Genomic DNA, 112,857 nt, shown 5'->3' with positions numbered 1-112,857 from the left:
ACCACCTTCGCCCCGCGAAAGACGTCCTTCGGCGTCGTCACGCGGTAGCCCGTCCCGTCAGGTTCGATCGTTTCCGCACGCGCGTCGCTGGCATAGCGTCCGCCGCGCCGCGCCAGCGCGGCGTGCAGCCCGCGCAACAGCAGCAGCGGGTTGGCGTGGCCGTCATGCTTGCCGTAGGAGCCGCCGACCACGTCCGGCCCGAGCCCCGGCATCAGTTCGTCCAGTTGCTTGCGGTCCAGCATCTCCGCGCCGTAGCCAAGCGCGCCGTTGACGTTGTGCATCCGATCGTTGAGCGCGCGCACCTCGTCCATCTCCTCTTCGGAGAGGCAGAAATGCAGGCCGCCGGGCTTGTGGTAATCGGGCGATACGCCGGAGTCTTCGGCAAGCTGGCCGGCGAAATCCGGCCACAGATCGGCCGAGCGCCGCGTCCAGCGGGCGTAGTCGTGCATTCCGCTGCCCTTGGACTGCACCCAGACCAGGCCGAAATTTCCGCGCGAGGCGCGCAGCGCCACGTCGCCCTCGTCGATCAGGATCACCTTCTCGCCCTGCCGCGCCAGCCCCCAGGCCACGGCCGCCCCGACGAGCCCCCCGCCGATGACGAGGGTGTCGGCAGTCGTCCCCGCGCTCATCGCTTGCCCTCTCCGATCAAAAGCCGGTCGAGGCCGTAGAGCCGGTCGATCAGCAGCATCAGCGCGACCGTGAACAGGATCGCCACCGCCGACACCGACGCGACCAGCGGGTCGGTCGTCTGCGTGATGTGCGAGAAGAGCCGCACCGGCAGCGTCGTGGTCGACGGGTTCACGATGAAGACGGTGACGGTCAGTTCGTCGAAGCTGGTGATGAAGGCCAGCATCCAGCCGCCGATCACCCCCGGCATGATCGCCGGCAGGGTGACCCGCCGGAACACGGTCAGCGGCCGCGCCCCGAGCGAGATCGCCGCCTTCTCCACCGACCGGTCCAGCCCCGCGACCGAGGCCAGCACCAGCCGCAGGATGAACGGCGTGATGATGATCGCGTGGCACAGCATCAGGCCGAAGAAGGTGCCGTTCAGCCCCATGAGGCTGAGGAATCGCAGGAACGCGATGCCAAGCACTACGGTCGGCACCATGAGCGGCGACAGGAACAGCGCCTGCAGCGCGTCCCGCCCGGCGAAACGCCCCTGCCCGATGGCCAGCGCCGCGGGCACGGCCAGCACGGTCGCCACCGTCGCCGCCGCGACCCCGAGCTTGAGGCTGATCCATGCGGCGGTGATGAATTCGGGGTTGTCGAGGATGGCGCGGAACCAGCGCAGCGAAATGCCGCTCGGCGGGAATTCGAGGAACCCTTCGGGCGTGAAGGACACGCCGATCACCACCACGATCGGCGCCAGCATGAAGCTGACGAAGACGAGGCTGAAGAGGATCGAAAGCGGGCCGTTGCGCCTCATTCGAAAACCTCCCCGTAGCGGCGCTCGACCAGGCGGTTCCAGCTCAGCATCACGGCGAGCACCGCGACCAGAAGCAGCATCGCGATGGCCGCGCCGAGCGGCCAGTTCAGCGTGTTGAGGAATTCGTCGTAAACGGTCGTCGAGACGACCTTGACCCGCCGCCCGCCAAGGATCGCGGGCGTGGCGAAGGCCGAGGCCGAGAGAGAGAACACGATCAGCGACCCCGACAGAACGCCGGGGATGGCCTGCGGCAGCACGATGCGAAAGAAGATCGTGCGCGGCCGTGCGCCCAGCGATTCCGCCGCCGCCTCGGTCGCGGGATCCTGGCGCTGAAGCGCGGCCCAGACCGCCAGCACCATGAACGGGACCATGACATGCACCAGCGCCAGCACGATCCCGCCCGACGTGTACATCATGCGGATCGGCCGCTCGATCAGGCCGATATTGGTGAGCGCGGTGTTGATCACCCCCTTGTTGCCCAGCAGGATCGCCCATCCCAGCGTGCGCACCACCACCGAGATCAGCAGCGGGCCGATCACGATCAGCACGGTGATCGAGCGCCAGAACGGCGACATGCGGTAAAGTATATAAGCCTGCGGCACGCCGATGGCCGCGCAGATCACCGTGGTGATCAGCGCGATCAGGAAGGTGCGCCAGAAGATCTCGTAGAAATAGCTGTCGCCCAGCACCTCGGCGTAGTTGGCGAGGCTCAGATCGTTGCCGATGCCGCCGTAGAAATCGAAGCTGTTGAAGCTCAGCACGAAGGTCATCGCCAGCGGCGTCAGCAGCAGCACCGCGAACAGGACCAGGGCCGGCGCGCTCAGCAGCCAGGCGCGTGAGGTCTGCGAGGTCATGCCGAGGTTTCCTCGGCGGGCAGGATGCGGATGTCCTCGGGCTTCCAGCTCAGCCCGACGGTTGCGCCCTGCTCGGCCTCGGCGCGCCCGGTGTTGTAGCGCATCACCAGCATGTCGCCGATCTCGGTCTCTATCCGCAACAGCCACTGGTTGCCCATGAACACGCGCTCGGCCACCGTGCCGCGCAACTGGCCGGCGTCCGCACCGACCAGCGTGATGCGTTCGGGGCGCAGCGCGATCTCGACCGGGCCGGGCGCCAGATCGACCCGGGGCCCTTGCAGGTCGAGCGATCCGCAGACCAGCTTCGACCCGTCCGGGCCGGCGCTTTCCAGCCGGGCGGAGAAGTTGTTGCTCTTGCCGAGGAAGCGCGAAACGAAGGAGGATTGCGGCGTCTCGTAGACATCGAACGGGGTGGCGTCCTGCCGCAGCCGGCCGTGATCGATCACCACGATGCTGTCGCTCAGCGCCAGCGCCTCGGACTGGTCATGGGTGACCATCAGCGTCGTCACGTTCGCCTCGCGCTGGATGCGGCGCAATTCAAGCTGCATTTCCTCGCGTAGCTTCGCGTCGAGGTTGGAGAGCGGCTCATCCAGGAGCAGAAGCTGCGGCTCGATCACCAAGGCGCGGGCCAGCGCCACGCGCTGCCGCTGTCCGCCGGACATCTGCCTCGGGTAGCGGTTGCCGAGATGGCTCAGATGCACGAGGTCGAGCGCGTCGGCGACCCGGCGCTTGCGCTCCGCCCTGGACACCTTGCGCATCTCGAGGCCGAAGCCGACGTTTTCCTCGACCGTCATGTGCGTGAACAGCGCGTAGGTCTGGAACACGATGCCCAGGCCCCGTTCGCGCGCCGGGATCCCGGAGAGATCCTTCCCGTCGAGGATGATCTTGCCCTCGGTCGGCGTCTCGAACCCGGCCACCATCTGCAGCGTCGTCGTCTTGCCGCAGCCGGACGGCCCGAGAAGCGAGACGAAGCTGCCGCGCTCGACCGTGAAGGTCAGGTCATCGACCGCCGCGAAATCGCCGAACCGCTTGGTCAATCCGTGAAGTTCAAGAAAGGCCATCGAGCTTCCCCGTAAACGCTTGGCGGGGCCCCGCGAGGCCCCGCGTCCAGTAATGCGTCGCGCTGTCAGCGTTCGACTTCGCGCGCCCACCGCTTGGTCCATTCCTCGCGCAGCGGGTTGATCACGTCCCAGTCCACCGCGACCAGGTCGGCGATCTTGTCGCCGTAGGGCAGCGACGCGGCGAGGTTCTCGGGCAGTTCCGCGTTCTTGTTGGTCGGACCCGCGCCGATGGCGTCGGCCAGTTTTACCTGCACTTCCGGATCGAGCAGGTAGTCGATGAAGGCCTGCGCCTCTTCCGGCGCGTCGCTGTCAACCACGGGGCAGGCCGCGATCATCAGCGCGACCGCGCCTTCGTCGGGATAGGCGAAGGCCGCCGGGAAGCCGGTGTCGGCCAGCGACTTGGTCCGCCCCGAGCCCCAGATCGACAGCGCGATCTCCTCGGACTGGAAGAGCTCGGACATCTTGCCCGAGGACGGCTCGAACACCAGCACGTTGGGCGCGACCTCCTCGGTCATCGCCGTGAAGCCCGGATCGATGTCGTTCTCGCCGCCGCCGTTCAGCCGCGCCATCATCACCAGCGTATGCAGGCCGTAGGTGTTGGAGATCGGCGGCACCGACAGGATGCCTTCGAACTTGGGATCGGTGAGGTCCTTCCAGCTGCTGGGCGGCTCCCAGCCCTCGCGCTCGAACCATTCGGTATTGTAGGTGAACCCGGTCGCGACAAAGCCGAGACCGATGGAATTGTCGCCGAGGCGCGCGATGTCATAGACGTCATTCTTGATCTCGCTGTCCTCGAGCGGCGCGCAGAAGCCCAGCGCGTCGGCCTGGTACATCGGCCCGTCGTCGAGGATCACGACGTCGAGCTCCTGGGACGAACGCTGCGCCTGCAACCGCGCCAGGTTTTCGGTGGAGTTGCCCGGCACGAACGAGATGGTGACGTCGTGCTCCTTCTCGAACTGCGGAATGACCAGCTCTTTCAGGAGCGTCTCGAACGAGCCGCCGTAGCCGCCGACGGTCAGCGTCTTGTCCTGAGCGAACGCGGCGCCTGTCATGGCCACGCCGAACGCGGCGGTCAGGGCGATGGATGAATATTTCATGGCAGTATCCCTGTTGTTGATTCCGTGAGGCAAGCAAAGCCTCTCTTTCGCCGGCGCGCAATTGAATTTAGTTTAGGAGTCCATTCCAATCGGTTATATACGCTGGCATGGCGCGTGCGAATATCAGGCAGATCGAGGCGTTCAACGCCGTCATCAAGGGCGGCTCGGTCACGAGCGCCGCGAAAAGTCTGTTCATCAGCCAGCCTGCGGTCAGCAAGCTGATTCGCGCCTTCGAGGAAAGCTGCGGGTTCGCGCTGTTCACGCGCGCATCGGGGCGACTGTCGCCGACGCCCGAGGCGCGCCGGCTCTACCTGGAGACCGAGAAGCTGATCACCGGCGTGGCGCGGATCGAGAACACCGCCCGCGCGATTCGCGACCTTGAGAGGGGCGAGGTTTCGGCCGTGGCCTATCCCGCGATCAGCCTGCGGCTGTTCCCCATGCTGGCCGCGCAGTTCCTGGCGGAACGTCCCGACGTGCGGCTGTCCATCATGACGCGCGGGTCGCGCAACATCGCGGATTCGATGCTGACGCAGGCCGCCGATTTCGGCATCTCACTCATTCGCAGCGACCACCCGGGGCTGCGCTGCCAGATGTTCACCCATTGCTCGATGATCTGCGCGCTGCCGACCGGACACCCGCTGGCGCGCGAGCCGGTGATCGACCTGCGCATGCTGGAGGGCGAGCGGCTGATCTCCCTCGGCCGCGACGACCAGTCGAGGGGCGTCGTGCAGGACGCGTTCGACCGCGCCGGCGTGCGACTGGACGCGACGATCAAGGCGCAGATGGCCGACACCGCCTGCATGTTCGTCCGCGAAGGGCAGGGCATCAGCCTGGTTCCGTCCCTGACCACCATCGGCTGGGGCGCCGAGGACCTTGTCTTTCGCCCGATCGAGCCCTCGGCGGTCATGCCGATGTGGCTCTACACTTCGGCCTACGAACGCATGCCCGAACTGGCGCGCAAGCTGCTCGACACGCTGGAGACGGGGATCAACTCGATCGAGGACGGGTTTCGCATCCCGTGATCGCGGGTTACCCGCGCTTGTCGAACTCCCGGACGATCTTGGCCGATACGGCGGCGTCGGCCGTGAACCGGTCGATCCCGTAACCGCGCAGCATGTCGGGCAGTCTTTCTTCGGTTATCGCGCGCGCCAGCGCCTCGCCCACGGCCGGGGCGATCTGGAATCCGCCGCCGCTGCCCCCGAACGCGTGGAAGAGTGACGGGGTGGTCGTGCTGGGACCGATGACCGGGAGCATGTCGGGCAGATATCCCTCCACGCCGGACCAGACGCGGATCACCTCGGCCCGGGCGAGCATCGGAATGCAGCGGGCGAGCGCGTCCATCCCGCGCAACGTTTTCGTGGGGGGGACATATGTCAGATCGCCCGCCGCCTGCGAATGCGTGCGTGGATAGCCCGAGAAGATCACGTTGCCCCGGCTCACCTGCCGCACGATCACGTCGCCCTCGACCATGTGAACGGAGGGCAAGAGCCGGTGCGGCAGCGGCTCGGTGACGAATTGCGGCGGGCCGGCGCTGAACATCGGGACGGGTTCGCCGAACCACCCGGCGATCCGGCCCGCCCACGCTCCGGCCGCGTTGATGAGCCTCGGCGCGGAAAAACGGCGCCCGTCGCCGGTTTCGGCCTCGAACCCGTCCGGGGTCGCGCGTATGCCCGTGACCTCGCAATTCTCGATCACACGGCCTCCGGCGCGTTCCACGGCGCGCGCCACGGGGACCGTGGCGAGGCGCGGATTGGCCACGGCGCTGCGCGGCGAGAACGCCGCCAGCGGAATGTCCGGCGCAAGGAACGGGAACCTTTCGCGCAGCGCCGGCCCTTGGAGCACATCGGAGACGACGCCGAATTGCGCCGCGGTTTCCGCTTCTCGGCGCAGCGTTTCGCAACCCTCTTCGGTGCGCGCGAAATAGAGATGTCCAGTGAGCTCGATCTCGCAATCCTCGCCGGTGAGGCCGGCGTATTCCTCCCAGAGTTCCTGTGCGCGAAGCGACAGCGGATACTGCCCGGCCGACCGTCCGTGCAGCCGGATGTTGCCGAAATTCGTCGCGCTGGCCTGCGCGCCGACCGCGCCGCGTTCCAGCACCGTCACGCGCAGGCCCCGCCGGGCGAGGAAAAGCGCGGTGAAGGCGCCGAACAGGCCGCAGCCGATGATGAGCGCATCGCTGTGGGAGTCGTCTTTCATCGCTCGGTCCGGGGATTGGCGATAAGCGGGATTGGGCGAACCGGAGCCTGCGCGCGCAGCCGTCCCGGTCTTTCGCCCGTCGCATCGGCGACCAGTTCGGCCAGCGCGGGGCCACAGAACCGCCCCTGGCAGCGCCCCATGCCGCAGCGCGTCAGCGCCTTCACGCGGTTGATTTCCGAAGGCGCCAGCGGGCCGGCGAGAGCGCTGCGTATCTCATGCGCGCGGACGCGCTCGCACCGGCAGACAATGGTGTCGTCCGGGAGGTCATGCGCCGTCCCGGCGGGCCACTGGAATGCGCGGGTCATGGCGTTCTGGAACCGCTGCTGCCGCGCCAGCCGGCGGCGCCACTGCCGGAGCTGCAGCGCGTCGGCGGAGGGAAACCCGAGCGCCGCGAGGATGCCCTCGGCGGCGAGGCAGCCTGCCGCGTCGGCGGCCTCGGCTCCGGCTGTCCGCGCGCCGTCGCCCGCGATCCAGAGCGCCTCACCCGCCCTGCCGAACGCATCGATACGGGGGAACCATTGTTGATGCCGCCCGTCATAGCGGAAGGCCGCGCCGGCGAGCTCGGCCAGTTGCGTCTCGGGGCGCAACCCGTGCCCGAGCGCCACCGCGTCGGCGGGCAGGCGGATTTCGTCCCCGTTGCGCCCCGCGTAGCGCAGCGCCTCGACGCGGTCCGCGCCTTCGATGCCTCTGAGCGTGATCCCGAAATGCATCGAAACCTTCGCGCGGCGCAACTCGGCCATCAGGGAAACGCCCCGGAACGTGGTTCCCGGCGACTGGCGCAGCATGGCGGGAAAAGCGCGAATCTTGCGGGCCAGCGGCGTGGTGTCGAGCACGGTCAGCCTGCGATGGCCCAGCCGCAGATACTGGGCGGCAGCGAGGTAGAGCAGGGGGGACGATCCGGCGAAGACGACCTGTGAGCCCGCGAAATTCGCATGCCTCTTGAGCGCGACCTGGGCGCCGCCAAGCGTGAAGACGCCCGGCAGCGTCCAGCCGGGAATCGGCATCACGCGGTCGGTGGCGCCGACCGCGAGCAGCAGGTGCGTGTAGGGCAGGCTTGCGTATCCCTCCGGCCCCAGAAGCTCCAGCTGCGAGCCGTAGCACCCCCAGACAAGCGTGTCCGGGCGAAAGTCGCATTGGGCAAGCACGGCGTCCTCGGCCGTCTCGCGCGCGGCGATCGCCGGGGCGTCGGCGCCGAACATCCGCTGGCGATGGCGCGCCATTTGCGGGGCCAGCCGGCGGGTTCCCTGGCCGCCCGGGCGGGATGTCTCTTCGAGGATGACCGGGCGAATGCCCGCGGCGACGAGCCGCCGCGCGGCCGCGAGGCCGGCCGGACCGGCGCCGACGATGACGACGGAAGCGGCGTCAGTCATCCCCCGGTCCCTGCGCATAGGGGGTGGAGCGCAGGATCATCCCGTCCCGGACCCCGGTCATGCAGGCGCGCAGGCGTTGGCCGTCGTCGCTCCACAGGGTGCATTCCTGGCAGCTTCCCATCAGGCAGAACCCGGCCCGCGGGGCGCCGTCGAATTCCGAATTTCCGATTTGCGCGTCGTGCCGCAGCAGCGCGGCAAGGATGGTGTCCTCCGCCATCGCCACGAGAGGACGCCCGTCGAAGGTGATCCGGACGGAAGCGCGCGCGTCTTCGTTGACAGGTTGGAACACGCCGCGGGTCATGGCTGCCACAATGCAATAGTTTCTATCGTGATAAGAAAGTGCAGATTTGTCCGCGCGTCAAGCTCGCACTGCCAGGGGGCGCCGTCAGCTGAAGGAAATCGATCGCGCGGCCGCGAGGATCATCGGCGCGAATGCGGAAATCATGTCCTCGCGGCGGTACCGCAATGTCGAAGCGGCGACAGAGACGGCGCCCATGACCTTCCGGTTCGCCCCGAGCACCGGGGCCGCGATCGAGCCGTCCCCGTGATAGAGCTCTTCAAAGGCGGTTGCGAAGCCTTCCAGGCGCGCCTGTTCGATGATTTCGCGCAGCGCCTTCGGATCGGTGATCGTGTTCTGCGTATGCGCCCTGATGTCGGACGCGGCGAGCACCGCTTCGAACTCGTCTTCGGGCAGGCGCGACAGGATCGCCCGCCCCGGCGCCATGCAGTAGGCGGGCAGGCGGGTGCCGATGGTCACGTCGGTATGCAGTACATGACGGCTGAGAAAGCGCGAGATGAACACGATTTCGGTCCCGTCAAGCACGGTGAGGTTGATGGTCTCCTCGGTTTCCTTGCTGAGATGCTGCAGCACCGGCATCGCGCGATCCACGAGCCTCGAGGTGCGGGTGAAGCGATAGCTCAGGTCGAGCGTCTTCACGGATAGTTCGAACTGCCGGGTAGTGGAGTCCTTCTCGAGGTAGCCCAGGGTCTGAAGCGTGTGGGCGAAACGTTGCGCGCTGCTGAGGTCCATCTCGGTCCGCGCGGCGATCTGCGACAGCGTCATCTGGGGATGATGCGCATCGAACGCTTCGAGCACCCGAAACGCCTTGGCGACCGAGCGCACCATGAGGGGGTCGGACTTTTTCGTGGGGCTCGCGTTGTCCGAAGTCACCTGTTTCTCCAATCGTCGATCCTGAAATGCGGTTCGCATCCGGGGCGATGATATCTCATCAAGTTCCCAACTATGCCAGCGCTGCCCGAAGAGAGTTGACAGAACGGCTTTCCAGCATTTATATCCAATATAAGTTATCACAATGCAATGGCTACCATGACTGATCTCATCCTGACTGAAAAAATCGGCAAGGTGCTTCGCATCACGCTGAACCGGCCCGAGAAGCTGAACGCCTGGAACGCAGAGATGCGCGATATGCTGATCGACGCGCTCGAGGCCGCCGAAACGGATGACAGCGTCCGCGCGATCATCCTGACCGGGGCCGGGGACCGGGCGTTCGGGGCTGGACAGGACCTGAGCGAGAGCAAGACGTTCGACGCCGACCGCAGCGAGAAGTGGATGGGCGAGTGGAAGAAGCTCTACGCCTGCTTCCGCGGAGGATCGAAACCGATCGTCGCCGCGCTGAACGGCGTTGCGGCCGGGTCGGCCTTCCAGGTGGCGCTATTGTGCGATCTGCGCGTGGCGCATCCGGGCGTGCGGATGGGGCAGCCGGAAATCCTCTCGGGCATTCCCACCGTCACCGGCAACTGGATCATGCGCGAGATGATCGGCCTGGGCCGCACCATCGACCTGACGTTGACGGGGCGCATGCTGGACGCGGACGAGGCCGACCGGTTCGGCCTGATCAGCCGCCTTGTCGAGCGTGACGAGGTGATGCCGACCGCGATGGCGCTTGCCGAGGATCTGGCGGACAAACCGCCGGTCGCCATGCGCCTCAACCGTCAGCGTTTCGCCGAGGTGACGCAAGCGGGCTATGACGACGCGATGGAGGCGGGCATCCGGATTCAGCACGAGGCCTACGGCGCCGGCGAGCCCCAGGCGATGATGGAGGAGTTCTTCGCCAAGCGGGCGAAGAAATGAGGCGCAACCGGCAGGCGCAGGAATGCCTGTCGGGGCGAGGCAGCAAATCCAAGGAATTGTGAAAAACAAAATACCAACAGATGGAGATCCGACAATGACAAAGAAAAACAAGATGGCGCTTGATCGCCGCACCGTTCTGGCCACCGGCGCCGCCGCCCTGGCGACTCCGATGCTTGGCCGCCGCGCCAACGCGCAGGTCAGCGAGCTGACCGTCGCCGATCCCGGCGGTCCCTTCACCCAGGGTTATCGCAAGGCGTTCTACGACCCCTTCGCCGAGGAAACCGGGATCGAGATCGTCTCGGTCGCACGGGACGCGGAGCCGACAGCGCAGTTCAAGTCGATCGTCGAGACCGGCACCTATATCTGGGATGTCTGCACGCTGACCCTGTCGGCGCGTCTCATCCTCGAGAACGAGGACCTGCTCGATCCGCTGAACCTCGATCCCGCGCTGACCGGCGACATGATGCCGGAGGCGGTCCATCCCAATTTCCTCGGGATCGACGTCTATTCGACCGTCTTCGGCTACAATACCGAAGCGGTGCAGAAGCCGCCATCGAACTGGGCGGAATACTGGGATGTCGAGAATTTCCCCGGTCGACGCGCGCTGCGCAAGAACCCGATCGACACGCTCGAACAGGCGCTGATGGCGGATGGCGTCGCGCCCGAGGACCTTTATCCGCTCGATGTCGATCGCGCCTTCGCCAAGCTGGACGAGATCAAGGACGATATCGCCGTGTGGTGGACCGGCGGCGCGCAGACATCGCAGCTTCTCCAGAGCGGCGAGGTGGACATGACCAGCGGCTGGAACGCCCGCCTGCAGGCCGCGATCGATTCCGGCGCGCCGGCCAAGATCGTCTGGAACCAGGGGCTCTACTCGATCGAGGGCTGGGGTCTGCCCAAGGGCGGGCCCAAGGGCGACGCCGCCCGCGAGTTCGTCGCCTTCTGCAGCCGGCCCGAACAGCAGGCGCTGTTCACGGACGACCTGTCCTACGGCCCGACCAATCTCAAGGCGTATGACTATATCGACGCCGAACGCGCCAAGGTCCTCACCACCGCGCCCGAGAACCTTGCGGGCATGCGGATCGCGGATGAGGCCTGGTGGGAAGAGAACCGCGCCGAGATGACCGAGCGCTTCAACATTTGGCTGCTGACCTGAGCCGCCGGGTTTCCCTGCAACTTCCGCCGGCGGGCCTCGCGCCTGCCGGCGGCTTTTCGCCCTCGTCGCATGACGCTATCGGAACTGACACTGCATGACCGAAACGACCGCCAAGATCCGCATTGACGGCCTTTCCAAGAAATACGGCGGGTTCACCGCTCTCGAGCCGACCAGTCTCGACATTCAGCGGGGCGAATTCCTGACCCTTCTCGGACCTTCGGGATCGGGCAAGACGACGCTTCTCCAGATGGTGTCGGGCCTCACGCCGCCGACGTCGGGCCGGCTGTTGATCGACGGTGAGGACTGGACCGGATGGCCGGTGCATGACCGCGACATGGGCCTCGTCTTTCAGCATTACGCGCTTTTCCCGCACATGACCGTCGCGGAGAACGTCGCGTTTCCGCTGAAGATGCGCAAGATCGGCGCGGACGAGATCAGGCGGCGGGTCGCGGAAACGCTCGAGAAGGTGCAACTCGACCAGTTCGGGCACCGGTTTCCGAGGGAGCTTTCGGGCGGGCAGCAGCAGCGGGTCGCCCTGGCGCGCTGTTTCGTTTTCCGGCCGGAGATCATCCTCATGGACGAGCCGCTGGGCGCGCTCGACAAGGCGCTGCGCGAAACCATGCAGCTTGAAATTCGCCGGCTGCACCGCGAATTCGGCACGACGCTGATCTATGTCACTCACGACCAGGAAGAGGCGCTGGTTCTGTCGGACCGGATCTGCGTGATGAACCACGCCCGGGTCGAACAGGTGGGAACCCCGCATCAGATCTACTCGGACCCGGAGACGATCTTCGCGGCCACCTTCATCGGTCATTCCAACCTGCTCCGCGGTCGGGTCGAGGGGCGCGAGGCCGACGGCATGGCGCGCATCGCAACCGCCGCCGGAACCTTCCGGGGACGATTCGGCGCGCGCGAGGTCAATGGATCGGAGCACGCCCTGATCATCCGCCCCGAGCAGTTGAGCCTGGGCCCGGCCGGCGGCGAGGGAATGAACGAATTGCGGGCCAGCCTGCGCGATATCGTCTATATCGGGTCGGACAACCGCCTGCTTCTTGGCCTGCCGGACGGCACCGAAATCACGGTGCGCCAGGATCCGGCGCACATGAACGGCCTGAGCGCGGGCGACGAGGTCACCGTGCACTGGCCCGCGGATGCAGGAAGGATCGTATCGTGAGCGCGGCGCGCGCCGGCTGGACAGGGCGGCTGAAGCTCGGCCCGATATGGCTCGCGGCGCCTGCGCTGGCCTTCATCGCGGTCTTTCTCGTGTTGCCGATGCTGCGGCTGATCGGGCTCAGCATGCAGGATGCGGATACCGCCGCCTTCACGCTGAGTCACTATCAGAAGCTTGCCGATACGCCGGTTTACATGCGCATTCTCGGAATCACCTTCCGCATCTCCGCGCTGACCGCGCTTTTCTCGGTGCTGCTGGGGTATCCGCTGGCGTCCTGGCTTGCCGCCATGCCGGACGACAAGCGCAACAAGTGGCTGTTCCTCGTGCTGCTGCCGTTCTGGACGTCCTATCTGGTCAAGACCTTCGCATGGATGATCATGCTGGGGGACAAGGGGCTGATCAATTCGATCCTGACCGGCACGGGAATGGCCGAGGATTCCGTCAGCCTGATGTATAACGAACTCGGCGTCATCATCGGTATGGTGCACGCCATGATGCCGCTGGCGATCCTGACGATGGTGCCGGTCATGGCCAATGTCGACAAGCGACTGTCGCTGGCCGCCGGGAGCATGGGCGCGCGCCGCTCGCAGCGGTTCTGGCTGATCGAGTTTCCGCTCACCATGCCCGGCGTCGCAGCGGGCGGATTGCTCACCTTCATCACCTCGCTCGGGTTCTTCATCGTTCCGGCCTACCTGGGCGGACGGGGTGAGACGATGCTCGCGCAGATCATCATCGTGCAGGTGCAGCAGTTGGTGAACTGGGCGTTCGCGGCCGTGTTGTCGGTGATGCTCGTGGTCGCGGCGCTGCTGTCGATCTGGCTTTACGACCGGTTCTTCGGCCTGTCGACGTTGACATCGGCAAGTTCCGCGGGCGGCAAGACCCATGGCCAGTGGCTGCGCGCCCTGGGGCAGAAGACGCTTGCGGGGCTCGCCTGGCTGACGTCGCCCTTCGACCGCCTGGGCGGGCGCGAGGACGGACGCCAACCGATCAAGTTCGCCTATGTTCTCGTCATCTTCTTCTTCCTGTTGGCGCCCGCCATGATCGTGGTGCCGCTTGCGTTCACGTCCGACAGGGCGCTGACCTTTCCGCCGCCGGGCTTCTCGATGCGCTGGTTCCAGACGTATTTCGACTCCGCCATCTGGATTTCCGCGACCATCCGCAGTTTCGGGGTCGCCTTCGCCACGGCGTTCGCGGCGACGGTGCTGGGCGGGTTCGCCGCGCTCGCGCTGGCGCGGTCGGACAGCAGGTATTCGCGCGTGATCTTCGGGCTGATGCTGGCGCCGATGATCGTCCCGCGGATCGTGATCGCGGTGGGCCTGTTCTACCTGATGGCGCAGATCGGACTGGTCGCATCCAATATCGGGCTGATCATCGGCCATACGCTGCTGGCGATCCCGTTCACCTTCATCGCGATCGGGGCGGTGCTCAAGGGCTACGACTGGCAGCTTGACGATGCGGCGTCGACGCTCGGCGCGGGTCGGATCACGGTTCTGCGGCTGATCACCCTGCCGCTGCTGCGCGGCGGGATCATCGCGGCCGCGCTCTTTGCCTTCGTGACGAGTTTTGACGAACTGACGATCGCGCTCTTCATCAGCGGCGGGCTGAAATCCACCCTGCCCAAGCAGATGTGGGACGACATGTATCTGCAACTCAACCCGACGCTCGCGGCGGTCTCCGTGGTGATCCTCGTGATCGTCACCCTGATGCTGGTCGCGGCGCAACGGGTTCAGAAGTCTTAGCGCGGGCGGCACGCACGCGATCACCCTAGCGAGGCGCAGTTGAGTATTTCGGGGCGGACCATGAAGATCGAGGGACTGGCGGAAACCTTCCGGAAGCGGGCCAAGGCCACGCCGGAACGCATCTTTGCACGCAAGGCGGAGGGGGGCGACATCACCTTTGGCGCGCTGTCGGACGCCGCCGACGCGATGATCGCCTGGCTCGCCGCGGCAGGGATACGGCCCGGGGACAAGGTCGCGGTGATGACGCGCAACAGCCCGGCGGCGCTGGCGCTCATCCACGGGCTGCTGCGGGCCGGCATGATCTGGGTGCCGGTCAATCCCGCGCTGGTCGGTGAGGGGCTCGCGCATGCGATCCGGCTGGTCGGGGCCGCGGTCGTGGTCTGCGATCCGGGCCTTCACGACACGGTGGCGGCCTGCGAGGCGCAGCCCAGCGAAGGCATCCTGGTGCTGAGCGATCCCGATCTGCCGCCCGCCCCGCAGAGGGCGGGCGCAGCGGACTTTCCAATCCCGCCCGCGAACGCCCTGGCCGCGATCATGTTCACCTCGGGGACGACCGGCCCGGCCAAGGGCGTGCAGGTGACGCAGACCATGCTCGAGGTCGCAAGTCGCGGAGTCGAGCAGGTGGCGGCGATCCGGCCCGGCGACAACCTCTTCATGTGGGAACCGTTCTATCACGTCGGCGGCGCGCAGGTTATCGTCCTGCCGATCCTCTGCGACGTGACGCTGACCATCGCCGACCGTTTCTCGGCCAGCCGCTTCTGGCGGCAGGTCGCCGACGCGGGGTGCACCCATATCCATCACCTGGGCGGCATCCTTCAAATTCTGCTGAAGCAGCCGCCGTCACCGCATGACCGCGCTCACGGGGCCCGCATCGCATGGGGCGGCGGCTGCGCGGCGGCCGTATGGCGCCCCTTCGAGGAACGCTTCGGCGTGAAGATCACCGAATGCTACGGGATGACGGAGGCCTCTTCGATCAGCACCAGCAACACCGAGGGCGTCGTCGGGGCGGTCGGCCGGCCACTGCCATGGTTCGATATCCGCGTCCAGGATGAGACCGGGCGCAGCCTCGCGCCGGGCGAGGGGCGCGGCGAGATCGTCATCAACAGCCATGTCGACGGCGCGATCTTCGCCGGCTACTACAACGCCCCCGAGGCGAGCGCCGAGGTGCTGCTGGAGGATGGATTCCACACCGGCGACGCCGGTTCGTGGGACGAGGACGGCCTGCTGCGCTTTCACGGGCGTCTTTCCGACAGCGTGCGTTGCAAGGGCGAGAACGTGTCTGCCTTCGAGGTCGAATCCGTCGCCAACCGGCACCCCGATATCGAAGAAAGCGCAATGGTCGGCGTTCCCGGCGAGATCGGCGAGCAGGACATCCTGCTCTTCGTGCGCCTCCGGACCGGCGCGCAACCCGACGCCGCCGCCATCAGCGCCTGGCTCGAAGAGCGCCTGGCGCGCTACCAGCAGCCTCGGTTCATCGCCTTCCTCGACGCGTTCCCGAAGACCCCCAGCCAACGCATCCGCAAGCACATGCTGCCATCCCGACCCGACGGCCTGTGGGAGCGGCCACAACCGGAAAGAAAGGTTATCTGCTCATGAAAACCGACGTCCTGATCACCGGCACCGGCATGTTCGCGGGCCGGATCGCGCTCGATATCGCGGCCACGGCGAAGGAGCCGGTGAACGTCGTGATCGCCGGCCGCAACGAAGACCGGCTGAGCTGGCTGGAGACAGCCGGCAATGCGCGCGCCGCGATGTTCGCCACGCCCGCGCGGTTCCGCACCGAGCGGATTGATCTGCTGGGCGAGGGGGCCAGCGACAGCCTGCTCAAGAAGTTTCGGCCGGGCGTCGTGGTGCAGGCGGCCTCGATCCAGACTTCTTCGGTCATCTCGGACAAGGGATCGCGGTGGACAACGCTCGTCGCCGAGGGCGGGCTGAGCGCGACGGCCATCTTCCAGGCGTTGATTTCCTCGCGCATGGCTGCGGCGATCAGCGCGACCGCCCCCGGCACGCCGCTCATCAACTGTTCCTTTCCGGACGTGGTCAACGGGATGATAACGGCGATGGGACATGAGGTGCTTTGCGGCACCGGCAACATCGCCATCCTGTCCAACGTCTTTGACGGGGCGCCCGGACGGCCCGAGGGAGAGCTGAAGATCCTGGCGCAGTATCAATGCCTGGCCCCGTGGCGGCGTCGTCCGCAGGATCGCGACGGGCCGGCGCCGCGCGTCTTTATCGACGACGCGGAGCATGCCGATCCGTTCGCGACCTTTCGGAACTGCCGGCTGACCCCGGAACCCGCGATCGAAGTATCCGGCGCAAGCGGCGTCACCCTGATCCTGGCGCTCGTCGCGGGGCGCGCCTGGCGCGGACATGCGCCCGGACCGAACGGCTTGCCCGGCGGGTATCCGGTCGCGCTCGACGGCGGCGGATTGTCGCTCGACCTGCCGCTTGGCGTGACGGAGGCGGAGGCGGTCGCGTGGAACGATGCGTTCGAGCGCGCCAACGGTCTGACCATCTCTGACGGGCGGGCCACCTTCCACGGCCGTCTGGCCGAGTTGCTGACGGCCGAGAATTTCGCCCATGCCGATGGGTTCGACGTCGCCGATCTCGAGGAGGTGTGCGAAGAAATGCTGGCGCTGCGCGAAAGGCTGCTCTCCACGGAGGCGTGAGGGCGGGCGGATCGTCATTCTTGCGCAGGTATTCGGCCACTACACTCCGGCGGGGCCGTGTCGGGGTGAACCTGGTGCGGGCGGTGGGACTCGAACCCACACGGGGCTAGGCCCCAACGGATTTTAAGTCCGGTATGTCTACCATTCCATCACGCCCGCATCATGGCGCGAGAATACGGTCTGTGCGCGGCATGTAAAGCGCGCTACAGGTCCCGTTCCTCTGCTTCGAGCATCGGCAGCAGACTGCGTTCCCCGAGCCACGGATTCATCGCAAGCGCCGCGCGCAGGGCCAGCGCCGCCTCGCCCTCGCGGCCCAGTCCGATAAATGTCAGCGCAAGGCCGGTGCGGGCCGCCACGTGGGTGGGCGTGATTTCGATCGCGCGCTCGAGGTCCGGCAGGGCCGCGGCATAGTCGCCGCGCAGGAAATGCACGAAGGCGCGCTGGTTGTACCCCTCGGCGTAGTGCGGGCAATAGGCCGCCAGCGCCTCGAACGCCTTCATCGCGCCAATGAAATCACCGACTTCGCGGCGCTCCATCCCGGTATCCAGCAGCTCCTGCGCCGCGGCGTCCGGCGCATCGGTCCAAAGCGCCCACATCCGGTGCGACACGCCGCGCCCGGCGGCCTCGTTCGGCGCCGCTCTCGCCTCGGCGATGAGGGCGCGCAGCGCCGCGGCGTGATCGGGCGCAGGCGGGCATTCCGCGGCCTCCGCAGGCGAGGTTGCAAGGAGCGCGAGCGCGACAAGAGGTTGGGCAAGGCGCATGATGACCCATCATGAGGCGCCCCGCCCGCGGGTCAAATCACATTTCGCTCAGCCCGCGCCGGTCGGGCCCGCGTCCTTGACCGCCTGCATCGCCACGTAGGTCGAGGTTCCCGAGACATGCGGCAGGGTCGAGATATGCTCGGCTAGCACGCGGCGGTAATCGGCCATGTTGCCGGTGCGGATCTTCAGCAGGTAGTCGAAATTCCCCGCGATGAGATGCGCCTCTTCGATCTCGGGGATGCGCGCCACCGCCGCGTTGAACGCCGCCAGCGCCGCCTCGCGCGTGTCGGTCAGGCGCACCTCCACGAAACTGACGTGATCGCGGCCCAGCGCAATGGGGTCGATCAGCGCGCGGTAGCCGGTGATCACGCCCGCCGCCTCGAGCCGGCGCAGCCGCGTCTGGGTGGGCGATTTCGACAGGCCGATCCGCTGCGCGAGGTCGGTCACGCTCATCCGGCCGTCGCCGGCGAGAACGCGCAGAATCGCGTGGTCGAACCGGTCGAGCGCGGGGCGGTCCTTTCGCATCGTCTTTACTCCGATCTTCGGGCAATCTACCCTCCATTCGGCCCTTATCGGGAAAACCGGCCGCATCCAACCTGATACTTGGGGCCAATCACCTGCGGGTGACTGAACGGGGGACCATCATGCCTTACGACACCGAACTGCGCCGCTCGATCGACCTCAATACTTATGCCGACGAGGCCGAGACAATCGAGCGGCTGACGGCGCAGGCCGCGCTTTCGCCCGAGGACCGCGAGCGGATCAGCGCCCGTGGCGCCCAGTTGGTGCGCGATATCCGCACTTCCTCCGATCCGGGGCTGATGGAGGTCTTCCTCGCCGAGTACGGCCTTTCCACGGATGAGGGGATCGCGCTGATGTGCCTCGCCGAGGCGCTCTTGCGCGTGCCCGACGCCGAGACCATCGACGCGCTGATCGAGGACAAGATCGCGCCGAGCGACTGGGGCAAGCACATGGGCCGCTCCGCCTCGAGCCTCGTCAACGCCTCGACATGGGCGCTGATGCTCACCGGGCGGGTGCTGAAGGAAGACCAGAAAGGCCCCGTCGGCCACCTGCGCAACGCCGTGCGCCGGCTGGGCGAGCCGGTGATCCGCACCGCGGTCGGGCGCGCCATGCGCGAGATGGGCCGCCAGTTCGTGCTGGGCGAAGACATCCAGGCGGCGATGAAACGCGCCGCCGGCATGGAGAAGAAGGGCTATACCTATTCCTACGACATGCTGGGCGAGGCGGCGCGCACCGACAAGGACGCAACGCGCTATCACCTCAGCTACTCGCGCGCGATTTCCGCTATCGCGGAGGCTTGCACCCATGACGAGATCGCGAAGAATCCCGGTATTTCCGTAAAGCTCTCGGCGCTGCACCCCCGCTACGAGGTGGCGCAGGCCGAGCAGGTGATGGAGGTGCTGGCGCCGCGCCTGCGCGGGCTCGCGCTTTTGGCGAAATCGGCCGGCATGGGGCTCAACATCGACGCGGAAGAGGCGGATCGTCTGGCGCTGTCGCTCGAGGTGATCGAAACGGTCCTGTCGGAACCCGCGCTTGCCGGGTGGGACGGGTTCGGCGTCGTGGTGCAGGCCTACGGGCAGCGCGCGGGGCAGGTGCTCGATTTCCTGTATGATCTCGCCACGCGGCTGGATCGCAGGATCATGGTGCGCCTCGTCAAGGGCGCCTATTGGGACACCGAGATCAAGCGCGCGCAGGTCGAGGGCATCGACGGCTTTCCGGTCTTCACGCACAAGTCCGCGACCGACATCAGCTATATCGCCAACGCGCGCAAGCTCCTGTCGATGACCGACCGGATCTATCCGCAATTCGCCACCCATAACGCGCATACGGTCGCCGCGATCCTCGACATGGCCGAGGGACTTCCGGGCGCGAAGGACAAGTTCGAGTTCCAGCGCCTGCACGGCATGGGCGAGGCGCTGCACGACATCATCCTCAAGAGCGAAGGCACCCGCTGCCGCATCTACGCGCCGGTAGGCGCGCATCGCGACCTCTTGGCCTATCTCGTGCGACGCCTGCTGGAAAACGGGGCGAATTCCAGCTTCGTCAACCAGATCGTCGATGAGGACGTGCCCCCCGAAGAGGTCGCCCGCGATCCGTTCGAGGTATACGAGACGGCGCATGTGGACCTGCCCACCGGGCCGGAACTGTTCCTGCCCGAGCGTATCAACTCCAAGGGGTTCGACCTTACCCACCAGCCAACGCTCGATGCGATCGACGCCGCCCGCGCGCCCTTCGCCAGCCATGAATGGCAGGCCGCGCCGCTGCTGGCGGGCGAGGCCAGCCCGGAGACGCCGGGCGACGTGATCAACCCCGCCGACCCGGCCGACAGTCCCGGCACGGTGGCCCACGCAAGCGCGGCGGACATCGAAACGGCGCTGGCGAATGCGAAACCGTGGGAGGCCACGCCGGAAGAGCGCGCGCGCGTGCTGAACAAGGTGGCCGACCTCTACGAGGAGAACTTCGGCGAGATCTTCGCGATCCTGCACCGCGAGGCAGGCAAGAGCCAGCTCGACGCCGTGGCCGAACTGCGCGAGGCGGTGGATTTCCTGCGGTACTACGCCGCCAACGCGCCGGAAACGCCGCCGGTGGGCGTGTTCACCTGCATCAGCCCGTGGAACTTCCCGCTTGCGATCTTCACCGGGCAGATTTCGGCGGCGCTGGCCGCGGGCAACGCGGTGCTGTCGAAACCCGCCGAACAGACGCCGATCCTTGCGCATTTCGCCGTCACGCTCATGCACGAGGCGGGCGTGCCGCGCGCTGCGCTGCAACTGCTGCCCGGCGGCGGCGAGGTGGGCGCGGCGCTGACCTCGGACGCGCGCGTCGACGGCGTGGCCTTTACCGGCTCCACCGCGACGGCGATGAAGATCAGGGCCGCGATGGCCGAACACCTCGCCCCCGGCGCGCCGCTGATCGCGGAGACCGGCGGCTTGAACGCGATGATCGTGGACAGCACCGCGCTGCCCGAACAGGCCGTGCAGGCCATCATCGAGAGCGCGTTCCAGTCCGCCGGGCAACGCTGTTCCGCGCTGCGATGCCTCTACGTGCAGGAGGACATCGCCGAGGATTTCCTGACCATGCTCAGGGGCGCGATGGACGCGGTGGTGATCGGGAAGCCCTGGGATCTCAGCACCGATTGCGGCCCCGTCATCGATGAGACCGCGCGGCGCGGCATAGCGGAGCACATCCAGGCCGCGCGCGCCGACGGGCGGCTCATGCATGAGCTGAAGACGCCCAACGCGGGCACCTATGTCGCGCCGACCCTGATCCGGGTGAACGGCATCAATGACCTCGAGCGCGAGGTATTCGGCCCGGTGCTGCACTACGCCACCTTCGACGGAGAGGATCTCGACGCCGTGATCGACGCGATCAACGCCACCGGCTATGGCCTCACCTTCGGGCTGATGACGCGTATCGACGACCGCGTGCAGCACGTGACCGAGCGGGTGCACGCGGGCAACATCTACGTCAACCGCAACCAGATCGGCGCGATCGTCGGCTCCCAGCCATTCGGCGGCGAGGGGCTGAGCGGCACCGGTCCCAAGGCGGGCGGGCCACACTACCTGCCGCGCTTTACCGCGCGCCCTGCGCCGGACGCCGCGGGCGAATGGTCGGGCGACATGCCCGCGGGCGACGTGCAGAAGGCGCTCGACAAGACCGCGACGCATCCCATCACCCCGCGCGAGGCGTTGGTGCTGCCCGGCCCGACGGGCGAATCCAACCGCCTGACCACCCATCACCGCGCGCCGCTCTTGTGCATGGGGCCGGGCAGGGAGGCCGCCGACGCGCAGGCCAGGGCCGTGACGGAGCTTGGCGGCGTGGCGACCGTTGCGACGGGGCATGTGGACCCCGAGGCGCTCGCCACGCTCACCGGTCTGTCCGGCGCGATCTGGTGGGGGGACGGCGAAACCGGGCGCGACTATGCGCTGGCGCTGAGCCGGCGCAGCGGACCGATCCTGCCGCTGATCACCGGCCTGCCGGATACCGGCCACGCGCTGCACGAACGGCACGTCTGCGTCGACACCACCGCGGCGGGCGGCAACGCCGCGCTGCTGGGCGGCGCGGCCTGAAGATGACGCGCCCGCCCCGGTCCCCGGGCCGGGACGGGCGCTCGATGGGCGCTTGACCGCCACGCGCGCGCCCGCCAACGTGACGCCATGTTCCCGATCCGCGATCATAACCCCTCGGGGCGCACGCCTTATGTCACCTACGCGCTGATCGCGATCAACGTGGTGGTGTTCCTCGCCTACTGGCCGGCGCTCTCGGGCGACTTCCGCGAACTGATGATGTTCTACTACGATTGGGGCGTGACCCCGGTCCTCATCACGCAAAACGGCGATTACGCAACGCTCTTCACCTCGATGTTCCTGCATGGCGGCTGGATGCATCTCGCGGGCAACATGCTGTTCCTGTGGGTGTTCGGCGACAACCTCGAGGACGAGATGGGCCATTTGCCCTACCTCGCCTTCTACACCGCCGCCGGCGTCGCCGCCGCGCTGGCCGAGGTCGCCGCCGCGCCGCTGTCGCAGGTGCCGACCGTGGGCGCGTCGGGCGCGATCGCCGGGGTGATGGGCGGCTACCTGCTGCTGTTTCCCAGGGCCAAGGTGGACGTGCTCATCATCATCATCTTTCTCTTCTACATCATCCCGGTGCCGGCGTGGATCGTGCTGGGCCTGTGGATGATCATGCAGCTCTTCGGCGGGCTGAGCGCCGTGCCCGAGGCGGGGGGCGTGGCCTACTGGGCGCATGCGGGCGGATTCGCGGCCGGGGCGGTGCTGACGCTGCCGCTCTTCCTGCGGCTGGGCGGGCCGCGTTTCTGGGACCGCACACACGGACGCCCCCCGCATCCCGAAGCCCGCTATGAGCTCGCCCGGACCCGCATCCCGAAAGTGAGGCGCAAATGACCGACCCCGTGAAAGCCACCTGCCATTGCGGCGCGGTTGAACTGCGCATCACGCTCACCGACGGGCTGCGCACCGCCCGGCGCTGCGATTGCAGCTTCTGCGCGCGCCGCGGCGCGGCCGCGGTGACCGCGCCGCGGGACGGGGTGGAGGTGGTGCGGGGCGCCGATACGCTCACGCTTTACCAGTGGGGCACGATGACGGCGAAGCACTGGTTCTGCTCGGTCTGCGGCATCTACATGTATCACAACCGCCGCTCGGACCCGGAGGAATGCGGCGTCAACCTTGGCGCGCTGGAGGGCGTGAACCCGCGCGACCTGGGCGAAATCGGCTGGGTCGACGGGATCAATCATCCATCGGATCGCTGAAGCCGGGTCATCCGCCGAGCCGAATGTCCGTCAAGCATCCCGTTCGTACAGGACCTCGTAATATTGGCCTTTCTGGGCATCTCCGGCGAACGGAACCTGCATCGCCTTGCGAAAGCCGAAGCGGGCCACGTAATCCGTCAGATCGTCCAGCTTGCAACACCCGGCGTAGGATTCGAAATCCGCGGCCTCGGTCTTGATGAACCGGAACTGTTCAAGCAACTGCCCCGCACCCTGAAGCACCAGAAGCTCCGCCCCCTGCGTGTCCAGGACGAGCGCATCATACGCCCCGAGGTCCAGAGACTCGGCCTCGGCGAAACTGCGAAACGTGGTGGAGGTCATCTCGAGGCTGCCGGTGTAATGCACCTCCGGCCAGATTTTCCGGTGATCCTTCAGGTCGAAGATGGAAGATGAAGCGCCGCCATTATTGGCGATATTGAGCGTGATCCTGTCGCCGTCGCGATCGGTCAGGAGATATCGGTAGGCGCGTTGCCGCGACATGCCCTGGAGATTGGCCTCGAGCTCGGCAAATACGTCGGGGATCGGCTCGACCCACGCCACGTTCAGACCCTTCGCGGCGTAGACTTTCCTCTCCTGTCCGGTGTTCGCGCCGATGTGGATCACACCGGACGCATGATCCAGAAAGGCATCGACGCCGGACGTAGGCGCGGCGGGTTTCATCAGTTTGGAAACTAACTTGCGAAGTCCGCCAATCATGTTGATTCCTTCCCTCATGGCGCTGCATTACAGGTCAAGATCACACATAACCGCGCACTTGCGCATCCGTTAATTCCGGATGACCTGCGCGAACTTTTCAAAAATCGCGTTGTTCGCGCAGATGATGGACCCGCTTTCAAGCAACTCCGCACCCGCATCCATCGGCTCCACGAACGCCCCCGCCTCGCGCGCGATGACCATCCCCGCGGCGATGTCCCACGGTTTCAGCCGCCGCTCCCAGAATCCGTCATACCGTCCCGCCGCGACATAGGCGAGGTCGAGCGCCGCCGAACCCCAGCGTCGCACCCCGGCGCAGGCGGGCATGAGCCGCGCGAGATCCTGCAACGTCTTCGGCAGGTCGCTGCGCCCGCCGAAGGGCACGCCGGTGGCGAAGATGCTCTCGATCATCTTGTGGCGTCCGGAGACCCGCAGGCGGGTTTCATTCATCCAGGCGCCTTCGCCCTTCTCGGCCCAGAACAGTTCGTCCTTGGGCGCGTCGTAAACCACCCCCGCCACGATCTGTCCCTTGTGTTCCAGCGCGATGGAAACCGCCCAGTGCGGCAGCCCGTGCAGGAAATTCGTCGTCCCGTCCAGCGGATCGACGATCCAGCGCCGAGTCGGGTCCTTGCCCTCTTCCTCTCCGCCTTCCTCGGCCAGCCAGCCGTAGGTCGGGCGCGCGTTCATCAGTTCGGACTTGATGATCTGCTCGGCGTTGATGTCGGCGCGGCTGACGAAATCGCCCGCCCCCTTCATCGAAACCTGAAGGTTTTCGACCTCGCGGAAATCCTTGGCCAGCGAACGCCCGGCCTTGCGCGCGGCCTTCATCATCACGTTGAGGTTTGCACTACCGGGCATGGGTCTTCTCCGCTGGGGTCAGGGCGCGCGTATAGGCCGGGTGAGGCTTGTCTGCAAGGGGCGCGCCTGTATTCAGCGCGCATCGCACGGGCCGGGCGTCATCCGTTGAAGTCATGCTCCGACCTCAATGCGCACCTGTTGCCGTCCGGGTCCGCGAATTCCGCCGTCGTGCCCCATTCATGCCGACGCAAGCGCACGGTCACCCCTTTCGCCCTCAGCTGCGCACAGGCGGCCTCGACGTCATCGACGTTGAAGCGAAACTTCGTCGGGCAACGCTCGGGCGGTTTCGTGCCCGGCGACGCCGTCCCGCCCGGCTCGACCATGAGATACGTATCGCCCAGGGCAAAGACCGTGATCTCCTCGTCATCGTGGCGGATGGTCTCCAGAAGCGGCAACTCCAGGATCGAGCCATAGAAATCGCGGCATTCCGGATAGTTCTCGGAGTTCAGGATGATGCCCGTTCTGGTGAATTTCACGCCACCGCCTCGCGCCGCTGCAACCGCACCGGGATCTCGCGCGCCAGTTTCAGCAGATGCGCCATGAACGGCTTGGCCGCGTCGTCTTCGCGGATCGCTGCATAAAGCCGCTTGGTCAGCCCGCCTTCGGTAATGGGGCGTGCGACATAGTCGCTGCTGGTGCGCACCTCGCGCACCACCCAGTCGGGCAGGACGGCGACGCCCCGGTTGCTCGCCACCAGCAGCAGGATCACCGCTGTCAGTTCGACCTGCCGGATCGCGGCGGGTTCGATCTTGGCCGGGGTCAGCAATTCGGTGAACACGTCAAGACGCGAGCGGTCCACCGGGTAGGTGATCAGCGTTTCGTCGCGAAGATCCGCCGCCTCGATGAACGGCTTCTGCGCGAGCGGGTGCGCGGCCGAAGCCAGGAACACCGGCTCGTAATCAAACAGCGGCTTGAAGCCGATGCCCGGCAGCGTCTCGGGGTCCGAGGAAACGACGAGGTCGACCTCTTCCTTCTGCAAGGCGGGCAGCGCGTCGAAGGCGAGCCCGGGGCGGATATCGACATCGACATCGGGCCAGGCCTTGCGGAACGCTTCGAGCACGGGGAACAGCCATTCGAAACAGGCGTGGCACTCGATCGCGATATGCATCCGCCCCGCGCTGCCGGCGCGCACGCCGCTGAACTCGGCCTCGAGCGCCTCGATCTCGGGGAGCACCTTCTCGGCCAGGCGCAACAGCCGCTGACCGGCGGCGGACAGCTTCATCGGCTTGGAGCGGCGCACGAACAGTTCGACCCCCGCCTGATCCTCGAGCCCCTTGATCTGGTGGCTCAGCGCGGACTGGGTGATGTGCAACTGCTCGGCCGCGCGGGCAAGGCCGCCGGCACGGTGAATGGCCCGGATCGTGCGCAGGTGGCGGAACTCGATATGCATCTACCGGTCGTCCTCATGATCTTTGTGAATATTATGAATTTGCTTCTCATACACAATCGGATCAGATGAAAGCAAGCCTTCGCTCTTCCGTGTCCAGGGACCTTTAAGATGACCGCACCCCGCGTCTCGTTCGAATTCTTTCCGCCCAAATCGCTCGAAGGCTCGTTCCGGCTCTGGGACACGGTGCACGCGCTGGCGCCGCTCGGGCCGCGCTTCGTATCGGTCACCTACGGCGCGGGCGGCACGACGCGCAAGCTGACGCGCGAGGCGGTCGGCACGCTTTACCAGGCGACCGGCCTCAACGTGGCCGCGCACCTTACCTGCGTCGACGCGACCCGCGCCGAGACGCTGGCCATCGCCGATGAATTCGCCGCCGCCGGCGTGCGCGAAATCGTGGCGCTGCGCGGCGACGCCCCAAAGGGCACCGGCGGGTTCAAGCCGCATCCCGACGGCTACTCGGACAGTTGCGCGCTGATCGAGGCGCTGGCGGCCCGCGGCGATTTCACGATCCGCGTGGGCGCCTATCCCGAACCCCACCCCGAGGCGGCGGATAACGATGCGGACGTCGCCTGGCTCAAGCGCAAGTTCGAGGCCGGCGCGGACGAGGCGATCACGCAGTTCTTCTTCAGCGCGGACACCTTCCTGCGCTTCCGTGACCGCTGCGCCGCGGCGGGCATAGATAAACCCATCCTGCCCGGCATCCTGCCGATCGAGAACTGGCCCAACGCGCGCCGCTTCGCCACCGCCTGCGGCGCGACCATCCCCACGTGGCTCGACAACGCGTTCGAGACGGCAGAGCGCGACGGGCGCACCGAACTGCTCGCCACCGCGATCGCGACCGAACTCTGCAGCAGGCTGATCGACGAGGGCGTCGAGGATCTGCATTTCTACACGCTGAACCGCCCCGAACTGACGCGCGACATCTGCCATGCGCTGGGCGTCACGCCCAAGGTGGCGCTGCGCGACGTGGCCTGACCCTTCGCGCCTCTTGCGGCGATATCGACACCGACGGCATCTGGTCTCGGCGCTGCGCGCAGGGGCGGGCGGTCCTTGCCGCTGACGCGGAAGATTCCCGATCGCGATACGCGCCTGACACGCTATCGCGCCGACTGTCCAAAGCAGATGGAGCGAGTCGCGCCTGACAGCCGCAAATCATGCCGCCGACCGTTCGGGGCATTTCGTCCACTGCATGCCGCCGACCGTAAATTTCGCCCCGCGGCCCTTGCGCTCTGCGAGGAAATCCGCACGGTTCAGGCCAAGGCCCTTGCGAAAGGCGCCGGGAAACAGGTTTCTACGTATGACAGGATGTGAGGAGGGCAGCACATGGACCGCGTCAGCTTTACCCGAATGAAGGACGGCACGAAAGAAGACTACGAATTCCTCAACGAACACGAGATCGACCACACCAAGCACACCGCCAAGCGCCTGTTGAAGGCGCTCGTGGACCTCGACAAAAGCCTCTCGGGCTACCAGATCACGCGGCTCGGCCATTCGGTGCAGTCCGCCAGCCGCGCCTGGCGCGACGGGGCGGATACCGATTGGGTGGTCGCGGCGCTGCTGCATGACATCGGCGACATCTACGCGCCCTACAACCACGACGAATACGCCGCGACGATCCTCAAGCCCTTCGTGCGCGAGCAATGCACATGGGTGGTCGAGAAACACGGCGACTTCCAGATGCTCTATTACGGCCAGCACCTTGAAGGCGCGGACCAGCACAAGCGCGAGCGCCATCGCGGCCACCCCTATTTCGACGACTGCGCCGAATTCTGCGAACGCTGGGACCAGGCGAGCTTCGACCCGGATTACGACGACCTGCCGCTCGACTTCTTCGCGCCGATGGTCGAGGAGGTCTTCGCCCGCACGCCCTACGACCCGGATGTGATCCGCCCCGGCGTCCGCGTTCCGCTCACCACTGAGCCGCGCGCCTGACACAGCCATTGCTGCTTTTCGCAGCGGCGCACTTCCCCTTCGCCGCGTCATTCGCTAACCACTGCGGGAACAGCGGGATGCAGCGGAGACCGACGCAATGGCACTGGACAAGACCTTCGACGCGGGCGCGGCCGAGAAGCGAATCTACGACGCCTGGGAACGCGCCGGCAGCTTTGCCGCGGGCGCGAACGCGCGCGAAGGGGCCGAGCCGTTCAGCATCATGATCCCGCCGCCCAACGTGACCGGCGTGCTGCACATGGGCCATGCGTTCAACAACACGTTGCAGGACATTCTTATCCGCTGGAAGCGGATGCAGGGTTACGACACGCTTTGGCAGCCGGGTGTGGATCACGCGGGGATCGCCACGCAGATGGTGGTCGAACGGATGCTGGCGGAACAGGGCCTGCCGTCGCGCGCCGAAATGGGGCGCGAGGCGTTTCTCGCCAAGGTCTGGGAGTGGAAGGAGAAATCCGGCGGCACGATCATCGAGCAGTTGAAGCGCCTCGGCGCGTCCTGCGACTGGTCGCGCACCGCCTTCACGATGGCCGGCGCGGCGGGCGACACGCGCACCGGCCACGAGGGCAGCGCCAATTTCCACGACGCGGTCATCAAGGTCTTTGTCGACATGTACGACAAGGGGCTGATCTATCGCGGCAAGCGGCTGGTGAACTGGGATCCGCATTTCGAGACGGCGATTTCCGATCTCGAGGTCGAGAATACCGAAGTGCCGGGGCATATGTGGCATTTCAAGTATCCGCTCGCGGGCGGGGCGACCTACGAATATGTCGAGAAGGACGAGGACGGCAACGTCACCCTTCGCGAAGAGCGCGATTACATTTCCATCGCCACAACGCGGCCTGAAACGATGCTTGGCGACGGCGCGGTCGCGGTGCACCCCGATGACGCGCGCTACGCGCCGATCGTCGGGCAGCTTTGCGAAATCCCGGTGGGCCCGAAGGAGCATCGCCGCCTGATCCCGATCATCACGGATGAGTATCCCGATCCCGATTTCGGCTCGGGGGCGGTCAAGATCACCGGCGCGCATGATTTCAACGACTACGAAGTCGCCAGGCGCGGCGGCATCCCGATGTATCGCCTGATGGACACGAAGGGCGCGATGCGCGCCGACGGCGCGCCCTACGCCGAGGCGGCATCCGAAGCTCAGCGTCACGCCACCAATTGGTTGGTCCGAAATGGCTATAGAGCGCCCGAAGGTTTTCATATCGACACCGGTGAGGGGCTTTCGGTCGATGATGAGAATAGTGTCGATGCCGTCAACCTCGTCCCCGACGATCTGCGCGGTCTCGACCGGTTCGAGGCGCGCGCCCGCGTGGTGGAGCAGATCACCGCCGAGGGGCTGGCGGTCATGGTTCCGCCGACCGATCCGCGGCTCGGATCGCCCAAGGCGCCGGTCGCGCCCGAGGAAGGCGGCGAGACGCGCGAGGATACGGCCGTCCCGTTGGTCGAGAACAAGCCGATCATGCAGCCCTTCGGCGACCGCTCCAAGGTGGTGATCGAGCCGATGCTGACTGATCAGTGGTTCGTCGACACCGCGCAGATCGTCGGCCCCGCGCTCGACGCCGTCCGCTCGGGCGAGGTGCGGATCATGCCCGAGGCCGACCGCAAGGTCTATTTCCACTGGCTGGAGAATATCGAGCCGTGGTGCATCTCGCGCCAGCTTTGGTGGGGGCATCAGATCCCGGTTTGGTTCGACGCAAACGGCAACCAGTATTGCGCGCCGACCGAGGCCGAAGCGCAGGCGAAGGCCGGTGAAGGCGTCACGTTGACGCGCGACCCCGACGTGCTCGACACATGGTTCTCCTCCGGCCTCTGGCCCATCGGCACGCTGGGCTGGCCCGAGGATACGCCGGAATTGCGCAAGTATTTCCCCACCTCGACCCTCATCACCGGCTTCGACATCATCTTCTTCTGGGTCGCGCGGATGATGATGATGCAATACGCCGTGGTCGGCGAAAAACCGTTCAGCGACGTCTACGTGCACGCCCTCGTCCGGGACGAGAAGGGCAAGAAGATGTCGAAATCCTTGGGCAACGTGCTCGACCCGATCGAGCTGATCGACGATTACGGCGCGGACGCCGTGCGCTTCACGCTCACCGCGATGGCGGCGATGGGCCGCGATCTGAAGCTCAGCACGCAACGCATCGCGGGCTATCGCAATTTCGGGACGAAGCTCTGGAACGCCGCGCGCTTTGCCGAGATGAACGACGCCACGGCGGCCGCATTGGGCCAGGATTATTCTGAGAACGATCTCCCCGCGCCCGAGGCGACCGTGAACCGCTGGATCGTGGGCGAGGTGGCCCGCGCGCGCGCCGATGTGGACGGCGCGCTTGCGCAATACCGCTTCAACGATGCGGCGGGGGCGCTCTACGCCTTCGTCTGGGGCAAGGTCTGCGACTGGTATGTGGAGTTCTCCAAGCCGCTGCTCATGGACGGCGATGACGCGACCAAGGCCGAGACGCGCGCCACGATGGCCTGGGTGATCGACCAGTGCCTGATCCTGCTGCACCCGATCATGCCCTTCATCACCGAAGAGCTCTGGGGCACGCTGGGGCAGCGCGACGCGATGCTGGCGCACACCGACTGGCCCGGTTACGGCGCCGACCTGATCGACGCGGACGCGGATCGCGAGATGAACTGGACGATCTCGCTGATCGAATCGGTCCGCTCGGCGCGTGCGCAGATGGGCGTGCCCGCGGGGCTGCAGATCCCGATGGTGGTCACGTCGCTTGACGCGGCCGGGCGGCAGGCATGGGCCCGCAACGAGGCGATGATCAAGCGGCTGGCGCGGATCGAGAGCCTGGAAGAGGTCGAAACGATGCCCAAAGGCAGCGTCACGGTCGCGGTCGAGGGCGGCAGTTTCGGCCTGCCGCTGGCGGATATCATCGACGTGGACGCGGAAAAGGCGCGGCTGGAAAAGGCGCTGGCCAAGCTCGGCAAGGAACTGGGCGAGCTGCGCGGGCGGCTCAAGAACCCGAAATTCGCGAAATCCGCGCCCGAGGAGGTCGTGGCCGAAACCCGCGAGAACCTCGCCCGGCGCGAAGAGGAAGAAGAAAAGCTGCGCGCGGCGCTCGACCGGCTGGCGGAGATCGGCTGAGCGGGCGGCGCAGTCGAGTATTCTTGGAACATTGAAAGCGCCGGCGCGCGTTCAGAGCGCGGCGTGGCGGTTCACGTCCTTGTAGAGCAGGTAGCGGAACGGCCCCGGCCCGCCCGCGTAACAGGCCTGCGGGCAGAAGGCGCGCAGCCACATGTAATCGCCCGCCTCGACCTCGACCCAATCGCGGTTGAGCCGATAGGCGGCCTTGCCCTCGAGCACGTAGAGCCCGTGCTCCATGACGTGGGTCTCGAGGAACGGGATCACCGCGCCGGGATGGAGCGTGACGATGGTCATGTGCATGTCGTGGCGCATGTCGTCGGGATCGACGAACCGCGTCGTCGCCCAGCGCCCGTCCGAATCGGGCATGGCGAATGGTTCGTTCTCCGCGTCGCTGGTGATGACGGGATCGGGCGCGGGCAGGCCGTCCGCCGGCACGTAGGCCTTGCGCACCCAGTGCAGCACCGCCACGCCGTCGCCGGTCTGCGCCAGCCGCCAGTCGCTTCCCGGCGGTATGTAGGCGAAGCCGCCCGCGCGCAGGACATGCGCCTGCCCGTTGATCGTCAGTTCCACCGCGCCGCCGGTGACGAAAAGCGCGCCCTCGGCCCGCGCGTCCGGCTCGGGGCGGGTGGAGCCGCCGTCGGGCGAAATCTCCATCAGGTAGTGCGAAAAGGTCTCGGCGAAGCCCGACAGCGGGCGCGCCATCACCCATAGGCGGGTGGCGTCCCAATGGGGCAGGCGGCTCGCCGTGATGTCGCGCATGGTGCCGCGGGGCAGCACTGCGTAGGCTTCGGTAAAGACGGCGCGATCGCTGAAAAGCGCGGTCTGCGGCGGCTGGCCGCCGGGGCTGGCGAAGTACGTGCGCTCGCTCATGCGGGTTACTCCTGTCAATCGGCCCGCATCAGAGCAGAGCGCGCGGGAGGCTGCAAACCCTATCTGTCCGCGGCGTCCGGCGGCGCGAAATCCGCGTCGTTCATCAGGCTTGGCACCCGCGCCTCGGTGGCCGCGACCATGTCGAGGTCGAGCGCGGCCAGGATCACGCCGGGCCCCTCGTCGCCATCGGCCAGCACCTCGCCCCAGGGATCGACGATCAGCGAATGGCCGTAGGTCTCGCCTCCGCCCGGCACCGGGCCGGTCATCGCCGCGGAGACGACAAAGCGCGTCGTCTCGATCGCGCGGGCGCGGTTGAGAACATGCCAATGCGCCGCCCCGGTGCGCGCGGTAAAGGCCGCGGGGCAGGCGATCATGTCGGCCCCGCCCTGCGCCAGCGCGCGGAAGAGATGCGGGAACCGCAAATCATAGCAGATCGTGTGGCCGATGCGCGCCAGTGGTGTGTCGTGGATCACCACGCGAGTCCCCGGATCGACGCGGTCGCTTTCGCGATAGACCTCGCTTTCGGAAAGCCGCACGTCGAAGAGGTGAATCTTGTCGTAGCGCCCCGCGATCCCGCCCTCGGGCGAGAGCATGAAACCGCGGTTGATGATGCGCCCGTCCGGCCCGGTGACGGCGATGGAGCCGAGGTTCACCCAGACGCGGTTCTGCGCCGCGAACCCCCGCATCGCGCGCAGCACCGGATGCGCGTCCTCCTCCGCCATCGGCGGGGCGACCGCCGCGCCCTCGGTCGCCAGCCCGCCGCAATATTCCGGCAGGAACAGCATTTGCGCGCCGCGCGACACCGCCTCTTCGGCCAGTGGCAGCGCCTCTTGCAGCGCCGCGTCGAAATCCGGGCGCGCGCGGGTTTGCAGGCAGGCGACGGTCAGCGGGGGCATGGGGCGCTCCTTTGTTCGGGCCCTGAGGCTAGCGCAGCCGCCGGGGCGGTTCAACGATAGGCCGAGGGCGGCGCGCCGAACTGCGCCGAATAGGCGCGGCTGAAATGCGACGAGTTGGCGAACCCGGTGGCCAGCGCGATCTCGGTCAGCGACAGGGCCGAGTTGCGCAACAGGCTCTGCGCCCTTTCGAGCCTCAAGCGCCGGTAGTAACTCATCGCCGAGACGCCCAGCTCATCGCGGAACAGCCGCCCCAACTGCCGGGGCGAGACGCCCGCCAGAACCGACAGTTGCCGCAGGTCCAGCGGATCGGCCACGTGGCTTTCCATCGCGGCGATCGCGTCGAGCAGGGCGGGCGCGTGGCTGCCCACGCGCTCGACCAGCCCGGCGCGCTGCGGGCCGATGGGCGGGCGCACCTCGGTGTGCATGAACCAGTCGCTGACCGCGCGGGCGAAAACCGCACCATGATCGCGCGCGATCAGCGCGTGCATGAGGTCGAGCGGCGCGGTCCCGCCGGCGCAGGTCACGCGATCGCGCTCGATCACGTAGAGCGTGCGCTCGATCGCCAGATCCGGCGCGATCTCGGCCAGCGCGGCGGCATGTTCCCAGTGCAGCGTCATCCGCCGCCCCGCCATCAGCCCGGCGCGGGCGAGGATCACCGGTCCGCCCGACACCCCGCCCAGCAGCGTGCCCGCCCGCGCCAAGCGCCCCAGCCAGCGCAGCACGCCCGCGTCCTCGAACTGCATCGGATCGCCCCCCGCGACCACGAAGAGCTGGTCAAGCGCGGGCGCCTCATTCATCGCGCAATGCGGCGTGACCGAGGCCGCGCCGGAACTGGCGACCGGGCCTTCGCCGATGACGCGCACGTCATAGAGCGTCCGCCCCGCCAGCAGGTTCGCCGCGCGCATCGGCTCGCTCAGCGACGCGAAGGACATGATCGCGAAGCCGGGGATCGGCAGGATGCCGACGCACATCGGGCGGGATTCGGGCGATTTGGCCATCATGGACATGTATCCGTCCGTTTCGGGATAGTCCACCGGCCCCGAACCCTTGATTATGCAAGACGCAGAACAGGAGCCCGCCCATGCGCTATTCCGCCCTTCGCATCCTCAAGGAAGGCCTGACCGGCAACAAGGGCTGGAAACCCGCCTGGCGCGACCCCGAGCCCAAGCGCGAATACGACGTGGTCGTCATCGGCGGCGGCGGGCATGGGCTCGCCACGGCCTACTACCTCGCCCGCGAATACGGGATCACCAATGTCGCGGTGCTGGAAAAGGGGTGGATCGGGTCGGGCAACGTGGGCCGCAACACCACGATCATCCGCTCCAATTACCTATTGCCGGGGAACGAACCGTTCTATGAGCTGTCGCTGAAGCTCTGGGAGGGGCTGGAGCAGGATCTGAACTACAACGCGATGATCTCGCAACGCTCGATCCTGAACCTCGTGCACTCCGACGCCCAGCGCGACGCCTTCATCCGGCGCGGCAACGCGATGTTCCTCGCCGGCGCGGACGCGGAATACGCCGACGCCGACCAGCTGCGCCGCGAACTGCCGTTCCTCGATTTCGACAACGCCCGCTTTCCGATCCGCGGCGGGCTCTACCAGCGGCGCGGCGGGACGGTGCGCCATGACGCGGTCGCCTGGGGCTATGCGCGCGCAGCGGACGCGCGCGGCGTCGACATCATCCAGAACTGCGAGGTCACCGGCTTCGACATCGAAGACGGAACCTGCCGCGGCGTGGAAACCACCCGCGGCCCGATCCGCGCGCGCAAGGTGGCGATGTGCGTCGCCGGATCCTCGGGCCGGGTGGCCGCGCTTGCGGGCATGCGCCTGCCGATCGAGTCCCACGTCCTCCAGGCCTTCGTGACCGAGGGGCTGAAGCCGGTGCTGCCCGGCGTCATCACCTTCGGCGCCGGCCATTTCTACGTCAGCCAGTCCGACAAGGGCGGGCTGGTCTTCGGCGGCGATATCGACGGCTACAACTCCTACGCGCAGCGCGGCAACCTGCCCGTGGTCGAGGACGTGTGCGAAGGCGGCATGGCGATCATGCCCATGATCGGGCGCGCGCGGCTGCTGCGCTCGTGGGGCGGCGTGATGGACATGAGCATGGACGGCTCGCCCTTCATCGACCGCACCCATATCGACGGGCTCTACTTCAACGGCGGCTGGTGCTACGGCGGGTTCAAGGCGACCCCGGCCTCGGGCTGGTGCTACGCGCATCTGCTGGCGAGGGACGCGCCCCACCCGGTCGCCGCCGAAATGCGGCTCGACCGGTTCCGTCGCGGCCACATGATCGACGAAAAGGGTGTGGGCGCCCAGCCCAACCTGCATTGAGACCCGCGATGCTTCTTCTTTGCAGAAATACTCCAATCCCCCACCCGCAACAGGCCGGAACCCCGGGCATTGCGCCCCCCGGTTCCGGCCGCGCAATTTTCTTCCAAGAAAATTGGGAAGAATTTTCCAGAATTCTTCCCCGCCTGGAGGCCACATGCTCATAAACCACCCCCTTCTCGGCCCGCGCGACGCGGCCGAGTTCACCTATCTCGGCGACGCCTGCCTGATCGAGCGCCCCGACCCGGACGCCAAGGACGCGGCCGAGCGGTTCCTCGAATACGGCTACCTGCGCGACAACGTGGCCGGCGAGATGCGCGAGCTCTGGTATCACGAACAGGGCGATCGCAGCTGGCTCGTGGTGACGCGCGACACGCTCACGCACGAGATCACGAGGGTGGAAATCGCGCGCGATGTCGCGCGCGAACGGGGGCGCAGCACATGAGCCAGACGAACCGCATCGCCAAGGGGCTGATCGACACGTCCCGCACGGTCGACTTCACCTTCAACGGACGCGCCATGCAGGGCCACGCGGGCGACACGCTCGCCTCCGCGCTCCTGGCCAACGGCCAGCTTCTCGTCGGGCGCTCCTTCAAGTATCACCGTCCGCGCGGCATATTCACCGCGGGGTCGGAGGAGCCCAACGCGCTCGTCCACCTGCGCGACGGCGCGCGGCAGGAACCCAACACCCGCGCCACGGTCGCGGAACTCTACGACGGGCTGACCGCGACCAGCCAGAACCATCGCGGATCGCTCGAACACGACCTGATGGCGGTCACCGACCTCATGTCGCCCTTCCTGAGCGCGGGGTTCTACTACAAGACCTTCATGTGGCCGCGCGCCTTCTGGGAGAAACTCTACGAACCCGCGATCCGCGCCTCGGCGGGCCTTGGCCGCCTGTCGATGGAGGACGATCCCGACACCTACGACAAGGGCTACCTGCATTGCGACCTGCTGGTGATCGGTGCCGGTCCCGCCGGCCTTTCCGCCGCGCTTGCGGGCGGGCGCAGCGGCGCGCGGGTGATCCTCGCGGACGAGGATTTCCGCATGGGCGGGCGGCTCAACGCCGAGACGCTCGCCGTGGACGACATGCCCGGTTCCGCATGGACCGAGGCCGCCCTGGCCGAATTGCGGGCGATGCCGAACGTGCGGCTGATGACCCGCACCACGATCTACGGCGCCTATGACCACGGGGTCTACGGCGCGCTGGAACGCGTGACCGACCACCTGCCCGATCCCGGGGTAAAGCCGCGCCAGGTGCTCTGGCGGATCTATTCGCGCCGTGCCGTGCTGGCCGCGGGCGCGACCGAGCGGCCCATCGCGTTCGGCAACAACGACCGGCCCGGCATCATGCTCGCGGGCGCCGTGCGCACCTACGTGAACCGCTACGGCGTCACGCCGGGCCAGACGATGGCCGTCTTCACCAACAACGATGACGGCTGGCGCACCGCCGCCGACCTCGCCGCGAAAGGCGTCGACGTGCGCGCCATCGTCGACACGCGGGACCGCGCGGCGGTCTGCGACGTGCCGGGCGCGCGGCATATTCGCGGTGCGGCGGTGATGGACACGGTCGGGCGCAAGGCCCTCAAATCCATCACCCTGACCGACGGGCAGGTCATTCCCTGCGACGCGCTCGCGGTCTCGGGCGGGTGGAACCCCACCGTGCACCTGACCTGCCACCAGCGCGGCAAACCCGAATGGAACGAGGCGATCGATGCCTTCGTGCCGGGGGCGCACCTGCCTGCCGGGATGGTAGTTGCGGGGGCCGCGAACGGGCAACTGACGCTCGCCGCCGCGCTCGACGAAGGGCGCAAGGCGGCCAATGCGCAACTCAAGGATCTCGGTTTCACCCCGTCGCGCAAACCCGGTCCCAAGGCCGAGGATGAGCCGCGCGAGGGCGCGCCCGTCTGGTACGTCCCCGAAAGCCGCAAACGCGCGTGGCTCGATCTTCAGAACGACGTGACCGTCAAGGACATCAAGCAGGCCCACCGCGAGAATTTCCGCTCGGTCGAACACATGAAGCGTTACACGACGCTCGGCATGGCCACCGACCAGGGCAAGACGTCGAACATTCCCGCGCTCGCGATCATGGCCAAATGCACCGGCAAATCGATCCCCGAGACCGGCACGACGATCTTCCGCCCGCCTTACACGCCGGTGCCCATCGGTGCGCTTGCGGGCCGCGCGAGGGGCCGCGATTTCCGCCCCTACCGGCTGACACCCAGCCACGAATGGGCCAAGGCCAACGGCGCCACCTTCGTCGAGGTCGGCAACTGGCTGCGTGCGCAATGGTTCGTCCGCCCCGGCGAAAAGGGCTGGCGCGACAGCGTGGACCGCGAGGCGCTGCAAACGCGGCAGACGGTCGGCATCTGCGACGTGACCACATTGGGCAAGATCGAAATCCAGGGCCGCGACGCGGCGGCGTTCCTCAACAAGGTCTACGCCAACGGTTTCGCCAAGCTGCCCGTGGGCCGCATCCGTTATGGCATTATGCTGCGCGAGGACGGCATCTGCTACGACGACGGCACCACCGCGCGGATGGGAGAAAACCATTTTGTCATGACCACGACGACCGCCAACGCGGTGCTGGTGTTCCGCCGGATGGAATTCGCGCGCCAATGCTTGTGGCCGGACATGGACGTGCATCTGATCTCCACGACCGACGGCTGGGCGCAGTTCGCCGTCGCGGGACCGAAATCGCGCGACCTGCTGCGCAAGGTGGTGGATAAGGAACACGACATCTCCAACGACGCGTTTCCGTTCATGGCCTGCGGCGAGGTCACGGTCTGCGGCGGCACGCCCGCGCGGCTCTTCCGCATCTCGTTCTCGGGTGAATTGGCGTTCGAGGTCGCCGTGCCTGCGCGCTATGGCAATGACATGATGCGCGTGCTGATGGAGGCGGGGCGCGAGTTCGACGCCGTGCCCTACGGCACCGAGGCATTGGGCGTGATGCGCATCGAAAAGGGCCACGCCGCGGGCAACGAACTGGACGGGCGCACGACCGCGCACAACCTCGGGCTGGGGCGCATGGTCAGCGCCGCCAAGGACTGCATCGGCAAGACCCTGTCGCAACGCCCCGAATTGCAGCGCGACGACGCCGTGAAACTCGTCGGTTTCCGCCCGGTCGACCGCTCGCGGAATCTCATCGCAGGATCGCATTTCATCAGCCAAGGGCGCGACGCGGTGATGGCCAATGACGAGGGCTGGATGTCCTCGGTCGCATGGTCTCCCAGTCTAGGCCATTCCATCGGCCTCGGCTTCATCCGCTCGGGCGATGCGCGCATGGGCGAGGTCGTCCGCGCCGTCAGCCCCGTGCATGACACCGAGATGCAGGTCGAGATCACCTCGCCCCATTTCATCGACCCCCAAGGAGAGCGCCTGCGTGCCTGAATTCACCCTCACCGCCGCCCCCCCGCTCGCGGGGTATGATCGCGATTTCGGCGCCGTCACGCTGAAGGCGCCCGAACACCTCGCCATCGTCTCCATCGCCCTGCCGCTGGGCGGAGAGGACGCCGCGAAGAAGGCGATCAAAGCCGCCTTCGGCGTCAACCTGCCGGAGGTGGGTCGATCGGACGTCGCCAAGGACAAGTCGGCCGCGCTGATGCGGCTCTCGTCCGACCAGGCCTTCGCGCTCTTTCCCTGCGAAACCCCCGACGCGGAGCGGCAGATCGCCGCGAAGCTCGACGGCGCGGCCTACACCACCGACCAGAGTGATGTCTGGTGCGCGCTGGAAATCAGCGGAACGGGCGCACGCGCGGCGCTGGAACGCATCTGCATGATCGACCTGCACCCGGATGCCTTCGCCCTGAACGCCATCGCCCGCACGGTGATGGAGCACCTCGGGGTCATCATCGCGCGCACCGGAGACAACACCTACCTGCTGCTCTCGGCCAGTTCATCGGCGCAGTCGTTCCTGCACGCGCTGGAGACGTCGATCGAGAATACGCAGTAGGAAGAGGCTGGAGCGGGTAGCGGGAATCGAACCCGCACCTTAAGCTTGGAAGGCTCTTATGATACCATTTCACCATACCCGCCCGTGCGCCCCCTAGCTATGCGCGCCGTGAAAAGGCGTCAAGCCCGATCTGCCCGCGAAAACCTGCTTTCAATGTTCTCCAAATACTCCCGCCGGAGGCGCCCGAAGCTGATGGGCGGGAGCCTCCGGCAGGGATATTTTCAGCAAGAAGAAGCGAGGACGCCCGCGAGGGCGGAGGAGCGGCGCGGCGGAATTTGCTGCTTGGCATCCTCCCGCTGATTGCTTTAGCGATACCGTGAAAGCAGCCCGGAGCCCGCCATGACCGAACGTCCCGTCCGCATCGCCATCAACGGCTTTGGCCGCATCGGGCGCGCGATCCTGCGCATCCTGCTGCAAGGGCGCGAGGGGTTCGAACTCGTCCTCATAAACGAGATCGAGCCGCTTGAAACCTGCGCCTACCTCTTCGAATATGACAGCGTCTACGGCGCCTGGCCGGGGACCGTCGAAACCGCGCCGCGAACCTTGATCGTCGATGGACGGCGGATCGCCTTTCACGCCGAACCCGACCTGCGGCGGCTCGACCTATCTGGCGTGGACCTCGTGCTCGAATGCACCGGCATGGCGGGCGCGCGGACAGTCGCGCAGCGCGGGATCGAGGCGGGCGCTGGCGCCGTGCTCGTCTCGGGGCCGGCGGAGGAGGCTGACATCACGCTCGTACTCGGCGCGAATGACGAACGCCTGGGCGACGAGCGGATCGTCTCCAACGCCTCCTGCACCACCAACGCGCTGGCCCCGCTGCTGCGTCTGCTCGACGACGCCTATGGCGTCCAGGGCGGGCAGATGACGACCGTGCATTGCTACACCGGCAGCCAGCCCACCGTGGACAAGCCGCGCGGCGCCCCCGAGCGCAGCCGCGCCGCCGCGCTCTCGATGGTGCCCACGACCACCAGCGCGCAGCATCAGACCGACCTCGTGCTGCCGCATCTCGCCGGACGGGTCGAGGCGCGCGCGATCCGCGTGCCCACCGCCAGCGTATCCTGCATCGACCTGATCGTCGCGACCCGCGCTTCGGTCACGCGCGAGGGCGTCAACGCGCTCTTGCGCGGGGCGGTGGAGCCCGGCGGCGTCTTCGGCTGGACCGACCGGCCGCTGGTGTCGTCCGACCTGCGCGGGCGGCCCGAATCGATCATCCTGTCGGGGCGCGAAACCTCGCTCGGCGCGGGCGGGTTGCTGCGGGTTTTCGGGTGGTATGACAACGAATGGGGCTTTTCCTGCCGGATGCTCGACATGGCCGAGCGCATGGCGCGGCGTTAGAAGAGCGGTTTGAACTTACGTTCGAAATCGCGCTGCACCTGCTCGTTGTCGTATTCGGTCGCCACCCAGTCCTCGAACCCGATCGGATCGCGCGCGTTGCGCGCATCGTAGAGATCGAGGATGTAATCCAGCACCCCGGTGCGCGAGCGCCTGAAATGGATATATTTCAGCCCCAGCATCTTGCGCGCCTCCGACACCGGCCGTCCCTCGATCACCATGAGGTAGATCGCGGCGGCGAACCCGGCGCGGTCCGCGCCCGACTTGCAATGCATGACAAAGGGTTTCTCGATACTGCGAAAGGCGGCGATGACGGCGGCGATGTCCTCGGGCGGGGCGGCGAAGCGCGCGTGCAGCGTCACGCTCACGAGGTTGAGGCCGAGGCGCGCGCAGCTTTCCTCCTCGGCCAGGTAATGCGCCGCTCCGGCCGATCCGCGCAGGTTCAGGACGCTGCGAAATCCCATCGCCTTGAGCCGCTCGAACCGGCGGTGCGTCGGCTGGTTCGAACGCCACACGCCCGGCGCGACCGGGTAGTGATTGGTCCATAAGACGCGCAGCGCCGCGTGGTCGAACCAGAGGTTGTAGATATTGGCGCGGCGGCGGTTCTCGGGGGTGGAGAGGTCGGTGTTGTAGGACTGGCGCAGGTTGCGCTCCCACTCGGTAAGCCGTTTGATGAGCCGCATGACCGCCCCGATCCCCTGCCGCGCCGCACCCCGCGCCGCGTGAAAGGCCGGTTTATGCGGGCTGTCTGCGCAAGGCAAGCGATTGACGCCCGCCCCCCGCGCGGTAGTGTCGCGCGCAAGCGGATTTCTTGCGGAGCGCGCCCCATGAGCCTTGCCAACGGTCGGACCTACCTTGCCATACCCGGCCCCACCGCGGTGCCGGACGCGGTGCTGCGGGCCATGCACCGCGCCGCGCCCAATATCTACGAGGGCGAACTCATCGGCATGACCGAAAGCGTCGTGACCGATCTGCGCCGTGTGGCGCGCACCGAACATGACGTCGCGATCTACATCGCCAATGGGCATGGCGCATGGGAGGCGGCGCTTTCCAACGTGCTCGCCCCCGGCGCGCGGGTGCTATCGCTCGCCACCGGGCGGTTCGGCCACGGCTGGGCCGAGATGGCAGGAACGCTCGGCCTCGATGTCGAGATGATCGATTTCGGGGTGAGGGCGCCGGTGGACGCGGATCGCGTGGAGGCGGCGCTGCGCGCGGACAAGGACCGGCGGATCAGGGCGGTTCTGGCGACCCATGTCGACACCTCGAGCGGGATTCGCAGCGATCTGCCGGCGCTGCGCGCCGCCCTCGACGCCGCCGGGCATCCCGCGCTCCTGATGGCCGACTGCATCGCCAGCCTCGGCTGCGACCGGTTCGAGATGGACGCCTGGGGCGTCGATATCGGCGTCACCGCCAGCCAGAAGGGGCTGATGACGCCGCCGGGGCTGGGGTTCGTCTTCTTCAACGACCGCGCGGCGGCGGCGCGCGCGGCGATGGAGCGGGTCGGCCCCTACTGGGACTGGACCCGCCGGGCGCGCCCCGACGTCTTTTACCAGTATTTCGCCGGCACCGCCCCGACGCATCACATCTACGGCCTGCGCGCCGCGCTCGATCTCATCCTCGATGAGGGGCTTGAGGCGGTCTGGGCGCGGCACGAAACGCTTGCCCGGGCGATCTGGGTCGCGGCGCAGACCTGGGGTGAGGCCGGCGCGCTGCGCCTCAACGTGGCGCAGCCTGCGCATCGCAGCCACGCGGTGACCGCTCTGTCGCTGCCCGCGCCGAAGGGCACGGAGCTGCGCGACTGGGTGCAGGAAAACGCCGGCGTGACCCTTGGAATCGGCCTGGGCATGGCGGAGCCGGATGACCCGGCCTGGCACGGCTTCTTCCGCATCGGGCACATGGGGCATGTGAACGCGCACATGGTGCTGGGCGCGCTGGGCGCGATCGAGGCGGGATTGGCGGCGCGGGATATCCCGCACGGGGCCGGGGGCGTAAGCGCCGCCGCGGCACTACTGGGCGGGCGGTAGGATCTGTTTTTCTCACTAGGAAGGGTGCAGCGCGTCAGCCCCGCCGCCCCACGCGCCGGATCAAGAGGTCAAGCCCGTAACCGGCCGCCAGCACCACCGGAAGGCCGAAGGCGGCCCAGAGGGCGAAGAATATCCAGAGCAGGTTGATGAGCCCCATCGCCAGGGCGGCGTTGGTGTAATCGGGGGCAGAGGGCAGGATACCGCGTCGCATGGTTTCAGCCTAGCGCAGATCGCCCGCGATCGGGCGCGGCATCTTGTCCCGCGGGGGTCATGCGCGCGCATCCGCCAATGCGCGGGGCAGGGCGGCCTTGAGGAGCGCCAATTCCTCGGGCGTGCCGCAGCTGACGCGGATGCAGCGATCCTGTGGCGCGGCGAAAGGCATCCGCACGAAGATTCCCGCTGCTGTAAGCGACGCCAGCACGGCGCGGGCGAAATCGCCGTCGCTGCCGCAATCGACGCTGACGAAATTCGTGGCCGACGGCAGCGCGACCAACCCGTTTTCGCCCGCGATCCGGGTGATTTCATCCCGCGCGGCGGCGACCCGCGCGCAGGTGCGCGCCAGCCAGTCGGCATCGTCCAGCGCCGACAGCGCGCCCGCCTGCGCGGCGCGGTTCATGCCGAAATGGTTGCGCACGCGCTCGAACGCGGCGATGAGGTCCGCCGCGCCGATCGCGTAGCCCACGCGCGCGCCGGCCATGCCGTAGGCCTTGGAAAAGGTGCGGAAGCGGATCACGCGGGGGTCTTCGGCGTCCACCGACAGGGCGGTCCCTTCGGGGGCGAATTCGACGTAAGCCTCGTCGACGATCATCAGGCAGCCCTCGGGGAGGTCGTCGAGCGCGCGGGCTAGGGCCGCGCCCCTGTGCCAGCTTCCCATCGGGTTGTCCGGATTGGCGAGGTAGATCAGTTTCGCATCGACCGCCGCCGCATGCGCGATCAGCGCGGCCGGATCCTCGTGATCGTCGCGATAGGGCAGCTTGTGCAGCGCGCCGCCATAGCCGGTGACGTGGTAGTTGAACGTCGGATACGCGCCATCGGAGGTCACCACCGCGTCGCCCGGCGCCACCAGCAGCCGCACGAGATAGCCGAGCAGCCCGTCGATGCCCTCGCCCACCACGATGTTGGCCGGCGCAACACCCATCCGCGCGGCCAGCGCATGGCGCAAGTCGAAGCTCGCCGAATCGCCGTATTTCCATACATCGCTCGCCGCCGCCTGCATTGCCGCCACCGCCAGCGGCGAGGGGCCAAAGACGTTTTCGTTCGCGCCGAGCCGCGCCTTGAAACGCATCTCCGCTGCGCGTTCCTGCACTTCGGGGCCGACGAAGGGAACGGAGGCGGGCAGCGATCGGGTGAGCCGTGTGTAGCGCGGATAGGTCATTTCCGCAGATAAGGCCAAGCTGACAGCGCGCGCAATCCCGTTATGACCGCCGCCGGCGCCGTGACGTGACGCTTGCCTTCCCGCGAAGCGCGCGCTGTCATGGTCCCGCCCGCAATGAGGAGCCCGCGCCATGCCCCGCGTCACCACAGAGATCGCCGACCATATCGCCCATGTCCGCCTGACCCGTCCCGATAAGCGCAACGCCGTCGATCCCGACATGGCCGAGGCCATCGTCGCCGCGGGCGAATCGCTGAGGCAGGCCGACATTCGCGCGGTGATCCTGTCTGGCGACGGCGCCGCGTTCTGCGCGGGCCTCGACGTGGCGAGCTTTGCCCGGTTCGCCGCCTCCGACCCCGGGGCGCTGGTGATGCCGCGCACACATGGCGACGCCAACCTGTTCCAGGAGGTCGCGCTGACCTGGCGCAATCTGCCCGTGCCGGTGATCGCCGCGTTGCATGGCGCGGTCTATGGCGCGGGGTTCCAGCTCGCCCTGGGCGCCGATATCCGCATCGCGGCGCCGGATGCGAAGCTGGCGATCATGGAGATGAAATGGGGCCTCGTGCCGGATATGGGCGGCATGGCGCTGTTGCCGCATCTCACGCGTAGCGACGTGATCCGCCGGATGACTTACACCGCTGAGCCGATCGGCGCCGCGCAGGCCGCGGAATGGGGGCTTGTCACCGAACTGGCGGACGATCCTCTCGAGGCGGCGACTGCGCTGGCGCAGCAGATCGCGGGCCGCAGCCCCTCGGCCATTCGCGCCGCGAAGGCCCTGATCGCCACCGCGGAAAGCGGCGCGGCGCGGGCCGATGTCCTGATGGCCGAAAGCCGCGCGCAGGCGGGCCTGATCGGCGGGCCCGAGCAGATGGAGGTGATCGCCGCCAACATGGCCGGGCGCGCGCCCAAGTTCGCCAAGGGCGACTGACGCGGCCCTACTGCGCCGCGCCGCGGAACCAGCGCACGATGGCCTGCCGCTCATCCGGTTCCATCCACGACACGTTGGCCGGCGGCATCGCGTGGCTGCGCCCGGCCTGAAGGTAGATCGCGCGCGCCTGATCGGCGATCTGCGCGGGCGTTTCCAGCATGACGTGATGCGGGGCGCGGTGGATGCCGGGCCAGACCGGCTCGGCCGCGTGGCACATGGAGCAACGGCCGAGCACGATGTCCTGCACCTCACCGAACCCGTCGGCGGCGGCAAGGCGGGTTGCCGCCGGGCCCATCGCCGCGTCTTCGGCGGGCGGGCGCGGGCCGGCCGTGCTCAGCCACGCGATGCAGAGGAACAGCAAGACCGTCACCGCCCATGTCCAGTGCGGGTTGCCCTTTCGCGCGTGGCGGGTGTTGAAGTAATGCCGGATCGTGACCCCCATGAGGAACACCAGCGCCGCGATCAGCCAGTTGTATTGCGTGGCGAATGCCAGCGGCGCGTGGTTGCTCAGCATCAGGAACACAACCGGCAGCGTGAGATAGTTGTTATGGGTCGAGCGCAGCTTGGCGATGCGGCCGTATTTCGCGTCCGGTTCGCGCCCCGCGATCAGGTCTTTCACCACGATCCGCTGGTTGGGCATGATGACCAGGAACACGTTCGCCGTCATGATCGTCGCCGTGAAGGCGCCGAGATGCAGCATCATCGCCCGCCCGGTGAAGACCTGCGCATAGCCCCAGCCCATCGCCACCAGCATCGCGAACAGGAGCAGCATCAGCACCGTCGGCCGCGCCGCGAGGGCCGAGCGGCAGAGCGCGTCATAGACGAGCCAGCCCAGCGCCAGCGACCCCGCCGAGATGCCAATCGCCTGCCACGTCGCCAGATCGGCCTTTTCCGCGTCGATCAGGTAAAGTTCGGCCCCCGCCCAGTAGATCACCATCAGGAGCGCGGCGCCCGACAGCCAGGTGGCGTAGCTTTCCCACTTGAACCATGTCAGGTGCTCGGGCATCCGCTCGGGCGCGACGAGGAACTTGCGGATGTGGTAGAACCCGCCGCCATGCACCTGCCATTCCTCTCCATGCGCACCGGGGGGCAGGTCGGGCGCCTTGCGCAGCCCGAGGTCCAGCGCGATGAAGTAGAACGACGTGCCGATCCACGCCATCGCCGTGATGACATGCAGCCAGCGCAGCGCGAAGCCCGCCCATTCCCACAGGATCAGCATTTCGGTCATTCGCCTCAGCTCCCCCGGTAGGTCGAATATCCGAAGGGCGATAGCAGGAGCGGCACGTGGTAATGCGCGTCCCCGTCCGAGACGGCGAACCTGATCGGCACCGCGTCGAGAAACTTGAGCGGCCCCGTCGCCAGCCCGTGCCGCTCGAGGTAGTCGCCGCAGGCGAACAGAAGCTCGTATTCGCCGGGCGCGAAGGCGTCGCTCGGCAGGATGGGCGCATTGGTGCGCCCGTCCGCGTTGGTCACCGCCTGCGCCAGTTCGCGCCGCACCTCGCCAAGCGCGAAGAGCGTGATGCGGACGCCTTGCGCCGGCACGCCGCGCGCGGTGTCCAGAACATGGGTCGTGAGATAGCCTGCCATGCGCTTCCTGCCTTTTCGCTGTAACTTTGCCCAGCTTTAGCAGAAGATCGCCCGCAAATCACACCGCCAAACGAGGTTCACATGGACCGTTACCCCCGTGACATGCGCGGGCATGGCCCCGTCCCGCCCGACCCGCAATGGCCCGGCGGCGCGAAGATCGCCGTGCAGTTCATCCTGAACTACGAGGAGGGCGGCGAGAACTGCATCCTGCACGGCGACGCGGCGTCCGAGGCTTTCCTGAGCGAGATCGCCGGCGCCGCCCCATGGCCGGGGCAGCGGCACTGGAACATGGAATCGATCTACGAATACGGCGCGCGCGCCGGGTTCTGGCGGCTGCATCGGCTCTTTGCCGAATACGCGATGCCCGTCACCGTCTATGGCGTCGCCACCGCCCTTGCCCGCAGCCCCGAACAGGTCGCCGCCATGCAGGAGGCGCAGTGGGAAATCGCCAGCCACGGCCTGAAATGGATCGACTACCGCGACCACCCGCGCGAGGCCGAGGCCGCCGACATGGACGAGGCCATCCGCCTCCATACCGAGGTGACGGGCGCGCGCCCCGAAGGCTGGTATACCGGGCGCTGTTCGGCCAACACGGTGGACCTTGCCGCCGCCACCGGGGCGTTCGCCTATGTCGCGGACAGCTACGCCGACGATCTGCCCTACTGGTATGAGGCCCCCACCGGCGCGCAGCTGATCGTGCCCTATACGCTCGACTGCAACGACATGCGCTTCGCTACCGCGCCGGGGTTCGGCACGGGCGAGCAGTTCTTCGCCCATCTGCGCGACAGTTTCGACGCGCTCTACGCCGAAGGTGAGGCGGGCGCGCCGAAAATGCTTTCGGTTGGCCTGCATTGCCGCCTTGTCGGACGGCCCGGTCGGGTTGTCGCGCTGCGCCGGTTCCTCGATCACGTCGCCGCGCGTGAGGGCGTGTGGGTCGCCCGGCGCGTCGATATCGCGCGCCACTGGCAGGCGACGCATCCTCATGTGGCCCGGCAGCGTCCCTCGCGGATGTCGCTCACCGAATTCACCGCGGCCTTCGGCGGCATGTTCGAACATTCGCCGTGGATCGCCGAGGGCGCGCACGCGCTTGAGCTTGGCGCCGCTCATGACAGCGCGGCGGGCTTGCATAACGCGCTCTGCCGCGTCTTTCGCGCCGCCGATGACGGCGCGCGCCTCGGTGTGCTGCGCGCGCATCCCGATCTCGCGGGCAAGCTGGCGGCGGCGAAACGGTTGACCGCCGAGTCCGCGCGCGAACAGGCCGGCGCGGGCCTTGACGCGCTGAGCGACGCGGATCGCGCGGAATTCACGCGAATGAACGCCGCCTATACGGATAAATTCGGCTTTCCCTTCATCATCGCGGTGCGCGACCACGACACCGCCTCGATCCTCGCCGCGTTCGCCGCGCGGCTGAAGAACGACCGCGCCGCCGAGATGGCCGAGGCCTGCCGCCAGGTCGAACGCATCGCGCTCCATCGCTTGCGTGATCTGCTGCCATGAGGACCATCGCCGCGCAGCACCTGACTCCCGCCCGTTTCGCCCCTTTCGGCGACGTGATCGCCCTGCGCACAGCGCCTGACTGGCTGATAAACGAGGGGCGCTGCGGGCGTCATCACGACCTCGCCCGTCTCGATTTCAGCGAGGGGCGCGCCGGGATCAGCCTCTTTGACGCGGCTCCCGTCACCCTGCCCATGACGCTCGCGATGATGGAGCGGCATCCGGACGGCTCCCAAGCCTTCCTGCCGATGAACGGCGCCGCCTGCCTCGTTACCGTGGCGCCGGACGAAGGCGGGCGCCCCGGCGCGCCACGCGCCTTCGTCACGGCGCCCGGGCAGGGGGTGAACCTGCTCCGCGGCGTCTGGCACGGCGTCTTCGCCCCGCTCGGCCCCGGTCCCTTCGCGGTGATCGACCGGATCGGGGAGGGCGCGAATCTCGAGGAACACTGGTTCAAAACTCCCTGGGCGGTCACCGCCCCTCAGTAACGCCGCGCCAGCGCCTCGGGGTCCGCGCCGCCGAGATAGCGCAGCAGCGCCCAGAGGTTCCGCGCCCCCCGCCGCAGCCAGCCGTCGCGCGCATAGCGCGCCGCGCTGGTCGTCACGCGCCCCGGCATCCGCTGCAACCGCCGCCCGAGCGCGCGCGCCATCGCCACGTCCTCCATCAGCGGGATCTCCGCGAACCCGCCCGCCGCGTCGTGATCGACCCTCGAGAGCAGCAACCCCTGATCGCCATAGGGCAGCGCAAACAAACACGAGCGCAGGTTCGCCCACCCCGCGACAAGGCGCGGCGCAACGCCGCGCGCATCGAAACCAAGGCCGAAATACCCCGGCCGCCCCGTCGCCATCTGCGCCCGCACCACGGCGGGCCAACCGGCAGGCAGCACCGTGTCGGCGTGCAGCACCAGCATCCACGCGCCCTCGGCCACCGCCGCGCCGCGCCGCAATTGCCCGCCGCGCGACGCCGGCCCGGTCACGACCCGCGCGCCGACGTCGCGCGCAATCCTGGCCGTCGCGTCCCGCGAACCCCCGTCCGAGACGATCAATTCGCGGATCAGCCCGTCCCCGACCCCCTCCATCAGCGCCTCAAGCGCCCCCGGCAAGGTTTCGGCGGCGTCAAGCGTGGGCACGATGACCGACAGTTCCGCGCGCATGATCCCCCTCCTGTTGCCGCCCCGCTTCGATCCTATATGACAGGGAGAACATGAACGGGAGGGGCCATGACACGCGCCATTCACCAGATTGCCGGCAGCGACGCGGAATCGTTCCTGCAAGGGCTGATAACCACCGACATTTCCCGGCTCGATCACGGGCTGGTCTATACCGCGCTGCTGACGCCGCAGGGCAAGTATATCGCCGATTTCTTCCTGCTCCGGCAGGGGGACGCGATCCTGCTCGACGTGGATGCCGGCATTTCGGACGCGCTCATGCAGCGGCTCAACATGTATCGCCTGCGCGCCGACGTCGCGATCGCGCCCAGCGACCTGAAGGTGCGGCGCGGCACCGGCGACATGCCCGACGCGGCGCTTGCCGATCGGCGTCACCCGGCGCTCGGCTGGCGGCTCTACGGTAGCGAGGCGGGCGATGACGGGACCGACTGGGACGCGATCCGCGTCGAACATTGCATCCCCGAAACGGGGATCGAGCTGACCCCGGACACCTTCATCCTCGAGGCCGGGTTCGACCGCCTGAACGGCGTCGATTTCCGCAAGGGCTGCTTCGTCGGGCAGGAGGTGACCGCGCGCATGCGGCACAAGACCAACCTGCGCAAGGGGCTGGCCACCGTCGACATCAAGGGGACCGCCCCGGTCGGCACAGCCATCACCGCCGATGGCAAACCCGCCGGCACGCTCTTTACGCAGTCAGGCGACCGGGCGATCGCCTACCTGCGTTTCGACCGCGGGACCGGCCCCATGCAGGCGGGCGAGGCGACGGTGACATACACGCCGACATGAAAAAAGGGGCGTGACCGCCCCTTTCAATGTTCCGGAAATACTCAATAGCTCACGCCCGTTCGGAGTATTCCATCGTCTCGGTATTGACGACGATCTCCTCGTCCTGCCCGACAAAGGGCGGCACCATCACCTTCACGCCATTGTCGAGAACAGCGGGCTTGAAGCTGTTGGCGGCGGTCTGACCCTTCACCACCGGCTCGGTCTCGGCGACGGTGCAGGTGACCTTCTGCGGCAGGGATGCGTTCAGCGCCTCGGATTCGTGGAATTCCACGGTGATCGTCATCCCGTCCTGAAGGAAGGGTCGCCGCTCGCCGAGGATCTCGGCGGGCAGTTCCACCTGCTCGTAGGTCTCGGCGTCCATAAAGGTCAGCATTCCGTCGCTCTCGAACAGGAACTGCATGTCCTTCTGCTCGAGGCGCACCCGCTCGACCTTGTCGGCGCTGCGGAACCTTTCGTTGAGCTTGGAGCCGTTGCGCAGGTTGCGCAGCTCGACCTGGGCGAAGGCGCCGCCCTTGCCGGGCTTGACGTGATCGACCTTCACCGCCGACCAGAGCCCGCCGTTATGCTCGAGCACGTTGCCGGGGCGTATCTCGTTTCCGTTGATCTTGGGCATTATGGCGAAACCTTGTCCAAAACTTGATTAAATTCTGCGCAGACCTATATCTTGCGAGGTGCAGAGGAGCAAGCCAACGACATATCGTGCTGCAGGTGCGAAAGGTATGCGCCCAACGCATGGATGGTATGCATGTCTGCCCTATCCGAATCGAACGAAAGCAGGCATAACCAACGCCGAGCCGAAAACGCAAGAGCAATAAAATCAAGGACGAATCATGAAAGATTTCGTTGACGGTGCCGCCTTCAACAATGAGCAAGGCAACCGGGCACGCAAACTTTTCGCGGCTGTCGTACTGGCCGCACTGGACGACGCCATCTCGGACGACAAGAAGTATGGCAACGGTCCCGATCAAATCGCCCGCTGGGCGCGCTCGCGCGACGGGCGCGAAGTGCTGTCCTGCGCCGGCATCGACCCCAATGAGCGCGTCGTGAACGGCCTCATGGAGTTCGTGTCCAAGGGCGTGCGCACTTCGGTCGCGCTGTCGCGCGAGGAAAGCGAACGGCGTCACGCCGCGGCAGCCGCCGCGCAGGCCGAAGCCGCCTGAACCCGGAATTCACTTCCGCAAGACCTCAGAAGCCCCGCCAATTCGGCGGGGCTTTCTGCATTTCCGGTTCGAGGCGGGCGGCGCGGCGCCAGGGCTTCTGCAAAAGCCTTGGCGGCGTCACCTGCCGTCAGCGGATTTCGCGAAGCGGTCTATTCCAGTTCCTGGCTCGCCAGAGCGCGGTGAATTTCACGGCGGACGAGCTTGCGGACGTTGCGGGTGATCCGCTCGCCCAGGCCGCCCTGGAGCTCCTGCCTGACGATCTCGGTTACCAGGTCGCGCAATGCGTCCTCGTCCAGGATTGCGTCCTCCGGCTCCGCGTCGAGGAAATCGTCCTCTTCCAGCCGGTCCTCGGACTCCGCGCCCCCCGACATCGGGGTTTCCAGCTCATCGTCGAGCGTATCCGGGGCTTCATCGTCATCTTCCGGCGCCTGCGCCTCGCTCGCGTCGGCCTCGTCATCCGCATCGGCGTCCGTGTCCATGGCGGCGTCGGTTTCCGTCGCGCCGTCCGCGTCGCCGCCGGTGTCGCTCGGGACGTAGTCTTCCCACGGGAGCGGCGCGACCGGGCCGCCGGCGTAATCGTCGTCCGAGGCGCCGTCCGGTTCCCACTGGTCGTCGCGGCGAGCGACGACCTGCTCAAGTTCCGCGACGCGCGCCTTGAGCGTGTCGGCAGGGGTATCCGGCGTTTCCGCCTCCGCGCCTTCGGCGTCGTCGGTTTCGGCCCGCTCCTGATCTTCATCCTCTTCACGCTGCGACGCCTGCGATTCGGGCGGGGCGTCCGCGTGTTCCGCGGTTCGATCGCCTGTTTCCGCCTCTTCCTGCGGCGCGTCGGCGGCGGCCTCGTCCACGCGGAAGGACGGGGTCAGCACCAGCTTCTGCGCGCCCTCATCGTCGGATGCGGCTTCCCCGCGGCCGAGGGAAGCGGCGTCGCGCGATTCGCTAGAGACGAGCCGCCGGATCGAGGACAGAACGTCCTCTATTTCCACGTTTGTCACGGGGTCTGACATGACTGCACCATTCTTGCCTCGTCCCCAGCTTAGCGGCGGGACGGCTTTCGCACAACAGATAGGACGGGTTTTACCGTTTGCCGAGCGATTTCAGAACGCGATCCAGCTGCCTGCCCTGCTTGCTGCTGGGGACCGGCGCGGTCTTCACGAGGTTGTAATAGGCCGCCGGATCATAGGTCTGCACCGCCAGGTTGAGATCGCGCACCGTCAGCTGGCCCATCGCGGCCAGCACCCTGTAGGCGGCGATATAGACATCCGCCTGCGCCGAGATCTGATCGAAGCGCGCGTTCAGCAGTTCCTGTTCGGCGTTCAGCACGTCCAGCGTGGTGCGCGAGCCGAGCTTGGCCTCCTCGCGCACGCCGTCAAAGGCGACCTGCGCGGCGCGCACGCCCTCCGCGCCCGCGTCGGCGGTGGCGCGGGCGGCCCGCAGCACGGCGTAGGCGTTGCCGACATTCTGGCGCACCGCGTGGGTGGTGACGTGCAGCACGCCGCGCTGCGCGTCGCGCAGCGCCTGCGCGCGCCGCTTGGCCGCGCTGAGCCGGCCGCCCTGGTAGATCGGCCCCGTCGCCTGCACGCCAAAGCTGCCCTGTCGTCTGAAACTGCTGCCGCCGAACTCCTCGGTGACCCCGAGGCTGCCGTTCAGCGTCACGCGCGGCTTCATCGCGGCCTCGGCCACGCGGATGTTCAGTTCCGCCGCGGCGACGTCATGCTGCACCTTCAGGACGTCGGGATGGCTGCGCACCGCGACGGCCTTGGCCGAGTCGACCGAGCGGGCGATCCTGGGAAGGCGCGGCGGCTGGGTCAGGCGTCCGGGCCTGTGCCCGATGGCGGCGATGTATTCCTCGATCGCCTGCGTGAGGTCGCCCTGCGCCTGCGCCAGCGCGCCGCGCGCCGACGCGAGCCGCGCCTCGGCCTGCGCGACGTCGGTGCGCGTCACTTCGCCCACTTCGAACCGGTCGCGCGCCGCGCGCAATGATTGGCTGATCACCCGGACGTTGGATTGCCGCAGGCTCACGAAACGCGAATTGCGCTGGACGTTCATATAGGCCTGCACGGCGCGCAACAGCACTTGCTGCTCGATCCCGATCAGCGTCTGGCGGGTCGCGAGCACGGCCTCCTTGGCGGCGCTGATCTGAAGCGGCGTGCGTCCGAAATCGTAGAGCAGCAATTCGGCAGTGATGCCGGCGCTGGCGTTCGTGTCGCCTGAGCTGCGCGTTCCCGGAAGCGGCGTGTTCGGAACCTTGGAGAAGCTGCGGGTGATGTCGCTTGACCAGTTGATGATCGGCCTGAGCCCGGCCACGGTCGCCGCCACGTCCTCGTCCGCGGCGCGCAGCAGGGCGCGGTTCTGCACCAGCAGTCCGCTGTGTTTGTAGGCGCTGACCAGCGCATCGGCGAGGCTCTCGGCCCGTGGCGCGGCGGGGGCGGCGAAGGCCAGTGACGCGGCAAGGCCAAGGGCCGGGATCGCGCGCCTCAGCCAGGTTGCGGGTCGGTTTGCTTGTTTCATCGTTGTTCTCATCCCTGTCACCCCTTTGCCGCCCTTCTTTCCTGTCGCGCCGTTCCTACAGCGCGAAGGCGGTCTCCTGCTCGAACCCGGGCAGCACCGGCGCGCTCGCGTTGAATGCGTAGCGCCAGTTCATGTGCCCGTCGATCTTGTAGCCGATGCGCACCACGCCCAGCGTCCCTTCCATGAAGAGACAGGCGATGCGTCCGCCGTCCTTGAGCTGCGCGATGATCGCGTCCGGCACGGTCTGAACGCCGCCCTGCACCACGATCACGTCGTAGGGGCCGTGTTCGGGCGCGCCGCCGGTCAGCGGGGCCTCGTGGATCACCACGTTGTCGATTCCCTGCTCCAGCAGCATGGTCGGCGCTTCGGACGCCATTTCGCCGTCTTCCTCGAGCGCGATCACCACCTGGGCGAGCTGGGCCATCACCGCCGCCGAGTAGCCCAGCGCGCTGCCCACATCGAGCACCATCTCGTTGCCCTCGATGTCCAGCGCGTCGAGCATCTTGGCCAGGGTTCGCGGCTGCAACAACACGCGCCCGTCGCCAAGCGCGAGGTTCTCGCCGACATAGGCCGCTTCGCGCAGCTGGCGCGGCACAAAGGCCTCGCGCGGGACGCGCAGCATCGCGTCGATAACCGGGAACTTGGTCACGTCCGAAGTTCGGATCTGGGTGTCCACCATCATGGTGCGCCGCGCGGCGTAGTCGGTCATGGTCGATACTCTTGGCTTTGGAACGTCACTGGGTCACTATCGTCTTGCCATAGACGGCGCATCACGGCAACGGCGCGCGCGCCGGATTTGCCGGAGTGCGGCAAAATCGCATGACGCGTCATTCGCCGGCCCGCAGCATGGGCCGGGCGTGGTGGACCTCTCCGTCCCAGAGCAGGTCGACGATCCGCGCGTCCGGCTCATAGCCCGTGGGCGCCTCGGCGATCAGCCGCCGCAACGCGGCGATATCGTAGGTCTGGCAGGCCGCGAGCAGCCGGTCGAGCAGCGCGTCGAGCGCGGCGGGCGCGAGGGTCGCCTCATGCGCGGTCATGATCCGCGGGTGGAGAGTCGCCGCGGACTCAGCGCCGATCAGCAGTTCTTCGTAGAGCTTCTCGCCAGGGCGCAGCCCGGTAAAGGTGATGGCGATGTCGCCATCGGGTGGATCGGTCTGCGCGTCGGCCCCCTCGATGACGCGGTAGGGCCGCAGCCCGCACAGCCGCACGATCCGGTCGGCGAGGTCGGCGATGCGGATCGGCTCTCCCATATCGAGGACGAAGACGTCGCCCCCCGACGCCATGCCCCCCGCCTGGATGACGAGCTGCGCCGCCTCGGGGATGGTCATGAAGTAGCGGGTGATCTCGGGATCGGTGACGGTGACCGGCCCACCGCGTTCGATCTGCTTGCGGAAACGCGGGATGACGGACCCGGACGATCCCAGCACGTTGCCGAAGCGCACCATCGAGAAGGTGGTCGCGCTCTGTCGTTCGGCGGCGGCCTGGCAGACCAGCTCGGCCAGCCGCTTGGACGCGCCCATGATATTGGTCGGACGCACCGCCTTGTCGGTGCTCACCAGGATGAAGGCCTCGACGCGCGCGTCGATGGCGGCGTCGGCCACGACTTTCGTGCCGAAGACGTTGTTGCGCAGCCCCTCGACCACGTTTTGCTCGACCAGCGGCACGTGCTTGTAGGCGGCGGCGTGGTAGATCGTCTGCACGCCGAAACGCTCGAGCGCCGCGGACATCCGGCCCGGGTTCTGGACCGAGCCGATCAGCGGCACGATGGGCACGTCGATTCCCTCGGCCTCCGCGGTTTCGCGCAACTCCATGTCGAGCGTGTAGAGCGCCAGTTCCGACAGTTCCCACAGCACCAGCTGCGCGGGCGACTGGCGCAGGATCTGGCGGCAGAGCTCGCTCCCGATGGAGCCGCCGGCGCCGGTGACCATCACCACCTTGCCGCGGATGTTGGACGCCATCAGCGCCTGGAGCGCGGGCACCGGGTCGCGGCCCAGCAGGTCTTCGATCGCGACGTCGCGCAGCTCATTCACCTTGGCCTTGCCCGACACGATGTCGGCGATGCCGGGGATCGTCTGCACCCGCACCGGCAGCATCTCGAGCCGCTCGACGATCACGCGGCGCTCGGCCCGGCTGGCGCTCGGCACCGCGAGCAGGATCGTCTCGATCCCGTGGCGTTCGATCAGATCGGCGACGGTGCCGGGCGCGTGGACTCGCGTGCCGCCGATATCCGTTCCCTGCAATTCGACGGCGTCGTCGACGAAAGCGACGACCCGGTATTCCGGCCCCTGCTCGAGCGAACTCAGCAATTGACGGCCCGAATCGCCGGCGCCGTAGATGATCACCGGAATGCGCTTGGCGCCTGCCGAGTTGCGGAAAAGACGGCGCATAACCATCCGGGTCCCGCCGATCAGGCAGAGCGCGGTCAGCCCGTAGATCGCCGGAACCGAGCGCGGCACCGGCAGCGACAGCAGTTGCGACACCGCGAAAAGGATGACAGCCGACGCGAACACGCCGATCATGATCGCGCGCACCGCCCGCATCGATATGTAGCGGATCACCGCGCGGTAGAACCCCAGTCGCACGAAGATCAGAAGCGACACCGGCACGGTCAGCCCGATCGCCAGCCATACTCCGCCATGAGTGAGGTAATCGTCGCCTTCCAGCCGCAGGAACATCGCCAGCAGGAAGCTGAAGACGAGAATGGCGGAATCCGCCACCAGCTGAATCGCGCGTTTCTGGGCGCGCTTCAGAGCAAGCAATCGCGTTAGGCTACCGTCCAGCATCCGCCAGGCCACCTGTCAATGCATGAGGGCCCACCGCCCCTGTCTTGAAATGTGCAGAATGTTTCAAAATGAATCCGCTCGCGGTCCGGCCATGAGCCGCCGGCGCATCGGCCGCATGTACACTGAAATCAGCATTTCCCTTTCATCGCCTGCCAGTATCGCGATTTTCGCGCTTTTCGGCAAGCGGCGATGCCGCAACCGCACGAGTCCGCCGATTTTCGCCGCCCCTTCCGCGCGAGCGCCGCATGGCGCGCGCGTTGACACGTTCGGCGCCGCGTGCTTTGCAGCCATGACATCCCGAGGACGCCCGCATGACCCGATCAAGCCCCGCCGAACCCGTCGATATCTTCGTGATCGGCGGCGGAATCAATGGCTGCGGCATTGCGCGCGACGCCGCCGGGCGCGGGCTGAGCGTCACGCTGGCCGAGATGAACGACCTCGCCTCGGCCACCTCCTCGGCCTCGACCAAACTGTTTCACGGCGGGCTGCGCTATCTCGAGTTCTTCGAATTCCGCCTTGTCCGCGAGGCGCTGCACGAGCGCGAGACGTTGCTGCGCGCCATGCCGCATATCAGCTGGCCGATGCGCTTCGTGCTGCCCTTGCACAAGGGGATGCGTTTCGAGGGCGGCACGCCGACATCAAGGCTGCTGGGAACGCTGATGCCGTGGATGCGCGGCCGGCGGCCCGCATGGCTGATCCGCTTTGGTCTTTTCCTCTACGATACGCTGGGCGGGCGGAAAATCCTGCCCGGCACGCGGTCGCTCGACCTGCGCAGGGATCCGGCGGGCAGGGCGTTGCAACCGCAGTTCACCCGCGCGTTCGAGTATTCCGACTGCTGGGTCGAGGATTCCCGCCTCGTCATGCTGAACGCCCGTGACGCCGAGGCGCGGGGCGCCTCGATCCTGACCCGCACCAAACTGGTGCATGCAGAGCGGCGCGGCGACCTCTGGCGCGTCACGCTCGAGGATACCGGCACGGGCGCGACGCGCGAGGTGACGGCCCGCGCTCTCGTCAATGCCGCCGGGCCCTGGGTCGAGCACGTGATCCGCGCCGATCTGAACCAGACGCCGAAGGAACACGTGCGCCTCGTGCGGGGCAGCCATATCGTCACCCGGCGGCTTTTCGATCACGACCGTTGCTATTTCTTCCAGGGCGCGGACGGGCGGATCATCTTCGCCATTCCCTATGAGCGGGACTTCACCCTGATCGGCACCACCGACGCCGAGCACCCCGACCCGCAGACCCCGCCGGAATGCACCGATGAAGAGGCGGAGTATCTCTGCCGCTTCGCCTCCGCGTATTTCGAGCAGCCGGTTACGCGGGAGGATATTGTCTGGACATATTCCGGCGTTCGCCCGCTCTATGACGATGGGGCCAAATCGGCGACGGCGGCGACGCGCGACTACGTGCTGAAGCTCAACACCGACGGCCCCGCCCCCCTGCTCAACGTGTTCGGCGGCAAGATCACCACCTATCGCCGCCTCGCCGAAAGCGCGCTGGCCGATCTTGCGCCCTACTTACCGCAGGCGGGCGGGGCGTGGACCGCCGGCGTCCCTCTGCCCGGCGGCGATTTCCCGGTCGACGGCGTGGCCGCGCTGACCGAAGATTTACTTGCCGCCTACCCGTTCCTCACCCCGGACTGGGCCGCGCGCCTGATCCGCGCCTACGGGACCGAAGCGCGCGATGTGTTGGGCGGCGCGAAAGCCGCCGCCGATCTCGGGCGTGATTTCGGCGCGACGCTGACCGAGGCCGAGGCGCGCTGGATGATGACCCGCGAATACGCCCGCACCGCCGAGGACATGGTCTGGCGGCGCACCCGGCTCGGCCTGCGGCTGAGCGCCGATCAGATCGCCGCGATAGATACGTGGATCGAAGCGCAAAACTGAGACTGGAGGCGTTGCAGAGAGGCGAAAGCCCGCTCTAGACTGGCGGCGAACCAGCCCTCGGAGCGCCGCCCATGTCACACATCCTCGCCATCGACCAGGGCACCACGTCGAGCCGCGCCATGCTGTTCGACGCCGCCATGCGCCCGGTCGCCACCGCGCAGGAGGAATTTCCGCAGCATTTCCCCGCCTCCGGCTGGGTCGAGCATGACCCCGAAGACCTGTGGGCCACCACGCTTTCGACCTGCCGCGCCGCGCTGGCGGGCGCGGGGGCGCAGGCCGGGGACGTCGCCGCCATCGGCATCACCAACCAGCGCGAAACCACGCTTGTCTGGGACCGCGCCACCGGCGCGACGCTCGGGCGTGCGATCGTCTGGCAGGACCGCCGCACCGCCGACGCCTGCCGCGCGCTGCGCGACGCGGGGCACGAGCCGTTGGTGAGCGCGCGCACCGGGCTGCTGCTCGACCCGTATTTCTCGGGGACCAAGCTCGGCTGGATCCTCGATCAGCACGAGGGCGCGCGCGCCCGCGCGACGGCGGGGGAATTGCTGTTCGGGACGGTGGATTGCTACCTCATCTGGCGGCTGACCGGGGGCAGGGTGCACGCGACCGACGCCACCAACGCCGCGCGCACGCTGCTCTATGACATTCACGCCGGGGAATGGAGCGCGGAGATCTGCGCGCTGCTCGACATCCCGCCGCAGATGCTGCCCGAGGTGCGCGACAGCGCCGGTGATTTCGGCGCGACCGACCCGGCGCATTTCGGCGGCGCGATCCCGATCCGGGGCGTCGCGGGCGATCAGCAGGCGGCGACGGTGGGGCAGGCGTGTTTTCGCCCCGGCATGATGAAATCGACCTATGGCACGGGCTGTTTCGCGCTGCTGAACACCGGCGATGCGCCCGTCGCGTCGCAGAATCGCCTGCTGACCACCATCGCCTACCAGCTTGACGGTCGGCCGACCTATGCGCTCGAAGGGTCGATCTTCGTCGCCGGCGCCGTGGTGCAGTGGCTGCGCGACGGGCTGGGCGTGATCGGCGCGGCGGGCGAAACCGCCGCGCTGGCCGATCGCGCGGACCCCGAACAGGACGTGGTGCTGGTGCCCGCCTTCACCGGCCTCGGCGCGCCCTACTGGAACGCCGAATGCCGGGGCGCGATCTATGGTCTCACCCGCAATTCCGGCCCGCCGGAACTGGCGCGCGCAGCCCTGGAAAGCGTCGGCCACCAGACGCGCGACCTGCTCGAGGCGATGCGCGCCGACTGGGCGGGGCAGGGCGCGGCGGACGGCCCCACCCTGCGCATCGACGGGGGGATGAGCGCCTCGGACTGGACCATGCAGTTCCTGGCCGACATCCTTGATGCGCCGGTGGATCGCCCGCGCATTCTGGAAACCACCGCGCTGGGCGCGGCTTGGTTGGCGGGGATGCGGGCGGGGCTCTACCCGGACATGGAGGGATTCGCCGAAGGCTGGGCGCTGGAGCGCCGCTTCACCCCGGCGATGGACAGCGCCACGCGCGAGGCGAAACACGCCCGCTGGAAACGCGCGGTGCAGGCGACGCTGGCGGTGTAGGCTCCGCTCCGTCCGGTTACAGCGCCCGTTTCACGTAGGCCGGGTCGAGATCGGCGAGGTTGACCGACAGGCTCCCGGTGCGGGGCAGTATGGCGGCGAGCGCGTCGAGGATCGTCTGCGTCATGTCGGCCTTGGTCTCGGCGTCCCGCCCGGGCAGCAGCAGAAGCGTCGCGTGGGCGAAGCTGTCGGGCGTCGTGCCGCCGCGATGCGCCGCGCAGGCGATGGTGCGCACCTTGAGCGCAGCGGGGTCGGGAACCTCGGGATGCGCGGTGAGCGCATCGAAGACCGCGTCGCACAGCGCGGCGAGGTCGACCTCCTGCGCGACATCGGCGGAATGTTCGATGATGACGTGGGGCATGGGAGTCCTCCGTTCAGGGTTTCAGACGCCGGCCTCTTCGGTCGCGGCGGCGATCATCGGGGCGAGACGCCAGCCCCATTCGGCCTGCGCGTCGTCGGTTTCGATCAGGTCGTTGCGCAGCTCGATCAGGGTGTTGGGTCGCTCATGCGCGATGGCGTGGCGGGCGATCGTGTCGCCGGGCAGATGGCCCGAATAGGGCTGATTTTCGCCCACGCAGAGGTCCGGCTCGGCCCGCAACCGCGCGAGCAGGGGGCGCGTCAGCCGGGCGTCGGCGGCATAGAGCAGCGCGATGTCCCACGGGCGCGCCGCCCGCCCGCGCAATTGCTGCGTGAAGCTGTGGACCGAGACGATGACGGTGTCCGTGCGGCGCGCGGCCAGTTGCGCCAGCGCGGTGTGATAGGGCCGGTAACAGCGGTTGAGCCGCGCCTCGCGCTCGGCCGGGCCGGCGTGGCGGTTGCCGGCGATCACGGTGCCGTCGTAGAGCTTCATCAAGAGCGTCGGGTCGTCCTCGCCGCGGTTGGGATCGATCACCAGACGGGAAAAGTTGCTCAGGATGGCGGGCGAATCCAGCGCCTTGGCCAGCGCGCGCGCCACGCCGGCCGCGCCCACGTCATAGGCGATGTGGCGCGCCATGTCGGCGGGCGCGATCTCGAGATCGCCGTTATTGACGAAAGGCGGCACGGTATTGGCGGCGTGATCGCAGATCACCAGCCAGCGGCCGGGCCGGTCGGGGCCGGCGATATGGAAGGGTTCGTAAGTCATCGGTGGTGTCGCTTTCCCCCGCACCGCTTTAGGCTGTCCCCGCGGCCGGTGCAACAAACCGCTGGCAAGGCCGGACTGGCCCGGCTACCAACCTCCGGAATAACCCCGCGAAAGGAGTGCGCAAATGCCGCGACACCGCAACGTCAAGATCGTGGCCACGCTCGGCCCCGCCTCGCAGGATTACGACGCCATCCGCGCGCTGCACGAGGCGGGCGCGGACGTCTTCCGCCTGAACATGAGCCACGGCAGCCATGACAGCATCCGCGAGAAACACGGCATAATCCGCCGCATCGAGGCCGAGCTGGGCAGCCCGATCTGCATCCTCGCCGACCTTCAGGGGCCGAAACTGCGCGTCGGCGTTTTCGCGAAGGGCGAGGAGGAGCTCGCCGAAGGCGCGCGGTTCCGGCTCGACCTCGATGAGGCCGAGGGCGATTCCGCCCGCGTCTGCCTGCCCCACCCCGAGATCTTCGCGGCTCTTGAACCCGGCGCGACGCTGCTGGTCAACGACGGCAAGATCCGCCTGCGCGTTACCGAGTGCGGCGATGATTTCGCCGAGTGCGACGTCATGGTCGGCGGCGTCATCTCCAACCGCAAGGGCGTCAACGTGCCGGACGTGGAGCTGCCGCTGGCCGCATTGTCCGAGAAGGACCGCGAGGATCTCGAATTCGCCTGCGAACTCGGGGTCGACTGGCTCGCTCTCAGCTTCGTGCAGCGCGCGCGCGACGTGACCGAGGCGCGCGAACTCGCCGGCGGGCGGGCGGCGATCCTGAGCAAGATCGAGAAACCCTCCGCGGTGTCGCGGTTCGCCGCCATCCTCGAGGCCTCGGACGGGGTCATGGTCGCGCGCGGCGACCTCGGCGTGGAGCTGCCGGTGCAGAACGTGCCGCCAATCCAGAAGCGCCTGGTGCGCGCCTGCCGCGCGGCGGCCAAGCCGGTGATCGTGGCGACCCAGATGCTCGAGTCGATGATCGAGTCGCCGGTGCCCACCCGCGCCGAGGTCAGCGACGTGGCCACCGCCATCTACGAGGGCGCCGACGCGATCATGCTCTCGGCCGAGAGCGCGGCGGGCAGCTACCCCGTCGAGGCGGTCACCACGATGGACAACGTCGCCCGCGAGGTCGAGGACGACCCGACCTACCGCGAGGTGATCGAGGCCAGCCGCCGCGCCGCGCGCACCACCGTCGCCGACGGCATCGTCGCCGCCGCGCGCGAGATCGCCGAAACGACGGACATCAAGGCGATCTGCTGCTTCACCGAAAGTGGGACGACCGCGCTGCTGACCGCGCGCGAACGGCCCCGCGTGCCGATCGTCGCGATGACCTCGGTGCTGCGCACCGCGCGGCGGCTGGTGCTGAGCTGGGGCGTCAACTGCGTGATGACGGACGAGCTGAGCCGCTTCAAGCTCGCCGTCATCAACGCCGCCCGCGCGGCGCGCGCGCTGGGCTACGCCACCGCCGACGATCAGATCGTGGTCACGGCGGGGGTGCCCTTCAACATGCCGGGAACCACGAATATCCTCAGGGTTGCGCCCTGTCAGGAAAGTTTGATTTACGCTACGGAACCGGGTTAACCTTCGACATTGCGCAGACGCGCCAAGCAGCATGCGGGGGCACCGGACTCATGGACGTGAACAGCGACCTGATACTGGTCATCGGCATCGTGCTGGGGGTGTTCGCGCTTCCCGCGATCGTCTCGGCCCTTTCGGACGGGCGCGCGCCGCGCGTCGCCGCCTTCGTGCTGATCGCCGCGGGCGTGCTGGTGGTCTACGCGATCCGCGAGAAGCCGGGCGGATACACCTTGCAGGACGTGCCCAACGCCTTTGTCCGCGTCGCGGCGAGCGTCATGCGTTAGGACGCGCGCCCGTCAGAAGATGAAATCGTCCGCGTCGATGGGTTGCCCCGCGCCGATCTCGGCGGCACCCGACAGGTCGATCTTCTCCGCGTCGTCGGCGTTGAAATCGAAAAGCGCGTCGCGCCCGAGCGGGCGACGCGCCCGGTGGCCAGCCAGTTTGCCTGGCGAGACTTCGAAAACCGGACGAAATCACCCTTGCGAAACACCCATATCCCGCCTATACGCCACACTTCACCCGCGCGGCCGGCCGAAGTGGCATGCCGAGTCGCGCGTTCTACCGCACGACCAAGAGGAGCCGGAAATGCCCAAGATGAAGACAAAATCGAGCTGCAAGAAGCGGTTCAAGATCTCGGCCTCGGGCCGCGTGATCGCTGGCCAGGCCGGCAAGAGCCACGGCATGATCAAGCGCACCAACAAGTTCATCCGCAACGCGCGCGGAACCACCACGCTCTCAAAGGCTGATGAGAAAATCATCAAGCCGATGATGCCGTATTCGCGCTAAGGAGGATCTGACATGGCCCGAGTAAAAGGTGGGACCGTCACCCACGCCCGTCACAAGAAGATCGTCAAGGCCGCCAAAGGCTATTACGGCCGTCGCAAGAACACCTTCAAGGTGGCGACGCAGGCCGTCGACAAGGCGAACCAGTACGCCACCCGCGACCGCAAGAACCGCAAGCGGAATTTCCGCGCGCTGTGGATCCAGCGGATCAACGCCGCCGTGCGCGCCCATGACGAAGGGCTGACCTACAGCCGCTTCATCAACGGGCTGACGCTGGCCGGGGTCGAGGTTGACCGCAAGGTGCTGGCCGATCTCGCCGTGCACGAGCCCGCGGCATTCGGCGCGATCGTCGACCAGGCCAAGGCGGCGCTTCCGGCCTGAAGGCGCCTGCGACAGTCATGAATTCAGGGGTCCGGGCGGCGCAGCCGTCCGGGCCTTTTTCGTTTTCGGACACAAGCAGATCCATCCGAAATGGAACCTCAGCGCGTCCTTACGCGTTTCGAGTAACGAAGTCTTGCGCACGCTCTCGTGATCGGGGGCCGTTCACTTTCCGATCACGCCGTGTCAGACTTGGCGTTGGAGCGGCTGTTCCGCGCTCCCGTGAGTGACCGGAGGAGGGGCCGATGGCACAGGCTTCACAAGATTTAAGAGTAATGTCCCGCAGCGCAATGAAGGCCGAGATGCTCGACGCCGAGACCGAGCGCGACCTGGCCTACGCCTGGCGCGACCGCCGCGACGAGGCCGCGCTGCATCGCCTGATCACCGCCTACATGCGCCTGGCCATCTCCATGGCGTCCAAATTTCGCCGCTACGGCGCGCCGATGAACGACCTGATTCAGGAGGCCGGCTTGGGCCTCATGAAGGCCGCGGACAAGTTCGACCCGGACCGCGGCGTGCGCTTTTCGACCTACGCGGTCTGGTGGATACGGGCTAGCGTGCAGGATTACGTGATGCGTAACTGGTCGATGGTGCGCACCGGCAGCACGTCCTCGCAGAAATCGCTGTTCTTCAACATGAAGCGCGTGCAGGCCAAGTTCGAGCGCGAGGCGATGGCCGACGGCGTCGAACTCGACGGCTACCAGCTGCGCGAGATGATCGCGCATGAGGTCGGCGTGCCGCTGCGCGACGTCGAGATGATGCAGGGCCGGCTTTCGGGATCGGACCTTTCGCTCAACGCGACGCAGAGCGCCGAAGATGAGGGCCGCGAATGGATCGAAACGATCGAGGATGACGGCCCGCGCGGCGATCAGCAGGTCGAGGCGGCGCATGACATGGCCGCGCTGCGCGCCTGGCTGAGCGAGGCGCTGGACGCGCTCAACGAACGCGAGCGGCTCATCGTGTGCGAGCGCAAGCTGCGCCCCGAGCCGCGCACGCTCGAAAGCCTCGGCGGCGAGCTCGGCCTCAGCAAGGAGCGGGTGCGCCAGCTCGAGGCGGCGGCCTTCGGCAAGATGCGCAAGACGCTCGAGGCCAAGGGCAACGAGGTCCAGTCCCTGCTGGCATGATCCGGGTCCTGATCCTCTGCGCCGTCGCGGCGTTGCCGCGATGGGCGGCGGCGCAGGACGTATGGGTGCTGGGCGAGTCCCACGACAACCCGGCGCATCACGCGGTGCAGGCCGCCATGGTGCGCGACATCGCGCCGGCCGCGCTGGTGTTCGAGATGCTGACCCCGGCGCAGGCCGATGGCGCGGTCCTGCCGCAGTTCGGCGATCCCTCCGGACTGCCGCGCCATTTGCAATGGGCCGGGAGCGGCTGGCCCGATTTCGACTATTACCGCCCGATCTTCGTCGCCGCGCCCAAGGCGCGCGTCTACGGCGCCGGCGTGCCGCGCGACATCGCGCGCCAGGCGATGCAGACCGGCATGGCCGAGGCGTTCGGAGACGACGCCGCGGCCTATGGCCTCACCACGCCGTTGCCCGCCGCCGAACAGGCCGCGCGCGAGGCGGCGCAGGCGAAGGCGCATTGCGGCGCGCTTCCCGCCGAGATGCTGCCCGGCATGGTCGCGGTACAGCGCCTGCGCGACGCGAGCCTCGCCCGCGCGGCGCTGGATGCGCTGCGCGATACCGGCGGGCCGGTCGTGGTGATCACCGGGAACGGCCACGCGCGCCGCGACCGGGGCATGCCCGCGTTGCTGGCGCAGGTCGCGCCTGACGTCGGGATCTACGCGCTGGGCCAGGGCGAGGACGGCGCGCCGCCCGAGGGCGAGTTCGACGCGGTCCGCGACGCGCCCGCGCCCGCGCGCGAAGACCCCTGCGCTGCGTTCCACTGAAACCCCGCGGCCTTGTCCCCGGCGGCGCGCGCGCCTAGTCTCGCACGGTGTCCCAACGGAGCCTGCCGATGCTCGCCTCGAAAAACATCCTTTTGATCATTGGCGGCGGGATCGCCGCGTTCAAGGCGCTCGACCTGATCCGCCGGTTGCGTGAACGCGGCGCGGGGGTGACGCCGGTGCTGACGCGCGCGGGCGCGGAATTCGTCACGCCGCTGTCGGTCTCCGCGCTGGCGGGGCGAAGGCTGTTCAGCGATCTCTTCGATCTGACCGACGAGTCCGAGATGGGCCATATCGAGCTGAGCCGCAGCGCCGACCTGATCGTCGTCGCCCCCGCCACCGCCGACCTGATGGCGCGGATGGCGCAGGGGCAGGCGGACGACCTCGCCTCGACCCTGCTGCTGGCGACCGACACGAAGGTGCTGATCGCGCCCGCGATGAACGTGCGGATGTGGGAGCACCCGGCCACGCAGCGCAACCTCGGGACGCTTCAGCGCGACGGCGTCCGCGTCGTCGGCCCGAACGATGGCGACATGGCCTGCGGCGAGCACGGCCCCGGCCGCATGAGCGAGCCGCTCGAGATCGTCGCCGCCATCGAGGCGGCGCTGACGGACGGGCCGCTGCGGGGCCGGCGCGTGCTGGTCACCTCGGGGCCCACGCATGAGCCGATCGACCCGGTGCGCTACATCGCCAACCGATCCTCGGGCGCGCAGGGCACGGCGATTGCCCGGGCGTTGGCGGATTTGGGCGCGCATGTGATCTTTGTCACCGGCCCGGCGGATGTGCCGCCACCCGAGGGAGTCGAGGTGATCCGCGTCGAGACCGCGCAGCAGATGCTGGATGCGGTGCAGGACGCGCTGCCGGTGGATGCGGCGATCTTTGCCGCCGCCGTCGCCGACTGGCGGGTCAAGGACGCGGCGTCTTCCAAGATGAAGAAGGATAAGGGCGGGCTTCCGCGATTGGAGTTCGCCGAGAACCCCGACATTCTCGCCCACGTGGCGCAGATGACCGAGGGGCGCCCTACGCTGGTCGTGGGATTCGCCGCCGAGACCGACGACGTGTTCGCCAACGCCACCGCCAAGCGGGCGCGCAAGGGTTGCGACTGGATCGTCGCCAACGATGTGAGCGACGGGACCGGTATCATGGGCGGCGCCGAGAACGACGTGACGCTGATTGCCGGGGACGGCGCCGAGGACTGGCCGCGCATGGGCAAGACGCAGGTGGCGGCGCGCCTCGCCGAGCGGATCGCGCAGGCCCTGGGCTGAGGATTTGGGTATTTCCGGAACATCGAAAGTGCAGGGTGGAGTCGTCATAAACGTCGCCTGGGACGATGGTGCGGACCGCACGCTGGGGTTGCCCTTCTACGCCAGCGCGGGCGCGGCGGGCGCCGATCTGCGGGCGAATTTCCCGCAGGACGCGCGCGGGGGCGTCACGCTTGCGCCCGGCGCGCGCGCGCTGGTGCCGACGGGGCTCCGGATCGCCGTGCCCGACGGGTTCGAGGTGCAGATCCGGCCGCGCTCGGGGCTGGCGCTGAAGCACGGGATCACCCTGCCCAACAGCCCCGGCACCATCGATTCGGATTATCGCGGCCCGCTGGGCGTGATCGTGATAAACGCCGGGGAGGCGCCGTTTCACATCGCGCATGGCGACCGGATCGCGCAGATGGTGGTGGCGCCGGTCCTGCGCGCGAAGTTCGCCTGCGTCGAGACGCTGGAGCAGAGCGCGCGCGGCGATGGCGGCTTTGGCTCGACCGGAGTCGAGTGATGGCGATGGTGCTGATCCTCGCCGTCGCGCTCTGGGTTCTGGGCGCGGTGCTCGGCACGCCCGCGCGGCTGCGCTGGATCATGATCGGGGCGGTCTGGCTGGGCGTGGTGCTGCTGCACCTCCTGCTGCCGGGCGGGCATCCGATGCGCGCGGCCACCGGAGAGAACGCAGCGCCCTGGCTGCTGCTGGGCGGGGCGGTCGGGATCGGGCTCGCCTATGCCGCCGTGCTGCGCGCGCTGCGGGCGCGCAGCCGGTCGGCGACGGCGCCCGAAGAGACCCGCGCCGGCACGTTTTCCGACGCCGAACTGGAGCGTTACGCGCGCCATATCGTGCTGCACGAGATCGGCGGGCCGGGGCAGAAGGCGCTGAAAAACGCGCGCGTGCTGGTGATCGGCGCCGGCGGGCTCGGATCGCCGGTGATGCTTTACCTCGCCGCCGCGGGCGTCGGCACGATCGGGGTGATCGACGACGACGCCGTTGAGGCGTCCAATCTGCAACGGCAGGTCATCCATCCCGACGCTTCGCTCGGGCTGCCCAAGGTGCAGTCCGCGGCGCAGGCGATCCGCGCGCAGAACCCGCATGTCGCCGTGCGGCCCTATCACCGGCGGCTTACCGACGAGATCGCCCAGGATCTCTTTGCCGATTACGACGTGATCCTCGACGGGGTCGACAACAGCGCGACGCGCTACCTGTCGAACCGCGCGGCGGTGGCGACGGGGCGGCCGCTGGTTTCCGGGGCGCTCACGCAGTGGGAGGGGCAGCTTTCGGTCTTTGACCCGGCGCGCGGCGCGCCCTGCTATCAATGCGTCTTTCCCGAGGCAGCCGATCCCGCGCTGGTCCCGTCCTGCGCCGAGGCGGGCGTGATGGCGGCGCTCCCGGGCGTGATCGGCGCGATGATGGCGACCGAGGCGATCAAGCTCATCACCGGGGCCGGGGCTGCGCTGCGCGGCGAGATGCTGATCTACGACGCGCTCTATGGCGATGCGCGCAAGTTCACGCTGGCCCGGCGCGCGGATTGCCCGGTCTGCGGCGAGATTAAGGAAAAGGAACACGCAGGATGACTAACCCGCTCCTGGCCGAATGGAACACGCCGTTCCGCATCGCGCCCTTCGATGCGATCAAGGACGAGGATTTCGCGCCGGCCTTCACGGCCGCGCTGGAGGAGGCGGAGGCCGAGATCACCGCCATCGCCGAGAACCCCGCGCCGCCCACCTTCGCCAACACGATCGAGGCGCTCGAAGCGTCGGGCGCGGCGCTCGACAAGGTGCTGGGCGTGTTTTTTACGCTGGCGGGTGCGGACAGCAACCCTGCGCGCCAGGCGCTCCAGCGCGACTTCGCGCCGAAGCTCGCCGCGCATTCGTCCTGGGTGACCGGCAACAAGGCGCTGTTCCACAGGATCGAGGCGCTATGGCGGGACCGCGACGCGCTCGACCTGACGGCAGAGCAGGCGCGCGTGCTGATGCTGACGCACCGGGCCTTCCGCCGCGCCGGTGCGGCGCTGAGCGGGGCCGAGGAGGAAGAGATGCGCGCGATCATGGCGCGACTGGCGGAGCTCGGCACCGCCTTCACGCAGAACCTGCTCGCGGACGAGGCGGCGTGGCACATGGAACTGGCCGAGAACGATCTGGACGGTCTCCCCGATTTCGTGATCGACGCCGCGCGCGCGGCGGGGGCGGAGAAGGGGCTCGATGGTCCGGCGATCACGCTGTCGCGTTCGCTCATCGTGCCGTTCCTGCAATTCTCGCCGCGCCGCGACCTGCGCGAGCGCGCCTTCGCCGCCTGGGCCGCGCGGGGCGCAGGCGGGGGCGACACCGACAACCGCGCCATCGCCGCCGAGACGCTGAAGCTGCGCCATGAGCGCGCGCAATTGCTGGGCTACGACAGTTTCGCGAGCTTCAAGCTCGAAACCGAGATGGCCGGGACGCCGGAGGCGGTGCGCGACCTGCTGATGCGGGTCTGGACGCCTGCAAGGGCGCGGGCCGAGGCGGATGCGCAGATCCTCACGCGGATGATGCGCGCGGACGGCGTGAACGGTGCGCTCGAACCGTGGGACTGGCGCTACTACGCCGAGAAACGCCGCCAGGCCGAGCATGATTTCGACGAGGGCGCGGTGAAGCCCTACCTGCAACTCGACCGGATGATCGAAGCGGCGTTCGCCTGCGCGCAGCGCCTCTTCGGGCTGGAATTCCGCGCGCTCGACGCGCCGCTCTACCACCCCGATTGCCGCGCTTGGGAGGTCACGCGCGGCGGCGAACACGTGGCGGTGTTCATCGGCGACTATTTCGCGCGCCCCTCCAAGCGGTCCGGCGCCTGGTGCAGCGCCATGCGCGGGCAGGCGAAGTTTCCGCGCGTGCAGGGGCCGGTGGTCATCAACGTCTGCAACTTCGCGCGTGGTGAGCCGGCGCTGCTGAGCTACGATGATGCGCGCACGCTGTTCCATGAATTCGGGCACGCGCTGCACCAGATGCTCTCGGACGTGACCTATGAATCGGTGAGCGGCACGTCCGTGGCGCGCGATTTCGTGGAACTGCCGAGCCAGTTGTTCGAACACTGGCTCGAAGTTCCCGAGGTGCTGGCCGAATTCGCGCGCCACGCGGAAACCGGCGCGCCGATGCCGCGCGCGCTGCTTGACAAGGTGCTGGGCGCGGCGACTTACGACATGGGGTTCCAGACGGTGGAGTACATCGCCTCGGCGCTGGTGGATCTTGATTTCCACGACGGGGCGCCGCCCGCCGACCCGATGGCGCGGCAGGCGGAGGTGCTGGCGGAACTCGGCATGCCGCACGCCATCGCGATGCGCCACGCGACGCCGCATTTCGCGCATGTGTTCTCGGGCGATGGCTATTCCTCGGGCTATTACAGCTACATGTGGTCCGAGGTGATGGACGCCGACGCCTTCGCCAGCTTCGAGGAGGCGGGCGGTGCGTTCGATCCTGAGCGCGCGGCGGCCCTCGAACGCCATATCCTGTCGCGCGGCGGCTCGGAGGAGGCGGAGGCGCTCTACCGCGCGTTTCGCGGCCGGATGCCGGGGCCCGAGGCGCTGCTCGAGGGGCGCGGGCTGGCGGGCTGATACGCTCTATTGCGCGGGGACGCAGGTTGCGCCATGATCCCGAAGCCAAGCGAAGGACGGCAAGATGCGCAAATTCATGGTCGTGCTGGATGACAGCCGCGAATGCCTGAACGCCATACGCTTCGCCGCCATGCGCGCGGCAAATACCGAGGGCGGGGTCAAGGTGTTGTCGGTCATCCCGCCCGACGAGTTCAAGCACTGGATCGGTGTGGGCGACATCATGCGCGAGGAGCACCGCGAACGCATCGAGGCGCATTTCGAGGTCTTCGCCAAGTGGATGCGGGACAAGCAGGGGGTTGAGCCCGAACTCGTCATCCGCGAGGGCGAGCCGGTCGCCGAGATCATCGCCCAGGTCAACGAGGATCCCGAGGTCGGCGTGCTGGTGCTGGGCGCCGCGACGGACCGCAAGGGGCCGGGGCCGCTGGTGTCGCAACTGACCAAGAACGCCGGATCGCTGCCCATTCCGATCACCATCGTCCCCGGCGATCTGAGCAAGGAGCGGCTCGAGGCGATCACCTGACGGGGATCGCGTTCCGCGGATTTCCCGCCTCCGGCGGGGATGTTTGGGGCAGGAAGAAGACAGCAGTTCCGCTTTACTTCTTGCCCGAAATATCCCGAGGTCGGGGGCTGGCCCCGGGGGTGCGCGTAGTTTAGAATCGTTCCAAACCTTGACTCGCGCCCTCGGCGCGCGCATATCGAAGGCATGCACCACGAAGGGGGCCGTTCCATGTTCATCCAGACCGAATCCACGCCCAACCCCGCGACGTTGAAATTCCTTCCGGGGCAGAGCGTCCTGCCCGCGGGCACCGCGGATTTCCCCACCCCCGAAGGGGCCGGGAAGTCGCCTCTCGCCACGCGGCTTTTCGCGGTCGAAGGGGTGACGGGCGTGTTCTTCGGCACCGATTTCGTCACCGTGACCAAGGCCGACGCCGTCGAATGGGACCATATCAAGCCGGCGCTGCTTGGCGCGATCATGGAGCATTACCAGTCCGGTGAGCCGGTTATGGCCGACGGCGGCGCCGATCCCGCCTCGGGCCATGCGGAGCATGACGGCGAGGATGGCGAGATCGTGAACCAGATCAAGGAACTGCTGGATACGCGCGTGCGCCCGGCGGTGGCGCAGGACGGCGGCGACATCACTTTTCACGGCTTCGACCGCGGCGTCGTCTACCTGCACATGCAGGGCGCCTGCGCGGGCTGCCCGTCCTCGACCATCACGCTGAAGATGGGGATCGAGAACCTCTTGCGGCACTATATCCCCGAGGTGACAGAGGTGCGCCCGATCGGTGTCTGAGCCTCTCGTCCTGGGCGTCGATACCTCCGGGCCGTGGTGCAGCGCGGCGCTCTTGCGGGGGGGTGACGTTCTTGCCGATCTTCATGAAGACATGCCCAAAGGGCAGGCCGAGTCGCTGTTTCCGCTGCTTGGCGACCTGATGGCGCGCGGCGGGACCGAGTGGCGCGACCTCGCCGCGATCGGCGTCGGGACCGGGCCGGGCAATTTCACCGGCATCCGGATATCGGTCGCGGGGATGCGCGGACTGGGGCTCGCGTTCGGGATCCCGGTGATCGGGGTCACGCTGCTGGACGCGGCGGCGCAAGGCGCGCGCGGTCCGATCCTCGCCTCGGTCGCAGCGCCCCGCGGGCAGGCTTACGTGCAGGGGTATGGCATGAAACGCGACGTGGCGCCAGCATTGGTCGCGATCCGCGATCTCGACCGCGCGCTGGTCGAGCCGGGGCTCCTTTCCATCGGGTCGGCGGGGGCGGAGATCGCGGCGCATCTCGGGGTGGCGCACGCGGCTGCGTCCGCGGCGCCCGGTCTCGCCATCGCGCGCATCGCGGCTGCGCGCCTGCCGGGATGGGACGGCCCCGCCGCCGCGCCCCATTACCTCAAACCCGCCGACGCCGCGCCCGCGCGGGACGCGCCGCCGGTCATGCTCGATTGATGGACGCCGCCGGCATGGCCCGCCTGCACGCCCGCGCCTTTGCCGGGCAGGGACGGGGCTGGCGCGAGGCCGAGTTCGCCGAGCTGATCGCATCGGACGCGGTGACATGGGCCGGCGACGCGCGGGCCTTCGGCCTATCGCGGTTGATCGCCGACGAGGCGGAGCTGCTGACGTTGGCGACTGATCCCGACCACCGCCGGCAGGGCCTGGCGCGGCAGGTGCTCGGGCGGCTGGAGGCATCGCTGCGCGCGCGTAGGGCCGCGCGCCATGTGCTGGAAGTGGCCGAGGACAACGGCGGAGCCCGCGCGCTCTACGCGGCGGCGGGATACGCGATCGTTGCGCGGCGCGCGGGGTATTACTTCCGCGGCGCGCGGCGCGTCGACGCGCTGGTTCTCGCCAAGACGCTGACCGGGCCGGGCGCGGCCTGACTGAAGGCGCGGCCGGATCGGTCCAGTTGCGCCGGGTTGTAGCGCCAGATCCTCGAATCGATCCCGCGCGGGCGCGCCCGGCGCCGCTGCGCGCTTGCCAAAACGGCGGGCATGGCGATAGTTGATATGATGTATATCTACCTGCCCATCGCCGAAGTTTCGGTCAACGCGATCCTCCTGTTGGGTCTGGGCGGGTTGGTGGGCGTCCTTTCGGGCATGTTCGGGGTCGGCGGCGGTTTCCTGATGACGCCGCTTCTGTTCTTCATCGGCATCCCCCCGGCCGTGGCGGTGGCGACCGGCGCGAACCAGATCGTCGCGTCGTCCTTCTCGGCGGTGCTGGCGCATTTCCGGCGGCGCGCCGTCGATCTTCGGATGGGGACGGTGCTGCTGCTCGGCGGGCTGCTCGGGGCGGCGCTGGGCGTGATGCTGTTCAACTATCTCAAGGAACTGGGACAGGTGGACCTTCTGGTGACGCTGTTCTACGTGGTGTTCCTCGGGATCGTCGGCGCGATGATGTTCGTCGAGAGCCTGCGCGCCATCCGCAGTTCACGGCGCGGCAGCGCGCCCGCGCGCAAGAAACACACCTGGATCCAGAAGCTTCCGCTGAAGATGCGGTTCCGCACCTCGGGCCTTTACATCAGCGTCATCCCGCCCGCGCTGGTCGGGCTCGCCGTCGGGGTGCTGGCGGCGATCATGGGCGTGGGCGGCGGGTTCATCATGGTGCCGGCGATGATCTACCTGCTGGGCATGCCGACCAAGGTGGTGGTGGGCACGTCGCTCTTCCAGATCATCTTCGTCGCCGGGTTCGCCACCATGCTGCACGCCGTCAGCAGCGGCATCGTCGACGTGGTGCTGGCGGTGCTGCTGATCGTCGGCGGGGTGGTCGGCGCGCAGTTCGGCACGGTGATCGGCAACCGGATGAAGGCGGAGCAATTGCGCATCCTGCTGGCGATCCTGGTGCTGGCGGTATGCTTCAAGCTGGGGCTCGACCTGCTGATCAGGCCGGCGGAGCTCTATTCCATCGGCGCGGCGGAAGGGATGTGATGCGGTTCCTCGCGCTGATCCTCGCGCTGCTGGTCGCGCCGCCGCTTGGCGCCGAGGAGGTCGTGCTGGGTCTCAGCAAGGACAGGATCGCGATCAATACGACATTCGACGGCTCGGACATACTGTTGTTCGGCGCGATCAAGCGCGAGACGCCGATTCCCGAAGGGGAACTGGGCGTGGTCGTCGCCGTCGCGGGCCCGTCCGAGCCGCTCGATGTGCGCCGCAAGGAGCGCCGGTTCGGCATCTGGGTCAATGTCGACGCGGTCGAGGTGGACAGCGCCCCGAGCTTCTACGCCGTCGCGACCAGCGGCGCGTGGAGCGAGGTGCTCTCGGAGGTCGAGGACCTGCGACACAAGATATCGATCCCGCGCGCGATCCGCTCGGTCGGGGCGCCGAGCGCCGTGAAGGACGCGCAGAGCTTTACCGACGCGGTGATCCGCATCCGCAAGGCGCAGGGCGCCTACAAGATCAACGAGGGCGCGGTCGAGTTGAGCGAACAGACGCTGTTCCAGACCTCGATCAGGCTGCCGGCGAACCTGACCGAAGGGGCCTACACGACGCGCATCTTCCTCACGCGCAAGGGGCAGGTCGTATCGCATTACGACACGGTGATCGACGTCGGCAAGGTGGGCATGGAGCGTTGGCTGTTCGACCTCTCGCGCGTGGATCCGATCCTCTACGGGTTCATGTCGCTCGCCATCGCGATCGCGGCGGGGTGGGGCGCCTCGGTCGCGTTCCGCGCGCTTCGGGCGGGCTGAGCGGGCGCTGCGCCCTAGGGTGACGCCGCGCGCGCCGGCCGGCGGGGGCCTTCGGCGAGGATACCTTCGGCGGGACGGGCGCCGCCTCAGCCGTCGTTCTGCGCCTCGAGCGTGAGCGGCGCGGGCGCTGCGCGCAGATCGTCCACGCGCAAGGCGTGTTCGGGTTTCGAGAGCCGGTTGCGCACCACCCAGTGCAGCCGTTCCTGCGCGCGGGTGATCGCCACGTAGGCAAGCCGTTTCCACAGCGGCTGACCCGCCTCGACGCGGCCCATGCGCGCGGCGACGAAGAGATCGGGCGCGAAGACCTGCACCGTTTCCCATTGCGAGCCCTGCGCCTTGTGGATCGTCACCGCCGCCCCGTGCAAAAAGGTGGCGCCCATGTTGGCGGCGAAGGGGATGAAGGGTTCCTCCTCGTCCGGTTTCTCGATCTTCACGATGCTGGCGGCGCTCACCTGCGGATCCTCGGCGCCCATGACGTGCAGACGGGAAAAGCCGGGCTTCTTGCCGGGCCCGAGATAGATCACCTGCGCGCCCTTGATGAGCCCGCGCGCCTCGAGGTCGAGCCGCTTCTTGCGGTGTTTGAGCGGCAACTCGATCCCGTCGCAGATCAGCGGCTCACCCTCCAGCAGCGCGGTTTCGGGGGCGCCGTGGACCTTGCGGAAGGCGTTGATGAGCCGGATACGCGTGGCGTTGCGCCAGACCAGCACGGGCGAGCGCGCCATCAGGTCGACCTCGACTCGCTCGGCCCATTGCACGCGGTCGTCCGCGCGCGCCTTGTCCTGCACCATCGCCTCGAAGTCGGAGAATTCCATCGCCGGATCGGCAAGCGCGTGGGCGAGATCGAGGATCGGGTTGTCGGCGTCCTGCCGATGGATCCGGTGCAGTTCGAGCTTGGCCGGGGCGGGCAGGGAGTCGAAGACCATGCCGCCCTCGCTCTTGACCGGGGGCAGCTGCGCGGGATCGCCGAACAGCAGCAGCGTCGGGAAGATCTCCCTGAGGTCGTCCAACTGGCGTTCGTCCAGCATGCTGGCCTCGTCCACGAACCCGATGTCGAGCGGTTCCTCCCGGCGTTTCCAGCCGGTGATGAAATCGCTGCCGCGCAGCCCCGCGGCGGCCAGCGCGCCGGGGATCGACTTGTTGGTCTGATAGAACGCGTGCGCCCGGTCGAGCGCGATCTCGGTCAGATCCTCGATCACCGGGCGGTCGCCGTTGCCGGCCAGCCATTCGGCGATCTTTTCGTATTCCGGGTCATAGACGGGCGTGTAGAGGATGCGGTGGATCGTCGTTGCGGGCACGCCGCGCATGCGCAGCACGCTCGCCGCCTTGTTGGTGGGGGCGAGGATCGCGAGGCTGCGCCGGTCGCGCCGTTTGCGGCTCTCATAGTCGCCCGAGACGATGTCGACGCCGGCCTCCTCCATCGCGTGGAACAGTTCGGCCAGCAGCAGCGTCTTGCCCGAGCCGGCCTTGCCGATCACGGCCATCACCGATTCGCGCCCCTCGCGCGGGGGCGAGAGCGCGCCGGCGTCGAGATCGACGCCCGCGCCGCGCAGCGCGTCGGCGATGCGGTCGTGGGCCTCGGCCTGGTCTTCGGAAAATGTCAGCGCGATCCGGGACATGGGGCGACCTTATCGTCGCCCCAGCCGGGGCGCCAGCGAAAGCGGCGCAGGGGCGAAACGCGCGCCAGTGAGCGGCGACACGCGTTTCGCAAACCGCGTCAGGCGGCGACGAGCGGACGTTCCTCGACGGTGGGAAGCGCGGCGCGGTGGAACCAGAGCGCGGAAATCTCGGGCGACACCCGCGCCCGGTGCGCGACCTTGGCCCGATCGGCGTCGGTCTGGATCCAGATCCCCGCGCTGATCCGGTCGCGTCCGCTTCCGATTGCGCCGATCACCTGCGGCGATGAGCCGATAAAGCGGTATATGCGTTCCATCCGCGCATCGAACACGCCGGTGTAACCGCTGAGCCCCATCCCGCGCAGCACCTCGCCGCCGCCCAGCATCAGCGCGGCGGCGACATGCGATTCCGCGCCGGGCGCGAGGCAGAAGCGCGTGCATTCCCAAAGTTGCGGATCACGCACCGGGCCGTCCGGCAGAAGATGCGCGAAATGGTCGTTCAGCATCGTGCGCCCGGTCGTGGGCAACAGGCGCATGGAGCCGCCATGCTGACCATCCGAACGCTGCCAAATCACGTAAAGCGGGTCGAGCGCGTCGTATTCGTCGCGTTCCTCCCCGGCGGCGTCGACGGAGACCTCCCAGCCGAGACGGCGTTTGAACTGGTCCGCGCGATCACGGAACATTCCGCGCGCCAGCACGGGAAAATGAGCCAGGTCGTGAGCGTAGATAAAGCGTAACATGTCTGTCCCCTCTGTAAATAGACGGTTCCAGACATAGTGCCTTCTTGGTTAATGATCTCTTTTCAGGCGGATTGTTGCGTCAAATTGACTGATCGTAGTCGCCGACCGACGGTTCGGTGCGGATCACCGCGTCGATATCGGCGAAAATGGCGCGCATCTCGGCTTCGCTCTCCCCGCTTTCACAGACGACGACGAGGTTGGGCGTGTTCGACGAGGCCCGGACGAGCCCCCAACTGCCGTTGTCTAGAATCACCCGCGCGCCGTTTACCGTGACCACCTGCTCGATCATGCGCCCCGCGATCGGTTCATTCGCTTCGTGCTTGGCGACAAGGCGCGCGACAAGCCGGTCAAGCACCTCGTATTTCTCGGTGTCCGCGCAATAGGGCGACATCGTCGGCGTGGCCCATGTGACCGGCAGCGCGCGGCGCAGGTCGGACATGGACTGGTCCGGGTGGCGGTCCATCAGCTTGCAGATCTCGACCGCCACGCGCAGCCCGCAGTCATAGCCGCGCCCCACCGGTTCAGCGAGAAAATAGTGCCCGGATTTTTCGAACCCCGCCAGCGCGCCCAGTTCCTTCACCCGGCGTTTCATGTGGCTGTGGCCGGTCTTCCAGTAGTCGGCCTTCGCCCCGTTGGCCTGCAATTCGGCGTCCGAGGCGAACAGGCCGGTGGATTTGACGTCCGCCACGAAGGTGGCGTTCGGGTGCAGGCGGCTGAGGTCGCGGGCGAGGATCACGCCCACCTTGTCAGCGAAGATTTCCTCGCCCTCGTCGTCCACCACGCCGCAGCGGTCGCCGTCGCCGTCGAAGCCGAGCGCCAGATCGGCGCCCGAGGCGCGCACGCAGGCGGCCATGTCGTGCAGCATCTCCATCGCCTCGGGGTTGGGATTGTAATGCGGGAAGGTGTAGTCGAGCGCGTTATGCAGCGGCACGACCTCGACGCCGAGGCGCGCAAAAAGCTCGGGCGCGAAGGCGGAGGCGGTGCCGTTGCCGGTGGCGCAGACGACCTTGAGCTTGCGGGTCATGCGGAAATCGCCCACGAGATCATCTAGATAGGCCCCGCCCACGCCGGGGACGAATTCATAGGCGCCGCCGGGATACGCCTGCCCGCGCCCTTCGAGCACGATGTCGCGCAATTCCGCCATTTCGTCGGGGCCGTGGGTCAGCGGGCGCTCGAACCCCATCTTCACCCCGGTCCAGCCGTTGGGGTTGTGCGAGGCGGTGACCATCGCCACGGCGGGCGCGTCGAGATGGAACTGCGCGAAATAGGCCATCGGCGACAGGGCCGGGCCGATGTCCTTCACGTGGATGCCGGCCTGCATCAGCCCGACGATGAGCGCATTCTTGATGCTCAGCGAATAGTCGCGGTAATCGTTGCCGACCGCGATCACGGGGTCGATCCCCCGCGCGCGCATCTGCGTGCCGAGCCCGAGACCAAGCGCGGTCATGCCGGGCAGGTTGATCTCGTCAGGGTATTTCCAGCGCGCGTCGTATTCGCGGAAACCGGTGGGCGCGATCATCGGGTCGCGCAGGAATTCCCAGGTGTTGGGGGTCACGGAAGGGGCGGGTTTCATCACCTGTGGCGTCCTTATATGTCTAGACAAATGGGATCGGATTTGGCGAGCCGGTCGAACCGCACGAGGCTCTCGATCAGCGCGCCCATGCGGTCCAGCGGAATCATGTTCGGCCCGTCCGAAGGCGCGGTGTCGGGTGCTTCGTGCGTCTCGATGAAGACCGCCGCGATGCCGAGCGAGACGGCGGCGCGCGCCATGACCGGCGCGAATTCGCGCTGCCCGCCGGATGAGCCGCCCATGCCGCCGGGTTGCTGCACCGAATGCGTGGCGTCCATCACCACCGGGTAGCCGGTCGCAGCCATCTGCGGCAGGGAGCGCATGTCCGCAACCAGCGTGTTGTAGCCAAACGACGTGCCGCGTTCGGTCAGCAGGATGCGACGATTGCCGGTCGCCTCGATCTTGGCCACCACGTTGGGCATGTCCCAGGGCGCGAGGAACTGGCCCTTCTTCACGTTGATCGCCGCACCCGTTTCGCCCGCCGCGATCAGAAGGTCGGTCTGGCGGCAGAGGAAGGCGGGGATTTGCAGCACGTCGCAGATTTCGGCCACGGGCGCGCACTGGTCGGGCAGGTGAACGTCCGTCAGAACCGGCACGTCGAGCGCGGCGCGCACCGCCTGCATGACCTTCAGCCCCTCGTCCACGCCCAGCCCGCGCTTGCCCGAAAGCGAGGTGCGGTTGGCCTTGTCGAAGGAGCCCTTGAAGATGAACTGCGCGCCGGCGGCGGTGCAGACCTCGCGCATGCGGCCCGCGATCATCTGCGCATGGTCCACGGATTCGAGTTGGCACGGACCCGCGATGACGGTCAGCGGCTGGTCGTTGCCGACGCCGAGGCCGGATATGTCCACGATAGTCATGTCAGGACGATACCTGTTCCCGCAGGATAGATGAAGTGAGCGAGATCATAAGATAAATCCCCGCGAAAATCAGGAATGCGAGGATCGTGTTCTCGAACGCGCGCGGGTAGGAGGGGTCCTCGGAGGGCACGGGGCGCACGCTCACCGTCAGGTAGCGAACCTGCTTGTTCGCCTCGATCTGGCTCTGGCGCTGATTCTCGAGCGCGGCCTGTAACACCAGGTCGGCGGTCGCGAGGTCGGCCTGCGCCATCTGGATGTCCGCCGTCTGCGACGCGAGCGAGCTTTGCCCCTCATGCGCCTCGGTGAGCCGCGCTCTCTGCTTGCTCAATTCGGCCTGGAGCACCTCGATTTCGCTGGTGAGGGCCTGTACCTTGGCGCGGTTGGGCCGCGCGTTGTTGTTCTGCGTCTGGAGCGCGAGCTGCTTTTCCTGGAGCTGCAATTCCACGTTGGCGATGAGCTGCCGGACATTGGCGATCTCGCCCTCCGGGTCGAGCACGCTGCTCTCCTGCAACGCGACCATGCGCTGCTGCGCGGCGCGGCGCTCGTTCTTGGCCTCTTCGAGGTTCTCGGTGGCGCTCAGCACCGCGTCCTGGCGCTTGCGCCGGCTCAGTTCGTCGACGCGCTCCTCGGCGTATTCGATCAGCTTCTCGGAAAAGACCGCGCTCAGCTCGGGGTCGGCGCTCGACACTTCCATGCGCAGCACGCCTTCGGTCGGGTCATAGCCGATCTTGACGAATTTCTTGTAGACCTTGAACGCTTCCTCGTTGCTCGCGTCCGGGCTGAGGCGCTGGATCGGGTCGATCCAGGGTTCGCTGAAATGGTTGCGGAACCCGACATCATCGTCAAGCCGCAGCATCGCGTCCTTGCTGAGCAGGTAGGATTGCGTGGCGATCGCGTCCTGCCCGGTGGCGAACTGGCTGGGGATGAGCCCGCGAAGCCCGCCGGCCCCGCCGCCCCCGCCGTCGGCCGACAGGATCAGGAATTCCGACTTGGTCGAATACATCGGCGTTGCAATGACATAGTAGTAATAGCCCGCCACCAGCGTCGGCAGCATGACAAAGGCCATGAGCCGCGAGAACAGCAGCATCAGCTTGCGCCGGCGGCGCTTGCCGATGTCGCGCTGGATGCGCATGATCTCTTCGCTGCGCCGGTCCGCGGGGCTGAGTTCGGTCGAGGGCAGCGTCTGCCTGCCCGCCGGCACGGTCTGGGGCAGTTGCACCATGGGCGCGGCCACCTCGCGGCCCTTGGCCGCCCTGGGCGCGCCGTCGGTCGTCACCAGCTCCAGGATCGTGCCGCGCTTGAACGGGTCGATCCCACGCTCGCGCAGCAGGCGCACCGCGTCGAAATCCGAGGTCGGCGCCAGACCGTGTTTCTGCGCCACGCGTCGCGCCATGCGCAATTGCCGCCCCGTCAGCCCCTCCTGGCGGATCTCATCGATGCTCTGGCCGGTGCTGACCTCCTGGGGCGAGGAAACCTCGCCTGTGCGGGCCTCCTCCGCTTCGGCGGCGCGCGGCGGGGCGGCGGGGCGGTTGGCGCCTTCGCGCGGCTCGGCGGCGCGCTCCTGTTGCTGTGCGCTGCTTGTCGCGCTCCGCTTTATGCGGAATTTCCTAACCTTGGGTTTCATAGTCATAAAGCTGCTTCGCCTCTTCCAAGGTATCGAACATGTAGAGCTGACCACCCATCAGCACGGCTGCGGAGGTCGCGAATTTCTCCAACGTCTTGGCCTGGTGCGAAACGATCACGACCGTGGTGGTGCGCAGCCGTTCCTTGAGGATTTCCCCCGCCTTGCGGTTGAATTCAACGTCGGTCGAATTCGGCATGCCCTCGTCGATCAGGTAGATGTCGAAATCGAGCGCCAGCATCAGCGAAAAGGTGAACCGCGCCTTCATGCCGGTGCTGTAAGTGCCCAGCGGTTGGTCGAAATATTCGCCGAGGTTGCACATCCAGCGGCAGAACGCCTCGACATAGTCGGGGTCGAGCCCGTAGAGCCGCGCAATGTAGCGGCTGTTCTCCATCGCGGAAATCTTGCTGATGACGCCGCCCATGAACCCGAGCGGAAAACTGATGCGGCAGCGGCGGCGGATCTCGCCCTCGTCGGGTTTCTCGAGGCCGGCCATCATGTTGATCAATGTCGTCTTGCCGGTGCCGTTGGGCGCAAGCACGCCCATGCTGCGGCCAAGCTCCACCCGGAACGACACCCGGTCGAGGATGACCTTGCGCTGGGTGCCCGTCCAGAAGGACTTGCTGACATTCTCAAATTCGAGCATCCATTCGCTCCGGCGCTGCTCTGCCCTCTTGGCGGGGCCTCGGGGTGGGACGTGCCACGATACCGTATTATGTCGGATAGTCGCCCTTATATACAGGCGAACAAGGCAGAATTATGCCTGTATCTGAAAAAACCCGAAGAATTGGCCGAAGAATTGATTGGGGACGCGCCGGTTCAGGCGATGACCTGCCAGGTCAGCCCCGCCGCGAGCGCGCCGAGAAAGGCGAATCCGATATAGGCGGCGAAGACGCGCGGCTTGACCAGCGCCCAGACGGCGATGGCCGCCGGGATGCAGCTGACCCCGCCCGCGATCATGAAGCTCATCGCGGCGCCGTCGCTCATTCCCTGCGCCAGCAGCGCGTCGACCAGCGGCACGGCGGCGTATCCGTTGAGATAGGCCGGCCCGCCGACGAGCGCGCCCAGCACGATCGGTCCAAGCCCGTCGCCGCCCAGCACGCGCGCGACCGCCTCGGCCGGGAGGTAATGCAGCATAAGCGCCTCGACCACATAGGCCAGCGCCAGCCATTTGAGCAGGAAGAGCGCGTTTTCCAGCGACGTGTCGCGGAAGGTCCGGCGGCGATCGGCCTGCGTCCAGAAGCGCCAGACCGGCGCGCCTTCGAACGGTTTGGCCGGGCCGCAGCAGCCGCCCGCGCGTTTGCGTTCGCGCAGCGGATCGGCGAAGAGCGGGCTGCGCGCGGCCAGCATCGTGGCGAAGCCGCCGAACATGCCGATGCCCACCGCCGCGACCGTCTTGGCGATGGCGAAGTCGAAGCCGAGCGTGCCGCTGGTGATCGCGAACATCGCGGGGTCCATCAGCGGCGAGGCCAGCCAGAAGGCCATGACCGCCCCGAGCGGCGCCCCGAGGGCGAGCATCGCGGCGATGAAGGGGATCACCTCGCAGCTACAGAACGGGGCCAGCCCGCCGATGGCGGCGGCGACGATCACCATGCGGACCTGGTTGCCCTCGAACGCGCGGGCCAGAAGACGCTCGGCTCCCGTCGCCTTGAGCCAGGCCACCGCCAGCACTGCGAAAGCGATGAAGGGCGCGGTATGCCAGAGCGCGCCGATGGCGAAGCTGACCGTCGGCCAGGCCTGCGGCGGATCGAGGAGCGCCACCAGCGCCACGATCGCGATGAGCGCGATCCACGCCTTGCCGGGGATCGCCCGGCGGGCGGGGGTTGCGGAGGGAGAGCAGCTGTCAGCCATGGTCGTGACCTCGGTGATCTTCGGGAACGTCGGCGCAGCATTCGCGCAGCAGGAAATCGGACAGGTGGCGCAGCTCGGTGTAGGCGACGGCGGCGCAGATGATGCTGCGCCCGCGCCGTTCCTGCCGCACGAGCCCCGCCTGCGAGAGGATCTTCATGTGATGGGTCAGGGTCGATCCCGCCACGCCGGCGCGCGCGCCCAGATCGCCGATGCTCAGCCCCTCGGGCCCGGCGCGCACCAGCGCGTTCAGCACCGCGAGGCGCTGCTCGCTGCCAAGGGCCGCGAAGGTCGACGCCACGCGGGCGAGTTCGGGAGGCTGGGGATTCGTCATTTTCATGATTCTAGAAATATAGAAGCGACGGGCGTGCCGCAACCCTTTATTTCGACGATCATGAAAATAATCGCGCCGCCTTGCGTGCGCCCCCGGTTTCACTTGCCGGTCAACTGCAATAGGTTGCGCGCGAATGGCGCGAAGGCCGAAACGATGTCCGATCTGAGCAACGAAATCACGGCGTGCCGCCTCTGCGCAGAGCGATTCGAGGCGACGGCGACGCAGCACAGCCCGCGCCCGGTGGTCTGGTTTCGCCCCGGCGCGCGGATCCTGGTCGCGGGTCAGGCGCCGGGCAAGCGGGTGCATGAATCCGGCGTGCCGTTCGACGATCCCTCGGGCGACCGGCTGCGCGAGTGGCTGGGGATCGATCGGGCGACGTTCTACGACCGGGACCGGGTGGCGATCGTGCCGATGGCGTTCTGCTTTCCGGGCTATGACGCCAAGGGCAGCGACCTGCCGCCCCCGGCGATCTGCCGGCAGACGTGGCACGCGCGGGTCATGGCCGAACTGTCGCAGCTTCGGCTGACCGTGCTGGTCGGCGGGTATGCGCAGAAATATCATCTCGGCAATCCGGGGCCGGTGACTGAAACGGTGCGCGACTGGCGCGCCCGCGCGCCGCAGGTTTTCGCGCTGCCGCATCCGTCATGGCGCAACACCGCCTGGCTGCAGAAGAACCCCTGGTTCGGCGAGGAGGTTCTGCCCGCGCTGCGCGCCCGGGTGAGAGAGGTCCTGACCGATGAATGACACGGCGCTTGACCGCGCGCACGCCGCGATGGAGGCCGACGCGGACTCGGACGCGCCGCGCATGGCGTTCTACGGGACGCTGGCGGAAACCGAGCTTCACCTGCTGCTCGAGTCCGAGCCCGAGGGCGACCGGCTGTCGCCCCAGGTGTTCGAGGTGGACGGCGCGCGTTATGCGCTGGCCTTTGACGCGGCCGAACGGCTTGCCGGGTTCGCGGAGGCCATCGCGCCCTACGCGGCGCTGCCCGGGCGGATGCTGGCCCGGATGCTGGGGCAGGCGGGGCTTGGCCTTGGGGTCAACCTGGGCGTCGCGCCCTCGTCGATCCTGATCCCGCCCGACGCGGTCGCGTGGCTGGCCGAAACGCTGGCGATCCCCGCGCCGGTCCGCGTCGACGCGCGCGCCGAGGCGCTGAGCGCGCCGGTCGCGCTGCCCGAGGCGCTGTTGCGCGCGCTGGACGCGAAACTGGCGCGCGCGGGCGGGCTGGCGAAGGCTGCGTGGCTCGTCGGACTGCGCGAGGCGGGGGGCAGGCAGGGGCATCTTCTGGTCTTCGTCGACGCCGCGCCGGGGGCGGACAACACCCTCGCGCGGGCGATCGCCGAGGCGCTGGTGTTCTCGCGCGCAGGGGCGGACGGGATCGACGTCGGTTTCGTCGCGTCGGGCGATCCGGTGACGGAGCGGCTGGCGCGGGTCGGGCTGCGTTTCGATCTGCCCGAGATCGCCGCCCCCACGACCCCCACGACGCCGGGGATGGACCCGGAGAAGCCGCCGATCCTGAAATAGGCGGCTCCTCCGTCCGTTTGGACGTTTTCGCCTCAGTAGCCGGTGTCGCGGTCCACGAGATGCAGGAAGGGTTCGCCCGCCTCGCCGCGGCGGATGTTCTCGGCGATGACGCGGCTGGCGGTCTTGGCCCTCGTTTCGGAGGCGATATGCGGGGTCACGGTGACATGCGGATGCGCCCAATAGGGATGCGTCAGCGGCAGCGGCTCAACGCGGAACACGTCAAGCGTCGCATGCCCGATCTGCCCGACGTTGAGCGCGGCGAGCAGCGCGTCGTCGTCGATCAGCGGCCCGCGCCCGGGGTTCAGCACGACCGCGCCGCGCGGCAGCAGCGCGAGCGTCTCGGCGTTCAGGATATTCTCGGTCTGCGGCGTGGCGGGCAGCAGCAGGATCAGGATCTGCGCGGTCGAGAGGGCGTCGCGCAGCCCGTCCTCGCCGTGCAGGCAGGTGACGCCCTCGACCGACTTCGCCGACCGGCTCCAGCCGGTGACCGGAAACCCGAGCCCCGCGATCGTCTGCGCGCAGGCGGCCCCCAGCGCCCCGAGCCCCAGCACCGTGACCGGCCGGTCGGCGGCGAGCGGGGGAATGTCCTGCGTCCATGCGCCGTTCAGCCCGTGAATATGCGCGTCCATCCCGAGGTGATGGCGCAGCGTGTGGCCGGCGACCCATTCGGTCATGCCTTGCGTCAGCCCTTCGTCGACCATCCGCGTCAACGGTTGGGTGAGCGTCGGATTGTTGACGATCCCCTCGACGCCGGCCCAGAGGTTCAGCACCGCCTTCGCGCGCGTGTAGGGGCTGAAATCCTGCACCGGGCCGTTGGGCGCGTTGACGATGTAATCGACCTCTTCGGGGGGCAGGTCGGTCGCGAGGCGGTAGTCGTCCACCCCGACCTCGGCAAGCGCCTCCTGCAATAGCGGCTCATAGGTGGGCCAGCGTTCCGGTTTGGCGGCGAAGAGGATGTTGACGGTCATGTGGGTTACCTTGGTCTGTGGACATGTGCGCTTTGGACCATGCCGAAGCCGAGCAGGAGGATCAACATCGCCGAGCCGCCATAGCTGACCAGCGGCAGCGGCACCCCGACCACGGGCGCAAGGCCCATGACCATCGACATGTTGACCGCGAAGAACAGGAAGAACGTCGCCGCGACGCCGAGCGTCAGGAGGGATGAGAACCGGTCGCGGTTCGACATGGCCGAGGCGATGCAGAACATGATGATGAGCGCGTAGAGCCCCAGCAATGAGATCGCCCCGATAAAGCCGAACTCCTCGGCCAGCGTGGTGAAGATGAAATCGGTGTGTTTCTCGGGCAGGAAGTTGAGCCGCGACTGCGTGCCCTGCATGAACCCGCGCCCGGTCCACCCGCCGGACCCGAGCGCGATCTTGGACTGGGTGATGTGATAGCCCGCGCCAAGCGGATCGGTCGAAGGGTCAAGGAACGTGTCGATCCGGCGGAACTGGTAATCGGCGAGCAGTTGCCAGTCGGTCCCGCGGCTCTTGAAGACGGCGGTGACGAGGCCGATCCCGGCGGCGGCGACCGCGGCGAAATAGGCCCAGTGCACCCCGGCGAGGAACATCACGATCCCGCCCGCCGCGATCAGCAGGATCGCGGTGCCGAGATCGGGCTGGGTCAGCACGAGATAGACCGGAACCATGATGAAGGCGAGCGGGATCAGCACCCAGATCGGTCGCGAGGTCCGCGCCAGCGGCAGCCAGTCGTAATAGGCTGCAAGCAGCATCACGAGGGTGATCTTCATCACCTCGGAGGGTTGCAGCCGCATCACCCCGAGGTCGATCCAGCGTTGCGCCCCCATGCCGACGCTGCCGAAGAGTTCAACAGCGACCAGCAGCGCCAGCGACACGAGGTAGGCAACCACCGAGATGTTGCGCCAGAACCAGATCGGCACCAGCCCGACGCCCAGCATCATCGCGAAACCGACGGCGAACCGTTTCATCTGCGGCTCGCTCCACGGCGTCATCGAGCCGCCGGCGACAGAGTAGAGCATGAGGAAGCCGATGCAGGCCACCGTCGCCAGCAACAGCGCCAGCGGCCAGTTGAGATAGAGGATCTTGCGCGGCCCGGTGGGCACCGACTTGACCGTGTATTCAAGGTAGCTCATGCGCGGTCGTCCAGTTTGCCCGAGCGGCTGAGCTGCTGTTCGCGCAGCTTCTTCTGCTGGGTCTGGATGCGCGGGCGGTCGCGTGCGGGATAGGCCTCGAGCGGGGGCGGCCCGCCGTAGAGCGCCTGCAACGTGATGTCGCGCGCGATGGGGGCGGCGACGGTCGATCCACCGCCGCCGTGCTCGACCACCACCGAGACGGCGACGCGGGGCGCGTCGGCGGGCGCGTAATCGACGAACAGCGCATGGTCGCGCCGCTCCCACGGCAGGTCGCTGTTGCGCACCACGCCGGCGGCGCGCTCGGCCGCGGTGATGTTGCGCACCTGGCTGGTGCCCGTCTTGCCGGCCATGCGGTAGCCGTCCTCGATGATGCGGCTGCGATAGGCGGTGCCGCGCCGGTTGTTGCTGACGGCGTACATCGCGCGGCGGATCTGGCGCAGGTTGTTCTCGTTCAGGCCGAGGTCGTCGCCGTGGCCGGTGGGCGCCTCGACCCCGTCGATGGATTTTATCAGGCGCGGCTTGACCTCGCGCCCGGTGGCGATCCGCGCCGCCATCACCGCAAGTTGCAGCGGCGAGGCGAGGGTAAAGCCCTGCCCGATGGCCGAGTTGACGCTGTCGCCGATCACCCATTCCTCACCGCGGGCCGCCCGTTTCCACGCCTTGGTGGGCATCAGCCCCTCCGAGACGCTGGACATCGCGATGTCGTGCTCCACGCCGAGGCCAAGCCGCTTGGCCATCGCGGTGATCTTTTCGATGCCGGTGCGCAGCGCCAGTTCGTAGTAATAGACGTCGCAGCTTTCGCGCAGGGAGCGCATGAGATCGACGTTGCCGTGCCCGGCGCGTTTCCAGCAGTGGAAGCGCCGCCCGCTCACCTCGAGGTGGCCGGGGCAGTAGACGGTGTCGTCGGGCAACACCTGCCCGTCCTCGAGCGCGGCGAGCGCGGTCACCATCTTGAAGGTCGAGCCGGGCGGATAGACGCCCTGCACCGCCTTGTTGGGCAGCGGGCGATACTTGTTGTCGAGCAGCGCGCGGTAATCCGCGACCGAGATGCCGCGCACGAACAGGTTGGAATCGAACCCCGGCGCCGACACGCTGGCGAGGATGTCGCCGGTCTGGCAGTCGAGCACCACCGCCGCCGCGCTTTCGCCGCTGAGGCGGGCGTGGACGTAGGATTGCAGCGCGCTGTCGGTGGCGATCTGGATGTCCTTGCCCGGCACGCCGGCGCGGCGGTCGAGTTCGCGCATGACGCGCCCGGCGGCGTTCTGTTCCACCCTCTTGGTCCCGGCCTTGCCGCGCAGCATCTCCTCGCGCTGTTTCTCGAGGCCCACCTTGCCGATCTGGAATCTGGGGATCAGCAGAAGCTGGTCGGGGGCGTCCATCTTCTCGAGGTCGTAATCGCTGACCGGGCCGACATAGCCGACGACATGGGCGTATTCCTCGTGCATCGGGTAGCGCCGCGACAGGCCCACCTCGGGGCGCACGCCGGGCAGGGCGGGGGCGTTGACGGCGACGCGGCTCAGTTCCTCCCATGATACGCGGTCGGCGATGGTGACCGGATGCAGACCCGAGCGGCGCATTTCCTCGCGCGCCTTTTCGACCTCGTCGGGGTCGAGATCGACGAGCCGGCCCAGCCGCGCGATCACGGCGTCGACGTCGCCGGCCTCGTCGCGCTCCATCATGATGCGGTAGGAGGGCACGTTCTCGGCCACGACGCGGCCATTGCGATCGTAGATCTGGCCGCGCGCGGGCGGGATCAGGCGGATCTTGATGCGGTTCTCGTCGGCGAGCAGCCGGAACTGGTCGGCCTGGTCGACCTGGAGATGCCGCATCCGCCAGGCCAGGAGCCCGAGGAACCCGGCCTGCCCGGCCCCGAGGATCAGCCCGCGGCGGTTGATCCGCTTGTGGCTGAGGATGGTGTCGCGTCCGGGGCGTTTCATGCGCGGCTCCTCAGGCTGTCGGCGTCGCCCGGCCTGATCTTGCGCACCCCGAAGAGCAGCGCCGAGGCGAGCACGGCCAGCGGGTAGGCAAGGATGGTGAAGAGCGCCTTCATCAGGCTGAGGCCGAGCGGCGCCTGCGGCACCATCAGCACCGCGAGGATCAGCCGTTCGCCCAGGGTCATGGCCACCAGCACGGTGGCGACCGTCAGCCATTCCGGCCCGAACCCGAGATCCCGCAGCCCCGGTGCCCGCGACTTGAGCGTTTCGGTCCCGATCAGCGCAAGCGCGGCCCAGAGGCCGGGCGGGCGCTGGAACAGCAGGTCGGCCATCAGCACCACCGCCGCGATCAGCAACGCCGGCGCGTATTCCGGGCGCCGCAGCACCCAGGCGCAGGCCAGCGCGAGAATCAGGTCCGGCCCCGCCCAGCCGCGCGGCATCGTATCGAGCGGCAGCAGCCGCCAGAAGATGACGACGCAGCACAGCGCGACGAAGAGCGCCCGCATGGCCCAGAGCCTCGCCTGTACGCGCTCAACCATTGCCGCCTTCCGTGTTCGCCGTCCCCGGCGCGCGCGGGCCGGGGGCGGGCAGGGCCGCCGGGGCGATCAGCGCACCGGGGGTGTCGATCCGCTCGGCGCCGCGATCGCGCAGCACCCGCAGGAACTCCAGCCGCTCGTAATCCGCAGCGAGGCGCAGCCGCGTGCGCCCGCCGGGATCGACCGCGACGTTGCCCACCAGCAGCCCGGCCGGAAAGACCCCGCCATCGCCGGAGGTGATGACACGATCGCCGGGCCGCACCTGCCCTGCGTCCTCGAGGAAATCGAGCACCGGCGCGGCGGTGTTGTCGCCCATGACCAGCGCGCGCTGGCCCGAGGGCTGCACGGTGACGGGGATGCGCGAGGACGTATCGGTCAGCAGCACCACGCGCGACGTGTTGTCCCCCACCCCCGAGATCCGCCCGACAAGCCCGAGCCCGTCCATCGCCGCCCAACCGTCGACGATGCCGTCGCGCGCGCCGACGTTCAGCACCACGGATTGCCGGAAGGGCGAGCCGCTGTCGGCGCTGACCACGCCGGTTACGTAGGTCAGCCGCGGGTCGAGCCGCACGTTGTTGAGATCGAGCAGGCGGGCGTTTTCCTGTTCCAGTTGCAGCGCCGCCTCTTTCCACGCGGTCATCTGCTGCAATTCGCGGCGCAGTTCCTGGTTCTGGTCATAGATGCGCGCGTAGCTCTGGAAATCGCGCACGATGTTGACGAATCCGGTGACCGGCGCGAAGGCCCAGTCGAAATTGGGCACCACCGTGTCGACCACCTGCGCGCGAAACCGTTCGACCCGCGGGCTGTCGATCCGCCACAGCAGGAACAGCCCCAGCAGACACAGGAGAAGAAGCCCCAGAAGCAATCGCTTCAGGGGACCGGTGAAATCGTCGCTCTGTGTCCTGTCTCTGGCCAACAGCCCCCCCCATCGGGCCCATGGAACGTGGCTTTGCGCCGCCCCTTCAGGATAGCATGGAACGGCGCGAATACAGCACCCCCGAGCGCACATTCCCGCGATTGGCGGCGGCGCGCCTAGCTGTCGTAGTCTATGGCGTGGCGCAGCTGTTTCTCGAATTCCAGCGCCTTGCCGGTGCCGAGCGCCACGCAGTTCAGGCTCTCGTCCGCGATGCTCACTGCAAGGCCGGTCTGTTCGCGCAGCGCGAGGTCGAGATCGCCCAGCAGCGCGCCGCCCCCGGTCAGCATCACGCCCCGATCGACGATGTCGGCGGCGAGGTCCGGCGGCGTCGCTTCGAGCGCGGTCATCACCGCCTCGCAGATTTGTTGCACGGGTTCGGCCAGCGCCTCGGCGATCTGCGCCTGGCTGACCTCGATTTCCTTGGGCACGCCGTTCAGCAGGTCGCGGCCGCGGATCTGCATGGACGAGCCGCGGCCGTCATCGGGCATGCGCGCGGTGCCGATCGAGGTCTTGATGCGCTCGGCCGTGGAATCCCCGACGAGAAGATTCTGCTGGCGGCGCAGGTAGTTGATGATCGCCTCGTCCATGCGGTCGCCGCCGACGCGGACCGAGCGGGCATAGACGATGTCGCCGAGGCTCAGCACCGCCACCTCGGTCGTGCCGCCGCCGATGTCGACGACCATGCTGCCGGTGGGGTCGGTGATCGGCATGCCCGCGCCGATGGCCGCCGCGATGGGTTCGGCGATCAGGCCGGCGCGGCGCGCGCCGGCCGAGAGCACCGACTGGCGAATCGCGCGTTTCTCCACCGGGGTGGCGCCGTGGGGCACGCAGACGATGATCTTGGGCTTGGAAAACGTGCTGCGCTTGTGCACCTTGCGGATGAAATGCTTGATCATCGCCTCGGCGGTGTCGAAATCCGCGATCACGCCTTCACGCATGGGCCGGATCGCCTGGATCGAACCGGGGGTGCGGCCCAGCATCAGCTTGGCGTCCTCGCCCACGGCCAGCACCTTTCGCACGCCGTCCTTGATGTGGTAGGCGACGACCGAGGGTTCCGACAGGATGACGCCGCGCCCCTTGACATAGACCAGCGTGTTCGCCGTGCCGAGGTCGATGGCCATGTCCGAGGTGAAGAGGCCGGGGATTCTGCTCAGTATCGACATGGCGGTCAGGGTTCCTGTCGTGAAACGCATTTGGGGCCCGCGAAACGCCTTGGCGGACCGCCGCCCTTATAGAGTGGGCGCCGGGGCGGATAAAGGGGCTGTTTTTATCGTGTAAGCATCAAACTGCCGGTGGGTCGCTTGAGGGCGCCGCGCGCGGGGGATAGAGCGGAAGGGCTGGCTGAAAGGGGGCCGCGCCCATGATCATCGTTGTCGGCCTGCTGCTGGCCTTCGTTCTGATCCTCGTGTTTTCCAACCGGCGCACGCGGTACTGCCGCTGGCGCGAGGACCGCACGCGTGACGAGGGCGGCGCGCGGTATTATCATTGCATGGCCTGCGGGGCCGAGACCTTCACCACCACCGGCAAACCGCCCCGCGATTGCCTGGCCGAAACATCGGGAAAGCGAGACCGCGATGAATGAACCTGCCGACGCCGACGCCCGCCGCGCGATCAAGCCGGTGATCTGCTACCCGAACGAGACGCTTCCCGTTCCCGATCTCGCGCTTTACGCGAGGGCGCGGGCCGGGGCTATGAAGGTTGGCGAGCGGCGCGTCGCGCCGCGGGATGCGGGCTGCTTTGGCGTGGAGGCGGGGCAGTTCTTTCGCATCACCAGCGTGGAGGGGCCGCAGGTGGGGGATCTGAACCTGTGGAACGCGCAGGACCTGGGCGAGCGGTTCTATTCCGGCAAGACCCGCGCGCTGCACGGCACGCATCTGAAGCGCGGCGAGCGGATGTGGTCGAGCCTTCCGCATCTGCGCCCGATGGCGACGGTGACGGAGGATACGCTTGGCTGGTACGGGTTCGACGCGTTCGGCGGCTCTGTGCATGACCTGATCGGCACGCGCTGCGATCCCTACACCGGCAACCTGCTGCGGGGCGCGCAGTATCACCATTGCTGCCATTCCAACCTGACCCGCGCGCTGGCCGACGAAACCGGCCTGCCGCTCTCCGCGGCGGAGGGACATGTGCATGACGTGCTCAACGTCTTCATGTGCACCGGGTTCACCCGCGACTCCGGGCAGTATTTCATGAAGGCGAGCCCGGTGCGCCCCGGCGACTACATCGAGTTCTTCGCCGAGATCGACCTGCTGGGCGCGCTCAGCGCCTGTCCCGGCGGGGATTGTTCGGCCGAGCACACCAGCGACGTGGCGGAATGCTATCCGCTGCTGGTCGAGGTGTTCGCGCCGCAGCCCGGTGCGCTGGACGGATGGCGCAGCCCGGCGCCCAACGCTTATGACCGCGGCCACGGGCGCGGTGGGTGAAAGGACACCGCCCTGCTATTACGCCCGAGACTGTGGATGATCGGTGACGAACTCGATGCTGAGGGACAGGCCATCGTCAGTCGAGTCCACCTCAAGCGTGGTGTCCAGTTCCGCGCTGAGCACCTGCGCGATCAGCAAGCCCAGCCCGCCGGTATCCGGTTCGGCCTGTTCGGGCAGCCCGACGCCGTTGTCGCTGCAGGTCACGCGCAGGCTGTTCGGCGCGCTTCCCGCAACGATCCGGATGTTGACTTCGCCGGGCCGATCATCGGGGAAGGCGTGTTTGAACGCGTTGGACACGAATTCGTTGATAAGCGTGCCAAGCGCGACGGCCTCGGTCGAAAGGACGGAGAAATCACCGACATCCGCCGAGACCGTCACGTTTTGCGGCGCGACCGCCGAAAGGTGGTCGGTCAACGCCGGCACGTATTGCCTGACGTTGATGACCGGGCCGCTATCCGTGCGATAGAGAAGCGCGTGCAGTTGCGCCACGGCCTCGATCCGCGAGGCGACGGAGGCAAGCGCCGACTGCGTTTCCTCGGATTTCGCGCGCCTCTTCTGGATGCCGACGAGCGAGCCGAGCGATTGCAGCGAATTCGTGACCCGGTGATCGACCTCCTGGCGCAGCAGAGTATTGGCCTTCAGGGCCTTGCGCATCTCAAGCTGCGCCACGACCTGTCGAGCCAATACGCGAAGCGTCTCGCGCTGGAGCGGCGTCAGGCTGCGTGGCTGGTAATCCAACACGCAGAGCGTGCCCAGCGGCAGCCCGTCCTCCGAGATGAGTTGCGCGCCGGCGTAGAACCGCAGCCCGGGTTCTCCGGTGCACAGCGGATTGTCGACCATGCGCGGATCCGCGAGCGTGTCGGGAATTTCGACGAATGCGTCTTCGAGAATGACATGCGAACAGATCGAGGTGTCGAGTGGCGTCTCGCGCACCCCGAGCCCGGTCTCGGCCTTGAACCATTGCCGGTCGGCGTCAATGAGATTGACCACCGATATCGGCGTGCCGCAAATCTGTGACGCCAGTGTCGCGATATCGTCGAAATCCGACTCGCGCGCAGTGTCGAGGATGTCGTAGCTCCGGAGCGCCCGGAGCCGTTCCTGCTGCATCGGGTGTTTCAGTGCTTCCACTTGCCGCCCTTCTCGTATCACCGCCGCTTTGGCGTCGATGCGCATTTTTCAGCTTTTGAATGATCGGTCAACGGCTACGTTGGCGCATATCGCACCGCAAGAAAAGGCCCCGGAGCGTTCCGGGGCCTTCATTCTGTCGCGTCGCCGAAACGGTCAGTGCGCCGGGTGCTTGTCCCATTCCTCCTGCTTGGGCAGGACTTCGAAGGTGTGCTCCGGCGGCGGGCTGGAAACCGTCCATTCCAGCGTGTCCGCGTATTCGTTCCAGTAGTTGTTCTCGGTGACCCTTGCCCCGCGGAACAGCGTGTAGAACACGATCCCGAAGAAGAACACGAAGCTGGCGAAGCTCAGGAACGCGCCGACCGACGACCACCAGTTCCAGAACGCGAACGCCTCGGGGTAGTCGATGTAGCGGCGCGGCATGCCCTGGCGGCCCAGGAAGTGCTGCGGGAAGAACGTCAGGTTCGCCCCGATGAACATCACCCAGAAATGCAGCTTGCCGGCCCATTCGGGATATTGCCGCCCGGTGATCTTGCCGATGTAGAAATAGACGCCGGCGAAGATCGCGAAGATAGCGCCGAGGCTCATCACGTAGTGGAAATGCGCCACGACGTAGTAGGTGTCGTGATACGCCCGGTCGAGCCCGGCCTGCGCCAGAACGACGCCGGTGACGCCGCCCACGGTGAAGAGGAACAGGAATCCGAACGCCCAGAGCATCGGCGTGCGGAACTCGATCGACCCGCTCCACATGGTCGCGATCCAGCTGAACACCTTCACGCCCGTGGGCACGGCGATCACCATCGTGGCCAGCATGAAGTAGCTCTGCTGGGTCAGCGACATCCCCACCGTATACATGTGGTGCGCCCAGACGATGAAGCCGAGCGCGCCGATCGCGATCAGCGCCCAGACCATCGGCAGGTAGCCGAAGATCGGCTTGCGCGCGAAGGTCGCGATCACGTGGCTGATGATGCCGAAGCCGGGCAGGATGATGATGTAAACTTCCGGGTGGCCGAAGAACCACAGGATGTGCTGATAGAGCACCGGGTCGCCCCCGCCGGCGGGATCGAAGAAGGTGGTGCCGAAGTTGCGGTCGGTCAGCAGCATGGTGATCGCCCCCGCCAGCACCGGCAGCGCCAGCAGGATCATCCATGCGGTGACGAAGATCGACCACGCGAACAGCGGCACCTTGAACAGCGTCATGCCCGGCGCGCGCATGTTGAGGAATGTCGTGATCATGTTGATCGATCCCAGGATCGAGCTGGCGCCCGAGACGTGCACCGCAAAGATCGCCAGGTCCATCGAGATCCCGGCCTCGGTCGTCGACAGCGGCGGGTAGAGCACCCAGCCCACGCCCGAGCCGGCCTGCGCGTTGCCGCCTGGCGCAAACAGCGAGGCGATCCCGAGCGACGTGCCGGCGACGTAGAGCCAGAAGCTGAGGTTGTTGAGCCGCGGGAACGCCATGTCCGGCGCGCCGAGTTGCAGCGGCATGATATAGTTGCCAAACCCCCCGAAGAGCGCCGGGATCACCACGAAGAACATCATCAGGATGCCGTGATAGGTGATCATCACGTTCCACAGGTGCCCGTTGGGCGTGCAGGGCGCGGCGCTGTCGGCGATGAAGCGCGCGCCTTCGAGGCACATGTACTGTACCCCCGGCTCCATCAGTTCGAGCCGCATGTAAACGGTGAACAACACCGAGATCAGCCCGACGAACGCCGAGACGACCAGGTAGAGAATGCCGATATCTTTGTGGTTCGTGGACATGAACCAGCGGGTGAAGAAACCACGCTCGTCATGGTGGTCATGGCCGTGAATGGCTGCGTCCGCCATAGGTGCCTCCCTGAAAACTACGTCCGGGGCCGCGAATGCCCACGGCACGCGCCCATACTCCACGAGGGTTTTAATCGGAGTGTCGAGCCTCGGCAATGTCATAGTCCGCGTTTCATGGATATTATTTGCCCCCCGCCTTGGAACGCGGCGGCCGCACACGGGATCGTGAACGAGCCAAAGACGAATTCTTCGGGGCGCGCGGAACGCGCCGGGCCGGACGGCGTTGCAGACCCAATGGCGACAGGGCAGGGCCGCATGACACCGGCCGCCCGAAGACGCCGCAACAACATGTAAGGAAACATTCAGAATGACACGTATGAAGACAACCCGCATCGGCGTCGCCGTTCTCGGCATCGCGACCCTCACGGCGCAAGGCGCATTCGCCATGGACGACGACATGAGCTGCGGCGATTTCATGAAGATGAGCGAAGCCGACCAGACCGCCTATGTCGGCGCCATGGCAGGCCCGGAAGCCGAGCGCGAAACCACCGAGGCCGAGGTGCAGGCCGAGACCACTGGCGACGCCACCGACATCGAAGGATCGGGCGGCCGCGAGAACGCCCAGGACGAGGCGCGCGGCGACGACGACATGATGATGAAGCGGATCGTCGAGAACTGTTCGTCCGACATGGACAAGATGGTCTCGGAAGTGGCCCATCACCCGACCGAAAAAACCGAGTGACGCCGGCCTGAAGGTTCGGAGATGATTATCGAGGCCCGGCGCGCGCGCCGGGCCTTTACGCGTCCGGGGCGCCGAATACGCCGTCGAAGGTGTCGCGCAGGGCGAGGTCGACATCGTCCATCGTCACCGGCAGGCCGAGATCGACGAGGCTGGTTACGCCGTGGCCGGTGATTCCGCACGGCACGATGCCGCTGAAATGCTCGAGGTCCGGCTCCACGTTGATGGAAATGCCGTGGAAGCTGACCCATTTGCGCAGGCGGATGCCGATCGCGGCGATCTTGTCCTCGGCCATGGCGCCGTCTGGGCCGCGCGGCCTGTCGGGGCGCTGCACCCAAACGCCGACGCGGCCCTCTCGCAGCTTCCCCCGGACGTTGAAGCGATCGAGCGCGGCGATCACCCAGCTTTCGAGCTGCTGCACGAATCGCCGCACGTCGCGCCCCCGCGCGCCCACGTCGAGCATGACGTAGACGACCCGCTGGCCCGGCCCGTGATAGGTGTATTGCCCGCCGCGCCGCGCCTCGTGCACCGGAAAGCGGTGCGGATCGGTCAGATCGGCCGGTCTGGCCGACGTTCCCGCGGTGTAGAGCGGCGGATGCTCGAGCAGCCAGATCATCTCGGGGGCGTCGCCTGACGCGACGCGTTCGGCGTGCTCTTCCATCGCGGCGACGGCGCGGGGATAGGGCGTCAACCCCTCGGAGCGGCGCCATTCCACACCGTTTTCATCAATTGCAAATGGCGTCGTGAACGGCAAGGCTCGACTCTATGCTATGGGAGGCGAAGAATGTGCTATACTGTCGGCGATGGATGCTGCACCTGACTAGGGGAGATGGAGAATGATTACAAAGAGATTTGTCATGAGCGCCGTGGCGGCCAGCATGTTCGCGCTGCCCGGCGCGCCGGCGAAGGCGGACTTCGCCGATGGTCTGGTCGGCGGTCTTGTCGGCGGCGCCGTGAGCGGGGTCATCGTGAACGAAAGCGCCAAGGCGCGTGAACGCAAGCGGGCGACGCGAAGAGCGACGCGCAAGACCTATCGCGCCCCGGTCAATTCGGTTGCCCGCCAGCAGGTGAGGGAAGAACAATCGGCGCTCAATTATTTCGGCTTTCCCGCGGGCGCGCCCGACGGAGTGCGCGGGCGCAACACGCGCAACGCGACATCCCAGTTCCAGGCCCATATGGGCTATCCGGTGACCGGCCGTCTGGCCGAGTACGAGCGCCAGTTCCTGATCAGCGCCTACTACCGCGCGCAAAGCAGCGGCGCGGCCACGGCGCAGCTGATCGCGCAGCGCGGGCAGGGCGCACGCGGGTTGCTGCACGCCTATCGCGATGAGGCGATGGGCGCGCCGCAGACCTATGCGGCCGCCCCTGCGCCCGCCCCGGCGGGACAATCGCCGGTCCTGGCGGCGATCCCGGAAGACGCGCAGGTCGAAAAGCCCAAGGCCGGGCTGGCGGCGTTGCCCAATCTCATGGCCGGGGGCGAGGAAGGCCCGTCGCTCGCCTCGCATTGCAACCAGATCAGCCTGCTGACGAATTCCAACGGCGGTTTCGTGACCGAAGCGTCGCTGACGGATGCGCGCTTTGCGTTGAACGAACAGTTCTGCCTGGCGCGGACCTATGCGATTGCCGAGGGCGAGAGCACGATCGCGAGCCTGCAGGGGGTGACCTCGGCGCAGATCGAGGAACAGTGCCGCGCCTTTGGCCCGGCGATGAACGATTACGTCGCGGCCCTGTCGCTCAGCCCCAAGGATGAAGTCGTCGGCGAGGTGCGCGATTTCGTGCTTCAATCGGGACAATCGCCCGCGCAGTTGGCGGGGACGGCCAAGATCTGTCTGTCGGTCGGATACCGGATCGACGACATGAACGTGGCGCTGGGCTCGGCTTTGTTGCTGACGGCGCTGGGAGAAGAGGTTTACGCGGAGTTGATCGGCCATCACCTGAACGAGGGCATCGGCACGACGCGACGCTCGGACCTGGCGCTGGCCTGGTACAAAGGTGCGATCGAAGCGGTCGAGCGGGGCGCCGAGCCGGTCTTCGCCCCCGGAAACACCGGCCGCACAAGCCTGATTCGCAAGGCGGCGTTCCCGTCGCAAGGCGCGAACGCCACGGATGATTCGGCAACGGTTCAGCCGGCCGCGACCCTGCCGACCTTCAAGCTCGAATAAGCGGGCCGCGGTTGGCGAGAGAAACCGAAGGGGCAATGGTTTTTGCCCCTTCACAAGTCCGGTCAGGTTGCTTATACGGCGCGGGCCTACCTTGATCACGTGCGGTCGTGGCGGAATTGGTAGACGCGCAGCGTTGAGGTCGCTGTGGGGTAACACCCGTGGAAGTTCGAGTCTTCTCGACCGCACCAAAAATTTGAACCCTCTATCCCCTTGATGTATAAGAAATTCCTGAAAAACAGGGGTTTCCGCCAAAGTGCTGCCCCAGTTTCTTTGCACAAGCTTTGCACAAACTTTGCACAAAAGGGGTTTGACCGGTGGAGAAAATCGAAGGCGCGAAGCTCATTGGGAAGACGTGGCATTACTATAAGCGCATCCCCAAGCGACTCGTTGAGGCCTACGGGCTACCCGAATTCAAGCGCGGGTCGATGCACACGAAAGACCCTGACAAGGCAAAGCAACTGGCGCGCGCGATGCTCGCAGAGCTGGATGAACTCGCGGCAAAGCTGGACTCGGTGTCCGAGCGCGCAAAGGTGTTCGGGGACCTGTCGCCCAAAGAGCAAGATCGGCTAGAAAGTGACATTGCCCGGAACGTGAAGGCACTTCCGGCGGACCAGAGGCAGCTAGTCCAAAAGGCGGGCGGGGTCTGGGGCGCGGGCGCGGCTATGCGTACGCATGAGACTCTCGCAGCGTTTCAGAAAGCCGGTCTCGGAGCTGACTACGCGCTCAAGGATGACATGGGTGAGGAATACGATCCTGACCACCGCGAGCGTGAAGAGGTTCGGGACGTCGCGGACATCAATTTGGACGAGAGGAAGGGCAAGGCTCTGCGGGACGCCCTGACCGCCGCCGATGTGATCGAACCAACGGCTGACGCAGTTACGGGCCTGCGTTCTCTCATGGAGCAATTCTGTGAAGCCAAGGGTTACGTGCACACAGCAGCACGCCAGAACAAGACGCGCCGTCAGTACGAATATGCCGTGCGGCGTTTCATCGAATATCACGGGGACCTGCCGGTTGCTGATATGGAGGTCGCACATCTTTCGAGTTTCAGCCGGGATTTTCTCAAGCTGCCTGTTTCGTCTCGTAAAGACATCCGGCCCTTGGCTTTCTGGGATGCTGTGCGCGCCGCTGACGCAGAAGGGCTACCCCGCGCGGACCCTCGAACGCGTGACCAAAACTTGACCCTTCTAAAAGCGCTGATGGCCTATGCGGTGCGGGAAGGAAAACGCCCGGCACCCAACCCTTGGGACAGGTATGTCGCTACGGTCGCGAAACAAACGGTTGGAGCGCGCCGTGCGCGCAAACCGTACTCATTCAGCCGGGATGAAATGAATGCAATCATTGCGCATGTTCGCGCGCGGCGGGACCCGAGCACAGTCGATTTCTGGGCACCACTTATCGGGGCGCATCACGGGATGCGGTTGGAGGAAGTGTGTCAGCTTCACGTTGCGGACTTCACTACGGAGGAAGGTTACGCATGCGTTGGCGTGACCGATGATATTGAGGGCGGGGGAGACAAATCGGTAAAGACGGAAAACAGCTATAGAATTATCCCGCTGCATCCAAAGTTGCTGGAACTTGGTCTGAATTCTTTTGTCGAACGCCGTCGGCAGGCGGGGGCGGGTGTCCTTTTCATGGAAGCGGAACGGCATTCGGGAGCGTTGCATGATATACTGCCGGATCGGGATGGTCGCTACGGCACCAACTACGGTTCCCGCTTCCGCGATACAGAACTGAAGCGCCGCCTTGGTATGAAGGGTAACCGGATCGGCTTTCATAGCTTTCGACATGGGTGGACCGACCTTGCCCGGAACACCGGCGAAGACGGGTCGCCCATGATTGCGTATGAGCATCGCCTTGCGTTGGCGGGACGGGACACGGAGACAGGTGAGCGCATTCTGGACGGAACCGAACGCCGATACGGGCATGGCTTTTCTATCAAGGTGCTGGCGGCTGAATTGGCAAAGATCAAGGTAATGCATTGACGTAGTCGCCCACTGACCGGCGGAGATTTGCGTCTGCGGGCACTCACCAGACCAATTAACACACTGCCCCGCCCTGACGGCTGGCCTTTTTCGTCCCAAGGCAGGACAAGCCGCATCACGCAAATAGCATTGCAAATGGCATGGACCGTTTGACCGCTCAGATTTGGTCGGACATCGTTCCTGTGGTATCATATGTGCAGAGGCCAGCATCGGGGATGCTGTCCAAAGCGCCGGGGCGCTTTCTCTCACCAACAATATATGAGGCCTGACATGCTCAGTACGAGTCAGGTCGGAGAAGCACTCGGCATCTCGTATCATGCCGCGCGACGTCTTCTTAACCGACCTTATCCACTTCCCTGCGCATTTGCTTCACCCAGCGCGAACGGCGGAGGCAGGGAGAAGCTCTACGAAATCAATGTGGTCCTTCCTCGCGTCAAAGACGCAGGATTCACCGACACTTTCTACATTCGCTCACTTTTTGAAAAGGGAAACTACTCATGGGCACCTACGACTTGAATCGCATCGAAAATCTGGAGCGCGGCCTTACGCAGCCGCAGGCTGAAAAGCTCGAAAACGTCAGGCAGAATTTGGCGCTGTCGCTGGCGCGGGAGTACGGAAATCGCCTCTCGCCCATGATGGCAGAGAAGCTGGTTCGGGAGGTGATCTTGCGCCCGGAAGTGCTTGCACATCTTGAAGGTGCCACGGTGGCAGAACTGCCTTCGGACGCAGGCAGTTGGGCGCGCTGGGCGCGCGACGCGGTGAGTGCTTGCGAATTGTCGCAGCGCTCGTTGGCAGCATCTGACGAAGACCTGCGCGAGCGCTTGAAGAATGAGGTTTTGGCTGAAATTCCCCGCGCTCGAAAGATGGCAATGGCGCGGGATGAGGGCAAGCTGGACTGTTACGTATCAGAACAGGTCGCCCAGCGCTTCGAGCACGAAATCGCTAAGGGTTATGGGCATGGAACTGTCTGACACTCGACTTGCACTGACGCGGTATTGGCGGCGCTGTCAGCTCTGGCACGCCGCGCGGCTGGCCTGTCCAGACTATGAGACCTTTCGGCAGAGCTGCGGTGCTATTGAGCGCGCCATTGCGGCCCGCCTTGAAGACGAACTCGGCGGATAGGGCCGAACGTCCTGCGCTCCGGAAGAACAGGCGGCGGCACCCGCAGCGCAGGGTTCGCGAAAGAGTTCCGCCGTCGCCTGTGTCAGATCACCACAAAACACCTGCTATGGAGAAATAGAAATATGACCATCGAAGACACACCCGCCGAGAAGCTTCTGGCCTCTGAGCTTGCTATGTTGTTGGGCAACATCACCCACCGCTTAAAGCGATACCAGACCGACGGTTTCCGCGTTTGTTTCGCCGAGTTCGCCGCGCGCTGTTGTGATGACGATAGCCGTCTCGCTCGCCGCGTGCTTCTGCGGACGGGATGGGTGCCTGCCGGAGATGGTGAGTGGATCGTCGGCAAGGGGGCGCACCCGCTTACCAAGGTAACCGACTGGGAGACGCTGGACTCGATCTGCGAAACGATTCTCGACACCTACCGGCCCATTGAAGATGGGGCGTCGCGGGCGGCGTGATGTGACATTTCCCAGCGCGCCCGTGGAAGGTGTTGCGGGCGGGTAACAGCCATTTGTTTCCAGTTCGGGGGCAATTGAGGGGTCGAAAGTCAGCTTGAAGCAGAATAGAGGTAATATAAAACCCCATTCGCGATGGGAAAAATCAGCTTCAAGCTGAAAGGCTGCTCGCAAATGTTTCCGGCCTGAAATGTGCTAAAACCTTTTGTTTTCAGATATATGACTCCTGACAATCAGGTGTCTATATTGCCCCTGTCGCAACAAAACACAGGAGGCGAGAAAATGAACGTAATCAACTTTGACGATAGTGACCGCGAGACGGCGCTTATTCTTCTGACTGACCTCATGTCCCGAACTGCCCTGCGTCGGGAAACGGTCGGAACGCGGCGAGAACTGAAGCGGCTGGCCTTGAAGGTGGCGGAACTGACCGGCGAAAGCGAGGTGGCGGCATGATTCAGGACGAAATGTACGAAGATTGCTACGCCGAAGTACGTGATTGGAATGCGGCTGTTGCCACCGGGGATGTCCACCACTTGCGCCTCGTGATGGTTAAGGACCTGATCGCGCGCATGCAGGCCGCTCTGGACCGATCTGGGCTGCATGAAAATGGCCCTGCCGTTGCGATACTGGCAGAGGAAATTGCGATGATTGCCGGTCGCCCATTCCGTGAGTGGGTGGACGAAGCACGCTTCGCGGAGAATTTTGAGGAGGCGGCATGATGGATACTACCGAAACCACGGTACAGGCGGCGCGCACCGCGCTTGTGGCAATCGACTGGGACGGCGAAGACCCCATGCCGGTTGTCGGGTTGATGTACGCCCTTATCAGCGAACTGGAAGAGTCCGGGCATCCCCGGCAGAGCACGTCCGAAATGCTGAAGGCGATGGGGGCGTGCTGGGCAATTGCATGAGCTGGTGAAGGCCCGCGTCACGCGGGCCTGCCAACCAACGGAAAGGAACCGAAGCAATGAAACTTTGACTTTATAGGAGAAACAGACAGTGGCAAAGCACGTAGCAGAAAACTTCGAAAAGGCGGGGCTGGGCATCTACCAGTTCGCGCGCATTCTGCGGGACAATCCGCCGAACGATTCCCCGGACCGGTCCGAACCGCCCCTGTGGATGTACGATCATCACCGCGAAGGTAACGTGATCCAGTTCACCCGTCCTGCGCTGACGCGCATCGCCGACGCAACGGTGATCGGCGATCTTGATGCGCCGGAATGTAAGGCGCTCTTGGATACTCAGGTGATTGTCGGTACGACCGACACCGCACCCCGCACGTTTGGCAGCAATTGGGAGCGCCATGAACAGACGTGGGCAGAAACCCTCACTAACTTCCTTTCCCGCCACCCCGAACAGGCCACCAAGGGCGGAAACGCGTTGTTCTTCGCCGAGGGCCAGCGGGCGCGTAAGCGCCGGAATGGTGTAGAATTCTGCTACAAGCTTGAAAAGAAGATTCTGAATGTCCGCGCCGTCTCAGCCGATATTGACGGCGGCTGCACGGTTGAACAGGTAATCCCGCGCCTGCGGGAACTGGGCCTGTTCGCGGTGATCTACACGACCCATTCCCATACCACCAAGGGCGGACCCGGAAGTGACCGCTTCCGCATCATCATTCCGCTGGGCGAGCCTTTCGAGTTGGGCAATCGCGATGATGACCCGAACGCATGGGAAACGCGCTTGGGCGAATGGAAGAGCCGCTATTTCGGATTCCTTGAATTGCTCATTCCCGAGGGTGGCGAGATCGACTCGCGGGGTGCGCTTCCTTCGCAGATGATGCACGCCCCGGCACGCCCCGAGGGTGCAGAGTTCAAGCATTACATTCTCGCGGGCCGTGGGTTGGTGCCGGATGACATGCCCGCCGGTGATGTTGCCAAGTACACCCGTCGCGCGCCGTCAGGCGCAAAGGGGGGCAATCGTGGCGTACAGGGCGAACCTGCTTTTCTGTCGGATGGGTTCGACCTTCTGGCGTGGGCCAGCGATCATGGCGAGTATTTTGACCTTCCTGCCTTTTTGGAAATGATCGGCTGGGATGTTCGCGGTGACGCGGGGCGCGGCGTCGATATTCTTTGCCCGAACGCGGGTGCGCATACGTCTGGCGAGGATATGGCTTGGGCGGCTGCGGGTGAGAGCGCAGACGAAACGGCGATTATCTACTGCCACCACGATCATTGTTCGGGCCTGTATACCTGCGATTTCCTCCGCCTGATTGAAGAACAGACGGACCTGCCGGACGGCGAGTCATTTTCGGCGCTCTTGTGCAACCCGCTGTTCTACCCGTCCGATGTGGATGGCGAGGCGGTCACGGTAGACCGCGCGGACTACTTGGATGAAGAAATCAGGATTGATTGGCTCAAGACCCCCGCCGCCGTGGGACGCGCGTTCAAGGCATTGCCTGCTAGCGCAGGCGCTGAGCACTTCGCCGCGATCTATGCCGGTATCTGCAAGGCGGGTGAAGGCGGCAAGGCCGTCGCCAAGTGGGGCGAGTTGGTAAAGGCGCATCTCGACGCCAACGGACGTAAGCGCGCGGAGAAGCGCGGGCGGGAAATGCTGGACGCGGAGAAGGCCGCGTATGCGGCTGAGAAGGCCGAAGAACGCCAAGCGGCCTATGCAGACGCTCTGGAAGGTGAGCCGGACAATGTCAGTCTCGACCCGGCAGAGCCGCTGGGTGATGACATGGAAACGGCGCTGGCAACCCTTGGTCACCGTTTTGCGCCCGTTGATCTGGGCGGATCATTCCGTATCGTCCGCAAGCCGGACCTGAACGCCTTCAGTTCCGAGTTCGACTCGACGATTTCTGTCTACCGCAAGGATGACTTCCTGCACCTGCATCTTGATCGGCAGATCATGGAAGGCGACAAGCTGGTGAACCCGGCGCAGACTTTCCTTGAAACCGCCAAGCGCAAGAGCGGGCTTGTGTTTGCCCCGCCGCCCACGGTGCCGGGTGCAAACGACTTCAACATGTATCAGGGCCGGAAGCTCAAGGGCATTCCGGGCCAGCACGGCGACAAGCGCGACTTCCCTGTCCTGCATGATTTCCTGTTGCGGATCGTGTGTGACGGCAGCGAGGAAAAGCTTGCATGGCTGTTGCTCTGGATGGCTCATCTTGTCCAGTGCCCCGGTGAGAAACCGGGGACGGGGATTATCGGAATTGGCGCTGGGGGTATCGGCAAGGGACGCTTCGGGGCGCTCCTGTCGAAGCTTGCTGCACCGCATTTCAAGCAGCTTGAGAATGAGGCGCATGTGACCGGGCAGTTCGCAGGTGAGCACATTAGCAAGTGTGTGCTGGTACAGGTCAACGAGGCGGTATTCGGAGCCAATCCGAAGGTTTCCAGCGCCCTGAAGTCCATGCTCGACTCGACCACGATTCCGGTGGAGGTTAAGGGCTACAGCCTCATTATCATGCCGTCATTCACCCGGTTCTATTTCGACTCGAATGAGGCGGTGCCGGTCCTGATCGAACTGAACGGATCGGAACGGCGGTATTACGTGCTGCTTTTCAATTCCGAAGAAAAGGACAATTCAGAATTCTTTGCGGACCTGACCGCCGCGATTGAAGGCGAGGAAATGGCCATGCTGGTGGCCTATCTGGAACGGTACAACCCGGCGGCAGCCGGGTTTACTTGGGCAGACGTGCGCACGGCTCCTGAGACCCCGGAACGGCGTATGATGGGATACAACTCGATGCGTGCGGCCCAGCGGAAGCTGTTGGATGTGCTGCGCGCCGGTGAGGTCACGCTGAACGTCAACGGACTTCCGGAAACCTTCACCGAAGATGCGGAGAAGGGACACCCCGGCCTTCGTGTGCCTATGGCCGCGTTCAAAGACTTCATCGGAAAGCACGGCAATAAGAATAATGCCGAAGACTCAAACGTTCCGGGGATGGTCAAGCGGCTCTTCGGCATGGACCTGATCGAGAAGCAGGGCAAGGTTGGCAGTTCGCCCAACTCGCGCTGGTGGCATTTCCCGCCCGAGGTGTTGGGGTGCAACGTGGATCAGGTCATGCGGGGCGAGTGAGTTGCATTGGTCCCCCGCGTCAGCGGGGATTGCCTCCTATGCCCCCAGCGCGCAACCGGCGAATTGGGGGCGTTCTTCTGAACTATAGCTGGACGAAAGCGTCTCCCCCCGAAACCCCAAGATTTCAGTACCCTCTGGAGATTAGGGGCCGGACACACACACCACCTGCTATACCGGATGGGCTGGGCTAAGTGTGTGTGTCCTTCTTCTTTTCAATTCAAGTAAGATTCCTTGGGGATCCGGGGGCAGAGCCCTTCGCCCAAAAAAAACAATGGCCACCGCTCCCCCGAAGGACTGGGGGGTGGCAGGGGGTTAGGGGGTTATCCAAAAAATTTATTACCACAATAATTTCTCACTTCAGCGCCCGTCGTTCCCCTCTTGAGCAACTCTCATTTTGTTGCAGCCAGAAACATTGCGTGAAGCTGCTTCCGTCTAGAAGAATAAAGCTTCTTGCCCACCCGCTTGCGCTTTGCCAGCTATGCAACTCCCGGTTCCACTAGTGCAACTCCACAATACCGGTGGCCTTTCATTGCGTGTCCGCACGGGTATACCCCTGCGGACAATCCGCAGTGCCTTGAAAATGGTGTCCGTAAGGGTTGCGAATCATCATCGGACACATGTATAAAAGGACATAACCCTTACGGACACATGAGGCCAGAAAATGACTCCAACCCCAAAGACTGTGCTCTACATACGCGTGTCTACAGCCGAACAGACCAGCGAACACCAGCTCGCGCAAGCGAGAGAGGCCGGTTTCCACATCGAAGACCAGCATGTCATTGCCGATCACGGTGTTTCCGGCGTATCGACGCAGCTCAAGGAACGCGACCAAGGCCGCAGGCTTTATGATCTCTTGCAGCCGGGGGATACGCTTCTCGTGCGATGGGTCGACAGACTGGGACGCGACTATGAAGACGTGAAACAGGTAATAGAGACCTTCAACAAAAGGGGCGTGGCCGTTTGCACTGTCATCAATGGTATGAGGTTTGAGGCTGACTACAAATTATCCGACCCGACGCAGAAAGCCTCACGCAATGCGATCCTCGGTTTCATGGCCGCGCTGGCGGAAGCTGACGCCACTGCAAAGAAGGAGGCACGGCGGGCCGGTATCGCCCACGCGAAGGCATCAGCCGATGCGGCCCGGAAATACAGGGGCAAGAAGCCCAGCTTTGATCGACAGACCTTCGACGCGGTACAATCCATGTTGGAGAAGAAGGCTCACACGGTCAGCGCAATCGCCCGTGAGACCAATCTATCCCGCCAAGCGGTCCTACGCATCCGTGACGAACCAGAGGCTGCAGAGGCCGCTTTAGAACGTTGGGGGATGTAAGAGCATGCGGTTCGATCCATTTGCTCTTTTATTCGCGACATTGCTGCTTTGCCTGTTTTGGCAATTCTAGTCTATATGGCGTACCCTTTCCCTCGCCAGAAGCAACATCTGGGGCCCCTTTGGGGGGGATGGGGAGGGGGCGTGTTTCCAGTTCTGTACCTGTACCCATTAACTGGAGCAACTCGCGGAAAAAAGTTGCAGCCAATCCAAGTGCGCTGAAAACTCAGGTTCATCTACGCTACGGCGGTTCCTTCATCTTCGCCAAAGTATGTGGATTTCAACGTTTCATGCAGGACACCAACCCCTTCGAAAAGCTCTTCACCTTCTAGTTCCTCAATCGCAAAGTCCTTGCAGACGAAGAGGTCCGCCGCTGACATGTAATTCGCGTGAACGAAGTTCACTGTAACTTCATCCTCGGGGTCAGTGTATTCGCGCTCTTCTTCATCTGAGCTGCTGATAAGGAAACTCCGGTATAGCTCAAGGATCACCGGCTGCATGTGCGCCTCGATATTGCGCACCTCGCGCATCATCTCTGTGATTTCCTTATCGAGGGCCGCGCGGTCGTTGAAGAACACGCTGCCGGTCGGGTGGGCAATGCGGTTGCGCCGCCGTACGAACTTGGCGAACTCGCCGACCTGATGGTTCGTGCAGCCGATTAGCTTGAGGAACCTGAAAATCTGACTTTCCTTGAGGGCGTCGTAGAACTTGAAAGGGCTTTCGCAGTCCATCAGCCCCTTCTCGTCCTCGTTCCGGAAGCCGACCATGGCCATCTGGAACTGTTTCGGGCGGGCAAGCCTGATTTGCCAGATCGAAAAGCTGACAAAGCTCATGTAAAGAAGGTGGAAGGCGAGGCTGGCGAACTCGTAGCGCTCCGCTTCGTAGTTGGTTCGAAAGGCCGACCAGAGGAAATCGAGGTAGGACTGTTCATGCGCCGCAGCGAAAGACTGAGGCAGATATTCACCCAATTCCAGCGCCTCTTCCATCAGGCCGCCTCGTCATCTGCCTTGGCCTCGCCCCAGACACGGGCGATAGCGGCTTCGATCTTCTTTTCAAACCGGGTGATCAGTTCGCGGTTGCCATCGACTATGGCCTGTTCGGCATCTAGCTCCTGAACGATTGCAGCTTGTTCATTTGGCGACGGTAGTCGGATGTCCCACTCCTTGAGCTTTGAGAAGTGGCGGCGGTACCCATCTTGCGGTAGCGGGTGCGCCCGGAGGTAGTAGGCAAGGTACCGGGGCAACACGCCATCCTTTGCTTTCAAAATCTTGATGCCGTCAGCGCCTTGCACGAATGGCTGATCAACGAACTTCACGACGCAGGTGTGATCTCCAAAAATAACCAGCCCAGCGCCGGGTTGGATTGCGCCCTGAACCTCGTTTGTCCAAGCGGCTATAAGCTCTTTCGACTGGTCGATGATCGGGATTTCACCTTCTGACTTGTAGTCTTCTGTCTGGAGTTTGAGCGGAGGTGTCACCGTGTCGATCAGGTTCTTTAGTTTGTCGCTGCCCCACTCAGGATCAATCGGGATGTGGGGGCGGTAGTTGGCGATGACGGCGCGGGCACCGTCGATGACGCGCTGATAGCCCTCGATCTCGGCCACAATCTCCCGCTGCACCTCAAGCGGCGGCAGGGGGATTTTGAAACGTTCCACGAACGCTCTCGGCACACGCTGCAGTCCGCCTGTGCCCGTCATCTGCGGTATAGCCTGAGCACGAAACGCTTCGTGCGTCACACAACGATAAACCCATTCAGGCAAGACCTGCTCACCCGAGCGCAGCACATAGAACTCGCTCGACCCAAATCCGATGCCGTTATCAAGGTCCTTGGCGATCCCCGCTTTCCCATTTTCGAAGCAAGGTGTGACTTTAGCAAGCAAGACATCATTATCTGCGAAGTAGGTGTAGCTGTTCCCTATTTCACCAAGCGCTTTGGCTTCGGATGGACAGAACGAGATATCCCACTCGCGCAAGTCAGCCATCGGAACAAACGAAACCAGAGTGTCGCCGGGAAGATCGCGCACCTCGCGCTTCGGCGGGTTCAGGGTGCAAATCTCTCCAATAGGCACGCGCGGGATTTCGAATTGATCGTCATTCTCCGGTCTGTATCTTTCGCCACTCAGGTTAAACTCGCCGTCTTCCCCGATGACTTCACGTTCGACGGAGTAACCGAAAACGCTCTCCAACTGCTCACCAGCCCCGCCCCGCGCGACCTGCATCCATGCGGTCAACTCGCCCTTCACCTTCGGAAGCTGTGATCCCTTCTGCGCCTTGCGTTGTGCGCCAAGCTGGAAACCGTCGTTTTCGATCTTGAAGAAAGCAACATGCTTGCTCGCCTTGGCCACTGCGCGGTCAAGGATCAGGATCGAGGTCTTTACGCCCGAATAGGGGTTGAATACCCCCGCTGGCAGCGAGATCACGGCGGCGAGGTGGTTTTCCACCAGCATCTTGCGCAGGGACACATAGGCGCTCTGGCTTTGAAAGATGATCCCCTCGGGCACGACAATCGCGGCGCGGCCATTCGGGGTCAGGTGCTCGGCGATGTAGTCGACAAACAGAACTTCGCTACGCTTTGACTGCACCTGAAACTTGGTGTGCGGTTTGATCCCGCCTTTCGGTGACATGAAGGGCGGGTTGGCGAGGATGACATCCGCCATCTCGGTCCATTTGTCCTCGCTTGTCAGCGTATCGTATTCCTCGATCTTCGGGTCAGGGAAACCGTGCAGGTAGAGGTTCACGAGGCTGAGGCGCACCATGTCGGGCGAAATATCATAGCCTATGATATTTTGAGCGAGGCGCTTGCGATCATCCTGCGTCAGCAGGTCCCCGGGGAAGCGCAGGGGGCTTTCCAGTGTCTGCTCGGCGACATCTTGGCCATCTCGCTCGCCGTTGCCGTTCGCGACTTCGGTCGAGTTCTTCTTTAGTATGTGCTTGTAGGCGGAGATCAGAAAGCCTGCCGTCCCGCAGGCCGGGTCGAGGATCACTTCGTCTTTCTTCGGGTCGATGATCTCGACCATGAAGTCGATGATGTGACGGGGCGTGCGGAACTGACCCGCATCGCCTTGGCTACCCAGTACGGACAGAAGGTATTCGAAAGCGTCACCAAGACGCTCGCTGTGGTCATAGGTGAAGGTGTCGATCTCACGCAGGAAAGAGCGTAACGTCTCGGGGTCGCGATAGGGCAGAAAAGCGTTTCGGAAGATTTGCCGGAACAAAGCGGGCAGACGCTCGTTCTCGACCATCTTGGTCAGCGCCTCGGAATAGGTGTTGAGCATATCCTGCCCGGACACGCCGGGGGCCACCAGCTTGGCCCATCGATAGCGCTCAAACTCCTCGGTGAAATAGCGACGTTGTCCGCCCAGCTCTTCGGCTTCAAGGTCCATGTCGTCCATGAACTTGTAGATGAGGGCGACTGTGATCTGTTCGACTTGGCTCTTCGGGTCCGGCACCTTGCCGACGAGGATGTCGCGACAGGTGTCGATACGGCGTTTTGTCTTAGAGTCGAGCATCGTCTTCTTTCGTCACAGGAATGGGTTCAGGGACACGTAATCCTTGATGTATTCGGGTATGCGTGAGCGCCACTTCTGTGGCACCTCCTTGAGGTCCCGCGTCGTGAACGTTGGGTTTACATTCAGATCGGCAAAATGGCCAGCGTCGATCTTGGCGCGGACATGGGCGTCGCTGAGGTAAGTTTCGAAAAAATATCGGATTTCTCGGATTCGATCCGCTTCCTCGGGTTGCTGGTCGACAAGGAATTTCTGGAACTCGTCTTCGATCAGTTCCGACTTGCTTTTGAATTTTGGGATAAACCCGAAGGCCTTCTCAACCAGCTCGCGCACAGACAGGCGGCGGTCGACGCCAGCAGCCTTTCGCAGCTTTTCTAGCGTGAAATATTCGTTGGGCTTGTCGAAGATTTCTTCGATCACATGGCGGGTCGCGGCTTCCCAATTTTGCTGATCTACCAGCTCTCTCAGCTTATCATCAGCTTTCGCCGTATCCTCGAACTTTCCGAACAACTCACGGTCGATCCGCATGCCCTCTTCGCCGATCTGTGTTTCAACTTGCGAAACCAGTTCGTCGGGGTCGAAATGTTCGTATGCGGGAATACCGGTGATGCCGCCACCTCCACCGCCACCCGTTTCTAGTGGCATGGTGCCGGGCGGCGGGAGTTTAAGTTCCTCGTCATACTCGAATTTCTCTTCGAAATACTCGCAGTTTGCGAAGAAATCGAACAGTCGGAAGGTCTCCTTCTCGACCCGTCCAAGGGCGTTCTTTTTGGTCGGATCGAACATGTCCTCGACGAAGTTGTGCTTACGTGTTCCTCGGCCCTTTACCTGAACGAAGTCCGAGGGAGAGAAGATCGGTCGCATCAAAGCAAGATTGAGAATGTCAGGGCAATCATAGCCGGTTGTCATCATACCAACGGTTACGCAGACGCGGGTCCGGCATGTCCGGTAGTTCTCCACAAAACTGCTATGACCGCCCAAGTTATTGTTGGCGAAGTTGATCGTCATTTGCTGTGCATCCGACACATCGCTCGTCACCTGCATCGCGAAATCGGAGTTGTAGCGACCGGGCCAGAGCTGATCCGCCATCTCGTTCAATATCTGGACAATCTTTGCTGCGTGGTTCTGGCTCACGGCGAAAGCTATAGTTTTGCCGAATTCGCCGGAGATCGGATCGCGCAAGCCATGTTGCAGTAGCGTCTTGCACAGGGTCTGGTTCGTGGCCTCAGAAAAGAAGCGCTTCTCAAAGTCTCGGCCAGCAAAAGCCTCTTTTGTCTCGTTGCCTTCGTGGTCGGTCGCTTCAACAACGAACCCCTCATCAGAAAGGAGCTGTGTTGTGACACTGGTACGTGCGTCGACGACAAATGGGTTGATCAGGAAGCCTTCCTTTACGCCATCTAGCAACGAGTAACGGTAGGTCGGATCACCAGATTCACAACCAAACGTGCGATATGTATCCAGCAACATCCGTCGTTCGAGTTCGCGCGGATCGCGTTCAGATTTCTGGCTGCCGGATTTTTTGAGGTAGTCCCTTGGCGTGGCCGTCAGGCCAAGCTTGTAGCCTATGAAATACTCGAAAACAGCTCGGGCATTGCCGCCAATCGAACGGTGGGCCTCGTCTGATATAACGAGATCGAAGTCGGTCGGCGAAAAGAGGCGGCGATATTTATCGTTGAACAGTAGCGATTGGACGGTCGTCACTACAATATCTGCCTTGCGCCAGTCATCCCGTTTTTCTTTGTATATGACCGATGTGAAATCGTTTTTTAGATAGCCTTTAAACGCTTTGTCTGCCTGTGTCTCCAATTCGAGACGGTCGACAAGAAATAGCACCCGCTTGGCATTGCGGGTTTTCAGGAAAAGCTTGATCAGGGCCGCAGAGGTTAGCGTCTTGCCGGTGCCTGTTGCCATTTCAAAAAGAAAACGTGTCGCGCCCGTCGTAGCGTCTTCTTGGACGCGCTCAATGGCACGCTTTTGGTATCCGCGCAGGAACCGGAGCTTGTTCTTTTCGATGAACGCAGTACGCTCGGCCTCGACCCTCCAGCCAGCCTCAGCCGCGTACCCCGGCATCTGCGTCAGGGCGATGTAGTCAAATCCTACACGCTCTGCGGCGAGCCGCTCTGCGTTTGGCTCGAAGGTGTAGTGGTTGCCGATTTCAGTCGGACCGGGAAACTCGCCGATCACTGTCGGGTTGCCTTGCTCCAAGTCCCATAGAAAGTGGATATTGCCGTTGCTAAGGATAACGAAGCGAGCATTCTGGGACCGTGCGTACTTTCGCGCCTGCTCTTTGGCTGACAGTGGGTGCTTCTTCTCCGACTTGGCCTCAAGGACGATCAGCGGTTTTCCGTTTTGGTCAAGCAGC

At 66.2% G+C, this 112,857-nt stretch carries 107 protein-coding genes and 3 tRNA genes (2 of these 110 only partly in view); 57 read left to right on the top strand and 53 right to left on the bottom strand.

Annotation, left to right across the window (positions count from 1 at the left end; genetic code table 11):
• From D6850_RS13425 to D6850_RS13405, 5 genes are all read right to left on the bottom strand, one after another.
• On the bottom strand, nt 1–629 hold the 5' portion of the coding sequence (locus D6850_RS13425; protein ID WP_121167740.1) for an NAD(P)/FAD-dependent oxidoreductase. It extends 493 nt beyond the left edge of the window; only the first 629 of its 1,122 coding nucleotides appear in the window; its start codon is at nt 627–629; the stop codon falls past the left edge of the window.
• Nucleotides 626–1,426 (bottom strand): ABC transporter permease, encoded by an 801-nt coding sequence (locus D6850_RS13420; RefSeq protein ID WP_121167738.1) that lies wholly within the window; start codon nt 1,424–1,426, stop codon nt 626–628. The genes D6850_RS13425 and D6850_RS13420 overlap by 4 nt, the downstream gene beginning before the upstream one ends.
• A complete protein-coding gene (locus D6850_RS13415) occupies nt 1,423–2,280 on the bottom strand; it encodes an ABC transporter permease (protein ID WP_121167736.1) in 858 nt (285 codons plus the stop codon). The genes D6850_RS13420 and D6850_RS13415 overlap by 4 nt, the downstream gene beginning before the upstream one ends.
• Complete coding sequence (locus D6850_RS13410; RefSeq protein ID WP_121167733.1) at nt 2,277–3,341, bottom strand: ABC transporter ATP-binding protein; 1,065 nt, start codon at nt 3,339–3,341, stop codon at nt 2,277–2,279. The genes D6850_RS13415 and D6850_RS13410 overlap by 4 nt, the downstream gene beginning before the upstream one ends.
• Before the next feature lie 65 nt (nt 3,342–3,406).
• Entirely contained in the window at nt 3,407–4,438 is a 1,032-nt protein-coding gene (locus D6850_RS13405; protein ID WP_121167731.1) for an ABC transporter substrate-binding protein, read from the bottom strand.
• 107 nt (nt 4,439–4,545) lie between these two features.
• Between D6850_RS13405 and D6850_RS13400 the strand changes: the two genes are divergently transcribed.
• Nucleotides 4,546–5,460 (top strand): LysR substrate-binding domain-containing protein, encoded by a 915-nt coding sequence (locus D6850_RS13400; protein WP_121167729.1) that lies wholly within the window; start codon nt 4,546–4,548, stop codon nt 5,458–5,460.
• Nucleotides 5,461–5,467: 7 nt separating this feature from the next.
• Here the strand turns inward: D6850_RS13400 and D6850_RS13395 are convergent, their stop codons facing one another.
• From D6850_RS13395 to D6850_RS13380, 4 genes are all read right to left on the bottom strand, one after another.
• Nucleotides 5,468–6,634 (bottom strand): NAD(P)/FAD-dependent oxidoreductase, encoded by a 1,167-nt coding sequence (locus tag D6850_RS13395; RefSeq protein WP_121167727.1) that lies wholly within the window; start codon nt 6,632–6,634, stop codon nt 5,468–5,470.
• Nucleotides 6,631–8,004 carry an FAD/NAD(P)-dependent oxidoreductase gene (locus D6850_RS13390; RefSeq protein ID WP_121167725.1) on the bottom strand — a complete coding sequence of 458 codons (1,374 nt, stop codon included), beginning with the start codon at nt 8,002–8,004 and terminating at the stop codon, nt 6,631–6,633. The genes D6850_RS13395 and D6850_RS13390 overlap by 4 nt, the downstream gene beginning before the upstream one ends.
• Nucleotides 7,997–8,305 carry a (2Fe-2S)-binding protein gene (locus tag D6850_RS13385; RefSeq protein WP_121167723.1) on the bottom strand — a complete coding sequence of 103 codons (309 nt, stop codon included), beginning with the start codon at nt 8,303–8,305 and terminating at the stop codon, nt 7,997–7,999. Before D6850_RS13385 ends, D6850_RS13390 begins: the two co-directional genes overlap by 8 nt.
• Before the next feature lie 84 nt (nt 8,306–8,389).
• Nucleotides 8,390–9,187 (bottom strand): IclR family transcriptional regulator, encoded by a 798-nt coding sequence (locus tag D6850_RS13380; protein ID WP_245964184.1) that lies wholly within the window; start codon nt 9,185–9,187, stop codon nt 8,390–8,392.
• A 144-nt stretch (nt 9,188–9,331) separates the two neighbouring features.
• Here D6850_RS13380 and D6850_RS13375 point away from each other — a divergent pair, with 144 nt between their 5' ends.
• From D6850_RS13375 to D6850_RS13350, 6 genes are all read left to right on the top strand, one after another.
• On the top strand, nt 9,332–10,096 hold the full coding sequence (locus tag D6850_RS13375; protein ID WP_121167719.1) for an enoyl-CoA hydratase/isomerase family protein: 765 nt from the start codon (nt 9,332–9,334) through the stop codon (nt 10,094–10,096).
• 94 nt (nt 10,097–10,190) lie between these two features.
• A complete protein-coding gene (locus D6850_RS13370) occupies nt 10,191–11,252 on the top strand; it encodes an ABC transporter substrate-binding protein (protein ID WP_121167717.1) in 1,062 nt (353 codons plus the stop codon).
• A 94-nt stretch (nt 11,253–11,346) separates the two neighbouring features.
• Nucleotides 11,347–12,426: an ABC transporter ATP-binding protein gene (locus tag D6850_RS13365; RefSeq protein ID WP_121167715.1), complete on the top strand. Its 1,080-nt coding sequence runs from the start codon at nt 11,347–11,349 to the stop codon at nt 12,424–12,426.
• Complete coding sequence (locus D6850_RS13360) at nt 12,423–14,162, top strand: ABC transporter permease subunit (protein ID WP_245964183.1); 1,740 nt, start codon at nt 12,423–12,425, stop codon at nt 14,160–14,162. Before D6850_RS13365 ends, D6850_RS13360 begins: the two co-directional genes overlap by 4 nt.
• A gap of 60 nt (nt 14,163–14,222) precedes the next feature.
• Entirely contained in the window at nt 14,223–15,758 is a 1,536-nt protein-coding gene (locus D6850_RS13355) for a class I adenylate-forming enzyme family protein (protein ID WP_121167711.1), read from the top strand.
• Nucleotides 15,755–16,831 carry a hypothetical protein gene (locus D6850_RS13350; RefSeq protein WP_121167709.1) on the top strand — a complete coding sequence of 359 codons (1,077 nt, stop codon included), beginning with the start codon at nt 15,755–15,757 and terminating at the stop codon, nt 16,829–16,831. Before D6850_RS13355 ends, D6850_RS13350 begins: the two co-directional genes overlap by 4 nt.
• A gap of 72 nt (nt 16,832–16,903) precedes the next feature.
• On the opposite strand, the gene D6850_RS13345 is transcribed toward D6850_RS13350, so the two are convergent.
• The 3 genes from D6850_RS13345 to D6850_RS13335 form a co-directional block, all read right to left on the bottom strand.
• Nucleotides 16,904–16,990 (bottom strand) — tRNA-Leu (locus D6850_RS13345).
• A gap of 44 nt (nt 16,991–17,034) precedes the next feature.
• The gene (locus tag D6850_RS13340; protein ID WP_121167707.1) at nt 17,035–17,592 is read right to left on the bottom strand and encodes a tetratricopeptide repeat protein; all 558 of its coding nucleotides are present in this window, start codon (nt 17,590–17,592) and stop codon (nt 17,035–17,037) included.
• Between the two features lie 48 nt (nt 17,593–17,640).
• Nucleotides 17,641–18,117, bottom strand: coding sequence for an Lrp/AsnC family transcriptional regulator (locus tag D6850_RS13335; protein WP_121167705.1), 477 nt, complete (start codon nt 18,115–18,117; stop codon nt 17,641–17,643).
• A gap of 119 nt (nt 18,118–18,236) precedes the next feature.
• Between D6850_RS13335 and putA the strand changes: the two genes are divergently transcribed.
• The 3 genes from putA to D6850_RS13320 all read left to right on the top strand — a co-directional run bounded on the left by putA (nt 18,237) and on the right by D6850_RS13320 (nt 22,879).
• Nucleotides 18,237–21,680 (top strand): bifunctional proline dehydrogenase/L-glutamate gamma-semialdehyde dehydrogenase PutA, encoded by a 3,444-nt coding sequence (gene putA, locus D6850_RS13330; RefSeq protein ID WP_121167703.1) that lies wholly within the window; start codon nt 18,237–18,239, stop codon nt 21,678–21,680.
• An 87-nt stretch (nt 21,681–21,767) separates the two neighbouring features.
• Nucleotides 21,768–22,514 (top strand): rhomboid family intramembrane serine protease, encoded by a 747-nt coding sequence (locus D6850_RS13325; RefSeq protein ID WP_121167701.1) that lies wholly within the window; start codon nt 21,768–21,770, stop codon nt 22,512–22,514.
• The gene (locus D6850_RS13320; RefSeq protein WP_121167699.1) at nt 22,511–22,879 is read left to right on the top strand and encodes a GFA family protein; all 369 of its coding nucleotides are present in this window, start codon (nt 22,511–22,513) and stop codon (nt 22,877–22,879) included. Before D6850_RS13325 ends, D6850_RS13320 begins: the two co-directional genes overlap by 4 nt.
• Before the next feature lie 30 nt (nt 22,880–22,909).
• Here the strand turns inward: D6850_RS13320 and D6850_RS13315 are convergent, their stop codons facing one another.
• The 4 genes from D6850_RS13315 to D6850_RS13300 all read right to left on the bottom strand — a co-directional run bounded on the left by D6850_RS13315 (nt 22,910) and on the right by D6850_RS13300 (nt 25,838).
• Nucleotides 22,910–23,557, bottom strand: coding sequence for an FkbM family methyltransferase (locus D6850_RS13315; RefSeq protein ID WP_166434068.1), 648 nt, complete (start codon nt 23,555–23,557; stop codon nt 22,910–22,912).
• A gap of 105 nt (nt 23,558–23,662) precedes the next feature.
• Complete coding sequence (locus tag D6850_RS13310) at nt 23,663–24,448, bottom strand: inositol monophosphatase family protein (protein ID WP_121167695.1); 786 nt, start codon at nt 24,446–24,448, stop codon at nt 23,663–23,665.
• Between the two features lie 98 nt (nt 24,449–24,546).
• Nucleotides 24,547–24,924: a VOC family protein gene (locus D6850_RS13305; protein WP_121167693.1), complete on the bottom strand. Its 378-nt coding sequence runs from the start codon at nt 24,922–24,924 to the stop codon at nt 24,547–24,549.
• Nucleotides 24,921–25,838 (bottom strand): LysR family transcriptional regulator, encoded by a 918-nt coding sequence (locus tag D6850_RS13300; protein ID WP_121167691.1) that lies wholly within the window; start codon nt 25,836–25,838, stop codon nt 24,921–24,923. The genes D6850_RS13305 and D6850_RS13300 overlap by 4 nt, the downstream gene beginning before the upstream one ends.
• 108 nt (nt 25,839–25,946) lie before the next feature.
• Here D6850_RS13300 and metF point away from each other — a divergent pair, with 108 nt between their 5' ends.
• From metF to D6850_RS13285, 3 genes are all read left to right on the top strand, one after another.
• Nucleotides 25,947–26,813, top strand: coding sequence for a methylenetetrahydrofolate reductase [NAD(P)H] (gene metF, locus D6850_RS13295; RefSeq protein ID WP_121167689.1), 867 nt, complete (start codon nt 25,947–25,949; stop codon nt 26,811–26,813).
• A 348-nt stretch (nt 26,814–27,161) separates the two neighbouring features.
• On the top strand, nt 27,162–27,770 hold the full coding sequence (locus D6850_RS13290; protein WP_121167687.1) for an HD domain-containing protein: 609 nt from the start codon (nt 27,162–27,164) through the stop codon (nt 27,768–27,770).
• A gap of 97 nt (nt 27,771–27,867) precedes the next feature.
• Complete coding sequence (locus tag D6850_RS13285) at nt 27,868–30,885, top strand: valine--tRNA ligase (protein WP_121167685.1); 3,018 nt, start codon at nt 27,868–27,870, stop codon at nt 30,883–30,885.
• Between the two features lie 51 nt (nt 30,886–30,936).
• Here D6850_RS13285 and D6850_RS13280 read toward each other — a convergent pair whose 3' ends face one another.
• The 3 genes from D6850_RS13280 to D6850_RS13270 are packed head-to-tail and all read right to left on the bottom strand — an operon-like array spanning nt 30,937 to nt 33,658.
• Nucleotides 30,937–31,755 carry a bifunctional allantoicase/(S)-ureidoglycine aminohydrolase gene (locus D6850_RS13280; protein ID WP_121167683.1) on the bottom strand — a complete coding sequence of 273 codons (819 nt, stop codon included), beginning with the start codon at nt 31,753–31,755 and terminating at the stop codon, nt 30,937–30,939.
• Nucleotides 31,756–31,814: 59 nt separating this feature from the next.
• On the bottom strand, nt 31,815–32,651 hold the full coding sequence (locus tag D6850_RS13275) for a carbon-nitrogen hydrolase family protein (RefSeq protein WP_121167681.1): 837 nt from the start codon (nt 32,649–32,651) through the stop codon (nt 31,815–31,817).
• Nucleotides 32,652–32,701: 50 nt separating this feature from the next.
• On the bottom strand, nt 32,702–33,658 hold the full coding sequence (locus D6850_RS13270; protein WP_245964182.1) for a GlxA family transcriptional regulator: 957 nt from the start codon (nt 33,656–33,658) through the stop codon (nt 32,702–32,704).
• Nucleotides 33,659–33,732: 74 nt separating this feature from the next.
• Here D6850_RS13270 and D6850_RS13265 point away from each other — a divergent pair, with 74 nt between their 5' ends.
• The 4 genes from D6850_RS13265 (at nt 33,733) to D6850_RS13250 (ending at nt 38,932) form a co-directional block, all read left to right on the top strand.
• Nucleotides 33,733–34,983: a sarcosine oxidase subunit beta family protein gene (locus D6850_RS13265; protein WP_121167679.1), complete on the top strand. Its 1,251-nt coding sequence runs from the start codon at nt 33,733–33,735 to the stop codon at nt 34,981–34,983.
• Nucleotides 34,984–35,137: 154 nt separating this feature from the next.
• The gene (locus D6850_RS13260; protein WP_121167676.1) at nt 35,138–35,425 is read left to right on the top strand and encodes a sarcosine oxidase subunit delta; all 288 of its coding nucleotides are present in this window, start codon (nt 35,138–35,140) and stop codon (nt 35,423–35,425) included.
• Nucleotides 35,422–38,370, top strand: coding sequence for a sarcosine oxidase subunit alpha family protein (locus D6850_RS13255; protein ID WP_121167674.1), 2,949 nt, complete (start codon nt 35,422–35,424; stop codon nt 38,368–38,370). Before D6850_RS13260 ends, D6850_RS13255 begins: the two co-directional genes overlap by 4 nt.
• The gene (locus D6850_RS13250) at nt 38,363–38,932 is read left to right on the top strand and encodes a sarcosine oxidase subunit gamma (RefSeq protein WP_121167672.1); all 570 of its coding nucleotides are present in this window, start codon (nt 38,363–38,365) and stop codon (nt 38,930–38,932) included. The genes D6850_RS13255 and D6850_RS13250 overlap by 8 nt, the downstream gene beginning before the upstream one ends.
• A gap of 8 nt (nt 38,933–38,940) precedes the next feature.
• Here the strand turns inward: D6850_RS13250 and D6850_RS13245 are convergent.
• A tRNA-Gly gene (locus D6850_RS13245) sits at nt 38,941–39,014 on the bottom strand.
• Nucleotides 39,015–39,271: 257 nt separating this feature from the next.
• On the opposite strand from D6850_RS13245, the gene D6850_RS13240 reads away from it, so the two are divergent.
• Nucleotides 39,272–40,267, top strand: a complete 996-nt coding sequence (locus D6850_RS13240; RefSeq protein ID WP_121167670.1) for a type I glyceraldehyde-3-phosphate dehydrogenase — start codon at nt 39,272–39,274, stop codon at nt 40,265–40,267.
• Here the strand turns inward: D6850_RS13240 and D6850_RS13235 are convergent.
• Complete coding sequence (locus D6850_RS13235) at nt 40,264–40,947, bottom strand: fused DSP-PTPase phosphatase/NAD kinase-like protein (protein ID WP_121167668.1); 684 nt, start codon at nt 40,945–40,947, stop codon at nt 40,264–40,266. The two genes, D6850_RS13240 and D6850_RS13235, sit on opposite strands and share 4 nt — an antisense overlap.
• 144 nt (nt 40,948–41,091) lie before the next feature.
• On the opposite strand from D6850_RS13235, the gene D6850_RS13230 reads away from it, so the two are divergent.
• The gene (locus D6850_RS13230) at nt 41,092–42,288 is read left to right on the top strand and encodes a pyridoxal-phosphate-dependent aminotransferase family protein (RefSeq protein WP_121167666.1); all 1,197 of its coding nucleotides are present in this window, start codon (nt 41,092–41,094) and stop codon (nt 42,286–42,288) included.
• Between the two features lie 34 nt (nt 42,289–42,322).
• Here the strand turns inward: D6850_RS13230 and D6850_RS19530 are convergent, their stop codons facing one another.
• Nucleotides 42,323–42,499 carry a hypothetical protein gene (locus D6850_RS19530; RefSeq protein ID WP_166434053.1) on the bottom strand — a complete coding sequence of 59 codons (177 nt, stop codon included), beginning with the start codon at nt 42,497–42,499 and terminating at the stop codon, nt 42,323–42,325.
• Nucleotides 42,500–42,556: 57 nt separating this feature from the next.
• Entirely contained in the window at nt 42,557–43,663 is a 1,107-nt protein-coding gene (locus D6850_RS13225) for a pyridoxal phosphate-dependent aminotransferase (RefSeq protein ID WP_121167664.1), read from the bottom strand.
• A 130-nt stretch (nt 43,664–43,793) separates the two neighbouring features.
• Between D6850_RS13225 and D6850_RS13220 the strand changes: the two genes are divergently transcribed.
• Nucleotides 43,794–44,588: a crotonase/enoyl-CoA hydratase family protein gene (locus tag D6850_RS13220; RefSeq protein WP_121167661.1), complete on the top strand. Its 795-nt coding sequence runs from the start codon at nt 43,794–43,796 to the stop codon at nt 44,586–44,588.
• Nucleotides 44,589–44,595: 7 nt separating this feature from the next.
• Here D6850_RS13220 and D6850_RS13215 read toward each other — a convergent pair whose 3' ends face one another.
• Together D6850_RS13215 and uraH are read right to left on the bottom strand one after the other, a co-directional pair.
• Nucleotides 44,596–45,816 carry a urate hydroxylase PuuD gene (locus D6850_RS13215; protein WP_121167659.1) on the bottom strand — a complete coding sequence of 407 codons (1,221 nt, stop codon included), beginning with the start codon at nt 45,814–45,816 and terminating at the stop codon, nt 44,596–44,598.
• 5 nt (nt 45,817–45,821) lie between these two features.
• Nucleotides 45,822–46,175, bottom strand: coding sequence for a hydroxyisourate hydrolase (gene uraH / locus D6850_RS13210; protein WP_121167657.1), 354 nt, complete (start codon nt 46,173–46,175; stop codon nt 45,822–45,824).
• Between the two features lie 81 nt (nt 46,176–46,256).
• Between uraH and puuE the strand changes: the two genes are divergently transcribed.
• On the top strand, nt 46,257–47,672 hold the full coding sequence (gene puuE, locus D6850_RS13205; protein ID WP_121167655.1) for an allantoinase PuuE: 1,416 nt from the start codon (nt 46,257–46,259) through the stop codon (nt 47,670–47,672).
• Nucleotides 47,669–48,154: an ureidoglycolate lyase gene (locus D6850_RS13200; RefSeq protein WP_121167653.1), complete on the top strand. Its 486-nt coding sequence runs from the start codon at nt 47,669–47,671 to the stop codon at nt 48,152–48,154. The genes puuE and D6850_RS13200 overlap by 4 nt, the downstream gene beginning before the upstream one ends.
• On the opposite strand, the gene D6850_RS13195 is transcribed toward D6850_RS13200, so the two are convergent.
• Nucleotides 48,148–48,819, bottom strand: coding sequence for a TIGR04283 family arsenosugar biosynthesis glycosyltransferase (locus tag D6850_RS13195; protein WP_121167651.1), 672 nt, complete (start codon nt 48,817–48,819; stop codon nt 48,148–48,150). The genes D6850_RS13200 and D6850_RS13195 overlap by 7 nt on opposite strands.
• A gap of 66 nt (nt 48,820–48,885) precedes the next feature.
• Here D6850_RS13195 and ygfZ point away from each other — a divergent pair, with 66 nt between their 5' ends.
• Nucleotides 48,886–49,620 carry a CAF17-like 4Fe-4S cluster assembly/insertion protein YgfZ gene (ygfZ, locus tag D6850_RS13190; RefSeq protein WP_121167649.1) on the top strand — a complete coding sequence of 245 codons (735 nt, stop codon included), beginning with the start codon at nt 48,886–48,888 and terminating at the stop codon, nt 49,618–49,620.
• Between the two features lie 49 nt (nt 49,621–49,669).
• Here the strand turns inward: ygfZ and efp are convergent, their stop codons facing one another.
• Nucleotides 49,670–50,233, bottom strand: coding sequence for an elongation factor P (gene efp, locus D6850_RS13185; protein WP_121167647.1), 564 nt, complete (start codon nt 50,231–50,233; stop codon nt 49,670–49,672).
• Nucleotides 50,234–50,450: 217 nt separating this feature from the next.
• Between efp and D6850_RS13180 the strand changes: the two genes are divergently transcribed.
• Nucleotides 50,451–50,780, top strand: a complete 330-nt coding sequence (locus D6850_RS13180; protein ID WP_121167645.1) for a DUF6280 family protein — start codon at nt 50,451–50,453, stop codon at nt 50,778–50,780.
• A 149-nt stretch (nt 50,781–50,929) separates the two neighbouring features.
• Here D6850_RS13180 and D6850_RS13175 read toward each other — a convergent pair whose 3' ends face one another.
• The 4 genes from D6850_RS13175 to D6850_RS13160 all read right to left on the bottom strand — a co-directional run bounded on the left by D6850_RS13175 (nt 50,930) and on the right by D6850_RS13160 (nt 56,005).
• Nucleotides 50,930–51,772 carry a prolipoprotein diacylglyceryl transferase gene (locus D6850_RS13175; RefSeq protein WP_245964181.1) on the bottom strand — a complete coding sequence of 281 codons (843 nt, stop codon included), beginning with the start codon at nt 51,770–51,772 and terminating at the stop codon, nt 50,930–50,932.
• Between the two features lie 82 nt (nt 51,773–51,854).
• Entirely contained in the window at nt 51,855–53,288 is a 1,434-nt protein-coding gene (locus D6850_RS13170; protein WP_121167641.1) for a TolC family outer membrane protein, read from the bottom strand.
• Between the two features lie 55 nt (nt 53,289–53,343).
• Nucleotides 53,344–53,997 (bottom strand): protein-L-isoaspartate O-methyltransferase family protein, encoded by a 654-nt coding sequence (locus D6850_RS13165; protein WP_121167639.1) that lies wholly within the window; start codon nt 53,995–53,997, stop codon nt 53,344–53,346.
• A 118-nt stretch (nt 53,998–54,115) separates the two neighbouring features.
• Nucleotides 54,116–56,005 (bottom strand): polysaccharide biosynthesis protein, encoded by a 1,890-nt coding sequence (locus D6850_RS13160; protein WP_245964180.1) that lies wholly within the window; start codon nt 56,003–56,005, stop codon nt 54,116–54,118.
• A gap of 377 nt (nt 56,006–56,382) precedes the next feature.
• Between D6850_RS13160 and glpD the strand changes: the two genes are divergently transcribed.
• Together glpD and glpK are read left to right on the top strand one after the other, a co-directional pair.
• Nucleotides 56,383–57,957, top strand: coding sequence for a glycerol-3-phosphate dehydrogenase (gene glpD / locus D6850_RS13155; RefSeq protein WP_121167635.1), 1,575 nt, complete (start codon nt 56,383–56,385; stop codon nt 57,955–57,957).
• 71 nt (nt 57,958–58,028) lie between these two features.
• On the top strand, nt 58,029–59,522 hold the full coding sequence (gene glpK / locus D6850_RS13150) for a glycerol kinase GlpK (RefSeq protein WP_121167633.1): 1,494 nt from the start codon (nt 58,029–58,031) through the stop codon (nt 59,520–59,522).
• A gap of 16 nt (nt 59,523–59,538) precedes the next feature.
• Here the strand turns inward: glpK and D6850_RS13145 are convergent, their stop codons facing one another.
• Nucleotides 59,539–59,880 carry a 5-carboxymethyl-2-hydroxymuconate Delta-isomerase gene (locus D6850_RS13145; RefSeq protein ID WP_121167631.1) on the bottom strand — a complete coding sequence of 114 codons (342 nt, stop codon included), beginning with the start codon at nt 59,878–59,880 and terminating at the stop codon, nt 59,539–59,541.
• A gap of 21 nt (nt 59,881–59,901) precedes the next feature.
• Nucleotides 59,902–60,642, bottom strand: coding sequence for an N-formylglutamate amidohydrolase (locus tag D6850_RS13140; RefSeq protein WP_121167629.1), 741 nt, complete (start codon nt 60,640–60,642; stop codon nt 59,902–59,904).
• Between the two features lie 124 nt (nt 60,643–60,766).
• Here D6850_RS13140 and pyk point away from each other — a divergent pair, with 124 nt between their 5' ends.
• The 16 genes from pyk (at nt 60,767) to D6850_RS13060 (ending at nt 74,262) form a co-directional block, all read left to right on the top strand.
• A complete protein-coding gene (pyk, locus tag D6850_RS13135) occupies nt 60,767–62,212 on the top strand; it encodes a pyruvate kinase (protein WP_121167627.1) in 1,446 nt (481 codons plus the stop codon).
• Between the two features lie 50 nt (nt 62,213–62,262).
• Nucleotides 62,263–62,493, top strand: coding sequence for a hypothetical protein (locus D6850_RS13130; protein ID WP_342769539.1), 231 nt, complete (start codon nt 62,263–62,265; stop codon nt 62,491–62,493).
• 301 nt (nt 62,494–62,794) lie between these two features.
• Nucleotides 62,795–62,995 (top strand): 50S ribosomal protein L35, encoded by a 201-nt coding sequence (gene rpmI, locus D6850_RS13125; RefSeq protein ID WP_121167625.1) that lies wholly within the window; start codon nt 62,795–62,797, stop codon nt 62,993–62,995.
• Between the two features lie 12 nt (nt 62,996–63,007).
• Entirely contained in the window at nt 63,008–63,373 is a 366-nt protein-coding gene (gene rplT / locus D6850_RS13120; protein WP_121167623.1) for a 50S ribosomal protein L20, read from the top strand.
• A gap of 242 nt (nt 63,374–63,615) precedes the next feature.
• Nucleotides 63,616–64,494, top strand: coding sequence for an RNA polymerase factor sigma-32 (locus D6850_RS13115; protein ID WP_121167621.1), 879 nt, complete (start codon nt 63,616–63,618; stop codon nt 64,492–64,494).
• Complete coding sequence (locus tag D6850_RS13110) at nt 64,491–65,258, top strand: ChaN family lipoprotein (RefSeq protein WP_121167619.1); 768 nt, start codon at nt 64,491–64,493, stop codon at nt 65,256–65,258. The genes D6850_RS13115 and D6850_RS13110 overlap by 4 nt, the downstream gene beginning before the upstream one ends.
• A gap of 68 nt (nt 65,259–65,326) precedes the next feature.
• On the top strand, nt 65,327–66,520 hold the full coding sequence (coaBC, locus tag D6850_RS13105) for a bifunctional phosphopantothenoylcysteine decarboxylase/phosphopantothenate--cysteine ligase CoaBC (RefSeq protein WP_121167617.1): 1,194 nt from the start codon (nt 65,327–65,329) through the stop codon (nt 66,518–66,520).
• 28 nt (nt 66,521–66,548) lie between these two features.
• Nucleotides 66,549–67,019, top strand: a complete 471-nt coding sequence (dut, locus tag D6850_RS13100) for a dUTP diphosphatase (RefSeq protein ID WP_121167615.1) — start codon at nt 66,549–66,551, stop codon at nt 67,017–67,019.
• Nucleotides 67,019–68,080, top strand: coding sequence for a HesA/MoeB/ThiF family protein (locus tag D6850_RS13095; RefSeq protein WP_121167613.1), 1,062 nt, complete (start codon nt 67,019–67,021; stop codon nt 68,078–68,080). The genes dut and D6850_RS13095 overlap by 1 nt, the downstream gene beginning before the upstream one ends.
• Nucleotides 68,077–70,089, top strand: coding sequence for a M3 family metallopeptidase (locus tag D6850_RS13090; RefSeq protein ID WP_121167611.1), 2,013 nt, complete (start codon nt 68,077–68,079; stop codon nt 70,087–70,089). The genes D6850_RS13095 and D6850_RS13090 overlap by 4 nt, the downstream gene beginning before the upstream one ends.
• A gap of 64 nt (nt 70,090–70,153) precedes the next feature.
• Nucleotides 70,154–70,609, top strand: coding sequence for a universal stress protein (locus tag D6850_RS13085; RefSeq protein ID WP_121167609.1), 456 nt, complete (start codon nt 70,154–70,156; stop codon nt 70,607–70,609).
• Between the two features lie 207 nt (nt 70,610–70,816).
• The gene (locus D6850_RS13080; RefSeq protein ID WP_121167607.1) at nt 70,817–71,383 is read left to right on the top strand and encodes a NifU family protein; all 567 of its coding nucleotides are present in this window, start codon (nt 70,817–70,819) and stop codon (nt 71,381–71,383) included.
• A complete protein-coding gene (gene tsaB, locus D6850_RS13075; protein ID WP_121167605.1) occupies nt 71,376–72,032 on the top strand; it encodes a tRNA (adenosine(37)-N6)-threonylcarbamoyltransferase complex dimerization subunit type 1 TsaB in 657 nt (218 codons plus the stop codon). Before D6850_RS13080 ends, tsaB begins: the two co-directional genes overlap by 8 nt.
• Before the next feature lie 14 nt (nt 72,033–72,046).
• Nucleotides 72,047–72,460, top strand: coding sequence for a GNAT family N-acetyltransferase (locus D6850_RS13070; RefSeq protein WP_121167887.1), 414 nt, complete (start codon nt 72,047–72,049; stop codon nt 72,458–72,460).
• A gap of 129 nt (nt 72,461–72,589) precedes the next feature.
• Nucleotides 72,590–73,504, top strand: a complete 915-nt coding sequence (locus D6850_RS13065; protein WP_121167603.1) for a sulfite exporter TauE/SafE family protein — start codon at nt 72,590–72,592, stop codon at nt 73,502–73,504.
• Entirely contained in the window at nt 73,504–74,262 is a 759-nt protein-coding gene (locus D6850_RS13060) for a TIGR02186 family protein (protein ID WP_121167601.1), read from the top strand. Before D6850_RS13065 ends, D6850_RS13060 begins: the two co-directional genes overlap by 1 nt.
• Nucleotides 74,263–74,348: 86 nt before the next feature.
• On the opposite strand, the gene D6850_RS13055 is transcribed toward D6850_RS13060, so the two are convergent.
• The 8 genes from D6850_RS13055 to D6850_RS13020 form a co-directional block, all read right to left on the bottom strand.
• Nucleotides 74,349–75,878: an ATP-dependent DNA helicase gene (locus tag D6850_RS13055; RefSeq protein WP_121167599.1), complete on the bottom strand. Its 1,530-nt coding sequence runs from the start codon at nt 75,876–75,878 to the stop codon at nt 74,349–74,351.
• 98 nt (nt 75,879–75,976) lie between these two features.
• Entirely contained in the window at nt 75,977–76,615 is a 639-nt protein-coding gene (locus D6850_RS13050; protein ID WP_121167597.1) for an acyl-homoserine-lactone synthase, read from the bottom strand.
• 79 nt (nt 76,616–76,694) lie between these two features.
• Complete coding sequence (locus D6850_RS13045; protein WP_121167595.1) at nt 76,695–78,188, bottom strand: phosphomannomutase/phosphoglucomutase; 1,494 nt, start codon at nt 78,186–78,188, stop codon at nt 76,695–76,697.
• A 14-nt stretch (nt 78,189–78,202) separates the two neighbouring features.
• Nucleotides 78,203–79,042 carry a 3-deoxy-8-phosphooctulonate synthase gene (gene kdsA, locus D6850_RS13040; protein WP_121167592.1) on the bottom strand — a complete coding sequence of 280 codons (840 nt, stop codon included), beginning with the start codon at nt 79,040–79,042 and terminating at the stop codon, nt 78,203–78,205.
• Between the two features lies 1 nt (nt 79,043).
• Complete coding sequence (locus tag D6850_RS13035) at nt 79,044–80,672, bottom strand: KpsE/RkpR family capsule polysaccharide export protein (RefSeq protein WP_121167590.1); 1,629 nt, start codon at nt 80,670–80,672, stop codon at nt 79,044–79,046.
• Complete coding sequence (locus D6850_RS13030; RefSeq protein ID WP_121167588.1) at nt 80,650–81,309, bottom strand: ABC transporter ATP-binding protein; 660 nt, start codon at nt 81,307–81,309, stop codon at nt 80,650–80,652. Before D6850_RS13030 ends, D6850_RS13035 begins: the two co-directional genes overlap by 23 nt.
• A 173-nt stretch (nt 81,310–81,482) precedes the next feature.
• Nucleotides 81,483–82,514, bottom strand: coding sequence for a permease (locus D6850_RS13025; protein WP_121167586.1), 1,032 nt, complete (start codon nt 82,512–82,514; stop codon nt 81,483–81,485).
• The gene (locus D6850_RS13020; protein WP_121167584.1) at nt 82,507–82,851 is read right to left on the bottom strand and encodes an ArsR/SmtB family transcription factor; all 345 of its coding nucleotides are present in this window, start codon (nt 82,849–82,851) and stop codon (nt 82,507–82,509) included. The genes D6850_RS13025 and D6850_RS13020 overlap by 8 nt, the downstream gene beginning before the upstream one ends.
• 147 nt (nt 82,852–82,998) lie before the next feature.
• Here D6850_RS13020 and D6850_RS13015 point away from each other — a divergent pair, with 147 nt between their 5' ends.
• Both D6850_RS13015 and D6850_RS13010 read left to right on the top strand, forming a co-directional pair.
• Nucleotides 82,999–83,589, top strand: coding sequence for a uracil-DNA glycosylase family protein (locus D6850_RS13015; protein ID WP_121167885.1), 591 nt, complete (start codon nt 82,999–83,001; stop codon nt 83,587–83,589).
• Nucleotides 83,582–84,367 carry an SseB family protein gene (locus D6850_RS13010; RefSeq protein WP_121167582.1) on the top strand — a complete coding sequence of 262 codons (786 nt, stop codon included), beginning with the start codon at nt 83,582–83,584 and terminating at the stop codon, nt 84,365–84,367. The genes D6850_RS13015 and D6850_RS13010 overlap by 8 nt, the downstream gene beginning before the upstream one ends.
• A 32-nt stretch (nt 84,368–84,399) precedes the next feature.
• Here D6850_RS13010 and D6850_RS13005 read toward each other — a convergent pair whose 3' ends face one another.
• From D6850_RS13005 to D6850_RS12980, 6 genes are all read right to left on the bottom strand, one after another.
• Nucleotides 84,400–85,335 carry a 2-hydroxyacid dehydrogenase gene (locus tag D6850_RS13005; RefSeq protein WP_121167580.1) on the bottom strand — a complete coding sequence of 312 codons (936 nt, stop codon included), beginning with the start codon at nt 85,333–85,335 and terminating at the stop codon, nt 84,400–84,402.
• Between the two features lie 5 nt (nt 85,336–85,340).
• On the bottom strand, nt 85,341–86,480 hold the full coding sequence (gene rodA, locus D6850_RS13000; RefSeq protein WP_121167578.1) for a rod shape-determining protein RodA: 1,140 nt from the start codon (nt 86,478–86,480) through the stop codon (nt 85,341–85,343).
• A complete protein-coding gene (gene mrdA, locus D6850_RS12995) occupies nt 86,477–88,417 on the bottom strand; it encodes a penicillin-binding protein 2 (RefSeq protein WP_121167576.1) in 1,941 nt (646 codons plus the stop codon). Before mrdA ends, rodA begins: the two co-directional genes overlap by 4 nt.
• Entirely contained in the window at nt 88,414–88,953 is a 540-nt protein-coding gene (locus tag D6850_RS12990; protein WP_121167574.1) for a rod shape-determining protein MreD, read from the bottom strand. Before D6850_RS12990 ends, mrdA begins: the two co-directional genes overlap by 4 nt.
• Nucleotides 88,946–89,866: a rod shape-determining protein MreC gene (gene mreC / locus D6850_RS12985; RefSeq protein ID WP_121167572.1), complete on the bottom strand. Its 921-nt coding sequence runs from the start codon at nt 89,864–89,866 to the stop codon at nt 88,946–88,948. Before mreC ends, D6850_RS12990 begins: the two co-directional genes overlap by 8 nt.
• A 116-nt stretch (nt 89,867–89,982) precedes the next feature.
• On the bottom strand, nt 89,983–91,029 hold the full coding sequence (locus tag D6850_RS12980) for a rod shape-determining protein (protein WP_121167570.1): 1,047 nt from the start codon (nt 91,027–91,029) through the stop codon (nt 89,983–89,985).
• Nucleotides 91,030–91,226: 197 nt separating this feature from the next.
• Between D6850_RS12980 and D6850_RS12975 the strand changes: the two genes are divergently transcribed.
• Together D6850_RS12975 and D6850_RS12970 are read left to right on the top strand one after the other, a co-directional pair.
• A complete protein-coding gene (locus tag D6850_RS12975) occupies nt 91,227–91,448 on the top strand; it encodes a hypothetical protein (RefSeq protein WP_121167568.1) in 222 nt (73 codons plus the stop codon).
• Nucleotides 91,441–92,289: an urea carboxylase-associated family protein gene (locus D6850_RS12970; RefSeq protein ID WP_121167566.1), complete on the top strand. Its 849-nt coding sequence runs from the start codon at nt 91,441–91,443 to the stop codon at nt 92,287–92,289. The genes D6850_RS12975 and D6850_RS12970 overlap by 8 nt, the downstream gene beginning before the upstream one ends.
• 18 nt (nt 92,290–92,307) lie before the next feature.
• Here the strand turns inward: D6850_RS12970 and D6850_RS12965 are convergent, their stop codons facing one another.
• The gene (locus D6850_RS12965; RefSeq protein ID WP_121167564.1) at nt 92,308–93,462 is read right to left on the bottom strand and encodes a sensor histidine kinase; all 1,155 of its coding nucleotides are present in this window, start codon (nt 93,460–93,462) and stop codon (nt 92,308–92,310) included.
• A 108-nt stretch (nt 93,463–93,570) separates the two neighbouring features.
• Entirely contained in the window at nt 93,571–95,244 is a 1,674-nt protein-coding gene (gene ctaD / locus D6850_RS12960; RefSeq protein ID WP_121167562.1) for a cytochrome c oxidase subunit I, read from the bottom strand.
• A 307-nt stretch (nt 95,245–95,551) separates the two neighbouring features.
• Here ctaD and D6850_RS12955 point away from each other — a divergent pair, with 307 nt between their 5' ends.
• Nucleotides 95,552–95,926 carry a hypothetical protein gene (locus D6850_RS12955; RefSeq protein ID WP_147438905.1) on the top strand — a complete coding sequence of 125 codons (375 nt, stop codon included), beginning with the start codon at nt 95,552–95,554 and terminating at the stop codon, nt 95,924–95,926.
• Nucleotides 95,927–95,981: 55 nt separating this feature from the next.
• On the opposite strand, the gene lipB is transcribed toward D6850_RS12955, so the two are convergent.
• Nucleotides 95,982–96,677, bottom strand: a complete 696-nt coding sequence (gene lipB / locus D6850_RS12950) for a lipoyl(octanoyl) transferase LipB (RefSeq protein WP_281272588.1) — start codon at nt 96,675–96,677, stop codon at nt 95,982–95,984.
• A gap of 103 nt (nt 96,678–96,780) precedes the next feature.
• Between lipB and D6850_RS12945 the strand changes: the two genes are divergently transcribed.
• From D6850_RS12945 to D6850_RS12900, 10 genes are all read left to right on the top strand, one after another.
• Nucleotides 96,781–98,085, top strand: coding sequence for a peptidoglycan-binding domain-containing protein (locus tag D6850_RS12945; RefSeq protein WP_245964179.1), 1,305 nt, complete (start codon nt 96,781–96,783; stop codon nt 98,083–98,085).
• 101 nt (nt 98,086–98,186) lie between these two features.
• Nucleotides 98,187–98,273: transfer RNA gene (locus tag D6850_RS12940), tRNA-Leu, on the top strand.
• A 126-nt stretch (nt 98,274–98,399) separates the two neighbouring features.
• The gene (locus D6850_RS12935; protein WP_121167554.1) at nt 98,400–100,070 is read left to right on the top strand and encodes a DUF6538 domain-containing protein; all 1,671 of its coding nucleotides are present in this window, start codon (nt 98,400–98,402) and stop codon (nt 100,068–100,070) included.
• A 497-nt stretch (nt 100,071–100,567) separates the two neighbouring features.
• The gene (locus D6850_RS12930) at nt 100,568–101,041 is read left to right on the top strand and encodes a hypothetical protein (RefSeq protein ID WP_121167552.1); all 474 of its coding nucleotides are present in this window, start codon (nt 100,568–100,570) and stop codon (nt 101,039–101,041) included.
• A 273-nt stretch (nt 101,042–101,314) separates the two neighbouring features.
• Nucleotides 101,315–101,650 (top strand): hypothetical protein, encoded by a 336-nt coding sequence (locus tag D6850_RS12925; protein ID WP_121167550.1) that lies wholly within the window; start codon nt 101,315–101,317, stop codon nt 101,648–101,650.
• Between the two features lie 279 nt (nt 101,651–101,929).
• A complete protein-coding gene (locus tag D6850_RS19525) occupies nt 101,930–102,100 on the top strand; it encodes a hypothetical protein (RefSeq protein ID WP_166434067.1) in 171 nt (56 codons plus the stop codon).
• On the top strand, nt 102,097–102,366 hold the full coding sequence (locus D6850_RS12915) for a hypothetical protein (protein ID WP_121167546.1): 270 nt from the start codon (nt 102,097–102,099) through the stop codon (nt 102,364–102,366). The genes D6850_RS19525 and D6850_RS12915 overlap by 4 nt, the downstream gene beginning before the upstream one ends.
• Nucleotides 102,363–102,557 carry a hypothetical protein gene (locus D6850_RS12910; RefSeq protein WP_121167544.1) on the top strand — a complete coding sequence of 65 codons (195 nt, stop codon included), beginning with the start codon at nt 102,363–102,365 and terminating at the stop codon, nt 102,555–102,557. Before D6850_RS12915 ends, D6850_RS12910 begins: the two co-directional genes overlap by 4 nt.
• An 88-nt stretch (nt 102,558–102,645) precedes the next feature.
• Complete coding sequence (locus D6850_RS12905; protein WP_121167542.1) at nt 102,646–105,663, top strand: primase-helicase family protein; 3,018 nt, start codon at nt 102,646–102,648, stop codon at nt 105,661–105,663.
• A 661-nt stretch (nt 105,664–106,324) separates the two neighbouring features.
• On the top strand, nt 106,325–106,993 hold the full coding sequence (locus D6850_RS12900; protein ID WP_121167540.1) for a recombinase family protein: 669 nt from the start codon (nt 106,325–106,327) through the stop codon (nt 106,991–106,993).
• Between the two features lie 233 nt (nt 106,994–107,226).
• On the opposite strand, the gene D6850_RS12895 is transcribed toward D6850_RS12900, so the two are convergent.
• The 3 genes in view from D6850_RS12895 to D6850_RS12885 are tightly spaced (at most 12 nt apart) and all read right to left on the bottom strand, a layout consistent with a single transcriptional unit that may run on beyond the window.
• Entirely contained in the window at nt 107,227–107,976 is a 750-nt protein-coding gene (locus D6850_RS12895; protein WP_121167538.1) for a hypothetical protein, read from the bottom strand.
• A complete protein-coding gene (locus D6850_RS12890; protein WP_121167536.1) occupies nt 107,976–110,498 on the bottom strand; it encodes an N-6 DNA methylase in 2,523 nt (840 codons plus the stop codon). Before D6850_RS12890 ends, D6850_RS12895 begins: the two co-directional genes overlap by 1 nt.
• Before the next feature lie 12 nt (nt 110,499–110,510).
• Nucleotides 110,511–112,857 carry the 3' portion of a DEAD/DEAH box helicase family protein gene (locus D6850_RS12885; RefSeq protein ID WP_121167534.1) on the bottom strand. Its footprint extends 191 nt past the window's final position, so 2,347 of the gene's 2,538 nt are visible here — the last part of the coding sequence; its start codon lies beyond the right edge, outside the window — the gene reads right to left on this strand; its stop codon occupies nt 110,511–110,513.

It is taken from the genome of Roseovarius spongiae (genome assembly GCF_003651245.1).
GTDB lineage: Bacteria > Pseudomonadota > Alphaproteobacteria > Rhodobacterales > Rhodobacteraceae > Roseovarius > Roseovarius spongiae.
The sequence above is the reverse complement of the archived record's forward strand: the minus strand, read 5'-3'. Positions and strand labels throughout refer to the sequence as shown.

Coding starts and splice junctions, on each gene's coding strand:
- D6850_RS12910 (WP_121167544.1), top strand. CDS start 102,363: ATGATGGATACTACCGAAACCACGGTACAGGCGGCGCGCACCGCGCTT.
- D6850_RS13070 (WP_121167887.1), top strand. CDS start 72,047: ATGGCCCGCCTGCACGCCCGCGCCTTTGCCGGGCAGGGACGGGGCTGG.
- D6850_RS19525 (WP_166434067.1), top strand. CDS start 101,930: ATGAACGTAATCAACTTTGACGATAGTGACCGCGAGACGGCGCTTATT.
- D6850_RS13230 (WP_121167666.1), top strand. CDS start 41,092: ATGAGCCTTGCCAACGGTCGGACCTACCTTGCCATACCCGGCCCCACC.
- D6850_RS13165 (WP_121167639.1), bottom strand. CDS start 53,997: ATGACCGACTACGCCGCGCGGCGCACCATGATGGTGGACACCCAGATC.
- D6850_RS12965 (WP_121167564.1), bottom strand. CDS start 93,462: ATGCGCATCGACGCCAAAGCGGCGGTGATACGAGAAGGGCGGCAAGTG.
- D6850_RS13350 (WP_121167709.1), top strand. CDS start 15,755: ATGAAAACCGACGTCCTGATCACCGGCACCGGCATGTTCGCGGGCCGG.
- kdsA (WP_121167592.1), bottom strand. CDS start 79,042: ATGACTATCGTGGACATATCCGGCCTCGGCGTCGGCAACGACCAGCCG.
- D6850_RS13015 (WP_121167885.1), top strand. CDS start 82,999: ATGTCCGATCTGAGCAACGAAATCACGGCGTGCCGCCTCTGCGCAGAG.
- D6850_RS13145 (WP_121167631.1), bottom strand. CDS start 59,880: ATGCCCCACGTCATCATCGAACATTCCGCCGATGTCGCGCAGGAGGTC.
- D6850_RS12990 (WP_121167574.1), bottom strand. CDS start 88,953: ATGGTTGAGCGCGTACAGGCGAGGCTCTGGGCCATGCGGGCGCTCTTC.
- D6850_RS13285 (WP_121167685.1), top strand. CDS start 27,868: ATGGCACTGGACAAGACCTTCGACGCGGGCGCGGCCGAGAAGCGAATC.
- D6850_RS13055 (WP_121167599.1), bottom strand. CDS start 75,878: ATGTCCCGGATCGCGCTGACATTTTCCGAAGACCAGGCCGAGGCCCAC.
- rplT (WP_121167623.1), top strand. CDS start 63,008: ATGGCCCGAGTAAAAGGTGGGACCGTCACCCACGCCCGTCACAAGAAG.
- putA (WP_121167703.1), top strand. CDS start 18,237: ATGCCTTACGACACCGAACTGCGCCGCTCGATCGACCTCAATACTTAT.
- D6850_RS13390 (WP_121167725.1), bottom strand. CDS start 8,004: ATGACTGACGCCGCTTCCGTCGTCATCGTCGGCGCCGGTCCGGCCGGC.
- D6850_RS13200 (WP_121167653.1), top strand. CDS start 47,669: ATGAGGACCATCGCCGCGCAGCACCTGACTCCCGCCCGTTTCGCCCCT.
- D6850_RS13095 (WP_121167613.1), top strand. CDS start 67,019: ATGGCGATGGTGCTGATCCTCGCCGTCGCGCTCTGGGTTCTGGGCGCG.
- D6850_RS13050 (WP_121167597.1), bottom strand. CDS start 76,615: ATGTTACGCTTTATCTACGCTCACGACCTGGCTCATTTTCCCGTGCTG.
- rpmI (WP_121167625.1), top strand. CDS start 62,795: ATGCCCAAGATGAAGACAAAATCGAGCTGCAAGAAGCGGTTCAAGATC.
- D6850_RS13005 (WP_121167580.1), bottom strand. CDS start 85,335: ATGACCGTCAACATCCTCTTCGCCGCCAAACCGGAACGCTGGCCCACC.
- D6850_RS13410 (WP_121167733.1), bottom strand. CDS start 3,341: ATGGCCTTTCTTGAACTTCACGGATTGACCAAGCGGTTCGGCGATTTC.
- D6850_RS12925 (WP_121167550.1), top strand. CDS start 101,315: ATGACCATCGAAGACACACCCGCCGAGAAGCTTCTGGCCTCTGAGCTT.
- puuE (WP_121167655.1), top strand. CDS start 46,257: ATGGACCGTTACCCCCGTGACATGCGCGGGCATGGCCCCGTCCCGCCC.
- D6850_RS12890 (WP_121167536.1), bottom strand. CDS start 110,498: ATGCTCGACTCTAAGACAAAACGCCGTATCGACACCTGTCGCGACATC.
- D6850_RS12955 (WP_147438905.1), top strand. CDS start 95,552: ATGACACGTATGAAGACAACCCGCATCGGCGTCGCCGTTCTCGGCATC.
- mrdA (WP_121167576.1), bottom strand. CDS start 88,417: ATGAAACGCCCCGGACGCGACACCATCCTCAGCCACAAGCGGATCAAC.
- pyk (WP_121167627.1), top strand. CDS start 60,767: ATGCCGCGACACCGCAACGTCAAGATCGTGGCCACGCTCGGCCCCGCC.
- glpK (WP_121167633.1), top strand. CDS start 58,029: ATGTCACACATCCTCGCCATCGACCAGGGCACCACGTCGAGCCGCGCC.
- D6850_RS13035 (WP_121167590.1), bottom strand. CDS start 80,672: ATGACTATGAAACCCAAGGTTAGGAAATTCCGCATAAAGCGGAGCGCG.
- D6850_RS13340 (WP_121167707.1), bottom strand. CDS start 17,592: ATGCGCCTTGCCCAACCTCTTGTCGCGCTCGCGCTCCTTGCAACCTCG.
- D6850_RS12970 (WP_121167566.1), top strand. CDS start 91,441: ATGAATGAACCTGCCGACGCCGACGCCCGCCGCGCGATCAAGCCGGTG.
- D6850_RS13110 (WP_121167619.1), top strand. CDS start 64,491: ATGATCCGGGTCCTGATCCTCTGCGCCGTCGCGGCGTTGCCGCGATGG.
- D6850_RS13420 (WP_121167738.1), bottom strand. CDS start 1,426: ATGAGGCGCAACGGCCCGCTTTCGATCCTCTTCAGCCTCGTCTTCGTC.
- D6850_RS13300 (WP_121167691.1), bottom strand. CDS start 25,838: ATGCATATCGAGTTCCGCCACCTGCGCACGATCCGGGCCATTCACCGT.
- D6850_RS13045 (WP_121167595.1), bottom strand. CDS start 78,188: ATGAAACCCGCCCCTTCCGTGACCCCCAACACCTGGGAATTCCTGCGC.
- D6850_RS13265 (WP_121167679.1), top strand. CDS start 33,733: ATGCGCTATTCCGCCCTTCGCATCCTCAAGGAAGGCCTGACCGGCAAC.
- D6850_RS13325 (WP_121167701.1), top strand. CDS start 21,768: ATGTTCCCGATCCGCGATCATAACCCCTCGGGGCGCACGCCTTATGTC.
- D6850_RS13195 (WP_121167651.1), bottom strand. CDS start 48,819: ATGCGCGCGGAACTGTCGGTCATCGTGCCCACGCTTGACGCCGCCGAA.
- D6850_RS13130 (WP_342769539.1), top strand. CDS start 62,263: ATGGACGTGAACAGCGACCTGATACTGGTCATCGGCATCGTGCTGGGG.
- D6850_RS13170 (WP_121167641.1), bottom strand. CDS start 53,288: ATGAAACAAGCAAACCGACCCGCAACCTGGCTGAGGCGCGCGATCCCG.
- D6850_RS13405 (WP_121167731.1), bottom strand. CDS start 4,438: ATGAAATATTCATCCATCGCCCTGACCGCCGCGTTCGGCGTGGCCATG.
- coaBC (WP_121167617.1), top strand. CDS start 65,327: ATGCTCGCCTCGAAAAACATCCTTTTGATCATTGGCGGCGGGATCGCC.
- D6850_RS13395 (WP_121167727.1), bottom strand. CDS start 6,634: ATGAAAGACGACTCCCACAGCGATGCGCTCATCATCGGCTGCGGCCTG.
- D6850_RS13085 (WP_121167609.1), top strand. CDS start 70,154: ATGCGCAAATTCATGGTCGTGCTGGATGACAGCCGCGAATGCCTGAAC.
- D6850_RS13220 (WP_121167661.1), top strand. CDS start 43,794: ATGCCCCGCGTCACCACAGAGATCGCCGACCATATCGCCCATGTCCGC.
- D6850_RS13270 (WP_245964182.1), bottom strand. CDS start 33,658: ATGTCCATGATGGCCAAATCGCCCGAATCCCGCCCGATGTGCGTCGGC.
- rodA (WP_121167578.1), bottom strand. CDS start 86,480: ATGAGCTACCTTGAATACACGGTCAAGTCGGTGCCCACCGGGCCGCGC.
- D6850_RS13235 (WP_121167668.1), bottom strand. CDS start 40,947: ATGCGGCTCATCAAACGGCTTACCGAGTGGGAGCGCAACCTGCGCCAG.
- D6850_RS13365 (WP_121167715.1), top strand. CDS start 11,347: ATGACCGAAACGACCGCCAAGATCCGCATTGACGGCCTTTCCAAGAAA.
- D6850_RS13010 (WP_121167582.1), top strand. CDS start 83,582: ATGAATGACACGGCGCTTGACCGCGCGCACGCCGCGATGGAGGCCGAC.
- D6850_RS13400 (WP_121167729.1), top strand. CDS start 4,546: ATGGCGCGTGCGAATATCAGGCAGATCGAGGCGTTCAACGCCGTCATC.
- metF (WP_121167689.1), top strand. CDS start 25,947: ATGACCGCACCCCGCGTCTCGTTCGAATTCTTTCCGCCCAAATCGCTC.
- D6850_RS12915 (WP_121167546.1), top strand. CDS start 102,097: ATGATTCAGGACGAAATGTACGAAGATTGCTACGCCGAAGTACGTGAT.
- D6850_RS13315 (WP_166434068.1), bottom strand. CDS start 23,557: ATGAAACCCGCCGCGCCTACGTCCGGCGTCGATGCCTTTCTGGATCAT.
- ygfZ (WP_121167649.1), top strand. CDS start 48,886: ATGACACGCGCCATTCACCAGATTGCCGGCAGCGACGCGGAATCGTTC.
- uraH (WP_121167657.1), bottom strand. CDS start 46,175: ATGGCAGGCTATCTCACGACCCATGTTCTGGACACCGCGCGCGGCGTG.
- D6850_RS13335 (WP_121167705.1), bottom strand. CDS start 18,117: ATGCGAAAGGACCGCCCCGCGCTCGACCGGTTCGACCACGCGATTCTG.
- D6850_RS19530 (WP_166434053.1), bottom strand. CDS start 42,499: ATGCGACGCGGTATCCTGCCCTCTGCCCCCGATTACACCAACGCCGCC.
- D6850_RS12975 (WP_121167568.1), top strand. CDS start 91,227: ATGATCATCGTTGTCGGCCTGCTGCTGGCCTTCGTTCTGATCCTCGTG.
- D6850_RS13375 (WP_121167719.1), top strand. CDS start 9,332: ATGACTGATCTCATCCTGACTGAAAAAATCGGCAAGGTGCTTCGCATC.
- D6850_RS13215 (WP_121167659.1), bottom strand. CDS start 45,816: ATGACCGAAATGCTGATCCTGTGGGAATGGGCGGGCTTCGCGCTGCGC.
- D6850_RS13060 (WP_121167601.1), top strand. CDS start 73,504: ATGCGGTTCCTCGCGCTGATCCTCGCGCTGCTGGTCGCGCCGCCGCTT.
- D6850_RS13180 (WP_121167645.1), top strand. CDS start 50,451: ATGAAAGATTTCGTTGACGGTGCCGCCTTCAACAATGAGCAAGGCAAC.
- D6850_RS13065 (WP_121167603.1), top strand. CDS start 72,590: ATGTATATCTACCTGCCCATCGCCGAAGTTTCGGTCAACGCGATCCTC.
- D6850_RS13020 (WP_121167584.1), bottom strand. CDS start 82,851: ATGAAAATGACGAATCCCCAGCCTCCCGAACTCGCCCGCGTGGCGTCG.
- D6850_RS12930 (WP_121167552.1), top strand. CDS start 100,568: ATGGGCACCTACGACTTGAATCGCATCGAAAATCTGGAGCGCGGCCTT.
- D6850_RS13415 (WP_121167736.1), bottom strand. CDS start 2,280: ATGACCTCGCAGACCTCACGCGCCTGGCTGCTGAGCGCGCCGGCCCTG.
- D6850_RS13370 (WP_121167717.1), top strand. CDS start 10,191: ATGACAAAGAAAAACAAGATGGCGCTTGATCGCCGCACCGTTCTGGCC.
- D6850_RS13140 (WP_121167629.1), bottom strand. CDS start 60,642: ATGACTTACGAACCCTTCCATATCGCCGGCCCCGACCGGCCCGGCCGC.
- D6850_RS13355 (WP_121167711.1), top strand. CDS start 14,223: ATGAAGATCGAGGGACTGGCGGAAACCTTCCGGAAGCGGGCCAAGGCC.
- ctaD (WP_121167562.1), bottom strand. CDS start 95,244: ATGGCGGACGCAGCCATTCACGGCCATGACCACCATGACGAGCGTGGT.
- D6850_RS13240 (WP_121167670.1), top strand. CDS start 39,272: ATGACCGAACGTCCCGTCCGCATCGCCATCAACGGCTTTGGCCGCATC.
- D6850_RS13255 (WP_121167674.1), top strand. CDS start 35,422: ATGAGCCAGACGAACCGCATCGCCAAGGGGCTGATCGACACGTCCCGC.
- D6850_RS13080 (WP_121167607.1), top strand. CDS start 70,817: ATGTTCATCCAGACCGAATCCACGCCCAACCCCGCGACGTTGAAATTC.
- D6850_RS13280 (WP_121167683.1), bottom strand. CDS start 31,755: ATGAGCGAGCGCACGTACTTCGCCAGCCCCGGCGGCCAGCCGCCGCAG.
- D6850_RS13115 (WP_121167621.1), top strand. CDS start 63,616: ATGGCACAGGCTTCACAAGATTTAAGAGTAATGTCCCGCAGCGCAATG.
- D6850_RS13030 (WP_121167588.1), bottom strand. CDS start 81,309: ATGCTCGAATTTGAGAATGTCAGCAAGTCCTTCTGGACGGGCACCCAG.
- D6850_RS12980 (WP_121167570.1), bottom strand. CDS start 91,029: ATGTCGATACTGAGCAGAATCCCCGGCCTCTTCACCTCGGACATGGCC.
- D6850_RS12900 (WP_121167540.1), top strand. CDS start 106,325: ATGACTCCAACCCCAAAGACTGTGCTCTACATACGCGTGTCTACAGCC.
- glpD (WP_121167635.1), top strand. CDS start 56,383: ATGACCCGATCAAGCCCCGCCGAACCCGTCGATATCTTCGTGATCGGC.
- D6850_RS13260 (WP_121167676.1), top strand. CDS start 35,138: ATGCTCATAAACCACCCCCTTCTCGGCCCGCGCGACGCGGCCGAGTTC.
- efp (WP_121167647.1), bottom strand. CDS start 50,233: ATGCCCAAGATCAACGGAAACGAGATACGCCCCGGCAACGTGCTCGAG.
- D6850_RS13025 (WP_121167586.1), bottom strand. CDS start 82,514: ATGGCTGACAGCTGCTCTCCCTCCGCAACCCCCGCCCGCCGGGCGATC.
- D6850_RS13090 (WP_121167611.1), top strand. CDS start 68,077: ATGACTAACCCGCTCCTGGCCGAATGGAACACGCCGTTCCGCATCGCG.
- D6850_RS13290 (WP_121167687.1), top strand. CDS start 27,162: ATGGACCGCGTCAGCTTTACCCGAATGAAGGACGGCACGAAAGAAGAC.
- D6850_RS13385 (WP_121167723.1), bottom strand. CDS start 8,305: ATGACCCGCGGCGTGTTCCAACCTGTCAACGAAGACGCGCGCGCTTCC.
- D6850_RS12895 (WP_121167538.1), bottom strand. CDS start 107,976: ATGGAAGAGGCGCTGGAATTGGGTGAATATCTGCCTCAGTCTTTCGCT.
- D6850_RS13310 (WP_121167695.1), bottom strand. CDS start 24,448: ATGCCCGGTAGTGCAAACCTCAACGTGATGATGAAGGCCGCGCGCAAG.
- D6850_RS13275 (WP_121167681.1), bottom strand. CDS start 32,651: ATGCCCCCGCTGACCGTCGCCTGCCTGCAAACCCGCGCGCGCCCGGAT.
- D6850_RS13225 (WP_121167664.1), bottom strand. CDS start 43,663: ATGACCTATCCGCGCTACACACGGCTCACCCGATCGCTGCCCGCCTCC.
- D6850_RS12945 (WP_245964179.1), top strand. CDS start 96,781: ATGAGCGCCGTGGCGGCCAGCATGTTCGCGCTGCCCGGCGCGCCGGCG.
- D6850_RS13320 (WP_121167699.1), top strand. CDS start 22,511: ATGACCGACCCCGTGAAAGCCACCTGCCATTGCGGCGCGGTTGAACTG.